This is a genomic window from Silvimonas terrae, from assembly GCF_014202765.1.
GTDB lineage: Bacteria > Pseudomonadota > Gammaproteobacteria > Burkholderiales > Chitinibacteraceae > Silvimonas > Silvimonas terrae.
The window spans coordinates 490832-606174 of sequence record NZ_JACHHN010000001.1 but is presented as its reverse complement, the minus strand read 5'-3'; the positions used below and the strand labels follow the sequence as shown (position 1 = coordinate 606174).

At 59.3% G+C, this 115343-nt stretch carries 92 protein-coding genes and 1 riboswitch (2 of these 93 running past the window's edge); of the genes, 33 read left to right on the top strand and 59 right to left on the bottom strand.

What is annotated here, in order from left to right:
• Window positions 1-632 carry the 3' portion of an alpha/beta hydrolase gene (locus HNQ50_RS02405; protein WP_221302956.1) on the top strand. 211 nt of this gene lie to the left of the window's left edge, so only the last 632 of its 843 coding nucleotides appear in the window; the start codon falls outside the window, past its left edge; its stop codon occupies window positions 630-632.
• Window positions 633-646: 14 nt separating this feature from the next.
• Here the strand turns inward: HNQ50_RS02405 and HNQ50_RS02400 are convergent, their stop codons facing one another.
• On the bottom strand, window positions 647-3772 hold the full coding sequence (locus HNQ50_RS02400; protein WP_184097171.1) for a ligand-binding sensor domain-containing protein: 3126 nt from the start codon (window positions 3770-3772) through the stop codon (window positions 647-649).
• Between the two features lie 238 nt (window positions 3773-4010).
• Window positions 4011-4709: a response regulator transcription factor gene (locus tag HNQ50_RS02395; RefSeq protein ID WP_184097169.1), complete on the bottom strand. Its 699-nt coding sequence runs from the start codon at window positions 4707-4709 to the stop codon at window positions 4011-4013.
• Between the two features lie 452 nt (window positions 4710-5161).
• Between HNQ50_RS02395 and HNQ50_RS02390 the strand changes: the two genes are divergently transcribed.
• Window positions 5162-5785, top strand: coding sequence for a response regulator (locus HNQ50_RS02390; protein ID WP_184097167.1), 624 nt, complete (start codon window positions 5162-5164; stop codon window positions 5783-5785).
• Between the two features lie 255 nt (window positions 5786-6040).
• Complete coding sequence (locus HNQ50_RS02385) at window positions 6041-6508, top strand: Dps family protein (protein ID WP_184097165.1); 468 nt, start codon at window positions 6041-6043, stop codon at window positions 6506-6508.
• 67 nt (window positions 6509-6575) lie between these two features.
• On the opposite strand, the gene HNQ50_RS02380 is transcribed toward HNQ50_RS02385, so the two are convergent.
• From HNQ50_RS02380 to HNQ50_RS02370, 3 genes are all read right to left on the bottom strand, one after another.
• Complete coding sequence (locus HNQ50_RS02380) at window positions 6576-7586, bottom strand: nucleoid-associated protein (RefSeq protein WP_184097163.1); 1011 nt, start codon at window positions 7584-7586, stop codon at window positions 6576-6578.
• A 75-nt stretch (window positions 7587-7661) separates the two neighbouring features.
• A complete protein-coding gene (locus HNQ50_RS02375) occupies window positions 7662-8624 on the bottom strand; it encodes a pyridoxamine 5'-phosphate oxidase family protein (protein WP_221302955.1) in 963 nt (320 codons plus the stop codon).
• A 3-nt stretch (window positions 8625-8627) separates the two neighbouring features.
• Window positions 8628-9272 carry a glutathione S-transferase family protein gene (locus tag HNQ50_RS02370; protein WP_184097161.1) on the bottom strand — a complete coding sequence of 215 codons (645 nt, stop codon included), beginning with the start codon at window positions 9270-9272 and terminating at the stop codon, window positions 8628-8630.
• A gap of 440 nt (window positions 9273-9712) precedes the next feature.
• On the opposite strand from HNQ50_RS02370, the gene HNQ50_RS02365 reads away from it, so the two are divergent.
• Entirely contained in the window at window positions 9713-9973 is a 261-nt protein-coding gene (locus HNQ50_RS02365; protein ID WP_184097159.1) for a hypothetical protein, read from the top strand.
• Here HNQ50_RS02365 and HNQ50_RS02360 read toward each other — a convergent pair.
• Complete coding sequence (locus HNQ50_RS02360; protein WP_184097157.1) at window positions 9959-10519, bottom strand: TetR/AcrR family transcriptional regulator; 561 nt, start codon at window positions 10517-10519, stop codon at window positions 9959-9961. The two genes, HNQ50_RS02365 and HNQ50_RS02360, sit on opposite strands and share 15 nt — an antisense overlap.
• Window positions 10520-10734: 215 nt before the next feature.
• Here HNQ50_RS02360 and HNQ50_RS02355 point away from each other — a divergent pair, with 215 nt between their 5' ends.
• The 8 genes from HNQ50_RS02355 (at window position 10735) to HNQ50_RS02320 (ending at window position 20364) form a co-directional block, all read left to right on the top strand.
• A complete protein-coding gene (locus HNQ50_RS02355; protein WP_184097155.1) occupies window positions 10735-10998 on the top strand; it encodes a BufA1 family periplasmic bufferin-type metallophore in 264 nt (87 codons plus the stop codon).
• A gap of 28 nt (window positions 10999-11026) precedes the next feature.
• Complete coding sequence (bufB, locus tag HNQ50_RS02350; RefSeq protein ID WP_184097153.1) at window positions 11027-11866, top strand: MNIO family bufferin maturase; 840 nt, start codon at window positions 11027-11029, stop codon at window positions 11864-11866.
• Window positions 11863-12597 carry an HvfC/BufC N-terminal domain-containing protein gene (locus HNQ50_RS02345; RefSeq protein WP_184097151.1) on the top strand — a complete coding sequence of 245 codons (735 nt, stop codon included), beginning with the start codon at window positions 11863-11865 and terminating at the stop codon, window positions 12595-12597. Before bufB ends, HNQ50_RS02345 begins: the two co-directional genes overlap by 4 nt.
• 16 nt (window positions 12598-12613) lie before the next feature.
• Entirely contained in the window at window positions 12614-13084 is a 471-nt protein-coding gene (locus tag HNQ50_RS02340) for a DoxX family protein (RefSeq protein WP_184097149.1), read from the top strand.
• A 55-nt stretch (window positions 13085-13139) separates the two neighbouring features.
• On the top strand, window positions 13140-14129 hold the full coding sequence (locus tag HNQ50_RS02335; RefSeq protein WP_184097147.1) for an L-threonylcarbamoyladenylate synthase: 990 nt from the start codon (window positions 13140-13142) through the stop codon (window positions 14127-14129).
• 511 nt (window positions 14130-14640) lie between these two features.
• Window positions 14641-16905: an arginine/lysine/ornithine decarboxylase gene (locus HNQ50_RS02330; protein ID WP_184097145.1), complete on the top strand. Its 2265-nt coding sequence runs from the start codon at window positions 14641-14643 to the stop codon at window positions 16903-16905.
• Between the two features lie 295 nt (window positions 16906-17200).
• Window positions 17201-18745 (top strand): diguanylate cyclase domain-containing protein, encoded by a 1545-nt coding sequence (locus tag HNQ50_RS22440; RefSeq protein ID WP_184097143.1) that lies wholly within the window; start codon window positions 17201-17203, stop codon window positions 18743-18745.
• Window positions 18742-20364: a diguanylate cyclase gene (locus HNQ50_RS02320; RefSeq protein ID WP_184097141.1), complete on the top strand. Its 1623-nt coding sequence runs from the start codon at window positions 18742-18744 to the stop codon at window positions 20362-20364. The genes HNQ50_RS22440 and HNQ50_RS02320 overlap by 4 nt, the downstream gene beginning before the upstream one ends.
• 7 nt (window positions 20365-20371) lie before the next feature.
• Here the strand turns inward: HNQ50_RS02320 and HNQ50_RS02315 are convergent, their stop codons facing one another.
• From HNQ50_RS02315 to HNQ50_RS02305, 3 genes are all read right to left on the bottom strand, one after another.
• Complete coding sequence (locus HNQ50_RS02315; RefSeq protein ID WP_184097139.1) at window positions 20372-21100, bottom strand: class I SAM-dependent methyltransferase; 729 nt, start codon at window positions 21098-21100, stop codon at window positions 20372-20374.
• Window positions 21101-21210: 110 nt separating this feature from the next.
• Complete coding sequence (locus HNQ50_RS02310) at window positions 21211-21798, bottom strand: hypothetical protein (RefSeq protein ID WP_184097137.1); 588 nt, start codon at window positions 21796-21798, stop codon at window positions 21211-21213.
• A gap of 176 nt (window positions 21799-21974) precedes the next feature.
• Window positions 21975-22877, bottom strand: coding sequence for an AraC family transcriptional regulator (locus HNQ50_RS02305; protein WP_184097135.1), 903 nt, complete (start codon window positions 22875-22877; stop codon window positions 21975-21977).
• A gap of 201 nt (window positions 22878-23078) precedes the next feature.
• On the opposite strand from HNQ50_RS02305, the gene HNQ50_RS02300 reads away from it, so the two are divergent.
• Window positions 23079-24140: an NAD(P)-dependent alcohol dehydrogenase gene (locus HNQ50_RS02300; protein ID WP_184097133.1), complete on the top strand. Its 1062-nt coding sequence runs from the start codon at window positions 23079-23081 to the stop codon at window positions 24138-24140.
• A 179-nt stretch (window positions 24141-24319) separates the two neighbouring features.
• Here HNQ50_RS02300 and HNQ50_RS02295 read toward each other — a convergent pair whose 3' ends face one another.
• Entirely contained in the window at window positions 24320-25657 is a 1338-nt protein-coding gene (locus HNQ50_RS02295; RefSeq protein WP_184097131.1) for a TldD/PmbA family protein, read from the bottom strand.
• A complete protein-coding gene (locus HNQ50_RS02290; RefSeq protein WP_184097129.1) occupies window positions 25654-27114 on the bottom strand; it encodes a TldD/PmbA family protein in 1461 nt (486 codons plus the stop codon). Before HNQ50_RS02290 ends, HNQ50_RS02295 begins: the two co-directional genes overlap by 4 nt.
• A 669-nt stretch (window positions 27115-27783) precedes the next feature.
• On the opposite strand from HNQ50_RS02290, the gene HNQ50_RS02285 reads away from it, so the two are divergent.
• Complete coding sequence (locus HNQ50_RS02285) at window positions 27784-28227, top strand: DUF3304 domain-containing protein (protein WP_221302954.1); 444 nt, start codon at window positions 27784-27786, stop codon at window positions 28225-28227.
• A gap of 665 nt (window positions 28228-28892) precedes the next feature.
• The gene (locus HNQ50_RS02280; protein WP_184097125.1) at window positions 28893-29657 is read left to right on the top strand and encodes a hypothetical protein; all 765 of its coding nucleotides are present in this window, start codon (window positions 28893-28895) and stop codon (window positions 29655-29657) included.
• A 9-nt stretch (window positions 29658-29666) separates the two neighbouring features.
• On the opposite strand, the gene hisC is transcribed toward HNQ50_RS02280, so the two are convergent.
• The 7 genes from hisC to gyrA all read right to left on the bottom strand — a co-directional run bounded on the left by hisC (window position 29667) and on the right by gyrA (window position 37562).
• Window positions 29667-30767, bottom strand: coding sequence for a histidinol-phosphate transaminase (hisC, locus tag HNQ50_RS02275; RefSeq protein WP_184097123.1), 1101 nt, complete (start codon window positions 30765-30767; stop codon window positions 29667-29669).
• 45 nt (window positions 30768-30812) lie between these two features.
• Window positions 30813-31400 carry an LOG family protein gene (locus HNQ50_RS02270; RefSeq protein WP_184097121.1) on the bottom strand — a complete coding sequence of 196 codons (588 nt, stop codon included), beginning with the start codon at window positions 31398-31400 and terminating at the stop codon, window positions 30813-30815.
• 35 nt (window positions 31401-31435) lie between these two features.
• Entirely contained in the window at window positions 31436-32509 is a 1074-nt protein-coding gene (gene pheA, locus HNQ50_RS02265) for a prephenate dehydratase (protein ID WP_184097119.1), read from the bottom strand.
• 105 nt (window positions 32510-32614) lie between these two features.
• On the bottom strand, window positions 32615-33697 hold the full coding sequence (serC, locus tag HNQ50_RS02260; RefSeq protein ID WP_184097117.1) for a 3-phosphoserine/phosphohydroxythreonine transaminase: 1083 nt from the start codon (window positions 33695-33697) through the stop codon (window positions 32615-32617).
• Window positions 33698-33838: 141 nt separating this feature from the next.
• Window positions 33839-34261, bottom strand: a complete 423-nt coding sequence (locus HNQ50_RS02255) for a PaaI family thioesterase (protein WP_184097115.1) — start codon at window positions 34259-34261, stop codon at window positions 33839-33841.
• Entirely contained in the window at window positions 34258-34746 is a 489-nt protein-coding gene (locus tag HNQ50_RS02250; RefSeq protein ID WP_184097113.1) for a PaaI family thioesterase, read from the bottom strand. The genes HNQ50_RS02255 and HNQ50_RS02250 overlap by 4 nt, the downstream gene beginning before the upstream one ends.
• Window positions 34747-34838: 92 nt before the next feature.
• Entirely contained in the window at window positions 34839-37562 is a 2724-nt protein-coding gene (gyrA, locus tag HNQ50_RS02245) for a DNA gyrase subunit A (RefSeq protein ID WP_184097111.1), read from the bottom strand.
• A 304-nt stretch (window positions 37563-37866) separates the two neighbouring features.
• Between gyrA and HNQ50_RS02240 the strand changes: the two genes are divergently transcribed.
• From HNQ50_RS02240 to HNQ50_RS02215, 6 genes are all read left to right on the top strand, one after another.
• A complete protein-coding gene (locus tag HNQ50_RS02240) occupies window positions 37867-38565 on the top strand; it encodes an OmpA family protein (protein WP_184097109.1) in 699 nt (232 codons plus the stop codon).
• 231 nt (window positions 38566-38796) lie between these two features.
• On the top strand, window positions 38797-39405 hold the full coding sequence (gene lolA / locus HNQ50_RS02235; RefSeq protein WP_184097107.1) for an outer membrane lipoprotein periplasmic chaperone LolA: 609 nt from the start codon (window positions 38797-38799) through the stop codon (window positions 39403-39405).
• Window positions 39389-40708 (top strand): replication-associated recombination protein A, encoded by a 1320-nt coding sequence (locus HNQ50_RS02230; protein ID WP_184097105.1) that lies wholly within the window; start codon window positions 39389-39391, stop codon window positions 40706-40708. Before lolA ends, HNQ50_RS02230 begins: the two co-directional genes overlap by 17 nt.
• An 81-nt stretch (window positions 40709-40789) precedes the next feature.
• Window positions 40790-42076 (top strand): serine--tRNA ligase, encoded by a 1287-nt coding sequence (gene serS, locus HNQ50_RS02225; protein ID WP_184097103.1) that lies wholly within the window; start codon window positions 40790-40792, stop codon window positions 42074-42076.
• 207 nt (window positions 42077-42283) lie between these two features.
• Complete coding sequence (locus HNQ50_RS02220) at window positions 42284-42721, top strand: NfeD family protein (protein WP_184097101.1); 438 nt, start codon at window positions 42284-42286, stop codon at window positions 42719-42721.
• 188 nt (window positions 42722-42909) lie between these two features.
• Window positions 42910-43848 (top strand): SPFH domain-containing protein, encoded by a 939-nt coding sequence (locus HNQ50_RS02215; protein ID WP_184097099.1) that lies wholly within the window; start codon window positions 42910-42912, stop codon window positions 43846-43848.
• Window positions 43849-44214: 366 nt separating this feature from the next.
• On the opposite strand, the gene HNQ50_RS02210 is transcribed toward HNQ50_RS02215, so the two are convergent.
• From HNQ50_RS02210 to HNQ50_RS02180, 7 genes are all read right to left on the bottom strand, one after another.
• Entirely contained in the window at window positions 44215-45660 is a 1446-nt protein-coding gene (locus HNQ50_RS02210; RefSeq protein WP_221302953.1) for an FAD-dependent oxidoreductase, read from the bottom strand.
• Complete coding sequence (gene phnX, locus HNQ50_RS02205; protein WP_184097097.1) at window positions 45657-46472, bottom strand: phosphonoacetaldehyde hydrolase; 816 nt, start codon at window positions 46470-46472, stop codon at window positions 45657-45659. Before phnX ends, HNQ50_RS02210 begins: the two co-directional genes overlap by 4 nt.
• A 177-nt stretch (window positions 46473-46649) precedes the next feature.
• Window positions 46650-47747 carry a 2-aminoethylphosphonate--pyruvate transaminase gene (locus tag HNQ50_RS02200; protein ID WP_184097095.1) on the bottom strand — a complete coding sequence of 366 codons (1098 nt, stop codon included), beginning with the start codon at window positions 47745-47747 and terminating at the stop codon, window positions 46650-46652.
• Window positions 47748-47937: 190 nt separating this feature from the next.
• Complete coding sequence (locus HNQ50_RS02195; RefSeq protein ID WP_184097093.1) at window positions 47938-49641, bottom strand: putative 2-aminoethylphosphonate ABC transporter permease subunit; 1704 nt, start codon at window positions 49639-49641, stop codon at window positions 47938-47940.
• Window positions 49638-50777 (bottom strand): putative 2-aminoethylphosphonate ABC transporter ATP-binding protein, encoded by a 1140-nt coding sequence (locus HNQ50_RS02190; RefSeq protein WP_184097091.1) that lies wholly within the window; start codon window positions 50775-50777, stop codon window positions 49638-49640. Before HNQ50_RS02190 ends, HNQ50_RS02195 begins: the two co-directional genes overlap by 4 nt.
• The gene (locus HNQ50_RS02185; protein WP_184097089.1) at window positions 50774-51343 is read right to left on the bottom strand and encodes a phosphonate degradation HD-domain oxygenase; all 570 of its coding nucleotides are present in this window, start codon (window positions 51341-51343) and stop codon (window positions 50774-50776) included. The genes HNQ50_RS02190 and HNQ50_RS02185 overlap by 4 nt, the downstream gene beginning before the upstream one ends.
• 99 nt (window positions 51344-51442) lie before the next feature.
• Entirely contained in the window at window positions 51443-52456 is a 1014-nt protein-coding gene (locus HNQ50_RS02180; protein WP_184097087.1) for a putative 2-aminoethylphosphonate ABC transporter substrate-binding protein, read from the bottom strand.
• Between the two features lie 440 nt (window positions 52457-52896).
• Between HNQ50_RS02180 and HNQ50_RS02175 the strand changes: the two genes are divergently transcribed.
• From HNQ50_RS02175 to HNQ50_RS02155, 5 genes are all read left to right on the top strand, one after another.
• Window positions 52897-55125 (top strand): YgiQ family radical SAM protein, encoded by a 2229-nt coding sequence (locus HNQ50_RS02175; RefSeq protein WP_184097085.1) that lies wholly within the window; start codon window positions 52897-52899, stop codon window positions 55123-55125.
• A gap of 1061 nt (window positions 55126-56186) precedes the next feature.
• Window positions 56187-57077 (top strand): SMP-30/gluconolactonase/LRE family protein, encoded by an 891-nt coding sequence (locus tag HNQ50_RS02170; RefSeq protein WP_184097083.1) that lies wholly within the window; start codon window positions 56187-56189, stop codon window positions 57075-57077.
• Window positions 57078-57257: 180 nt separating this feature from the next.
• A complete protein-coding gene (locus tag HNQ50_RS02165) occupies window positions 57258-58313 on the top strand; it encodes an alkane 1-monooxygenase (protein WP_184097081.1) in 1056 nt (351 codons plus the stop codon).
• Between the two features lie 261 nt (window positions 58314-58574).
• A complete protein-coding gene (locus HNQ50_RS02160; protein WP_184097079.1) occupies window positions 58575-60170 on the top strand; it encodes a chitinase in 1596 nt (531 codons plus the stop codon).
• 161 nt (window positions 60171-60331) lie between these two features.
• Window positions 60332-61525 carry a hypothetical protein gene (locus HNQ50_RS02155; RefSeq protein WP_184097076.1) on the top strand — a complete coding sequence of 398 codons (1194 nt, stop codon included), beginning with the start codon at window positions 60332-60334 and terminating at the stop codon, window positions 61523-61525.
• 6 nt (window positions 61526-61531) lie between these two features.
• On the opposite strand, the gene HNQ50_RS02150 is transcribed toward HNQ50_RS02155, so the two are convergent.
• Window positions 61532-62419, bottom strand: a complete 888-nt coding sequence (locus tag HNQ50_RS02150; protein WP_184097074.1) for a LysR family transcriptional regulator — start codon at window positions 62417-62419, stop codon at window positions 61532-61534.
• Window positions 62420-62520: 101 nt separating this feature from the next.
• On the opposite strand from HNQ50_RS02150, the gene HNQ50_RS02145 reads away from it, so the two are divergent.
• Window positions 62521-63756: an MFS transporter gene (locus tag HNQ50_RS02145; RefSeq protein WP_184097072.1), complete on the top strand. Its 1236-nt coding sequence runs from the start codon at window positions 62521-62523 to the stop codon at window positions 63754-63756.
• A 52-nt stretch (window positions 63757-63808) separates the two neighbouring features.
• On the opposite strand, the gene HNQ50_RS02140 is transcribed toward HNQ50_RS02145, so the two are convergent.
• Window positions 63809-64789: an aldo/keto reductase gene (locus HNQ50_RS02140; RefSeq protein ID WP_308419118.1), complete on the bottom strand. Its 981-nt coding sequence runs from the start codon at window positions 64787-64789 to the stop codon at window positions 63809-63811.
• Between the two features lie 220 nt (window positions 64790-65009).
• On the opposite strand from HNQ50_RS02140, the gene HNQ50_RS02135 reads away from it, so the two are divergent.
• Complete coding sequence (locus tag HNQ50_RS02135; protein ID WP_184097068.1) at window positions 65010-65663, top strand: LysE family translocator; 654 nt, start codon at window positions 65010-65012, stop codon at window positions 65661-65663.
• A 1058-nt stretch (window positions 65664-66721) separates the two neighbouring features.
• Here HNQ50_RS02135 and HNQ50_RS02130 read toward each other — a convergent pair.
• Both HNQ50_RS02130 and HNQ50_RS22285 read right to left on the bottom strand, forming a co-directional pair.
• Window positions 66722-68122: an L-serine ammonia-lyase gene (locus HNQ50_RS02130; protein WP_184097066.1), complete on the bottom strand. Its 1401-nt coding sequence runs from the start codon at window positions 68120-68122 to the stop codon at window positions 66722-66724.
• A gap of 180 nt (window positions 68123-68302) precedes the next feature.
• Window positions 68303-68411, bottom strand: a riboswitch (glycine riboswitch).
• A 72-nt stretch (window positions 68412-68483) separates the two neighbouring features.
• Window positions 68484-68615 (bottom strand): hypothetical protein, encoded by a 132-nt coding sequence (locus HNQ50_RS22285; protein WP_281386111.1) that lies wholly within the window; start codon window positions 68613-68615, stop codon window positions 68484-68486.
• A 177-nt stretch (window positions 68616-68792) separates the two neighbouring features.
• On the opposite strand from HNQ50_RS22285, the gene HNQ50_RS02125 reads away from it, so the two are divergent.
• On the top strand, window positions 68793-69695 hold the full coding sequence (locus HNQ50_RS02125) for a ChbG/HpnK family deacetylase (RefSeq protein WP_184097064.1): 903 nt from the start codon (window positions 68793-68795) through the stop codon (window positions 69693-69695).
• 105 nt (window positions 69696-69800) lie between these two features.
• Here HNQ50_RS02125 and HNQ50_RS02120 read toward each other — a convergent pair whose 3' ends face one another.
• The 8 genes from HNQ50_RS02120 to aptA form a co-directional block, all read right to left on the bottom strand.
• On the bottom strand, window positions 69801-70121 hold the full coding sequence (locus HNQ50_RS02120; RefSeq protein WP_184097062.1) for a hypothetical protein: 321 nt from the start codon (window positions 70119-70121) through the stop codon (window positions 69801-69803).
• Between the two features lie 859 nt (window positions 70122-70980).
• Window positions 70981-72144 carry a M20 aminoacylase family protein gene (locus HNQ50_RS02115; RefSeq protein WP_184097060.1) on the bottom strand — a complete coding sequence of 388 codons (1164 nt, stop codon included), beginning with the start codon at window positions 72142-72144 and terminating at the stop codon, window positions 70981-70983.
• A gap of 91 nt (window positions 72145-72235) precedes the next feature.
• Complete coding sequence (locus HNQ50_RS02110; protein ID WP_184097058.1) at window positions 72236-72673, bottom strand: DUF3592 domain-containing protein; 438 nt, start codon at window positions 72671-72673, stop codon at window positions 72236-72238.
• Between the two features lie 47 nt (window positions 72674-72720).
• Window positions 72721-73887, bottom strand: a complete 1167-nt coding sequence (locus HNQ50_RS02105; RefSeq protein WP_184097056.1) for a hypothetical protein — start codon at window positions 73885-73887, stop codon at window positions 72721-72723.
• A gap of 34 nt (window positions 73888-73921) precedes the next feature.
• Window positions 73922-75412: a UbiA family prenyltransferase gene (locus HNQ50_RS02100; protein ID WP_184097054.1), complete on the bottom strand. Its 1491-nt coding sequence runs from the start codon at window positions 75410-75412 to the stop codon at window positions 73922-73924.
• Window positions 75409-75783: an EamA family transporter gene (locus tag HNQ50_RS02095; protein WP_184097052.1), complete on the bottom strand. Its 375-nt coding sequence runs from the start codon at window positions 75781-75783 to the stop codon at window positions 75409-75411. The genes HNQ50_RS02100 and HNQ50_RS02095 overlap by 4 nt, the downstream gene beginning before the upstream one ends.
• Before the next feature lie 351 nt (window positions 75784-76134).
• Window positions 76135-77658, bottom strand: a complete 1524-nt coding sequence (locus tag HNQ50_RS02090) for a CoA-acylating methylmalonate-semialdehyde dehydrogenase (protein WP_184097050.1) — start codon at window positions 77656-77658, stop codon at window positions 76135-76137.
• A gap of 553 nt (window positions 77659-78211) precedes the next feature.
• Window positions 78212-79564, bottom strand: a complete 1353-nt coding sequence (aptA, locus tag HNQ50_RS02085) for an omega-aminotransferase AptA (RefSeq protein WP_184097048.1) — start codon at window positions 79562-79564, stop codon at window positions 78212-78214.
• A gap of 245 nt (window positions 79565-79809) precedes the next feature.
• On the opposite strand from aptA, the gene HNQ50_RS02080 reads away from it, so the two are divergent.
• Complete coding sequence (locus tag HNQ50_RS02080) at window positions 79810-81237, top strand: aminotransferase-like domain-containing protein (protein WP_184097046.1); 1428 nt, start codon at window positions 79810-79812, stop codon at window positions 81235-81237.
• Between the two features lie 77 nt (window positions 81238-81314).
• The gene (locus HNQ50_RS02075; protein ID WP_184097044.1) at window positions 81315-82499 is read left to right on the top strand and encodes a GGDEF domain-containing protein; all 1185 of its coding nucleotides are present in this window, start codon (window positions 81315-81317) and stop codon (window positions 82497-82499) included.
• A 121-nt stretch (window positions 82500-82620) separates the two neighbouring features.
• Here HNQ50_RS02075 and HNQ50_RS02070 read toward each other — a convergent pair whose 3' ends face one another.
• The 18 genes from HNQ50_RS02070 to HNQ50_RS01985 all read right to left on the bottom strand — a co-directional run bounded on the left by HNQ50_RS02070 (window position 82621) and on the right by HNQ50_RS01985 (window position 108925).
• Window positions 82621-82818, bottom strand: coding sequence for a hypothetical protein (locus tag HNQ50_RS02070; protein WP_184097042.1), 198 nt, complete (start codon window positions 82816-82818; stop codon window positions 82621-82623).
• Between the two features lie 798 nt (window positions 82819-83616).
• Window positions 83617-84903, bottom strand: coding sequence for an NAD(P)/FAD-dependent oxidoreductase (locus HNQ50_RS02065; RefSeq protein ID WP_184097040.1), 1287 nt, complete (start codon window positions 84901-84903; stop codon window positions 83617-83619).
• A 31-nt stretch (window positions 84904-84934) separates the two neighbouring features.
• Entirely contained in the window at window positions 84935-85876 is a 942-nt protein-coding gene (speB, locus tag HNQ50_RS02060; RefSeq protein ID WP_184097038.1) for an agmatinase, read from the bottom strand.
• Between the two features lie 159 nt (window positions 85877-86035).
• The gene (locus HNQ50_RS02055; protein WP_184097036.1) at window positions 86036-86773 is read right to left on the bottom strand and encodes a type 1 glutamine amidotransferase; all 738 of its coding nucleotides are present in this window, start codon (window positions 86771-86773) and stop codon (window positions 86036-86038) included.
• Between the two features lies 1 nt (window position 86774).
• The gene (locus HNQ50_RS02050) at window positions 86775-88142 is read right to left on the bottom strand and encodes an aspartate aminotransferase family protein (RefSeq protein ID WP_184097034.1); all 1368 of its coding nucleotides are present in this window, start codon (window positions 88140-88142) and stop codon (window positions 86775-86777) included.
• A gap of 756 nt (window positions 88143-88898) precedes the next feature.
• Window positions 88899-90395 (bottom strand): aldehyde dehydrogenase, encoded by a 1497-nt coding sequence (locus tag HNQ50_RS02045; protein ID WP_184097032.1) that lies wholly within the window; start codon window positions 90393-90395, stop codon window positions 88899-88901.
• Window positions 90396-90482: 87 nt separating this feature from the next.
• Entirely contained in the window at window positions 90483-91775 is a 1293-nt protein-coding gene (locus HNQ50_RS02040) for an NAD(P)/FAD-dependent oxidoreductase (RefSeq protein ID WP_184097030.1), read from the bottom strand.
• Window positions 91776-92428: 653 nt separating this feature from the next.
• A complete protein-coding gene (locus tag HNQ50_RS02035; RefSeq protein WP_184097028.1) occupies window positions 92429-93952 on the bottom strand; it encodes a DUF3138 family protein in 1524 nt (507 codons plus the stop codon).
• Between the two features lie 186 nt (window positions 93953-94138).
• The gene (locus HNQ50_RS02030) at window positions 94139-94960 is read right to left on the bottom strand and encodes an ABC transporter permease subunit (protein WP_221302952.1); all 822 of its coding nucleotides are present in this window, start codon (window positions 94958-94960) and stop codon (window positions 94139-94141) included.
• Window positions 94961-95173: 213 nt separating this feature from the next.
• Window positions 95174-96079 (bottom strand): ABC transporter permease subunit, encoded by a 906-nt coding sequence (locus tag HNQ50_RS02025; RefSeq protein ID WP_184097026.1) that lies wholly within the window; start codon window positions 96077-96079, stop codon window positions 95174-95176.
• Between the two features lie 10 nt (window positions 96080-96089).
• Window positions 96090-97214: an ABC transporter ATP-binding protein gene (locus HNQ50_RS02020; RefSeq protein WP_184097024.1), complete on the bottom strand. Its 1125-nt coding sequence runs from the start codon at window positions 97212-97214 to the stop codon at window positions 96090-96092.
• A gap of 242 nt (window positions 97215-97456) precedes the next feature.
• The gene (locus HNQ50_RS02015) at window positions 97457-98557 is read right to left on the bottom strand and encodes a polyamine ABC transporter substrate-binding protein (protein ID WP_184097022.1); all 1101 of its coding nucleotides are present in this window, start codon (window positions 98555-98557) and stop codon (window positions 97457-97459) included.
• Window positions 98558-99018: 461 nt separating this feature from the next.
• The gene (locus HNQ50_RS02010; protein WP_184097020.1) at window positions 99019-100401 is read right to left on the bottom strand and encodes an aspartate aminotransferase family protein; all 1383 of its coding nucleotides are present in this window, start codon (window positions 100399-100401) and stop codon (window positions 99019-99021) included.
• Between the two features lie 108 nt (window positions 100402-100509).
• Entirely contained in the window at window positions 100510-101847 is a 1338-nt protein-coding gene (locus HNQ50_RS02005) for a glutamine synthetase family protein (RefSeq protein WP_373282219.1), read from the bottom strand.
• A gap of 358 nt (window positions 101848-102205) precedes the next feature.
• Complete coding sequence (locus HNQ50_RS02000; RefSeq protein ID WP_184097016.1) at window positions 102206-102985, bottom strand: gamma-glutamyl-gamma-aminobutyrate hydrolase family protein; 780 nt, start codon at window positions 102983-102985, stop codon at window positions 102206-102208.
• 1049 nt (window positions 102986-104034) lie between these two features.
• Window positions 104035-105102: an AraC family transcriptional regulator gene (locus HNQ50_RS01995; protein WP_184097014.1), complete on the bottom strand. Its 1068-nt coding sequence runs from the start codon at window positions 105100-105102 to the stop codon at window positions 104035-104037.
• A gap of 578 nt (window positions 105103-105680) precedes the next feature.
• A complete protein-coding gene (gene gabD, locus HNQ50_RS01990; RefSeq protein WP_308419125.1) occupies window positions 105681-107135 on the bottom strand; it encodes an NADP-dependent succinate-semialdehyde dehydrogenase in 1455 nt (484 codons plus the stop codon).
• 521 nt (window positions 107136-107656) lie between these two features.
• Window positions 107657-108925 (bottom strand): 4-aminobutyrate--2-oxoglutarate transaminase, encoded by a 1269-nt coding sequence (locus HNQ50_RS01985; RefSeq protein WP_184097010.1) that lies wholly within the window; start codon window positions 108923-108925, stop codon window positions 107657-107659.
• 194 nt (window positions 108926-109119) lie between these two features.
• Between HNQ50_RS01985 and pdxR the strand changes: the two genes are divergently transcribed.
• Both pdxR and HNQ50_RS01975 read left to right on the top strand, forming a co-directional pair.
• The gene (pdxR, locus tag HNQ50_RS01980) at window positions 109120-110598 is read left to right on the top strand and encodes a MocR-like pyridoxine biosynthesis transcription factor PdxR (RefSeq protein ID WP_184097008.1); all 1479 of its coding nucleotides are present in this window, start codon (window positions 109120-109122) and stop codon (window positions 110596-110598) included.
• A 57-nt stretch (window positions 110599-110655) separates the two neighbouring features.
• Window positions 110656-112731 (top strand): methyl-accepting chemotaxis protein, encoded by a 2076-nt coding sequence (locus HNQ50_RS01975; protein WP_184097006.1) that lies wholly within the window; start codon window positions 110656-110658, stop codon window positions 112729-112731.
• 988 nt (window positions 112732-113719) lie between these two features.
• Here HNQ50_RS01975 and HNQ50_RS01970 read toward each other — a convergent pair.
• The 4 genes from HNQ50_RS01970 to ypfJ all read right to left on the bottom strand — a co-directional run.
• The gene (locus HNQ50_RS01970; RefSeq protein ID WP_184097004.1) at window positions 113720-113911 is read right to left on the bottom strand and encodes a hypothetical protein; all 192 of its coding nucleotides are present in this window, start codon (window positions 113909-113911) and stop codon (window positions 113720-113722) included.
• Window positions 113912-114059: 148 nt separating this feature from the next.
• Window positions 114060-114485: an alternative ribosome rescue aminoacyl-tRNA hydrolase ArfB gene (gene arfB / locus HNQ50_RS01965; protein ID WP_308419117.1), complete on the bottom strand. Its 426-nt coding sequence runs from the start codon at window positions 114483-114485 to the stop codon at window positions 114060-114062.
• Window positions 114486-114671 (bottom strand): hypothetical protein, encoded by a 186-nt coding sequence (locus HNQ50_RS01960; protein ID WP_184097002.1) that lies wholly within the window; start codon window positions 114669-114671, stop codon window positions 114486-114488.
• A 115-nt stretch (window positions 114672-114786) separates the two neighbouring features.
• Window positions 114787-115343: the 3' portion of a KPN_02809 family neutral zinc metallopeptidase gene (gene ypfJ, locus HNQ50_RS01955; RefSeq protein WP_184097000.1), read on the bottom strand. 331 nt of this gene lie beyond the right edge of the window; 557 of the gene's 888 nt are visible here — the last part of the coding sequence; its start codon lies off the right edge, out of view; its stop codon occupies window positions 114787-114789.

Here is a 115343-nt window from a genome sequence, read left to right as displayed (position 1 = left end):
GCGTGCGCTATTACGTTGAGCACTTTGACGACTATGTCAGTGATCTGGCGGCGCTGGTGGCGCATGCCAGGACACTGGTGCCCGCCGTGCCGCTATTTGTGCTGGGCCACAGTGCCGGCGGCGTCATCGCCTGCCTGTATGCGCTGGAGCATGGCGCAGAACTGGCGGGGCTGATTTGTGAAGACTTCGCCTTTGAGGTGCCCGCACCGGACTTTGCCTTGCAAGTGCTCAAAGGCATCAGCCATCTTGCCCCGCGGGCGCGGGCACTGCGTTTGAAGAACGCGGATTTTTCCCGTGACCCGAACGTGCTGCAAACCATGAACGACGATCCCTTGATTGAGGGAGAGGCACAACCTTTTGCAACCGTGGCGGCGCTGGTGCGGGCCAATGAACGCCTGAAACAATCCTTCCCGTCACTGGTTCTACCGCTGCTGATTTTGCATGGCACGGCCGACAATGCGGCCCGGCCCAGCGGGAGCGAGTATTTTTTTGAGCGCGCTGGCGCGCAGGACAAAACCCTCCAGCTCTATGAGGGGCGCTTGCATGATCCGCTCAACGATATCGGTAAGGCCGAGGTGATGGCTGACGTGCTGCGCTGGATCGCCGCACGAACACCGTCGGCCCCGGTTTGACCAGCCCCCGGTGTTTAGTCTGATGGCGTTGCCGACCAGCGCCGGGGACGCCGGAATATCGCTCGCCACCCGCGCAGCACCCAGCCCGGTGCCAGATAAACCTTGCCGGCGGGGATGGCCACGGTCACCAGAGTGCCCTCACCCGGCCGGGTTTCAATGAAGAGCACGCCACCCAGTTTTTGTGCGCGCTCGCGCATGCCGGGAATACCCCAATGGCCTTCTCGCTGGTTGTGCAGCAATTCAAGCTCTGAAATCCCGCGCCCGCCATCCCGCACTTCGCAAATCAGAAAGCGCCGGCTGTAGTTGACCTGAACCTCGATAAATTGTGCGCCAGCATGGCGGGCCGCGTTGATGAGCGCCTCCCGCACAATGGCAAAAAGCTCGGCCGCAGCGCCCTGGCGCAAGGGCTGGCTTTGCGCGCTGCTGGTGACAAAAATGTCTATCCCGTACTGCCGGGTCAGGTGCGTTGCCAGTTCAGTCAGCGCGTGCGGTAACTCGTGTTTGAGTTCGCTGCCGCTGCGCAGGTCACGCACCTGGTCGCGGCCCTGGCTGAGCAACAATTCGGCGTGATTGAGCGAGTCTTCGATCATGGCCTCGCCGCGCTCAAAATCCGTACGCATATAACGGGTGGCGGTGTTCACGCTAAGGATCAGCCCCTGCACGCCTTGCAGCAGCGTGTCATGTAGCGCCCGCGCAATGCGTTCTCGTTCTTGCACCCGTTCATGGATGCGCTCACGCATGCGCGTGGTCAGGGAACGCACCCGCCACAGATACAGCAAACCGCCCAGCGCCAGAAAGACAATCACCATCAAGGCAATAAACCAGCGGCTCTGGATAAACGTGGGCGGAATATAAAAATCGACGCTGGCGCCCTGGGCGTTCCAGACATCATCTTCGTTGGCCGCCATCACGGTGAAGCGGTAATTGCCAGGGGCCAGATTGGTATAAAACGCTTCCCGACGGTTGCCCGCGTCTTGCCAAAGGCTATCCACCCCGGTGAGCTGATATTTGAAGTGCATGCGCTGCGGCAAGGTCAGACCCAGCGCGGTAAAACTGATCTGCACATTGCGGGTGTTCTTGGGCAGCGACACACTGTCATCGGCGTGATAAGTCAGATCGTCGGCCTTGAGCCGCGTGATATATACCGGCGGTACGGCGCTATTGCGGCGAATATGCGCGGGGTCCAGCCAGCCGACACTGTCATCCGTGGCATACCAGATCCGGCCATCGGAGGCCTCAATCAACGAGGACACCGGCCGCAGTTGCGCCGGGACCCCCACCAGACCATTGCGGTAATCAAAACGCTCCGCCGGAACTTCGGTCAGGCCGGCATTGAGCACTTTAGCGATAACGCTGGCATCGATGCGGTGCAGGCCATCCACGCCATACAACCAGAGTTCCCCCGTGGCCCGCTGCACAATGCCGGACACCCCGGCAAAGTTTCGGCCATCAGCGTCACGCAGTGGCACAAAGCTGTGTCCCACCAGACGCGCCACGCCGGTCTCGCCGCCGACCCACAGCACGCCGTTGCGCTCGTACAGGCTGAGGATATTGCCCAGACCCAGCCCGTCCCGCGATTCATAATTGACCACGTGATCGCCGTCGACCAGGGTGATGCGGCTTTCACTAAAACCTAGCCACAGCCGTTTTTTTGAATCCAGCAACATGGATGAGGGCGAAACATCCGGGATATCCAGCCGCCCAGCCCGCCTGCGCCACTCCCCATCCTGTAACAAGAACAACCCCAGCCGCGTGATCGACACCCAGACGCCGTTGCCGTTGGCAGCCGGGGCCATGGCCATGATGGGTTTGCCGGTCAGGTCTTTGGGCAAGGCCCAGAACTGCATTTCATCGCCGCGCTTGCGCCAGACGCCGGTTTCAGAACCAAACCACACCACGCCATCCGGCGCACGCACACTGGCAGTAATACTGGACAGACCGGAATAACTGAAATGCCCTTGCGGGTCGAGTTCCATCAGCGAGATATCGTGATCGCTGGTCACCCACACCTTGCCGTCTTCGCCCGCCGTCAGACCGGTTTGCGTGGTGCCAGGCGGCAGGACCACCTGGGTCAGGGTGCCCAGATACAGCCGATCCAGCCCGCCGGTGGTGCCCACCCAGATATTGCCTTCCCGGTCTTCCAGCAAATTACTGAGTACATGCTCGCCGCTCAGACCGTTTTGCACGGTGATGCGGGCCAGCGAGCGCATGGACTGCGGGTTTTCGACCAGCTCCATCGCGCCGATACGGCTGAGCAGCATCTGGCCGTTGTGCTGAAAATCGACCGAGAGCGGACCGCTGTTGCTGCCGGCGGGCAGGACCGGATCGAACGTTTTGCGCGCCCGGTCGTAATGCAGCAGCCCCAGTGATTTACCGGCAATCCAGATCTGCCCGTCCGGGCTGATGGACATGCTGGCATCAGGCGAGCGGTAAACCGTCTCAAAACGGGTGCCCCCGGGCGTGTTCACCTGGATATCGCCATAAGCGTTCACCCACAGCGAGCCATGCTGGTCGAAGAACATTTTGGTCGCTTGCGAGCCACCGTAGCCGCCATTGGGCCAGATATGTACCAGGCGCTGACCATCCAGCCGCCCTACGCCCGCATTGCCACCGATATACATTTTGCCGTCCGGCCCGCGCGCAAAGCCGAAGATGGTGCCGGGTGGCAAGCCATCCATCTCCGAAAAATGCCGCACGCTCTTGCCGTCAAACACACTGGCCTGGCCATATTGGTAGCCGATCCACAGCGTGTTGCCCTCGGCATACAGACTGGAAATCACGTTGGATTTGAGCGGATTGCCCCCCAGCGCGGTGATCTGCTCAAACTTGACGCCATCAAAGCGGAACAAGCCATTGGCCGAACCCAGCCACAACCAGCCATCCGCAGTCTGGGCAATGGCATTGATAAACCCCGGCGCGCCATCGACGTGTTTCCAGCCGGTGTGCTGGTACACCGTGGTGGTCAGATAGTTGTTTTCCTGTTGCGGCAAAAGCGTTGCGGCGGCTACCGGGCCGGCCAATACCGAGGCGCAACACAGCGCGACGCACCAGCGCCACAGCATCAACAAAACGGGTTGCTGGATCACCGTATCAGGCACACTGCACAGCTTGTGTTTTTGTAATGTGAATCGGCCATTCATGGTGAGCGGAAATCCTGATTAGCACGCCCATGACACGTTAGCGCGCACAGCAGTGTGCTGGTTTGGCAACTGGCGGAATATAGCGAGAAAGGGGGAATCTGGTTACAGATGCGACTGCATCCTGCCCCAATACGCGCCTGGACGAAAAACCCGCCATGCTGGCCGTTGGCAGAAAACAACAACGCCAGCCGGTGACCCGGTCTGGCGTGGCTTCATTTTATTTCATGCGCCCAATCCATCAGATTGCGCTGGCCAGCCCGGCGTGCTGCGGCGGCCGGGCCAGGTTCACCGGCACGTTGATCCCGGCACTGAGCACGGGTACGGCATGACGCAACCCCGGCACCCCGATCAGGCCACGGGCACGCGCAATGGCGACGGCTTCAGTCCGGGTCGCGGCCCGCAGCTTGGACAGAATGGCGCTGACGTGGGTTTTGATGGTGCCGGCAGAAATGCCCAGCGTCTCGGCAATGGCCTGATTGCCCATCCCCAGCGCCACGTTCTGCAAGACATCCATTTCGCGCTGGGTGAGTGACTCATGACCCAGGCTGTTCACCAGTTTCTGGGCAATGGATTTGCAGACATACGGGCTGCCTTCCACCAGTTTTTCCACCGCGTAAACCAGCTCCTGCGCGTCGCAACTGCACGTCATATAACCGTGCGCGCCCTGGCTCATGGCCTGGTGGACATCCCACTCCAGATCACGTGCGGTCATGACCATGACACGGGGCGCGCGGCTGGGATAATGGGCGCTGCCTTTATGGCGGCGAACAAATTCCATTGCGAAGTCATAGTCGGCGATCAGCACATCGGCTTTCATCATGTCCAGCGACCCGCCTGCACGCAACCGGGCCAGGATGCCGGGGTTGCCGGCAAGAATGGACATCAGTCCCCAGGCGATGACCGGGTCGCAGTGTGCGACTTCTACTTCAATTGACATATCGGCTCTCATGACACACTCCACTGATTTGAATACATTGCACGGGCTCCATCCAGAGGGCATGCAATCGAGGGATTCTGTTGATCCTGTCTCTGCTGCGCTGTTTGCTTGCCACGAACCGAAAGATACAGACTTGTATCAAGCCGCAAATCCCCGAAGCGAAGGCACTTGAAACCCCACGATCGTGCTAGTGGCCGCTGCCCGGTTTTCCCGGAGTGAACACGGGCAAGGCTTGCGCGCGAGTTTGCCCCGACGTCAGCAGACTATGCCCGGAGTGCCCTGGCAGCACCGGCGTCACGGTTTTGAGGTGTTGGCGATGTACCGCCATGTATCAGAGACAGTCACATTCCCCTGAAAGGGGTATGCCAATGTCCTGCGTCACGTGCAACACTACAGGCCGGGCGCTGGTACGCCCGTCAGAACTCTTTACCCGGCCACATTCAGGACGAACCATGAACGCCATTACCATCATGACGGTCGACGACCACCCGCTGTTGCGTGCGGGTATCAGCGGCGCGCTGGAATTTGAAGCGGACATGAAAGTAGTGGCCGAAGCCGGTAACGGCCTGCAGGCGGTAGAAATGTTTCGCCAGCATCGTCCGGACGTCACGCTCATGGATGTGCGCATGCCGGAAATGAACGGGATCAGCGCCATGACGCAGATCCGCAAGGAATATCCGGACGCCCGGATTGTGGTGCTGACGACCTATGAGGGCGACGTACAGGCCCTGCGTGCCATCAAGGCCGGTGCGGCGGGTTATTTGTTGAAAAGCATGCTGCGCAAAGAACTCATCGACACCATTCGTATGGTGCATGCCGGCCAGAAACGCATTCCGCCAGAAATTGCCAATGATCTGGCACACCATATGGCTGACGAAGCCCTGAGCACCCGCGAAGTAGACGTGCTGCGGCTGGCAGCGCTGGGTAAATCCAACAAGCGTATCGGCACCGAACTGTTTATCTCTGAAGAGACGGTCAAGTCGCACATGACCAATATTCTCTCCAAGCTCTCTGCCACCGACCGTACCCACGCGGTGACCATTGCACTCAAGCGCGGGATTCTTGATTTGCACTGACGCGTAAAACGACCGTGCTGGCTCATTGTTTGCCCAAACGGGACCAGACGGGTCCAGCCGCCAGAGATAGCCCGTTTGGCCCGTTTTGCGATCGCACATAAGTTTGATCAAACCAGCCGGAAAGCCCCATAGCATGCAGCTATGATGGGTGATGGTATTTTTGATTTCCCACGCAACTTCTGCGTGCCAATAATGGACACATAGAACTTACCGTTTTCAATCCACCTCAAACAAGCCACCTCAAAGGAAAGCGTCATGGAACTTCATCTGGGTATCCCTGAAAAAGACCGCAAGGAAATTGCCGACGGTTTGTCCCGCCTGCTGGCCGACACCTACACGCTCTATCTGCAGACGCACAATTTTCACTGGAACGTCACCGGCCCCATGTTCAACACGCTGCACCTGATGTTTGAAGGGCAGTACACCGAACTGGCACTGGCGGTAGACCTGATTGCCGAACGCATTCGTGCGCTGGGTTTTGTGGCGCCGGGTACTTACAGCGCATTTGCCAAACTGGCGCGGGTTGAAGTCGTGGAAAACGTGCCGGAAGCCACCGAGATGATCCGCATTCTGCTCAAAGGCCAGGAAACCGTGGTGCGCACCGCGCGTGAATTGCTTGATACCGTGGGTAATGTAAACGACCAGGCCACCGATGATCTGTTGACCCAACGCCTGCAAACGCACGAGAAAACCGCGTGGATGCTGCGCGCGCTGTTGCAGTAAGCCCAAGTAACACACACAAAAAAAGCCCCGCAATGCGGGGCTTTTTGTTTCTGGCGATCTCGATCGTTTACTCGTCGCCCACCAGGTCTTTGCGTAGTTGTTCCGGCACGTTGTAAAGCACGATGGTGTCGTTGCTCTTGTTGTAAATCACATCGCCCGAGCGGATGGCGCCGCGATCAAACTCCAGCTTCCAGCCCGGTGCCGTGGTCTTGAAGCGCTTGAGTGGCTTGATGGCGCGGCGGTCCGGCACAAAGCCATCGTTCAGTTGCAGGCTTTCGTCCGCCAGCGTTTCGCGCATTTTTTCCGGCTCATCCGGCCAGATTTTCTCGGCCACATCGGCAATGCTGACTGACCGGGCATCGTTGCCCAGTTCATCCAGATAACCGTGAGCACGTTCAAACAATTCATCGCGTGCGGCATGACCCAACTGGGTGGTCGCCACAAAGTTTTCCAGACCCTGCACCAGCTTCTGGGTTTCCTTGAGCGCCGTCACGACATCGTTGCAACCCAGAAACAGCTTGAAGTACGCGGCGACATCGCCGCGCCCTTTCAAAAAGCTCAGATAGCGATCCTGCCCTTTTTGCCACGCGGAGAGATCAACCCGGCCAGCCACGCGCAGGGTGTTCATATCCAGATGCAGCGAATCGGTAATGTGCATGCCATCGGTAATGGCGGTGCCCATGACTTCAGATACCAGTGCCACCAGCAAGAAGTCCGCTTCTTCGTCCCTGCCACGGGCAAACAGCACAAAACCACCGGTCGCCAGGGCTTCTTGTTCTGCACGCAGTTGCAACTGGGACATCATGCCGCGCGTGAGCGTGATGAAATCAATCGACTGATCAATCACATGCGCGCGCACCAGACCCGGCACGGCAAACTGGGTTTCATCTTCTTCAAACTTGCCAAAACCCTTGCCCAGCCGCGCCACATATTGCTGACACAGATGATCGACCAACCGCTGCCCTGCCGGCGTCACTGGCAATACCGCGTCGCGCAGGGCAACACTGGCCGGCCCGTTGGCCTCTTTGATAAGTTGATGAACGACCAGGTCACGGATGGTGACGGGTTGGGTAGACATAAAGCACCTGCGGTGAGAAACACGGATAGGGACAAGCTGCCCGGCGCACGCCAGACAGCCCGCCATTGTACCGTGTCACACCGGCAGTACCGGAGAATATTGCGGAGCAGAAAAGCGCAACGGTAACGCGCCAGGCAGCCGCAGTGCACCGGTCACTTGCATATCCACCAGCCGTTGTGCGCCGGCAAACTGTGCCAGGCGCGGGCCATCCCACACCATGCTGGTGGTGACGGAGACTTGCAACAAATCCCCGGTGGCAAAGTCGATAAAGATCAACCCGGCACGTGGTTCCAGCTGCAGGTTGCCCAGCGTGCGGAAATGAAAATTGCCCATGTAATCCGGCAAAGTCAGGCCGCCGGCATCATTCTGCGTAACAAACCCCGGCGCGCCACCGCGATGCGAAATATCGACACCTTGCCAGGGCCGCTCTGCGGCCGGGGCGACCAGGCAACTGGTGGCGATGAACAGTGTGTCCGCTTTGGCAATCAGCGCCCGGGCAGCGGCGTCCAGTTTATCCAGCCAGACCGGCGCACCGGGCTTGTGTTCTTCTGGTGCAAGAAAAACACTGTCCCGGCTCTGGATATATTTGGGGCAATTGCCAAAGGCCTGGTCGATGGCAATCACCCAACCCTCCCCCGTTAACGCGGCAACCTGCCCGTTAAGCCGGTTGCGCCGCCGCGTGGGCAGTTCTATACCCAGCACGCCAATGTGCGCGCCCACCGCCAGATGCTGCCCCAGCGGATCACCCGCAACAGGCCAGGCCTGCACCGCCAGGTGTGTCTCGTCCCGTGCTGTAACAAAGCCCGGTGGTGCGGCCAGGATAGACGCCCATGGCTGGCCGGCGGCATCGACACTGCCCACCATCAAAAACGGCAATTGCGGGTAAAAGTCCTGATGCTGTTGGGGCAAAAAACTGCGAATGGTGCGCTGGCCGATCAGCGCCATTTTGTCGCCCATCCCCAGTTGCGCCTGGATTTGCAACGACGCGCTGTGAAACGGTGATTCGGCTTTAGTCCAGCCCGCATCAGGAGTAGCCACGATTTATGCCTCCGCTGCCGCCAGGCCCACCGCACTGCGCTGCATGGGCACAAAATCCGGCAGTTGTTCAATGCGGGCCAGCCATTGCCGCACATGCGGGTAGGCCACCAGCGACACATTGCCTTCCGGCGCGTGGGCGATGTAGGCATAGAACGCCAGATCAGCCAGCGTTTCATGCTCCGCCGCGAGGAAAGCGCGCGTGCTCAACCAGTGCTCCAGCACCTGCAACAGATCATGCGCAGTTTGCTGGACACGCGCGGTATCCACCGGCTTGTTAAACAGCACCGCAATCCGCGCCGCAGCCGGACCAGATGCCAACGGCCCGGCCGCCACAGCCAGCCAGCGCTGCACTGCGGCGGTGGCTTGGGGTGAATCGGGAAAATAATGCTGGCCGCCATATTGACGGGCCAGATACACCATGATGGCAGCGGAATCCGCCACGATGGTCCCGTTGTCATCAATCACCGGCAACAGACCGAACGGGTTCAGTTGCAGGAACGCCGGCGTTTTGTGCTCGCCCTGCTGCAAGTTGATATCGACCAGTTCATACGGCAGATGCAGCAACTCCAGCAGCAGTTCTACACGGTGACAATGGCCGGACAAAGCGTGCCGGTACAGGCGGATGGGTTGTTGCGGGCGTGATGGCATGACGGGCATTCCTGAGTTGTGATTCGAAAAAATAGCTGTGTGAAAGGCTTGCCCATTTTATATACCGAACGTTCGGTACAATCAAAGGAAAAAAGGATGGGCGGTAAAAGCATCTTGTATCAGGCAGGTGCTTTACATCCTGGCAAAACATGCGAACCGGGAAAGGCATGAAGCGCCTGTGGAGAAATGGACTTTTGTCCGATTTTCGCCAGCGCGGCTGGATTCCCGCCAAGGGGGCCGCCGAGGTGGCGCAGCACCTCGGCGGCCCCAAAGAAAGGGACGTGCCCCGGCCACCGCGGGTATCAAAATGCTTTCGCGCCACAAGGCGCGGCCAACCATTGCAATGGTGGATTGTCGCTTCGCTCCGAATCCACCCTACGCGTGGTTCTTGCCGGCAAAGGCCACCGCTGGTGGTAACCTGGATTCCCGCATTCGCCGGAATGACGAGTCAGCGAAAGCGCCAGCAAACCATGCTTGCCAATATCGCCACCCCGGATTCCCGCTTCGCTGCATCCGGGCTACGGCGTGGCCTCTGCCAGCAAAGGCCGCCTGCGGCGGCCGAACTGGATTCCGTCGTTCGCCGCAATGACGACGCAGTGGAACAGAATTCGCCAACTCATCCTGCCAGATTACTGCGCGAGGCCGGCCGCCGTGGTCAGCAATCCCGGCCACACGGCAAGAATCACTCACTCCCCCAGTAACCGCTCCGCCAGCTCCCCCACCACCCGCCGGAATATCGCCGTATCTCCCATGGCATGACTCACCACCAACGCGCCGTGAATAGAGATCACCACATCTTCGGCCCGGCGGCGGGCATCTGCATCAGCAAAACCGGCCTCATGCGCTACATCGGCCAATGCATTGATCAGGATCTGCAAGCGCTCGCCCAAGCGCTTTCCGAACAAGTCCCCTGCTTCCCCCACCGCAAATACATTGGTCAGGCAAGCATTTTTGCCACCGGCATAGAAGGTATCCAGCGCGGCGGCAAACGCCTGCATCCGCGCACGCGGGTCGCCCTGGGCCGCCAGTGGGGCGAGCATGTTATCGCGCACAAACTCGCCGGCGCGCAGCAACACGGCGGTACCCATGTCGGATTTGCCATTGGGAAAATAGTGGTACAGGCTGGAGCGGCCCAGCCCGGTGGCTTCAGACAAGATCGACAGGCTGGCGCCGTCATAACCGTAGTCGCGAAACACCTGCATCAGGGTATCGACCACTTCTTCACGCGTTGAGGTAGCTGCAGCCATAGTCTGTATCGAACGATCGGGACAATCCGAGCCTACGCCCGTCCTTCATCACTGACAACCTGCGCCACCACCCCTCGGGCGCGTTTTCTGGATAAATTCAAAAAAATTATTTGTCATGCTGTAATGGATGGCAAACGGGTGCGACCAAGCTAGCAAGGCCACTCTATGGTGACCTGAAATCGCAAAAACCAACCCTTGTCTGACGGAGAAACATCATGGATCAAAAGCAACGCCTTATCGCCTCTGCCTTCGCCGCTGCCCTCACCTGCGGTGTCGCCCTGTCTGCCCATGCTGCGGACGCCAATGCCAATAACGAAAAGTGTTATGGCATCGCCAAAGCCGGCCAGAACGATTGTGCAGGTAATGGTCATGCTTGCGCTGGCCAGGCCAAAAAAGACATGGATGCCGGTGACTGGAAATACGTACCGGCAGGCACCTGCGAAAAAATGGGCGGCATGACCAAGGCCATGGGCAAGTAGTTGTGTCCGCCACTGACCGGAGCCACCCGTGAACACCGCCCTCCCTCTCGCCGCTGGTCTGGGTTTGCGCTCGCCGCATATTCAGGAGGTACTCGCTACTGCGCCCACTGTGGCGTGGTGGGAAGTCCATAGCGAAAACCACTTTGGGGGCGGCGCGCCGCTGGCGGTGTTGCGGGCGGTGCGGGAGCGCTATCCGGTCAGTTTGCACGGCGTGGGCCTGGGGCTGGGTAGCCCTGGCCCATTGCAGACAGCGCACCTGGAACAACTGGCGGCGCTGGTCGCTGCCATCGAGCCCGCTGCAGTATCTGAGCATCTGGCCTGGAATCGTTATAACGGCCAGTGTTTTAACGATCTGCTGCCGGTGCCGCGTCTGGCCGGGGCCATCGAGCAACTGGTCTGCAATATCGATCTGGTGCAAACCCGGCTCAAGCGCCCCATCCTGCTGGAAAACGTATCCAGTTACGTGGTGTTTGAACACCAGGAGATGACCGAGGCTGAACTGCTGGCCGAACTGGTCACCCGCACCGGCTGTGGCATTTTGCTGGACGTGAACAATCTCTACGTCAATGCGCTCAATCATGGCATTGATCCGCTGACAGAAATCCGGCGTCTACCCCTGGCTGCGGTGGGGGAAATCCACATAGCCGGGCATGAGCAATGTGCTGACGTCGTCATCGATACGCACGGTGCCGCGGTCTGTGATGAGGTCTGGGCTTTGCTGGACGCCACACTGGCGCTGACTGGCCCGCGCCCGGTGTTGCTGGAGCGCGATACGCATATCCCGCCCTTGCCGGATTTGCTGGCGGAATGTGCCCAGGCGCAGCGACATCTGACGCAAACGCTCGCCAGCAACAAGGTGCCCGCATGAGCTACCTCGACGCCATCGCCCGCTTTGCCGATGCACTGAATGACGGCGCGGATGAAGCCGTTCCGGTCAGCGCAGTGACGCGCAGCAACCTGGGTTATTACCGGGGCAACGTCGCAGCCAATCGGGGAAGTGCCCTGCAAGCCGGGTTTCCCACCGTAATGGCACTGGTGGGTGTGAGTTACTTTGATGCACTGGCATTGGCTTACCAACAGGCGCAGCCGTCAGTCTCCGGCAATCTGCACGATGACGGTGTCGCGCTGGCAGACTTCATCGCCGGGTTTGCCCCTGCGCAATCGCTACCGTATCTGGCCGATGTGGCCCGGCTGGATTGGGCTGTTCACCGTGCGCATTTTGCTGCCGATGTACCACCGGCCGACCTGACTCCCTTGCAAAGTTTATCGCCAGCGGAGTTTGGTCTGGTGCGCTTGTCTTTGCATCCAGCCTGTACCGTGGTGCAGTCCGGCGCCTGGCCTATCCACGCCATTGACCGGATGCACCACGCCGGGCCGCCAGCCCAACTGGATGCGGGCGGCGAATCTGTCCTGGTATTGCGAGACGAAATACACCTGCTGGACGCTGCCGCAGCCAGGTTGATCGACACCCTCCAGCAGGGTCTGAACATCAACGCGGCCTGTGAAGCCGCCTGGCAGATCTGCGCTGATTTTGATCCTGGACCCACGCTCAGCCTCTTGTTCGGGCGAGGTCTTGTCACCGGTTTCGCTATTTCCTGAGCAAGGAATCCACCTCATGAATACCTTGATTGAACGCTGCGCCCGCTCGCAGCCTGGCCGGCTGTACGCCTTCGGTACCGCATTGGCCGCCGCACTCGCCCCGCTGGTAGACCTGGTTGCCCGGGTTTATGTGGCGCATGTGTTCTGGCTATCGGGCCTGACCAAACTGAACGACTGGCACATTACCCTGGCGCTGTTTGCCGATGAATACAAAGTGCCCATCCTGCCACCCGCACTGGCTGCGGTGATGTCGACCACGGGTGAAATTGGTTTTTCCATCCTGCTGGTGATCGGCCTGGCGGGTCGTTTCTCTGCGGCGGGCCTGTTTGTGATCAACGCAGTGGCACTGATTTCCTACCACGCCTCGCTGGATGCCGCCGGCGTGAAAGATCATCTGTTGTGGGGCACCATCCTCGCGTTCCTGGTGGTCCACGGCGTGGGGGCGATCTCTGCCGACGGCTGGCTTGGGCGCAAGCTGGGCCGCTAATCGCGGGCAACTGCAGGTATAATCCGGCGAGCTTTGCATCTCCGGATAACCCACCATGACCGTCTCCGCCGCCCAACAAGAACAGATCGACCTCGCCATTGCGCACCTGCGTGCCGGCGGGCTGGTGGGGCTACCGACCGAGACGGTCTATGGTCTGGCAGCCGATGCAGACAACCCGGAAGCCGTGCGCAGCATTTTCGCCCTGAAAGGCCGGCCGGCAGATCACCCGGTGATCGTTCACATTGCCGGCGTCGCCCAACTGGCCGACTGGGCGCAGAACATTCCGGACGCCGCCTTCAAACTCGCAGGGGCGTTCTGGCCCGGCCCGCTCACCCTCATTTTGCAACGCCAGCCGCATGTTCCTGACGCCGTCACGGGCGGCCAGGACACGGTGGGCATCCGCGCACCGTCTCACCCGCTAGCGCATGCCTTGCTGAAACAGTTTGGCGGTGGCATTGCCGCACCTTCGGCCAACCGCTTTGGTCATGTCAGCCCCACCACCGCCCAGCACGTGCGAGATGAATTTGGTGATGACCTGTCCTTGGTCCTGGAAGGCGGGCCGTGTGACATCGGCGTGGAATCGACCATTGTTGGCCTGACTGGTGAACAGCCCACCCTGCTGCGCCCCGGTGGCGTACCGCGCGAAGCCATTGAAGCGCTGCTGGGGATGCCGCTGATCCATCACCAGAAGTCGGACACCGCCAAAGTGCGGGTATCCGGCTTGCTCGACTCCCACTATTCTCCGCGCACACCCCTGGTGACCGGCGCGGCCAAAGTGGTGGACGACCAGGCCTACCTGGCCTTTGAACGCGGTCAGCGCGTGGTGCTGGTGACCTGCGGTGGCCGCGATATCCCCATCTGTGGCATCGACGTCCTCAACCTGCCCGCCGACCCGCAGACCTACGCGCAGCAAATCTACGACACGCTGCGCCAGCTTGATCGCAAGAGCTATCACACCATCTTTCTGGAACTGCCCCCGCACACCGCGCCATGGCTAGCGGTACAAGACCGCTTGCACCGGGCGGCGCATACGCGGTTGGGGTAAAGCCGGGTTCCGGAACACGCCTTGCAAACCGCCCCGCCAGCGGTTTTTTACGGCCTGTGCCGATTGTGCTGACCGCCCATCCCGCATGACGACCAAACCGGTGGTTTTTCTGCAAAAAACCAACGCGGTTTTTCCTGACCGGCCCCACCACTCAATCCTTTGTTTTACAAAGGGATATCCTGCTAAAACAAAGGTGACTTGCGCGTGTGTGGCCATGCCGGGTCACCGGTGTGTTTTGCATTTCATCAAATCTCCATTTTCATGGAGAAAAAACACGTTAATATACGCGCCTTTCAAGGACGTCCCAGACCGGCTCCGGCCCAGCGACAGACAGGGATTTGCAACGTTTTTGCATGTTGCAGGTCACATGTTTTCTGTCGCCCGCCTGCCGCCATGCGGAGGATGAACGCTGGTTTTACACAGGCCAGACTGTTCTAGCGCCCGTTTTTTTATGTTGCGCCTATAAGCCTCGTGCCCGAAGCGCTAATGTTTTTATTTGAAGGACATTGGCATGCGATTTTATTTTCCCCTTGTGATCATCGACGAAGACTTCCGCTCGGAAAACACCAGCGGTTCAGGGATTCGTGAACTGGCTGCGGCCATTGAAACCGAAGGCATGGATGTCATTGGCTATACCAGCTATGGCGATCTGACTTCCTTTGCGCAGCAACAAAGCCGCGCTGCCGGGTTCATTTTGTCGATTGATGATGAGGAGTTCGGTGGTGGCAGTGCAGAAGAAACCCGAACCGCGCTGACCAGTCTGCGGCACTTTGTTGAAGAAATCCGCCGCCGCAACCCGGATATCCCGATTTATCTGTATGGCGAAACGCGCACGGCGCGCCATATCCCCAACGATATCCTGCGCGAGCTGCATGGCTTCATTCACATGCATGAAGACACGCCGGAGTTCGTGGCACGCCACATCATCCGTGAAGCCAAGTCTTATCTGGATACTCTGGCCCCGCCGTTCTTCCGCGCGCTGACGCATTATGCGCAAGACGGTTCGTACTCCTGGCATTGCCCCGGTCACTCCGGCGGCGTGGCGTTCCTCAAGAGCCCGGTCGGTCAGATGTTCCACCAGTTCTTTGGCGAGAACATGCTGCGCGCCGACGTGTGCAACGCGGTAGATGAACTGGGCCAGTTGCTGGATCACACCGGCCCGGTCGCGGCGTCCGAGCGCAATGCAGCGCGCATTTTCAATGCCGATCATTTGTTCTTCGTGACCAATGGCACCTCCACCTCCAACAAGATTGTGTGGAACTCCACCGTGGCGCCGGGCGATATTGTGGTGGTGGATCGCAACTGCCATAAGTCCATCCTGCACGCCATCATGATGACCGGCGCGGTGCCGGTGTTCCTGATGCCGACGCGCAACCACTACGGCATCATCGGCCCGATTCCGCGCAGCGAGTTTGAGCCGGACGCCATCCGCAAAAAGATGCTGGCCAACCCGTTCTGCCGCGAAAAGCTGGAATCCAACCCGAATGTGAAGCCGCGCGTGCTGACCATCACGCAGTCGACCTACGACGGCATCATGTACAACGTGGAAGAGATCAAGGGCTTGCTGGACGGCGAGATTGAAACCCTGCATTTTGACGAAGCCTGGTTGCCGCACGCGGCGTTCCATGACTTCTATGGCGATTACCACGCCATTGGCGAAGGCCGTCCGCGTTGTAAAGAGTCCATGGTGTTCTCCACGCAATCGACCCACAAGCTGCTGGCCGGTCTCTCGCAAGCCTCGCAGATTCTGGTGCAGGATGCGGAACAGACCAAACTGGATCGCGACATTTTCAATGAAGCGTATCTGATGCATACCTCCACCAGCCCGCAGTACGCCATTATCGCCAGTTGCGATGTGGCCGCGGCCATGATGGAAGCCCCGGGCGGCACCGCGCTGGTGGAAGAATCGTTGTCTGAAGCTCTGGATTTCCGCCGCGCCATGCGCAAGGTGGATGAAGAGTACGGCGACGATTCCTGGTGGTTCAAGGTCTGGGGCCCGGCTGATCTGACCGACGAAGGTCTGGATCATCGTGACGCCTGGATGTTGAAGGCCGGCGAAGAATGGCATGGCTTTGGCGATGTCGCCGAAGGCTTCAACATGCTGGACCCGATCAAGGCCACCATCATTACCCCGGGCCTGAACATGGCCGGCGATTTCTCGGAATCTGGTATTCCGGCGTCCATCGTCTCCAAGTATCTGGCCGAGCATGGTGTGGTGATCGAGAAAACCGGTCTGTACTCGTTCTTCATTCTGTTCACCATCGGCATTACCAAGGGCCGCTGGAACACGCTGTTGACCGCGCTGCAACAGTTCAAGGATGACTACGACAAGAACGCGCCGCTGTGGCGCATTCTGCCGGAGTTCGTCCAGCAGTTCCCGCAGTACGAGCGCATTGGCCTGAAAGACCTGTGCCAGCAGATTCACGGCATCTACAAGGCGCGTGATGTAGCCCGCCTGACGACCGAAATGTATCTGTCCGATCTGGTGCCGGCGCTCAAACCCGCCAAGGCCTTTGCCAAGATGGCGCACCGCGAGATTGAACGTGTACCGCTGGATGAACTGGAAGGCCGCGTTACCGCTGTGATGCTCACGCCCTACCCGCCGGGCATTCCGCTGTTGATTCCGGGTGAAGTCTTCAACAAGACCATTGTTGATTACCTGAAATTTGCGCGCGAATTCAACCAGCGTTTCCCCGGTTTCGAGACCTATATTCACGGTCTGGTAGCGGTCCCGGAGAACGGCGTGACCAGCTACTACGTCGATTGTGTGAACTGAACATCTACCTTTGGGCGGAGCCGCCAGGCCACTGCCAGAAAGCGTCAAACGCCCTGACTTGTTCAGGGCGTTTTTATTTGTAAGTCAATCCTTACAACATGATCGATCAGCGCCAGGTTTTGTCCGACAAATGCAAAAAACCGGCAATCTGTTTGCCATCGACAATTTGATTCTTACTGGTTATGCCTCATTTTTAGCAAAAAACCCACATTTTTACAGGTGCGACTGTCGAAAATCGCAAGGAAGAAATTTCTAATATAGACTGCCTGAACCGCCTGCAAACAAGCCGCCAAAAGTGACTAAACCTGATCCAGCCGCCCTGATTGAAGAAGCGCAACGTTGCGTTGGCTCGGATCAGTCGCGCGCACTGGAACTGCTGCGGCGGGCACGTCGCCATGTCGACCCGCAAGCGAGCACCCAACTGGCGCAATGCTGGGTGACTCAGGCGCAAGTGCACTGGGCACGTCGCCAGTTCAGCCAGGGCCTGACTGCCGCCCGCAGATCGTTGCGGCTGTTGCAGAACGCACCATCTGAACGCGCGCAAGCGCTGTGGATCATGGCCGAATGCCAGCGCGGTCTGGGCCGTTACGCCGGCGCACTGGACGCCTGGATGGCGTGTCTTGAGATTTCCATGATGAGCCGCCAGACCGAACTGGCCGCCGTCGCCTGTGCCGGCATCGGCAATTACTATCAGTTGATCGAAAACACCCAGCATGCGTTAAACCTGCGCCGCCAGGCCTATGAATTTGCCTGCCAGAGCAAAGACCCGGCCACCATTGCCAAATGCGCCATTGCGCTGGCGGGGGACTACGTCCGCCAGCATATGTCGCATCAGGCGCTGCCTTTGCTGCAAGTGGCGCAAGACCTGATCACCCCGCAAATGGAGCCGACCTGGTGGGCAGAAACGCTCTATTACCAGGGTCTGCATGCGTTCCAGAACGGCAATAGCCAGCGCGCCCAGCGTGATCTGAACGAAGCCCTGACGCTGGCCCGCAAGGCTGATTCGCCGTGGGTCACCGTCCAGTGCCTGAAAGAACTGGCGCGCTTGCATCGCAACAGTGGCCGCTATGAAGCGGCGGTAAGCGATTTGCAGGAAGCCATCACCATCGCCCACACCTTTGATACGGGGTATCTGCTGCAATCCCTGTATCTGGTGTTGTGCACCTCGGAGGAAGCGCGCGGCCATTTTGACGCTGCCCTGGCGGCACACGAGGCCTATCACAACACACGTATGGCCTATCTGAAACGGCTGGATGAGCCCGGCTGCCGGCCTTCACCCAACCGGCTGGCGCAATTGCAATTGCGGCTGGAAGTGATCCAGGCGCGCAAGGAAAACGACCTCCTGCAGGAACGCCAGGCGGCCGCTTCGCAACGGGCTGCCAATCAGGCAAGGCTGGCCCTGCGGGCGGACCTCTCCCCCATTGAGCGCGGCGGGCTGGAGCAAGAACTGTTGCGGCTGGACGGCCAGGCCACCAGCTTGTTGAACGTGCGGCTGGAAAACCTCAACGAGATCAGCGAGCACTATTCCTTTGCCATTGGCGATCAAGTGTTGTCTGACCTGGGCCGCCGGCTGGCCATTTTTGCCCGCCACAAATCGTGCCATGCCGCACGCTATTCCACGGCCAGCTTTGTGTTGGTGGTGCCGGCAGAACAACAACATAGCGTACTGGAAGCGCTGGTGCATGAACTGGAAGAATTGATGGGCCATATGCAAGGCCCGGCCGCGCGCATTTGCCTGCGTGCCTGCCGCGTGCATGACCCCAGAACGGCATTGCGCAGCGTGCTCAAGGCCCCCGTACTGGCGCGCCTGCCCAGCATGAATCCGCTGGAGCAACCATGAGCCACGGCGGACATTCGCGCTTGCTGGACACCGAACTGGACCTCATCAGCGATATGTTGTTGAGTGCGCCGGAAGAAGCACGTCGGGTAGCGCTCAACATTGCGGAAGAAGCCAGCGTCTTGCACAGCCATGCCACCCTGGCCCGTGCGCGGCTGTATCACGCGCTGACTCTTATGTATCAGGGCCAACTGGAAGCCGGCACGCCGCTGCTGGAACGCGCCATTGAATCGGCCCGGCGTCATCGGCTGGTACAAGACCTGCCCATGGCGCTGGATCAAGCTGCCGATAGCGTGTTGCTGCAAGGCCGGTTTGATCACGCCATGCGCTACTGGGTGGAATGCCTGGAACTGGCGATTGCCGCCCGCAATACCGCCTTGTGTGTGCGCAGCCACCTGGGCATCGGCAAGATTCATTTTGCCCTGGGCGATTTTGAAACCGCCAAAACGCATCACCTGCGCTCGGCCGAGTACGGTCACACCTTTTACGACCCCACTATTTATTGCGCCACCTACCTGTGCCTGGCGGCGGATTTCTTGCGGCTGGAGCAGATTCCCAGCGCCTTTGTCGCCCTGAAAATTGCCCACGACGCCTTGCCGAAAGCGCGCAACAAAGCGGTCTGGCAGATTGAACTGGCGGCTTATTACGCCGAGGCCCACACCAGCAACGGCGACTTTGCCGCCGCGCAAACCTGGGTGGATGAAGCGCAGGCTGCCTGCAATGAAAGCGCGCAGCGCCAGCAATGGGGCGAGATCATCACCCGCGTGGCGGCAGCCAGCTTGCTGGAACGCCAGAACAAGCCCGCCGAGGCCATGACGCAGTTACAGCAAGCGCTGGATGATGCGCTTATTCTGAACGCGCCCAGCCTGACGCTGCGCATTCATCACAAGCTCTATCTGGTCAACAAGACCTTTGGCCAGTTTGAAGCCGCATTGCATCATCACCGGGCCTGGCATCAGGCGCTGGAATCGCAAATGGCGCGGCTGAACGAACAAAAGCTGCAACATGCCACCCAGCGCCGGCTGGCCAAACTGGAACAGCGCATGGAACTGGAACGTGCCCGCCACGAAAACAACCGGCTACTGGCGCGCGTGCAAACGCACGAGCAAACCATCCAGACGCTCTCCAGCGTGGCACAAACCGACGCGTTAACCGGGGCATGGAACCGTCGCGCGCTGGAAGAACGCCTGGCGCGCTTGCATGAAGAGTCCAGCACGGACGGCTGGCCACTATGCGTGCTGATGATTGATCTGGATCACTTCAAGGACATCAACGACCGCTTTACCCACATCCTGGGCGATCAAGTCCTCAAGGGCGTAGTGCATCTGATTGCCACGGCCTGCCGCAGTGACGAATTCATTGCGCGTTACGGTGGGGAAGAATTCACCCTGCTGCTGCCTGGCCTGCAACTGGCTGGGGCCATGCAGATTGCCGAACGTATCCGCACCACGGTGAACGAACACGCCTGGCCCTCACTGCCCGATGTCCGTCTCACCGTCAGCATCGGCGCGGCCGAACTCCAGGAAGGAGAAGAAGCCGCCTCGCTGTTAACGCGCGCTGACACTGCGCTGTACCGCGCCAAGCATGGCGGTCGCAATCAGGTGTGTGCAGCCGGGCAATAAGTGCCGGTCAAATGGCGGCGGAGACAATCAGGATCATCGGCCGCTCCCGCTCAATCGCCAGTTGCGGCTGCTGCTCGATTTGCGCTGCCGTCGGGGCAAATTCATCCATCTGCCTGATCTGAAAACCGGCATTCAGGAGCGTGTTGATGGTGGTCGCCAGGGTACGGTGATACTTGAGCACACCGCTCACAAACCAGTCGGTACGACGTTCGCCTTCTTCGGCATAAGCGCTCACCGGCCAGACCGTGTGGCCGGCTTCATCCTTGGTCCAGGCCGCCTGCGCACTGGCCATGAACACCGGGTGTTCAATGGTGAACACCAGGCGGCCACCGGGTGCCAGCGACTTGCGAATACTGGCGATGAGGCGGCCAAAATCAGCCACGTAGTGAAACGCCAGCGAACTGTAAACCAGATCAAACGCAGCCTCGGGTAGCGCCAGCGTATTGAGGTCTGCAATCTGGTACGTAATGGCCGGGTCCACCGTGGTATTGCGGGCGCGTTCAATCATGTTCTGTGACAGATCCAGCCCCAGCACCGATGCTGCTCCGTGTTCACGGAACCAGCGCGACGCCCAGCCAAAGCCGCATCCCAGATCAAGCACGCGTTGCCCGGTGACATCCGGCAGCATGGCACAAATGGCCGGCCATTCCGGCGCACCATCCAGCCCCAATACCTGCCGCGGAATGCCGGCGTAGCCCGCAAAGAAGTCCGGATTGTCATAGATGTTCTGCGTCATTCTGTATTGATCCGATCAGGAGTTGGCCTGGTGTCTGAGTCGTCAAGCTGGTGCCCAGACAAAAACGGGTGCCGCAGCACCCGTTGTTATTATCCCCCGGCCAGACCGGTTCAGCGTACGACGTCGTTATGCTTTTTGTTCCAGATTTTGTTGGACTGATGGTTTTCTGCCATCTGGATATGTCGCTGTTCCCCAGTGCCCACATGTCCGTTACGGGCAGCACGTGCCTCCAGATGATCATCATGCGCCTGGCCGCGTTCCAGCTTGCCGGTTTCCCGATTGGTCAGCGCCCCGCTCTTCACGCCATTTTCAATGCGTTGATCCTGGTTGATATTGCGCGCCACATCGGCCTGCATGCGCTTGCTGGATGCCGAATCGGGGTTGCCGTGCGCGCCGTTGGTTTCATCCCGGTTGATCGCCTGGCTGACCTGATTCTGGTCACGCTGGATGCGCGCCTTCTCCCCCGCAGAGAGGTTGCCGTTCCGCTCGGCATTGGCCTCGGTGCGATCCACGCGGGATTCATCCTGCTCCAGCCGACCGGCTTCTTTGGTGGTCAGGGAGCCGTTTTGCAGACCTTGTTCGATGCGTTCTTGCTGATTGGTATCACGCTGGACCTCCGTTGCAGTATCGGCGGCATGGGCACCTGCAAAGACGAAAGCACCGGCGACAGCGAGCAACAAACGGGAAACGTTTTTCATGATGTATCTCCTGGGTCGTTATCAGTGTCTGCAGGTTTCGTTCCTGCATAAGCCAATAACGGGGTCGTTTCACGTCACGACGACCCGCAAATACATCCGCTTGTAACCGGCTGCACAGAACTGTGGAAGACCTCACAAGACGCTGGTTTGCTGTCAACCTGCGCACCAGATAGCAGTTACTGCGCCAGCGCCGCCCCCACCTCTTCTACCGGGCTACGGCCAAAGCAGCGTTTGAATTCACGGCTGAACTGGGACGGGCTTTCGTAGCCTACGCGGTTGGCGGCAGCGCTGACATTCAGGCCGTCCTGCACCATCAACAAGAAGGCTTTATGCAGGCGCACGCGTTTGAGGTATTGCAGCGGCGAGGTAAAGGTCATGGCCTTGAAGTTGTGATGGAAGGCCGAGACACTCATATTGGCTTCCTGCGCCAGGGTGTCGATATCCAGCGTGGAGGCATATTCGGTATGCATGCGGCGCAGGGCGCGGGCCATGCGGCTGAAGTTGCCCTGACGGCCGGCCACGGCGCGCAAGGCACTGCCCTGGCTACCCTGCAGCGCGCGGAATACGATCTCGCGAATCAGGTGCGGGCCCAGCACATGGCTTTCCAGCGGGTGATGCAGGCAACGCATCAGGCGAATGATGGCATCGTCCAGCGTCGCGTCCAGAGGGGCCGAGGCCATCGGGATATCCGGGTTGGCGTCTGACAGCGGGTTTTCCGGCAGCGTTTCCATTTGCAGCATCAGTTCGCGCAACAGGCCGACATCTACCGGAATGCGCACACCCAGAAAGGGCTCGGTGCCGTGGATTTGGGTCTCGCATTCAAACGGCAACGGCACCGACATCACCAGGTAGTTGAGCGCGTCATACTGCCAGCAGTGTTCGCCCAGATAGCCCACCTTGCGGCCCTGGGCGATGACAAAAATCCCGGGCTCATAGAACACCGGTACGCGCGGCGTGTTCTGGTTGACGCGCATCAGCACCACGCCAGGCAAGCTGGTTTCGCTGATGCCGTACTCCGGCTGCAATTGCAGGATCAGGTCGGACAGGCGTTGATTGACGGGTAAAGCGCTGGCGGTCATGAGGTTGTCACAAGCAAGAAACAAGGCTGGACGAATGTATCAGCGTATACGCGTACGCGACAGGTGTTGTAGTGCTAATCAGCAGAATCAGGCAAGTGTTCCGCAGAAACGGGCATTCAAGATCACGGCGTACTCTCCAATAATACGCAGCAGTTTCCCTGCCTGCCGGCAGGGTCGCCCGCAACATGACAGGAGCACATCATGGCTTTGAATATTCGCAGTTTCGCCACCCCTTCGGCCACCTCGCCGCTGGGCCCTTTACTGGTCACACGCCGTGACCCGCGTGCCAACGATGTGGTCATCGACATTCTGTATTGCGGCGTATGCCACTCTGATCTGCACCAGGCCCGCAACGACTGGCACAACAGTATTTACCCGATGGTGCCCGGCCACGAAATCATCGGCCGCGTCACCAGCGTCGGTGCCAGTGTCAGCAAATTCAAGGAAGGCGATCTGGTCGGCGTGGGTTGCCTGGTGGATTCCTGCCAGCATTGCCCGTCCTGCGCGGAAGGTCTGGAGCAATATTGTGAAGAAGGCGCCACCGTGACCTACAACGGCATTGACCGTCATGACGGCATGCCGACGTTTGGCGGTTACTCCGAACGCATTGTGGTGTCCGACAAGTTTGTGGTGAACGTCTCGGAAAAAATTGACCCCAAAGCCGCCGCGCCGCTCTTGTGTGCCGGTATCACCACCTACTCCCCGCTCAAGCACTGGAAAGTCGGCAAGGGCAGCAAGGTGGCCGTGATCGGTCTGGGTGGCCTGGGCCATATGGGCCTGAAGTTTGCCAAGGCTATGGGTGCAGACGTGACCTTGTTTACCCGCTCGCCGGGCAAAGAGGCCGAAGCCCGCCGCCTGGGTGCGGATCATGTGGTGCTGTCCACCGATCAAGCCCAGATGGATGCCGTCGCCAACCAGTTTGACTTCATTCTGGATACCGTACCGTATTCGCACGACCTGAACCCGTACACCGCCACGCTCAAGCGCGACGGTACGCTGGTGCTGGTGGGTCTGATCGGGCCGGTAGAACCGACGCTGATGACCGTGCCGCTGGTGCTGGGCCGTCGTCAGGTTGCGGGTTCGTGCATTGGCGGTATCCCGGAAACCCAGGAAATGATGGATTTCTGCGCCGAACACAATATCGTCAGCGACATCGAGATGATCGACATCCAGAACATCAACGATGCCTACGAGCGCATGCTCAAGAGCGACGTGAAGTACCGCTTTGTGATTGATATGAAGTCGTTGCAGCAGTCGTTCTGATCAGGAGCGCAATCCAGCTTCGTAGGGTGGATTTGGAGCAAGGCGACAATCCACCATCGCGGTGGTGGATTGTCGCTACCGCTCCGAATCCACCCTACATGGCCGCACAAGAAAAAATCCCCGCATCTGCGGGGCTTTTTTTATTTAATGGTTATTTAATGGCGCGGGTCAGGCCGCCATCACAACACCAGCTTCAACTCCCGCAACAACGCGCCGGGCAAGTTCATGCTGGCACTGCTGCGGCCACCGTAACTGCCGGCATCTGCGAGGAAGGTGGTTTCCTGCGTCAGCGCTTCCAGTTCACTGCCCAGCATGCGGAACAGCGTGTCATCAAAACGCATGACATTGAGCGGTGCGACGATTTCGCCCTCTTCCACCCAGAAGCAGGCAAACCGCGTCATGCCGGTCAAACGGCCTGCCGCGCGATCGGAGTAATTCAGATACCACAGGTTGCTGACGTACAAACCGGTACCCAGCGCCTTGAGTACATCCGCCTGCGCCAACTCGCCGCCCAGCATGTTGAAAGATGCCGCCGCTTCCGAACCGTCTGCCCCGTTTCCGGCGATATCGTACTCCCGCGCGGTACGTGGGCTGATCAGGCTGCCGGCCAGCTTGCCGTGATCAATCAGCGTCACATGATCGGGCTTGATAAAGCCTTCTTGCTGAAAACGCGGCGCCAGGCCACCAGCCGTGTCTTCCCGCATGCTCACAAGGCTGGCGAACGACACATTACCCTGCAGCCGCAACAACGGGCTGCGCTTGGTGCGCATGCTTTTCTCGGAGAACGCGCCCCAGTTGAGCATGCCAATGATCTCGCCCAGCGCTGCCGGGGTCAGATAAGCGCGGTAAGCACCCGGCGTCAGCGATTTGGGGGCGTGTCCCAGCAAGGCGGCTTGCGTGCGCGCGGCGTCGATTTCCGCATGGATGGCGTGTTTGTCCCACACAAACCCGGCGCTGCCGCGTTTCACGGCTTTGTCGCCGTGCGAGTACAAACTCCAGTCGAAATTCCAGCTGGCGGTTTCCTGCCAGTTGCGCTGCCCGTGGTGATTGGCAAAACCGTAATACACCGGGCCGACCGCCAGAATGCCGACCAGATCAAGGCCCGCAGCGGCGTGGGTAATGTCTGCCACCATATCTTCGGCTGGCGGCAGCTGGTTGGCGGCCACGGACTCGGTAGACTGGACCTGGCTTGCCAGCAACAAATGCGGATCGTCTTCCACATCCGCCAAGGCCTCGCGCAGCTCAACCATGACCCGATCCAGGGCGTCGGTGTCCGCAGCGTTGCCAGAGAGCACGATCTTTTGCGAGATATGCTTCTGCCCCTGCACCAACCGGACCGTCAGGTAGGTTTGCGCCACCTGCCCGGCCTGGCGGACCAGACCGTGGTTAAAGCGCACAAAGTCAGAGGTTTCGCCTTCCAGCCACAGGGTATAACCCTCGCCGGTCTGTAAACGGTGCTGAACGTGATCAGCCAGCGCGTAGAAGTGCGCGCGGTGTTGTGATGGTTGCTGGCTCATGCGCCCTCTCCCCCGAATACGTCGATATTGCCAAACACACACGCCGGGGAAGCGTGCCCCACGCGAATCACCTGATTGGGTTCACCCTTGCCGCAGTATGGCGTCCCCATCACATCGTCGGTGCTGCCATTGCCCACGGCTTTGAGCGCACGCCAGAAGGTGGCGGAAATCCCGCGATAACCAGGGTTCTTGACCACACCCTTGAGCTGGCCGTTTTCGATCAACTGACCCCATTCACAACTGAACTGGAACTTGTTGCGCGAGTCATCAATAGACCAGGACACGTTGGTGTCCATCAACACACCGCGTTCAATGCCGCCAATCAGTTCATCCAGCGTTTTGTCGCCGGCTTCCACGTTCAAATTGGCCATGCGGTCGATCGGGGCGCGGTTCCAGTTGCTGGAACGGCTATTGGCTACGCCTTGCACCGGTTTGCCTTCAGCGGCGGCACGGGCCTGGCTGATGGCGCCACCCAGCGGACGTTCCAGTACGCCATCCCGGATCAAAAACGCTTTTTCAGCGGCGTTGCCGTCATCATCCCAACCGTAGGCAGCAAATTCATTGCTGCGGGATGGATCATAGGTCACGTTCAACAGCGGCGAGCCGTAGCGGTATTCGCCAAACATATCCAGCGACACAAAGCTGGTGCCGGCGTAATTACGCTCGTCCCCCAGAATGCGATCCAGCTCCAGCGGGTGGCCGATGCTTTCGTGGATTTGCAGCATCATTTGCGAGGGCATCAGCAGCAAATCCATATTGCCGCCAGGGCAATTGGGCGCCAGCAACAATTGCAGCGCTTCATCGGCCACGCGCTTGCCGGCACCATACAGACCAGATTGCGTGAGCACTTCCATCCCGCCCTGGCGGCAGTAACCGTTGTACTGGCCGCCCAGGCTGCGGGTTTGCGAGTCCCCTTCGGCAAACGCCGTGGCCGACAGTGACGGAATCACCGCCCGGTAATGTTGTTCTACCGCGCCGCCACCGGAAGTCAGGTACACCTGGCGCACTTCCAGCCGATCCACATTGGCGCCCCAATCGACAATGCGTTCGTCAATCTGGCAGGCGCGGGATTCATCCATCAACAGCGCCATCAGGTCTTTGCGATGCCAGTTCAGCGGCTGCTCTGCAGTTGGGCCCAGATAACGGCCAGTGGGATTCGGCGGGGCAATCTGGCGGTAATCGAACACCGAGCGGTGCGCGGTGGCCAGTGCCCAGGCTTTGGCACGTTCAAACGCGGCGATAATACCGGCGTCCGAGAGGTCTGGCGTGGCGGCGTAGCCATAGCCGCCTTGATGCATCACGGTAATCATGACACCGCGATCAAGGCTGCGGCCAATCGGCAGCGGCGTGTTCTGGCGCACGGCGAGGCTTTCTGTTTCTTCCTCGACAAACCGCAGCGAACAGAAATCCACGCCGCTTTCCAGCGCGCGAAAGCGTTGTTCCAGGGTTTTCAACATGGTGATTCGTCATCCTGCACACGGCTTATGGCCGTGTGATGTGGGTTGAGCGGGCACGGCAAGCGTCATACCGTACCGGTGTTGGCGTCATTCCGGGCGCCTGTCCTGCCCGCCCGGGCCATGCCGTATCTTAAGTTTTCATTCCCGTGTCATCCAGTACCGTCAGCCCTTGTTGCGTGGATGAGCGCAAGATGGGCGAAACATGCGCCAGCAGTGCATCAAGCACCCAGCGTACCTTGCGCAGACCTGTGAGGAACGTTCTAGTGGCGTTCAGCAATGCTCTGCTTGAGAGAAGCCCGCCCTTCAGACCCCTCCAATTCAGATCAGCAAAACTGGATCACTGGAATACCACAGGGCAGAGCCACTCAGAATACCTGAGTACGGCTTACATTCTTAATTCGGATTACATAAATCAACGGCATTACTGATCTGTCCCGCGCAGACGTTCTTCTCTATAAAAAGTGACTTCGCCCCCCACCAGGCTTGGTCATGCCGTTCTTCTACCACCCATATCGCGCACGCCAAAAAACCACACCCCGCCAACGAGACGAGCCGGCCCAGGGAGTGCCCCATCGTCATTGGCAAACTCCGTTCAGGATCAGCCCACGGGTTAGCCGGTACCCAACTTCGGTCCGGCAACATTTTGCCTGGTACCTGGCAACGCTGGTCTTGTTAACCGGTTGCGCCTCTGCAGACCAACCCCAAGAGCCGCAGCGTGATGGCCCGTCGCTGATGATGGTGCCGGTGAACCATTACGAGCGCTATGCCGACACCATTTTTGTGGACAAGTACTGGGCGGGCAATGTGGGAAGACGCCACTCAGATGGCTCGCCGGCTGGTGGCGGCGGCGCAGTGTGTTGTTATGCCGGATATAAGGACTGGACCAAGCCCGTCAAAATCCGCTGGAAATGGGGTAGTGAGGACGATCCTGTAACCAAAGTAGTAACCAGGGACAACGAATGGCACGAAGTCCTAGCCACGCTGCCCGGCCCGCCCAACCAGGACACCCCTGATCCCCGCTATGCCGATGCCTACCTGTGCGTGATCCTGCGGGATCGGGACAGGGTGGATCTGGATTACGCCTATTCCCGCGGCGACTGCGCCGACAAATAGAGGAACGACACCATGACGGTAAGGCAAGCCGGTGCACCGGTGACGGATAAAGAATTACAAGCGGCCATGTGGATCAATTGCAGCCGACAAATCAGCGAAGACTATGACTGGCAAGGCAACAAGGCGGATATCTTCAAATGCCATTTGTTGCCACGGGTCGCGTTCTTTGTTGATGGCTTCCGCAAGCTAACCCGGCTTTGGCAAAAGGGGGCAATGGCACTGCTTGCCAGCGCGCTGCTGGCCGGTTGCGCCTCGGCTGATCAGCCCCAGGAGCCCCAGCGTGATGGCCCGTCGCTGATGATGGTGCCGGTGAATCACTACGAGCGCTATGCCGACCCGGTATTTGTGGACAAGTACTGGGCCGGCAATGTGGGCAAGCGCAGACCAGATGGTTCGCCCGCTGGCGGTGGCGGTGCGGTGTGTTGCTATGCCGGGTACAAGGATTGGACGAAGCCGATCAAGGTTCGCTGGGCCTGGGGGCTGGAAATGAACAGGGAAACCGAACAGATAATTCGTCCAGACGAATGGCACGAAGTCATGGCCACGTTACCCGGCCCACCCCACCAGGACACACCCGACCCCCGCTATGCCGATGCCTACCTGTGCGTGATCCTGCGGGATCGGGACAAGGTGGATCTGGCTTATGGCACCGGCAGCGGTATGGATTGCGCGGATATGCCAGCCAGGAACAGGGCCGGGATAACCTGCTGTCACGCCTGTCGCTGCGGGAGATGTACAAGGCGGCACTGGAGGCCGGGGTGGCGCTCGACTCGATGGACAGAATGCGTGCTGAATCCTGGCTGGAATTTCAGCTACCCCCGGATTCCCCCGTCATTGCCGCCTACAACAACTACATGGCCCGCCTGCCCGCCGCCACGTCCGACGCCAGCCTGGAAACCCTGATGCTGGCACATCGGGTGCCCTTCTTCCGTTACCGCCGGCTGCTGGCAGATCCAGTCAACCGCCGCTTGCTGCTGGGGGCGCTTACCCCGGCCCTGCCGGCTGCCCAGTACCAAGCCACCCCGGCCGCCACGGATGCCAGCCACCCGGAAAAACCGGACAAACAATGGCAACCGGCCACCGCCAGTGACATGGAACAGGCCACGCAACTGGTGGCCGAACAAAAACGGCTGGAAAATTATGTCAACTGGCTGCGCTCACCCTGGCAACGCGGCCCTGGGGCGCAGGCCGACCGCTATACGCTCACGGATTATGACCGGCTGTTATTGACCACCTGGGACGACACCACGCCCTTTTCATCGGAACAAACCCAGTTGCTGGCGCAGCATGTCCATGACTCAGTGGCCGCTTTTACCAATTGGCCGTGTGCCTTGTATGAACAGCGCGGCGTGTTCAGCGACCGTCTGCATACCGATGCACGCAATGACCGCTGGCCAGCAAGGGACAATAAAACCACCGCAATGGCTTGAAGAACTCAATCAGTCTTGCAGTGCTTCTTCCAGTGCCGCAATAAAGCGGGCGTTCTCTTGCGGCAAGCCAATCGATACCCGCAGGCTGTCTGGCATGCCGTAGCCCGCAATCGGCCGCACGATTACGCCACGCTGCAGCAGAAACTGGTTCAGCGCGGCGGCATCGCCACAATGAAAGGTCACAAAATTGCCGTAGCCTGGAATAAACGGCAGCCCCAAGCGCACAAAGGCATCGGTCAGTTGTTTCATGCCGGCATCGTTCACCCGGCGGGTTTCCTCCAGAAACGCCGTGTCATCCAGCGCCGCGCAGGCAGCGGCTTGCGCCAGGCTGTTGACGTTGAACGGCTGACGCACACGATTCAGGATATCGGCCACTTCCGGGCTTGCCAGCGCAAAGCCCACACGCAAGCCGGCCAGGCCATAGGCTTTGGAGAAAGTGCGCACGACAATCACATTGGGGAAGCGTTTGAGCCAGCCCAGCGTATCCGGGCGTTTTTCCGGGGCCAGATATTCTGTATACGCTTCATCAAGCACCACCAGCACCGTAGGCGGGCAGCTTTCCAGGAACTCCACCAGATCGCCAGGGCGCGCCAGCGTCCCGGTGGGGTTGTTGGGGTTGGCAATCCAGACCACTTTGGTGTTGGGCGTGATGGCGGCCAGCATGGCCGGCAAGTCGTGACCATAATCCACGGCGGGTACTTCAATACGCGTCGCGCCGACCGCCTGCGTAGCCAGCGCGTACACCGCAAAGCTGTATTGCGAATAGACGGCGGCATCCGCAGGGGTCAAAAAAGCATGCGAGACCAGTTCCAGAATGTCGTTGGAGCCATTGCCCAATACCACCTGACTGGTATCGACGTTGTATTTTCTGGCCACGGCAGCTTTCAGATCAAAGCCGTTGCCATCCGGGTAACGCGCCAGATCAGCAATCCCGCGCTCCAGTGCGGCTTTGGCCTTGGGGCCGATGCCCAGCGGGTTTTCATTGGACGCCAGTTTGACGATATCGTCCGGGTTCAGGCCCATTTCACGCGCCAGTTCACCAATGGGCTTGCCGGGCTGATAGGGGGCGATGGCGCGCACGTAGTCAGGCGCCAGATCACGTAAGGACATGCTTGATCACCGAGAAGTGAATGGCGTGGGAGTCACGCCGGGGCATCAGGTCTTGCTGAAGAGATCGGCTTTTTGCCAGCGCGCCGGCAACACCGGCGTGGCGGCCAGACGCTCGACCAGCGCGGTGGGGGTATCGGCCATTTGCAGTTTGGCCAGTTCGCCGTCGTGCACAAAGCCCTCAGTCACGGTCTGGCCCAGGAACTGGTACAAGCCGGTGTAATAACCCGCTGTATTCAACAACCCCACCGGCTTGCCGTGAATACCAATCTGGCCCCAGGTCAGGATTTCGAACAACTCGTCAAAGGTGCCAAAACCACCGGCCATGGCAATGAAGGCATCGCCCAGTTCTGCCATGCGGGCCTTGCGGGTATGCATGGAGTCGACCACGATCAGCTCCGTGCATTGCGCCAGTGCCAGTTCACGCTCACGCATGAAGGCCGGGATCACGCCGATCACCTTGCCGCCGGCATCCAGCGCGGCTTCGGCCACAGCGCCCATCAGGCCCACGCGGCCGCCACCGTAGACCAGCGTCAGTTCACGTTCGGCCAGCACTTGCCCCAGTTCCCGCGCCGCAGCCAGGTATTCCGGGCGTTCGCCCTTGCGGGAACCACAAAACACCACCACTGATTTCATGACGCGATCCAGTTCCGGGCCTGCCCGGTCGGGTTCTAGAGTACGGCTTGCGGGTAAGAGCCCAGCACTTTGACAAAGGCAGCGACGTTGCCCAGCGCATCCAGTGCATTGGCGACGCGTGATTCAGACACGTGCCCTTCCACATCGATAAAGAACACGTATTCCCACAGACCGGTCCGGCTGGGGCGGCTTTCAAACTTGCTCATGGAAACACCATTGACGGACAACGGCTCCACCAGCGAGGCAAGCGCACCCGGCCGATTGGGGGCGGACACCACCAACGAAGTCCGATCCTTGCCCGACGGGCCAGTCGCTTGCCCGCCCAGCACCAGAAAACGCGTGGTGTTGTTCGGTTCGTCTTCAATATTCTGGGCCAGCCGCGTCAGGCCAAAACGCTCGGCGGCAGCATCACCGGCAATGGCGGCGCTATTGGGTTCCTTGCTGGCCAGACGGGCCGCTTCGGCATTGCTGGAGACAGAAATCCGCTCCACGCCAGCCGGCAGATTCTTGTTCAGCCATTCATGGCATTGCGCCAGGCTTTGTGCATGCGAATACACCCGCAAAATGCCGGCCACGCCTTCGCCTTTGCGCAAAAGATGGTGATGAATGCGTAGTACCACTTCGCCACAAATATTGAGCGGCGAGCTGACCATAAGATCCAGCGTGCGGCCGACAGCGCCTTCGGTAGAGTTCTCGACGGGCGCAACCACATAGTCAGCCGAACCCGATTCCACCACCCGGAATGCTTCGTCAATCGAACCACAAGCCAGCGTATTGGCGGCATGACCAAAGTGTTTGATGGCGGCAGCCTGGCTGAATGTGCCTTCCGGCCCCAAATAGGCGATGGTCAGCGGACGCTCCAGCGCCAGACACGCCGACATCACCTCACGGAACAGTTTGGCAGCCGCTTCGTCAGACAAAGGCCCGGTGTTGAGCGACTTGATACGCGCCAGCACTTGCGCCTCGCGCTCCGGCCGGTATACCACGCCACCACCCTTGATCTCGCCAATGGTGCGGGCGTGCTCGGCACGCTGGTTCAACAGCTTGAGAATTTCTGCGTCGATACGATCAATCGCATCACGATGGCCCTTGAGCAGCTCGTCAGACATGCCCTCTCCTGTGGCAATGTTTTATGTATTCAATGTGCAAATGACTTGCACCAGCGCGCAGTGTACCACCGACCCTCTCAGCGAGAGCACGACCGGTAAACGCGCTTATTTGCTGCGCGCAAAATCGCGCATGAACTCCGTCAACGCCCGCACGCCTTCCAGCGGCATGGCGTTGTAAATGGAAGCCCGCATGCCGCCCACGGAACGATGGCCCTTCAGTTGCAACAAGCCGTGCGCTTGCGCGCCTTCCAGGAACGCATCATCCAGCGCTTCGTCTGCCAGCCGGAACGGCACATTCATGCGCGAACGGAACGGGCGCTCTACCGGACAGTTGTAAAAGCCGTTGGAGTTATCAATGGTTTCATACAGCAACGATGCTTTTTCGATATTGCGCGCTTCCATCGCCCCAACGCCACCATTGTTCAACAGCCACTTGAACACCAGACCGGCCACGTAAATGGCAAAGGTCGGCGGCGTGTTGTAGAGCGAATCGGCAGCGGCATGCACCTGGTAATCCATCATGGTCGGCGTACCGGCGCGGGCCTTGCCCAGCAGGTCTTCGCGGATGATGGCCAGCGTCATGCCCGACGGGCCGATATTCTTTTGTGCCCCGGCGTAAATCAGCCCATAGCGGGCGATATCCAGCGGTCTTGAGAGAATGTTGGACGACATATCGCACACCAGCGGCACGTCACCGCTATCGGGCGTGTGCTGGAACTCGACGCCGCCAATCGTTTCATTGGAGCAATAGTGCAGGTACGCCGCGTTATCGCTGCGCTTCCAGCTGGCTTCATCCGGCACATAGGTGCCGTTGCGGTCCTCATTGGAGGCCACGACATTGACCTTGGCGTAACGCCGCGCTTCCTTGATCGCAATACGCGACCAGTGGCCGGTATCGACGTAATCCACCGCCGACGATTCTGTCGCCAGGTTCAAGGGCAGCATGCTGAAATTGAAGTGCGCCCCGCCCTGCAGGAACAGCACCTTGTAATTGGCCGGAATATTCAGCAGCTTGCGGAAATCGGCTTCCGCTTCATGAATGATCTGGGTGAATTCTTTACCCCGGTGGCTCATTTCCATGACGCACATGCCAGAACCATGCCAATCGGTCATTTCCGCCTGAACGGTAAGCAAAACGTCCCGGGGCAATACGGCCGGGCCAGAGCTGAAATTGTAGACTTGGGTCATGGTGATCCTTGTTGGCATGTCTCCGGGCCAGGAGCGGCCGGGAGGTTCATTTTATCCATCTGCGGCAAAGACGGGGGAAACAGAACTGCAAAATCCACGGCATATCAGACCGCACTGATTGCCATTGGTGCCAAAGCCCGGTCAGGCCAGCAAAAAATGCGCACGCGCCTGGGCGACGGGCTTGCTGCGATCATCTTGCCAGGCGGTCATCAGCACATTGGCAATGCGCTTGCCCTGGCGCACGATTTCGCAGCGGCAATAGAGGTCCTGCGCGCGGCCGGTACGCAGATAGTCGATTGAAAAATCGATCACCCGTGGAATGCCCTCGCCTTCGCGTTGCCACATCAGATGCAGCACGGCGGCGTTTTCCAGGAAACCGCCAATCACGCCGCCATGCAGCGCCGGCAGGATGGTGTTGCCAATGTTCTTGTCTTTGAATGGCAGATAAAACAGCGGTTCGCCGTCTTCTTCCCGTACTTCAATCCCCAGCAAGCTGGCATACGGAATGGCGGCAATGGCGCGAGACAAATCGTCAATGGTCTGGATATTGGCCAGTGCGCTCATGCTGTTTCTCCTGTGCTGGCAATGCCGGTACTCCCTTTGGGCTCCATGCCCCGGGCGAAGGTTGCAACACCATGCGCCACCGGTTTCTCCGGGTCATCCTGATACGCCGTGGCGCGGGTAAAGGCCACATGATCAGTCAGGCGATAACATTCGGCGGTGCAATACACCGGCAGATCCGGCCGGGCCGGGCGCAGGTAATCAATCCGCAGATCCAGCGTGGCTACCGGCTCTGGCGCACGCAGCAAAGAATAGATCGCAGTACCGCTGGCGGTATCGATCAGGGAAGTCACCACGCCACCGTGAATGACGCGGGTATGCGGATTGCCGATCAGCTTGTCGCTGAAGGGAAGTTTGAGGGTAATACGGCCGCGCTCGGCATTGGCAAACTCCATGCCCAGCTCACGACAGTGCGGCAGGTTCATGAACCACTGCTGCAACTGTTCAAAAAACACCGGTTCTTCTACCGGTAGCCACAAGCCATTCATGGTCGTCACTCCAGAGAAACACAACGCGACCGTAAAAACGGTCGCGTTGCAGTACGTGATGACACGGGTGCATCACCGATCAGAGACTACGTTTATTCCGGCTGATCGGTCGCACCGGTTTCGGTGCTGCCGGCGGCCTCGGCATCTTCGGCTTCAACTTCGTCGTCCGAATCGGCTTCAACCACTTTTTCCAGACCGGAGAGCAACTCGCCTTCGTCCAGGTTAATCAGGCGCACACCTTGCGCTGCACGACCGGTTTCGCGAATTTCTGCGACCTTGGTCCGGATCAGCACGCCACCCGTGGTGATCAGCATGACGTCATCCGCCTCTTCCACCAGCGTCGCCGCCACCAGCTTGCCGTTACGTTCGCCGGTATCAATGGCGATCACGCCTTGCGTGCCACGGCTGGTCAGGCGGTAATCGCCGACCGGGGTACGCTTGCCGTAACCGTTTTCCGTCGCGGTGAGCACTTGCTGCGTGGTGTTTTCCGGGCTGGCAACCAGCAGCGAAATCAGTTTCTGACCGTCAGCCAGCTTCATGCCGCGCACGCCGCGGGAGTTCCGGCCCATCGGGCGAACCTTGTCTTCCGCAAAGCGGACAGACTTGCCAGCGTCAGAGAACAGCATGACCTGATCGCCTTCGATGCTGGCCACATCGCCCTCTTCCAGCGACTCGTCTTCCACCACGGTGTCGTCCTCGGCACCGCTTTCATCATCCACCACCACACCACCCTTGCCACGGGTCAGCGCGACACCCACAAGGTAATTACCCTCGTCCAGGTTGATGGCGATGATGCCGCGACGCATCGGGCGAGAGAACGCGGTCAGCGGGGTCTTTTTGACTGTACCGTCGGCTGTGGCCATGAACACAAACTGGTCATCGGTGAACTCCTTCACCGGCAAGATGGCGTTGATCTTCTCGCCTTCTTCCAGCGGCAGCAGATTGTTGATCGGCTTGCCACGGCTGTTGCGGCCACCCTGCGGGACTTCATACACCTTCAGCCAGTAAACGCGGCCGCGTGACGAGAAGCTCAGAATGTAATCGTGCGTATTGGCGACAAACAGGTTGTCGATGAAATCGTCTTCTTTGGTGGCTGCGGCTTGCTTGCCACGGCCGCCACGGCGCTGCGCGCGATATTCCTCGGTCGGCGTGGCTTTCATGTAGCCACCATGCGTCAGCGTCACCACCATGTCTTGCGGGGTGATCAGGTCTTCGAGGTTGATGTCCTCGGCATGGGCCACGATTTCAGAACGACGCTTGTCACCAAAGGTGGTTTTTACTTCTTCCAGTTCCGTGGCGATGATCTCGGTCACGCGCTCCGGACGGGCAAGAATGTCGAGCAAATCAAGGATACGTTCCATGATTTCTTTGTACTCGGTGACAATCTTGTCTTGTTCCAGACCGGTCAGGCGCTGCAGACGCAGTTCCAGAATGGCCTGTGCCTGCGCATCAGACAAACGATAACCGTCGCGGCCCAGACCAAAGCCTTCGCCCAGACCATCCGGACGCGATGCGGACATATCCGCGCGCGCCAGCATGTCTTCTACCAGTTGCGAGCGCCACACGCGCTCCATCAGGCCTACCTTGGCTTCGGCCGGGGTCGGCGCGGCCTTGATCAGGGCAATGATGTCGTCCACATTGGACAGCGCTACCGCCAGACCTTCCAGGATGTGACCGCGCTCACGTGCCTTCTTCAGTTCAAAGGCGGTGCGGCGTGTGACCACTTCACGACGGTGCTTGAGGAAGCTCTCAAGCACTTGCTTGAGGTTCAACAGACGCGGCTGGCCGTCGACCAGTGCCACCATGTTGATACCGAAGCTGTCTTGCAGTTGAGTCTGCTTGAACAGGTTATTGAGCACCACATCCGGCACTTCGCCGCGCTTGAGCTCAATCACCACGCGCATGCCGGATTTATCCGACTCATCGCGAATTTCAGAAATGCCTTCAATCAGCTTGGAACGAACCAGCTCGCCAATGCGCTCCAGCAGACGCGCCTTGTTGACCTGGTACGGCAGCTCGTCGACCACCAGCGCCTGGCGATCTGCACTACGTGGAATATCTTCCACGTGAGTGCGCGCACGCATCAGCACGCGGCCGCGACCAGTGCGATAACCCTCACGCACGCCAGCCACACCATAAATAATGCCTGCGGTCGGGAAATCCGGAGCAGGGATGAAATCGATCAGGTCATCCACCGTGAGTTCGGCGTTCTGCAACAGCGCCAGGGCTGCGTTGACCACTTCAACCAGGTTGTGCGGCGGGATGTTGGTTGCCATACCCACGGCAATGCCGGAGGAGCCATTGACCAGCAGGTTGGGCACGCGCGTCGGCAGCACCGATGGCTCCAGTTCCTTTTCGTCGTAGTTGGGCGTGAAGTCGACCGTTTCTTTATCGATATCAGACAGCAACTCGCTGGAAATACGCGAAAGGCGACACTCTGTATAACGATACGCGGCGGCGGCATCGCCATCGATAGACCCGAAGTTGCCCTGGCCATCGATCAATGTATAGCGCAACGAGAAGTTCTGGGCCATCCGCACCAGTGCTTCATACGCTGCGGAGTCGCCGTGCGGGTGGTATTTACCCAGCACGTTACCGATCACCCGGGCGCATTTCACGTAGGCGCGGTTCCACACGTTGTTGCTATCATGCATCGCATAAAGAATGCGGCGATGCACAGGCTTGAGACCGTCACGCACATCAGGCAACGCGCGCCCGACGATCACGCTCATGGCGTAATCGAGGTAGGAGCGACGCATTTCCTCTTCAAGGCTGACGGGAATCGTTTCTTTGGCAAAGCTTTGCTGTTCGGACATCTTGGTCGAATCGATCCGCCGTTGCGGCCCGCAAGGGGCCTGATCATAAAATGTGGGGTCGCGCAGCGCTCACGCACGCGCCAAACTGCCTGGAGTTTAACATGGTGTGGTTTACACACCAATTTTGACAACAGGCTGTCAAAATTTCACATTCCTTTTATTTGCGCGCGGTAAAGTTAAGCTACTAGAATGTGCGGTGTATTGGAGAATAGCCTTGACATCCCTTGCGGGTCAGTTATATCCAGTAGCGTCTGTACTACTATAAACATCGCAATCGAACGATATTCAACCAGGAGAAAAAACTATGCTGTCGCTCAAGCAATCGATGTCGAGCCTGGCCGTTGTAGCGGCCCTCGGTGTTTCCGCTTCCGCCTTTGCCGCAACTGATGCATATCTGACTAACAGCACCAATGTCAAAGACGACAACCCGGAAGGCGTTGTAAAGAACGGCATCGGTGAGTGCTGGCAAACCGGCACCTGGAGCAAGGAAAAGGCTGTGAAGGGCTGCGCTGGCTATGTTGAGCCTGTTGCTGCTCCGGCCCCGGCACCTGCCCCGGCTCCGGCTCCGGCACCTGTTCCGGTCCCGGTCACTGTTTCCAAGCATTTCACCCTGAAGGCTGACGTGCTGTTCGAATTCAACAAAGCCACCCTGAAGCCAGAAGGCAAGGACGCTCTGGACAAGCTGTACGAACAAGTGAAGGATCTGGATCCGAAGGAAGGCAAGGCTGTTGTGGTTGGTTACACCGACCGTATCGGCAGCGAAAAGTACAACTTCGATCTGGGCTACAAGCGCGCCAAGTCCGTTGCTGACTACCTGGTGAGCAAGGGCGCTCCGGCTGACAAGATTGACGCACAAAGCCGTGGCAAGGCCGATCCGGTCACTGGCGATACTTGCGCCAAGGTCAAGAACCGCAAGAAGCTGATCGAGTGCCTGGCTCCGGATCGTCGCGTAGAAATCGACGTTCAAGGTATTCACGAAGAAACCAAGCCGGCCGCTCAGTAATATCAGCGTCGGTCTGGAGAAAACCCCGCCAGAAGGCGGGGTTTTTTTATTTGCAGAACGCTTGCAGAGAAGGCGTGTCTGTTGTTGTATGTCTCAGAGTCATTAACACAAGCCAGCGTAGCGATGCTGGCAAGGCGCGCAAAGCGAAGACAGTACAATGAGTACGGCAAGTGAGCGTAACGCGGCCGATTGTGTTAATGACTCTCAATCTGCAAGGAGCAAGAAACAACAATGCGTATCCAGATTCTGTGTGGCGCCTTTGCCGCTTTGATCACCAGTTTTGCCCACGCTGATGCGATTGGTGATCTGAAACAATTCCTGGGTTCTACCCATTCACTCAAGGCGCAATTCACGCAAAGTGTGGTTGGTAAAGGAAAAACCCAGACCAGCACCGGTAATGTTGCAATCGTAATTCCCGGAAAATTCCGTTGGGAATATCAAAAACCTTATCAACAACTGATTGTGGGTGATGCCAAAGAAGTCTGGCTATACGATCAGGATCTGAAACAGGCGACCTCCAAAAACGTCGCCAATGCCCTGGAAAGCAGCCCCGCCGCCCTGCTGGCAGGCGATACGTCCTGGGAAAAAAACTACACCCTCAAAGCCCTGCCCGATCAGGATGGCCTTGCCTGGCTGGAAGCCACGCCCAAACGTGACGACAGCAGCTTTGAACATATCCGTCTGGGTCTTGCCAACGGCCAGATTCAGCGCATGGACCTGTTCGATAAATTTGGCCAGACCACACAAATCCGTTTTAGCCAGATTGTGACCAACCCCAAACTCGACACGGGCCTGTTTCACTTCACGCCACCGAAGGATGTAGATGTCGTTCGAGAATGACCTTTTCTCTGCGGACAAACCGGCTGAACCGCTGGCAGAGCGGTTGCGGCCGCGCGCCGTTGCTGAAGTTGTCGGTCAGCGCCATTTGCTGGCGACTGGCAAGCCGCTGGCACTGGCCATTGCTGCCGGGCAGATTCACTCCATGATTCTGTGGGGACCGCCGGGCGTGGGTAAAACCACGCTGGCGCGTCTGCTGGCCGGAACGTTTGATGCGGAGTTCATTCCGCTGTCTGCGGTGTTCTCCGGGGTGAAAGATATCCGCGCCGCGATGGAGCTGGCAGAGCAATACCAGGCACGCGGTCGCAAAACCATTTTGTTTGTGGATGAAGTTCACCGCTTCAACAAGTCGCAGCAAGATGCGTTCTTGCCATTTGTGGAATCCGGCCTTGTCACGTTTATTGGCGCGACCACAGAAAACCCATCATTTGAGGTCAATGCCGCGCTGTTGTCCCGCGCGCAGGTCTATGTGCTCAAGGCCCTGACGGATGAAGAACTGGGTGAACTGGTGCAGCGTGCGCTGGCGTGTTTTCCCGATCTATCCGCCACCGCTGACGCCATTGCGGTGTGGACCGGTTACGCCGATGGCGATGCCCGCCGCATGCTCAACCTGATTGAACAAAGCGCGCACGCAGCGCATGCCAGTCAGATCACCGGGATTGATGCCGCTTTTCTGGAAAACGCGCTGTCGCTCAATGCCCGCCGTTTCGACAAAGGCGGAGATGCGTTTTACGACCAGATCTCCGCCCTGCACAAATCGGTACGCGGTTCCAACCCGGATGGTGCACTGTACTGGCTGACCCGCATGCTGGATGGCGGCGCTGATCCGCGTTATCTGGCACGGCGCATTGTGCGCATGGCATGGGAAGACATTGGTCTGGCCGATCCACGCGCCGCACAGATCACGCTGGATGCGGCTGAAACCTGGGAACGCCTGGGTAGCCCGGAGGGTGAACTGGCACTGGGGCAAGCGGTGATTTATCTCGCCATCGCCCCCAAATCCAACGCCGGTTACAACGCCTATAACCAGGCGCGCGGGCTGGTCCACAAGGATAAATCCCGCCCGGTGCCTGAGCATTTACGCAATGCGCCGACCAAACTGATGAAAGAACTGGGCTACGGCAAGCTCTACCGCTATGCCCATGACGAGCCCGAAGCCTATGCCGCGGGCGAGACTTACTTGCCGGAAGGGCTGGAAGGCACTGTGTTCTACGAACCGGTGCCACGCGGGCTGGAAGCAAAAATTGCCGAGAAACTCAGGCACCTGGCTGAACTGGATGCCGCATGGCACGAGCGAAACAGGTAGAATCGCACCATCTGCGGGCCTGAGGCCCGCGCCAATTCCATTTACCGAAACATAGCCTGACCTGACTAGACAACGGCCAATATGCTCGATATCAATCTGCTCCGTAATGACCTTGATAACGTGGTTGCCCGCCTGGCAGCCCGTAACTTTGTGTTTGATGCTGCCACGTTTACCGCGCTGGAAGCCGAACGCAAAACCCTGCAAACCCGCACGCAAGAATTGCAGGCCAAGCGCAATTCCTCTTCCAAAATGATCGGTGCGGCCAAGGCCAAGGGTGAGGATGTCTCCGCCATCATGGCCGAGGTTGCCAACCTGGGTGATGAAATGAAAGCCAGCGAAACAGCGCTGGCCGCGCTGCAGGAAAAGCTCAACGCATTTTTGCTGGCGATCCCCAACCTGCCGCGCGCGGACACCCCCGCCGGGAAGGATGACGCGGATAACGTAGAAGTACGCCGTTGGGGCACGCCACGCGCTTTTGATTTTGAAGTGAAGGATCACGTCGACGTCGGGACGCCACTGGGTCTGGACTTTGAAACCGGCGCCAAACTCTCCGGCGCACGTTTTACCGTGTTGCGCAGCGGCATTGCCCGCCTGCACCGGGCGCTGGCGCAGTTCATGCTCAACACGCATACCGAAGAACACGGCTATGCCGAGACCTACACCCCGTATATCGTCAATCCGGAAGTGCTGTACGGCACTGGCCAGTTGCCCAAGTTTGCCGAAGACATGTTCCGGGTAGAAAAAGGCGGTGAAGACAACCCGGTGACGCAATACCTGATTTCGACGGCCGAAATCTCGCTGACCAACACCGTGCGCGACAGCATTCTCGGCGCAGAAGACCTGCCGGTGAAACTGACTGCCCATTCGCCGTGTTTCCGTTCCGAAGCCGGCTCTTATGGCCGGGATACCCGTGGCATGATCCGCCAGCACCAGTTCGACAAGGTAGAAATGGTGCGCATTGAGCATCCGGAAAAATCCGATGCCGCGCTGGAAGAAATGGTCGGCCATGCCGAAGCCATTTTGCAAAAGCTGGAACTGCCTTACCGTGTGGTGCGCCTGTGCGCAGGCGACATGGGCTTTACCGCCGCCAAAACCTATGACCTGGAAGTCTGGCTGCCGGCACAGAACACCTATCGTGAGATTTCCAGCTGTTCGAACTGCGAGGCCTTCCAGGCCCGCCGCATGCAAGCGCGTTTCCGTAACGACGCCGGCAAGCCGGAACTGGTGCATACGCTGAATGGTTCTGGCCTGGCGGTAGGTCGCACACTGGTTGCCGTGCTGGAAAACTACCAGAATGCTGATGGTAGCGTCACTGTACCGGCCGTGCTGCGCCCGTATATGGGCGGGCTGGAAACCATCGCTATCTAAGCGAGCCTTGCCTCACAAAAAAAGCGCCGGATATCCGGCGCTTTTTTATTGCCCGCCACTTCGGGTTGAGAATAAATTGTTTGGCATGGTGTTTAACCGATTTTTCACGTTGTACGGAATTTGCCGGACAAATTTGCGTCAAAGCACTGTTCGCCCAAAAAATATTTGTACTAATAACAAGTTGTCATTTCCGAGGGGCATTCAATCATGTCACATATTTCTATGTGGTTTATCGCTGCACTGGTGCTGGCCGGGCTGGAAATGCTCACCGGCACCTTGTATATGCTCGCCATTGCCTGCGGTCTGGCGGTAGGCGGCATCTCGTCCCTGATCGGCATATCCACACCCGCACAGATCATTGTGGCCTCGATCAGCGCGGTGTTCGCTGTGGGCTTGTTGCACAGCTGGAAGCTCAAACACCAGATCGTGCCGGTCGATACCGTGCAGAACCAGCTGGACCTGGGTCACCGCGTCACAGTGGATGAATGGCTGGACATGCGCCATGCCCGCGTCCGTTATCGGGGCACAACCTGGGACGCGGAAATTGTCGACACCCGCGTACCGCAAAATGCGCCCAGTTATTTCATTACCGGACAGCGCGGCAATATCTTGTTGATTGATATTTTGCCGCCCGCCAGCGCCTGAGTTTTTACATCTTTTTTACGGGCCATCAACAACAATTGATTTGCCGGACAATATGCTCACGTCCGTAAAGGAATTGCTGCTTTGAATCCGCCTTGTTGATGCCCGCAAAAAGAGATCGCACTCTGCTTGATCTGACAGATCAGCCATGAAATCAAACCGTAAATCCAGAACACATTCAGGGGAAACACATGCCGTTTGCAATTGTATTGCTTGTTATTGTGGTGATTTTCATTGCCAAGACATTCCGCGTTGTACCGCAACAGGAAGCCTGGATATTGCAACGCCTGGGCCGTTTTCATGCGGTATTGCAACCGGGTCTTAATTTTGTGGTGCCGTTTGTGGATGCCGTGGCCTACAAACACAGCCTGAAAGAAATTCCGCTGGATGTGCCCAGCCAGGTCTGTATTACCCGCGACAATACCCAACTGACGGTCGACGGGATTCTGTATTTCCAGGTCATGGACCCGAAACTGGCGTCTTATGGTTCATCCAATTACATCGTCGCCATTACCCAACTGGCGCAAACCACGCTGCGTTCCGTGATCGGCAAGCTGGAAATGGATAAAACCTTTGAAGAGCGTGACGATATCAACCGCGCCGTTGTTCTGGCGCTGGATGAGGCGGCGACCAGTTGGGGCGTGAAGGTGCTGCGTTACGAGATCAAGGATTTGACGCCGCCCAAGGAAATCTTGCATGCCATGCAGCAGCAGATTACCGCCGAGCGTGAAAAGCGCGCGCTGATTGCGCAATCTGAAGGTATCCGCCAGCAACAGATCAACCTGGCCACTGGCGAGCGTTCTGCCGCAATCCAGAAATCTGAAGGTGATATGCAGGCGCGGATCAACCAGTCCGAGGGTGAGAAACAGGCCGCCATCAACCGCGCCCAGGGTGAAGCCGAGGCGCTGCGTCTGGTCGCGGTAGCCACAGCAGATGCGTTGCACGCGGTGAGCCAGGCGATCAACGAACCAGGCGGCATGGAAGCCGTGAACCTGAAAGTGGCACAGCAATATGTGGAGGCCTTTGGCAATATCGCCAAGCAAGGCAATACCATGCTGCTGCCGGGTAATGCGTCGGATATCGCCAGCGCGGTGGCCATGGCGACGTCGGTGATCAAACGGGCTAGTTGATATGTGAGGTGTGCGCAGAGTAAGTCCCGGCATGCCGGGTATAGCGCCTTTTTTCGCACACCACTATTTTGTCATTCCGGCGAACGCCGGAATCCAGAAGGCCCGCCGCAGGCGGGCTTTTTCATGCGTGCTGCCCAAACCCCGTTCAGCGCCTGCGGTGCAATCATTTACAACTGGATTCCTGCTTTCGCAGGAATGACGAGCCAGGGGTATGCCAGTGGCGTAGGGTGGATTTGGAGCAATAGCGACAATCCACCTGCAACCGATGGATTGCTACGCGAATCCACCCTACAGGTACTGGATTCCCGCGCAAGGGGCCGCCGAAGACCGGAATAACGAGTCCGGGGTATGTCAGTCTCCCCCTCCTCACCCCTTGTCTGCCTTGCCCGCCGCCGCGGCAAACTTCGCCAGCCAGTTATCCAGCGCCCGAGGCTTGCAACCATGATCTTCGGCCGCTTCCTTGCGGCGGATGGCGTCACGTACCACCAAAGACCCCAGATAACGCACCGGTTCTGGCGGGAAAAACCCCAGTGGTCCTTTCACCAGACCGCTGCGCGTCCAGGCGTTATCTTCGCCGCGCACTAGCGAAGCCAGAATCTGTCCGCCCATATAGCTGGGCCCGACCCCGTTCCCCGAATAACCAAACCCATAAACGATGTTGGGATGGTCATGCAGATGCCCGAAAAACGGCAAACCCGTCACCGAGCGATCTGACGCACCGTTCCACGATGCCGCCAGCGGCACGTCGTGCCAGGCCGGGAACATGCGGCGTAGCGCTTTGTGCAATTGCCCCTGATAGACGCTCGGCGCGTCAAATGAAGGTAGCATGCGCCCGCCCATGGCGAAGGTATTACCGCCCTTGCCCAGCATGATGCGGCCGTCGGGAGTGCTGCGGTAGTAACAGACAAAGGTGCGCGAATCCATCACCGCCGTGCCGTGATCCAGACCGGTATGCGCCAGCAGGTACTCACGCGGCTCGGTGATGATCATGTCGCTGGAAACAATCGCAATGCTGCGCGAGAACTGCGCAAAGCTGCTGGCCATCCAGGCATTCATGGCCAGCACCACCTTGCCGGCAATCACCCGCCCTTGCGCTGTGATCACCTGGGGCCGGAAATCTTCCACCAGGCTTTGCATGGGGGTGTTTTCATGAATGCGCACTCCCATTTGCCGCGCCACCCGGGCCAGCCCGCGCACCAGTAAACCGGGCTGGACTGAACCTGCCGCCGGAGAGAACCAGCCTTCCAGGTGGGCGGCAGAGCCGGCGTGACGTTGTACTTCCAGCGCGTCCCATTGTGCCCAGGAAGACAAACCCCGCTCGGCCAGCGCCTGCATGACGGGGGACATGACGCCTTTTTGCGCGTCATTGGTGGCCGTGTAGAGCGTGCCATCCAGCCGCAGCTCTGCCTCAATGCCGTGTGCTTTGCAAAAACTGGCGATCTGGTAGACGGCATCTTCAGACGCACGCACCAGCCGGCATGCCTCGGCCTCACCATAGAGCCGCTGCAGGGTAAAAAACTTGCTGGACCAGGTGAGCAGGCAACCGCCGTTGCGACCAGACGCCCCTGCGCCGCACACGTCTTTCTCAATGATCATCACGTCCAGCTGCGGCTGTGCCTGCTTGAGCTGGATGGCGGTCCACAAGCCGGTAAATCCGCCACCAATGATGCACACATCGGCTGTGGTATCCCCTTGCAACGGGGGCATAGGGCGAACCGGTTCACGCGCCAGTGCCTGCGCCAGCCAGAACGGCCGGAACGGGGCGGAATCCAGCGCAGACCGGGACAAGGCCGGGTTGGCCGCAGCGGTCACGGACGCTCTCCGCGCACGCGGCGGGCGGCAATGTCTTGCAGCACCGGCCACAAATCCGCCACGGTATCGATCACATAATGGGCACCAGCGGCGCGCAATTTGTCCTCGGCCGGCACCTTGCGATTAGTGCGCTCGGCGGCGGGCAGCGCGTGCCACTCGGCAGCGGTCAGGCCAACTTCATTGCCGCTGGCCGATAAACCCACCGTCCACATGCCGGCGCGCAGACCTTCGGTGATCCCCGGCACGGTGTCATCCACCTTGACGCAGGCAGCCACCTCGTTGATCGCCAGATCAATCACACATTGCAGCGCCATCCATGGGCCGGGGCGGCCACCGGCTTTGAGATCATCCGCCGCGATGGCGCAGTCCGGGCTGTAGCCGGCGTCGGCCGCAATCGGCAACAGCGCGTTCATCACCTGACGCGGGTAGCCGGAACAAGAACCGATCTTGATCTGATGGCTGCGCAACAGGCCGGCGAGCTCCAGCGCACCAGGAATCATCTGCGAGTAATGACCGACACGCTGCAATTGCAGTGGCATGAAGGCGGCATAGAGCGCGTCGATATCCTCAGCACATGCGGGGCGGCCAAAGCGTTCTTGCCAGCGCGGCGCAATGGCGGGGTCTTTGGCGAGTGCTTCAATGTGCTGCCACTTGCCCACCCCCATGGGGCCGCGCGCCTCGTTCAGCGCCAGGGGGATATTAAATCCGGCAAAGGCCTCGACCAGCACTTGTGTTGGGGCAAACGAGCCAAAATCCACCATGGTGCCGGCCCAGTCGAAAATAACGGCTTCAATGTGTTGTGCGATGCTCATGACGTTTCCCTGAATAATGGAAAAATGATTGCCGGGTTTGAGTCGTGAACAAAATCCAGTGAAACGGTGATGGCAACGCAGGCGAAACCCAGACAGTACGTTTGGTACGGCAAGTGAGCCTGACGTGCCGGTCCCCCCTTTTCGGGGCAGCCAGCAGGATTTTGTTCGCGGCTCAAATTACAGCCAGCCCAGTTGATGCAAACCCTCGCCAATGGCGGCGACGGCCTGGCCAATTTCGGCCTCGTTAATGGCGCCAATGCAGCCGACGCGGAAGGTTTCCACTTGGGTGAGCTTGCCCGGATACAGCACAAAGCCTTTCTCGCGTACGGCTTCGTAGAGGGAATGGAAGTGGTAATCCGGATGAGCCGGGGCGTGGAACGTGACGATGATCGGTGCTTGCACCGCCGGATCAAGAAACGGCTTGAGTTCCAGCCGGCGCAGGCCTTCGACCAGCATGTTGCAGTTGGCGGTATAGCGCGCCAGCCGGGCGGGCTGGCCGCCTTCTTCGTGGTATTGGTCCAGCGCGGCACGCAAGGCGGCAATCACATGCGTGGGCGGGGTAAAGCGCCATTGGCCGGTTTTTTGCATGTACACATACTGGTCATGCAAATCCATGGACAGTGAATGGCTGTTGCCACGGCTTTCTACCAATGCCGATTTGCGGGCAATGACAAACCCCATGCCGGGCACGCCTTCCAGGCATTTGTTGGCTGAGGCAATCAGCGCATCAAACGGCAAACTGCGGGCATCGATCGGCAAGGCACCAAAGGCCGACATACTGTCGATAATCAGTTTGCGGCCCATGCGCGCCACCACGTCCGCCAGTTCCGCCAGCGGGTTAAGAATGCCGGTGCTGGTTTCGCAATGGATAATGCCCACGTGGGTAATGGCCGGGTCTTGTGCCAGCCGTGCCGCCAACTGTTGCGGGTCAGACGGTTGGTCTTCCGCGCTTTCCAGAATGGCGACCTGGCGGCCCATGACCTCCACCGCCCGCGCCATGCGCTTGCCGTAGGCGCCGTTGACCAACACCAGCAACTTGCCATGGCGTGGCAACAAGGTGCCAATGGCGGCTTCCACCGCAAAGGTACCGGAGCCTTGCAGCGGCACGCATACATGCGTTTCCGCGCCGTGGACAATGTCCAGCAGATCAGTACATACGCCCGCAGTCAGATCGTTAAAACCGCGATCCCACGAGCCCCAGTCGGTGAGCATGGCGGTTTTGGTTTTCAGGCTCGTGGTCAGCGGGCCGGGGGTCAAGAGGATGGGTTCACGCATATCGTCAGCTTTTCCGAACGTCTAGATGATTGGAGGCCACAAATACAAGCTTGCTGGCTTCGTTATGCTCGCTTGTCGTACAACTTGTACTGCCTGCGCTCACATGCCTAACCAGCAAGCTTGTATTCGTGGCTTAAAGTGGATTGGTTATTCAGCACAGCCGGCATCGCAGTGCCGGCGGTTTCAAATCTCAGTGCTTGCGCCACCCCTGAGTGCGCCGCAGTGCCAGCCAGGATGCCCCGCCAAAAACCAGGCAGATCAGCGCGGACGTAGCGACAACCACAGTCGCCATCGCCGCCGCAGCCGCTGTGTCGCCAGCGTCATCCATGTTCAGTACGGCCACGGAAGACAGCACGGTATCCGGCGTGTACAGAAAGATCACGGCCGACACGGTGGTCATGGCAGAGACAAAGAAATACCGGGCGATTTCCAGCGCGGCAGGCAGGCAAATGGGCAAGGTCACGCGGCGCAAGGTGGTCCAGAATGGCACCTTGAGCGACGCCGCCACGTGCTCGAACTCGCCATCCAGTTGCTTGAGTGCGGTCACCGCAGTGAGATGTGCGGTGCTGTAGTAGTGCACCGTGGTACACAGCACCAACAGCGCCATCGTTCCGTACAAAGCGTTAAGTGGATTGCCCGGCGCATTAAAGAAAAAGATATAACCCAGCCCCAGCACCATCCCCGGTACCGCCATGGGCAATACCGCCAGGAAACCGGTGACCGCGCGGGGCAACACGCCCGCCCGGGTTTTCTCTACCCAATACGCACCCATAAAGACCAGCACACCACCGACCAGGGCCGTGCCCAGCGCCAGCTTGAGACTATTGCGCCAGGCCAGCCAGCCACCGCCATCCATATTGTCAAAGTCAAAATGCGCCAGACCCGGGGCGAGGTTGTACGGCCACTGTTTGATGAACGCGGCGGCCACGGACATGCCCAGCATGCCAATCAACCAGCCGCAAACCAGCACGCAAAACAAGGTTGCTAGCGTGTCAGATGGCCAGTGCCGGCGCGGCAACAAGGGCTGGGCGCGGGCAGAGAGCAAGGCCTTTTGCTTGCGCTGGACAAAGCGATCTACCAGCCAGGACAACACGGCCGGCAGCAACAGAAACAAGCCGTAAACCGAGCCCAGACCAAAATGCTGCTGGCCAATCACCTGCTTGTAGATTTCCACGGCCAGGATGTCATAGCGCCCGCCCACAATCTTGGGCACGCCAAAGTCCGTGATCACTAGCGTGAACACCAGCATGGCGGCAGAGATCAGGCCATAACGCACAGAGGGCAGCGTGACGGTGAAAAACTGGCGCACCCGCCCTGCCCCCAGCGAGGTCGCGGCTTCATACAAGCGCGCATCCGCCAGTGACAATGCCGTCAACAAAATCATCAGCGCATGCGGGAAGGTGTAGAAGACCTCGCCCAGCACAATGCCGATCGGGCCGTAGATAGAACCCTCGCCCATCCAGCTTTTCAACACGCCTTGATTGCCAAACAGATAGACCAGCGAAATCCCCGGCAGCAAGGAAGGGGCCAGCAGCGGAATCAGCGCCAGCATGCGGAACACGCTCTTGCCCGGCATCTGGCTACGCATCAACGCCGCCGCAAAACCGTAGGCCAATGGAATGACGATCGCCGTCGAGGCCAGTGACACCGTGACACTGTTGCCCAACAAGTACGTAAAGTGCGCATCAAACAGGCCGGCAAAGTTGCTCAACCCGACATACCCGCCACTTTTGTCCTGCAGCGCTTTACCCAGAATCGCCACCAGCGGCAAACCCAGAAACACCAGCAAAAACAGCATGGATAGCCAGGAGAGCGCACCGGCAACCCGGTCACTGCCCGATTGCGGCAGCCGCGCGCCGGTTTTGCGCACCACGGCGTTCAGTGCGGCGGTCATGCTTTCACCTGCGCTTCATCGGTAAACACGCGCAAGGCCGCCGGCGGCAGCGACACCGGTACGCGCTGTTCTGGCCGCAGATTGAGCGCCGCCAACGTACTGCGGCTGACATCGGCAATCAGCGTCAGGTTGTTCATGGCCGGCACAATCAGGCTGATCCGGCAAAAGCCACCCAACGATTCCACGCCGCCCAGATGCGCCAGCACCGTGTTCTCGCCCCCCTGCCAGTGTGCATGCAGCACCACGGCTTCCGGGCGGATAAACAGCGTAATGCTGCGGCCGTCCAGCAGCGGCGGCAGTTTGTCTACCGCCAGTTGTGTATCGCCAATACGCACCGTGCCATGCGGTTGCACCACGCCGGGCAACCAGTTGGCGCGGCCGACAAACTCCGCCACAAAGCGGCTTTGCGGCATGGCGTAAATATCATCGGGCGTGCCGATCTGTTCGATATGACCATGGTTCATGACCACAATCCGGTCCGCCATGGTCAGGGCTTCTTCCTGATCATGCGTCACCATGATGGTGGTAATGCCCAGGCGCTGTTGCAAGGCGCGGATTTCCCGGCGCAGATGTTCGCGCACGCGGGCGTCCAGCGCAGAGAGCGGTTCATCCAGCAGCAGCAAACCAGGGGATGTGGCCAGGGCACGCGCCAGCGCGACGCGCTGTTGCTGGCCGCCAGAAAGCTGGCCAGGATATTTGGCTTCAATGCCGGACAAACCAATCAGTGCCAGCAGTTCCGTCACCCGGGTTTGCTTGTCCTGCCGGCGACCTTTCAGCCCGTAGGCAATGTTCTCGGCCACCGTCAGGTTGGGGAACAGCGCATAAGACTGGAATACGATGCCGTAATCGCGTTTGGCTGCAGGCTGGTGTGTGACGTCCCGACCCAGCATGACAATCTGGCCGGCGTTGGCGCTTTCCAGCCCGGCAATAATGCGCAAGAGCGTGGTCTTGCCGCAGCCGGACGGACCCAGCAGGCAAACAAACTCGCCCTTTTTCACATTCAGATTGATGTCGTTCAGCGCGGTGAAACTGCCAAAGCTTTTATGTACGCCATTGAGCGTCAGCGCATCCGGTTGGGCCGGGTTATTCACGGTCTGCCCACCTTGATGCAGAGCTTGTTCAAGGATGCGGTTCATGGCGCCTCCGGCGGGGTTGCGGTGCGCACCAGTTGGCGGGCGCGGTCCAGATAATGAGCAAGCGGCGCGGTCACCAGATCTGGCACCTTGGCCAGATCATCGTAACGGCGCAGAGCAATGGCACTTTCCAGGTGTGGATTGCGCTCGAAGCGGCTGACTTCCTCATCGCTCATCACCCCGCCCTGCAACAGCAGAGACTGGCGCGAGGCTTGCGACAAGGTCAGCAGATATTGGGGAGAGACCGCACACAGATAGCGCTTGGCCGTCACATGCAGTGCAATGGGGGCCAGCACGTCATCGGCAAACAGGTTCTTGAGCGCCGCCACACCCAGCGCCTCGTGCCGGTCATCGATGCCATTGGCCAGATCTTCATCGGCCTGGCCGCTGACAAGGTGGCCAAAGTCATGCAGCAGCGCGGCGATCACCAGGCTCTCTGGTGCGCCGTCTGCATCTGCAAAATGGGCACTCTGCAGCGCGTGCTGCAGTTGCGAAACGGCTTCGCCGCCGTACTGGGCGGCGCCTTGCGCCTCATACAAACGGTGCAGGTCTTCGATAGTCAATTTCATAGTGAGGCGTGAGGGGTTAGGTGTGAAACGCGGGGCGCGAGTGACAAGCTACGTTGCCACCCGCTCAAGGGTTTTACCCCTCACGCCTCACGGTGAAACTCACTTCGGTTCAGATTTGCTGTCGTAACGCTTGGTCCATTCGGCCAGGATGCGATCACGGTTGGCGGCAGACCAGGAGAGATCCTGCTTGATCAGCATCTGTTCGTAGTTGCCGGGGATGAATTCGATCGGTTTGGCCACACCAGGCATGGCGACCACGGCAAAGTTCTTTTCATACAACTCGTTGGCCGAGTGCGAGGCAGACCAGTCGGCCAGCTTTTTGGCGGCGTCCAGGTTCTTGGTACCCTTCATGATGCCGGTGGCTTCCAGATCCCAGCCCAGGCCTTCTTTCGGGAACACCAGATCAATCGGGGCACCGCCCTTCTTCAGGCTGGCTGCGCGGTATTCAAACGAGATACCGATCGGGTATTCGCCCGTTGCCGCTTGCTTGCACGGCTTGGAGCCAGAGTGTTCGTACTGGGCGATGTTCTGATGCAGACCATCCATGTATTCCCAGCCGCCCTTCTCACCGAAAATCTTCAGCCAGGCGGACACATCAAAGTAACCAGTGCCAGAGGAAGCCGGATTTGGCATCACGATCTTGCCTTTGTACTCAGGCTTCAAGAGGTCTTTCCAGGATTCCGGCTTCTTCAAACCTTGCTTGGCGGCTTCAACCGTGTTGAAACAGATGGTCGCGCCCCAGACATCCATACCAGCCCAGGCCGGCGGGTTCTTGCTGTCCACATAGGACTTGGTCAGCTTGTCCACGCCCTTGGGGGCATACGGCGACAGCATGCCTTCTTTATCCAGGATCAGCAGCGAGGAAGCCGCCACACCCATCACCACGTCAGCTTGCGGATTGTTCTTTTCAGCCAGCAACTTGGCGGTAATCACGCCAGTAGAATCACGAACCCATTTGATATGAATACCTGGGTTTTCTTGCTCAAACTTGTCCTGATAAGCCTTGACCTGGTCGGCTTCCAGCGCGGTGTAGACAGTCAGTGTGGTGTCGGCATATGCGGCGGCACCCCAGAGGGCGATCAGGCCGGCGAGCACGCGAGGCAGGTTTTTCATTTGGACCATCCTTGTCTGTAGTTCTGTCGGGTTCTGCGTTGCGATGGGACAACCGTGTTTGGCAACTCGGGTCATCCTGGTCGATAAAGGTCTGTCGATCAGACGAGGCGGATTGTGCGAGGAGAGTGTTACAACGTTGTGACGTCTAGACGAATTTGCGATGACTTGCAGATGTTTCATCCTGCCTGCACATGGCACACTGACCGCACCAACCCGCCCGCCCCTGCCTCGCGCGCCAACCAGCGGCAATCGCAGATGAAATCCAATGAAATGAATGACCTGCGCGCGCCTGCACTGTCGTGGCATGTCGACAAAACGGGTGGGGGCAGCACCACCATCCGGCAGCTATCGCCATGAATAACAACAATTTTTCTGATGCTGTCGGGTTATTTCTGCGAAAATAGCCGATTGCCTGAAACCCGAAGCCGTCGCCGTCCCGAATGAACTCAGCACCGAACCCGATTTTTGATCTGCCCGCCGGCATGAAGCCGCGTCAACCCGCCCCGTTCCTGCCCATGAGCCGCGCAGAAATGAACAAACTGGGCTGGGATGAGTGCGACATCATTCTGGTGACCGGTGACGCGTATATCGATCACCCCAGTTTTGGCATGGCCCTGATTGGCCGCCTGCTGGAGGCCCAGGGGTTCCGGGTGGGCATCATCAGCCAGCCCGACTGGCAATCAGCCGAACCCTTCAAGGTGCTGGGCAAGCCGCGGCTGTTTTTTGGTGTCACGGCCGGCAACATGGATTCGATGATCAACCGCTACACCGCGGACAAAAAACCACGCTCAGACGATGCCTACACCGCTGGCGGCGAAGGTGGCAAGCGGCCAGACCGGGCGCTGACCGTTTACTGCCAGCGTTGCCGTGAGGCGTATCCTGGCGTGGATATCATGGCCGGCGGTATTGAAGCCAGCCTGCGCCGCATTGCCCAGTACGATTACTGGAGCGACAAAGTGCGCCAGTCCGCCCTGGTCTATGCCAAGGCCGACATCCTCTTGTTTGGCAACGCCGAGCGTGCACTGGTCGACGTAGCGCAGCGCGCCCATGCAGGCGAGCGTCTGGCGCAAATCCGCGACGTGCGCGGCACCGCTTTCATGACCCGCCAGGGCTGGATGCCAGCACAAGACTGGTCCGAGATGGACTCCACCACGGTCGATACCCCGGGGCGTGTTGATGCGCATCCGGACCCGTATGCCATGGAGCCGGAAAAACAGGAAGCTGCACCAACCCCACCCGACGCGGCGCAGCCGATCCGCATTGTCAGCAAGGCAGAGCGCCTGGCCGCCAAACAGGCGCAGCGCCAGAAAACCGTAATCCGCATTCCGGCGTTTGAAGCCGTGGCCCACGACCCGGTGCTGTACGCGCACGCCAGCCGCACGCTGCATCTGGAATCCAACCCCGGCAACGCCCGTGCGCTGGTGCAAGCGCATGGCGAGCGCGATGTGTGGATCAACCCGCCGCCCATTCCGCTGACCACGCCGGAGATGGACTACGTGTACGACCTCTTCTACGCCCGCAACCCGCACCCGTCTTACGGCAATGCGCGTATCCCGGCGTGGGAGATGATCCGTTTCTCGATCAACATCATGCGCGGCTGTTTTGGCGGCTGTACCTTCTGTTCGATTACCGAACATGAAGGCCGCATTATCCAGAGCCGGTCAGAAGAATCGATCCTGAACGAGATCGTGGAAATCCGCGACAAGACACAAGGCTTTACCGGCCACATCAGCGACCTGGGCGGCCCCACCGCCAATATGTACCGCCTGGCCTGTAAAGACCCCAAGATCGAACAATCCTGTCGCCGCTTGTCCTGTGTGTATCCGGGCATTTGTGAAAACCTGAATACCGACCACGCCCCGCTGATCCAGCTTTACCGCAAGGCGCGGGCGATTCCGGGCGTCAAGAAGATCACCATTGGCTCTGGCTTGCGTTATGACCTAGCCGTGGAAAACCCGGAATACATCAAGGAACTGGTCACGCACCATGTGAGCGGTTATCTGAAAATTGCGCCGGAACACACGGAAGAAGGTCCACTGTCCAAGATGATGAAGCCGGGCATTGGCACGTTCGAGCGCTTCAAGACCTTGTTCGACAAGTTCAGCGCACAGGCCGGCAAAAAACAGTATCTGATCCCGTATTTCATTGCCGCCCACCCCGGCACGGCCAATGAAGACATGCTGAACCTGGCGCTGTGGCTAAAGGAAAACAACTTCAAGCCTGACCAGGTGCAAGCCTTCACCCCCACGCCCATGGCGATGGCGACAACGATGTGGCATACCCGCCGCAACCCGTTGAAGAAGCTGGCCCGCAGTTCAGAGAAAGTGGAGATCATCCGCGATGCGCATCAGCGCAAGGTACATAAGGCGTTCCTGCGTTATCACGACCCGGCCAACTGGCCAATCTTGCGTGAGGCCTTGCTGGAAATGGGCCGGGCGGATTTGATCGGCAACAGCCCGAAACACCTGATCCCCGCGCAGCAACCAGGCGAGCGGCCGGTGGCACCGCCACGCAATCCACGGCCTGCCGGGAATGCGAGTGCCGGCGCTGGTGGTACCCGCAAGCCGGGGGCGGCCGGTACTGCTGCGCCGGCGACGCGCAAGAAGATTGTTGGGCCTGGTCAAGGCAAGGGGAAGAAAACCTTTGCCGGGAAGAATCGGGCACGGTGATCTTTTTGTTGAGGGATGAAAACAGAGCCCCGCCGATGGCGGGGTTTTGTTTTTTTGGGGTGTGGTTGGTGGAGGTGGTATGCCTGGGATGTTAAAAGCGTTTGTTAGCGCCTTCGGCGCGGGTTTGAAAGGCGTTTGATACCCGGGGTGCCGGGCCCACGTTACTTTCTTTGCTTCGCCACCTCGGCGGCCCCAAAGAAAGGCGACCCCAGCCTGGCGGCCCTCCGGGCTGCCCTCAGTCGGTCGGGAGCCTGGGGTCTCCCTCCCTTCTTCGGCGCTGGGCTTTAATGGGGGAGGAAAGTCAAAAGCAACCCCAACGGCAGCGGCAACGGCAACGGCAACGGCCGATTCAACGTGTATTCCACTGACTCGTCATTCCGGTCCTCGGCGGCCCCCTTGCGCCGGAATCCAGCTACGATACCTGCACAAGTTTCGTGGTGGATTCAGACTGGTACGGTATTCCACCGCAAGCAGCCCGCCGGGCTGCGGACTGGATTCCTGCCTCCGCAGGAATGACGAGTTCGTGGGAAAGTAAACTCACCATTCTTGCAATCAGACGGTTTGCAGGGTTTGGGTTGCTTTTGATGTTGTCGTTGCTTTTGACGTACCTCCCCTCCGGCAGCGCCGAGCATCGCAGTGAGGGCCGGGGTTTCGGCGTAAGGGTGTTTGAGGGCGTAGCCCGAGTTCCCTGGAGCCAGCCGGACTTTGCGAGAAGCGCAGGGAACCCGAAGGGCGCTGTCGCAGGGGTCGCCTTTCTTTGGTTACTTTCTTTGGCGAAGCAAAGAAAGTAACGTGGGCCCGGCACTCCGGGTATCCAAACCAACCGCGCCGTAAGGCGCTAACACACACATCGTAATGGTGGATTGTCGCTACCGCTCCGAATCCACCCTACAGCTAACATCGCCACCCCGGATTCCCGCCTTCGGCTCCATCCGGGCTACAAAACAGCCCTCTTCACACGCCCCAGGGTATTCACCCAATCCCACCTCCCCGCCAGAACCCGGTAAATTACCCCTCCACCGAAAACGTTTTCATCCACCCCACCCGCCCAGGAAACAAGCATGAGCGCCGTAGTCCGTTGCCTCTCTGATGGTCAATACAACCTTGCCGAAGGCATCATCCGCGACGAGCACACCGGGCATTTGTGGTGGACCAACATCCATGCCAAAGAACTCTGGCGGATGAAGCCAGGCACCGGCGTGCACAAATGCTGGCATTTGCCGCAGCGGCTGGGGTGTTTTGCACTGACGCAAAATCAGGACGTACTGCTGGTGGCGCTGGAAACCGGCCTGGCGCTGTTCAACCACGCCCGTGATGAATACACCCGCCTCATCAGCGTAGAAACAGAACTCCCCAAAACCCGCACCAACGATGGTCGCTGTGACCGGGCCGGCAATTTTATCTTTGGCACCATGCACGAAGGCAGCCCGGAGCCGGTGGCGTCCATTTACCGTTTTGATACCGCAGGCAAGCTGAGCCGGCTGGAGCTGCCCAAGGTGGCCATCTCCAACAGCATCTGTTTCAGCCCGGATGGCAAGATCATGTACTGGTGCGACTCCTTGCAGCACAAGATCATGCAAAGCGATTACGACGCGGCCACCGGCGCGGTGGGCAATCACCGGGTATTTGTTGATCTGGGCGACACCATCATTGAACCCGATGGTTCAACGGTCGATGCCGCGGGCTATCTGTGGAATGCACAGTGGGCCGGTCATTGCGTGGTCAGATACGCGCCAGACGGCTCGGTAGACCGGGTTATCGATATGCCGGTCGCACAGCCCACCTGTGTGACCTTTGGTGGCGCTGAGCTCGATACGCTGTATGTCACCAGCGCGCGCAACGGTCTGGGCGTGGAGGCGCTGGCGCAACAACCGCTGGCAGGCGCGGTGTTTGAGGTCCGTCTGGAAGGGATCCGGGGCCTGCCGGAAAACCGCTGGCTGGGCGCCGTTTGACCCTGACGATTTTTATACCAAAAGCATATCTGGATATGACAAACGTTTGCGCTTTTGCCTGAGCAAACAGCAACTTTGCCGGATATCGCCCGATTTTGCCGTCTGGCTGTCTTACACCGAAAACCGCCGCGAGAGCCGTTATCGTTTCGTCAAACGATGAATTGTATCGCGGGAGATTTCATGCAAGTCCAACCCCGCGCCTGCGTGTATATGCTGGCGTGGCTCTTTCCTTTGCTCAGCATGTGGGGTATCGAAACCGGTGGTGTGGCGACGTTCGCCCTGCCGGTCTTTGCCTTTGTGCTGGTGCCCCTGGTCGACCTGTTTGTGGGTCGTTCACCGCGTTTGCCGAATCGGGATGGTGTGCCGCTGGCCGACTGGATCATGCGCGCCTACGTACCGCTCGCGCTGCTGGCTGTGGCTAACGGCGTAAGCGCAGCAGATCGCTGGAGCACCCTTGAATGGATCGGCAATACGCTGTCTTTGGGCGTGACCGCCGGCGTCGGCATTGTGGTAGCGCACGAGCTGGGTCACCGTCGATCCTTTGCCTTGCGTCTGCTGGCGCGGTTGATGCTGTGGAGCGCCGCTTATGGGCATTTCCGGGTCGAACACAATCGCGGCCACCATATCTGGGTGGCCACGCCGTATGACCCCGCGACTGCGCGCCGCAACCAGCCGTATTACGCGTTCTGGTGGCAGGCCGTCAGCGGCACCTTGCACGGTGCCTGGATGCAGGAAACCGCACGCTTGATCAAACGGCAGTTACCCGGTTGGCACTGGCGTAACGAGGTCTGGCAGAACGTTGCTGCCACCTTGTTGCTGGGTGTGCTGGCCTCTGTTCTGGGTGGTTTGCCGGGGCTGCTGTTGTTTGCCGCGCAAGCGATCATCGGGTTTTCCTTGCTGGAAGCCGTGGATTACATCGAGCACTACGGCTTGATGCGACACCGCTTTGCCGATGGCCGCTTCGAACGGATGACGGCCGCACATAGCTGGAGTGCCAACCACACCGTCAGCAACTGGCTGCTGTTTGAACTGCAACGCCACGCTGACCACCATATGCGCCCGCTGGTCCCGTTTTCTGCGCTGGGTGACCAGGCCGAATCGCCCATGTTGCCGGCCAGTTACCCCACCATGATCATGCTGGCATTGTGCCCGCCGTTATGGTTCCGGGTAATGAACCCGCGGCTTGACCGGCACTATCAGCAACTGGCTACCGAACGCGGCATGCTGGCCGTCTGAGCCACGCCACACCTCATCGACGCTGATCCACCAAAAACAGCCGACTGTCGCCATCCACGGTGAGTGGGCCGGCTGGCGAGCCGCATCAGTACAGGCTTCACCTGATTGTTACAGCTTTATGGCCGGATAGCTGCGGCCAGGACGTTGTTCTATGATCGTCGGCAGCAGTCGCCTTGCGCGGTCGCATATAAAAACGAAATCAGCCGTACACAAAAATCAGTAAACAAAAGCAAGACCACAACTGAAGATGAGGATGACGAAATGAAATCACGCTTGTTCACACACAAGCGCGGGAAACTTGCGCTCGCCGCAATGCCCGCCGCCTTTGCAGCACTCTCCGTACTTGCTGCCTACCCCACCTGGCAAGACGGTGGCACCTACTCCGCCGGTACGGTGGTGTATTACAACGGTCATGATTATCAGGCGCTGGTCACCCAGACCGATTATGTCGGCGCCAACTGGAACCCGGCCGCGACCCCAAGCTTGTGGAAAGACCTGGGTGCGGATACCAGCGGCAGCGGTACACCCACGCCGACACCAACGCCGGCCCCCACACCCACGCCAGCACCGACACCGGCTCCGACGCCCGCCCCAACGCCTGCACCGACACCGACCCCTGCCCCGACCCCGTCTGGCAGCTGTAAGGCCGCCTGGGCATCCGGCACCGCCTACAACGGTGGCGCACAAGTCAGCTACAACAATGTGAACTACACCGCCAACTTCTGGACGCAAGGTAATAACCCGAGCACCAGCAGCGGCGCAGCAGGCTCTGGCCAGCCGTGGACTTCCAACGGCGCTTGCACAGGCGGGACACCGGCACCAACGCCGACACCGACCCCTGCGCCCACCCCGACGCCGACACCCGCACCGACCCCGGCTCCAACGCCGACACCGGCACCGACACCTACCCCGGCGCCGACACCGACACCTGCACCCACACCGTCTGGCAGCCTGCCGAACCACGTACTGGTGGGTTACTGGCAGAACTTTGACAACGGCGCTGCCGTGCAAACCCTGGCGCAAGTGCCGACCACCTACAACGTGATCGAAGTCGCCTTTGCCGACTCGGACACCGCCAACGATGGTGGCATCACCTTCAATATCGACTCCGGTTTATCCAACGCGGTCAGCGGTGGCTACACCAACGCGCAGTTCGCCAATGACATCAAGACCCTGCACAGCCAGGGCCGCTTTGTGGTGTTGTCGATCGGTGGTCAGAACGGCAGCATCACGCTGGGCAACAGTACCGCTGTGACCAACTTTGTGAACAGTGCGTACTCGCTGATCCAGCAGTATGGCTTTGACGGGATCGACATCGATCTGGAAAACGGCATCAATGTCGCCAACCTGGAAAGCGCGCTGACCCAACTGCACACCAAGGTGGGCAACAACTTGATCATTACCATGGCACCGCAGACCATCGACATGCTGCCAGGTATTCCGGGCGCTGGCGCTTATCTGCAGGTGGCGCGTGATCTGGGCAGCATCATCACCATGGTCAACACCCAGTACTACAACTCCGGTTCCATGCCGGGCCGCGATGGCAAGAACTACAACCAGGGTACGGTGGACTTCATCACTGCCCAGGCCGATGCCGTGCTGGCCTATCTGCAACCGGGCCAGGTGGGGCTGGGCTTGCCCGCCTCCGCCTCCGGGGCCAGCAGCGGTTATGTTGATCCATCCATTGTGAATAACGCGGTGGATTGCCTGACCCAGGGCACGCATTGCGGCACGTATATCCCGGTTGCCAAGTACCCGGGCCTGCGCGCGGTAATGGATTGGTCTACCAACTGGGATGCCAGCAACAACAACAACTTCAGCAATACCGTTGCGCCGCACCTGAAAGCGCTGCCGTAATGAACTGACGTTGTGTCTGAATGAAAAACGCCCCGGGAACGGGGCGTTTTTTTATGCCAGCGCGCGCAGGCCATCGTGGATGTTTTTCCCTTTCACCACCCTTAAGTTCGATCGATACATGCCGATACATTCACTATATAAAAAACCAATCGCACCCCATCATGACTCTACTCTCCAATATCGGCGTGAGCGTCCGCGTGTCATTAAGCGGCCCGGCAAGCCAGGGCTTGAGCCAGGCCGACCAGCTCAAAGCCCAACAAGCTGCCGATGCTGAACAAGCCACACAGGACGAGAAACAGGCAGATACAAAGTCGTCATCCAGCCTGGTGATGATCGACCTGAGCGCGCTACGCCAGTCCCTCACCTACCGCCCGGCCAACAGTGTGGCCGCCCCCTCCTCCTCACCCATGTCGTCGATCCTGCAAAAGCTGGGCAATATCCCCAGCGCCGGATCACAACGCAAAAATGCGGCGCGGGCACGTTTGAACCGGCTTAAAAGCCAGATTGAAGCCATGAAGAAGGCCGCGATTGCGCTCAACCCGCGTGCGGCCAAAGCCATGGCAGCCGTACTGAAAATGCTGGCGGCGCAGTTAAAGTCCGCCGCGGCCGATCTGGCAGGAAGCGATGGCGGTGGACCATCAGCGGGCGGCGGGATGAGTATTCAGTTCAACAGTTCAAGCGGCGCGTCTGCCGCGCCCTCTGCCACGGGCTCTGCGGATGCCGGCAGCAGTAGCGCCAACGCCGCCGCGCAAGCCCAGGCCAGTGCGGACACATCCAGCAGTGGTGATCATGGCGATCAGCCCGCCAGCGAAGACTCATCCAGCAGCGCGGATACAGCGAGTGCTGTGCAAGCGCAGGCGTCCGCCGACACCAGTGCCCCGGCGACTCCAGATACGCAAAACGGCAGCGCAGACACCACCACCGGGACTGCGGGAAGCCCGGACGCTAAATCTACGGCGGCCGACCAATCCGGCGCCAGCGACAAGACCGATGCCAACGCAGCAGCACAAGATGCCCAGCAACTGGCGCAAACCGCAGCCCAGGCCGCCAATACGGCCAGCAAACCGGGCGGGAGTGCCAACTTCAAAATTCCGGGTTCCGGCAGCAATGGCGGCAATATGAGCGCCAGCGACAAAGCCCTGGTCGAAGAAGTGGCGCGCAGCCTGCAGCAACTGGTTGCGCTGGTGAAAATGCACCTGCGCGGCAAGAACAAGGATATCCAGGGGGCGGAATCGGCGATCAAGGATGCGGTCAAGCTCGCCGAAGGGGGCAGTACCGGCGCTGCCACCCTCAATGTGGCGGTGGGCAATCTGGGCGGGGATGCGGGTAGCGCCAGCGGTAGCAACGCCACCTGAAGCGGGTCAGTCCGCCCCTTCCAGCAAAGCCGCAAAATTGGCGACCAGCGGCGACGTGTTTTGGGCACGCGTCGCCAGTGAGGCGCTGGTAGTGGCCCCCGCATCGGTTAACGGCAGATAGCACACGCCTTCCACCTTCACGCACGCCAGGGGCGCCGGCAAGATACTGACGCCCAGCCCGGCGGCCACCAGGCCGATCAGCGTGGTGCCTTCCCGCGCTTCCTGCACCACCTCTGGCACAAACCCGGCAAGATCACACAGCCGCAGCACCTGCCGATAAATACCGGTACCCGCTGATTCCGGGTACATCACAAAGGGTTCCTGCGCCAGTTGGGCCAGACCAATAGCGCTTTGCCCCGCCAGCGGATGATCATCCCGCAGCGCCACCAGCATGGGGTCATCCGCCAGATGCCGCAGTACCACGTTATCCGGCACTTGCATGTCGGTGGAACGCACCATGCCGATATCCAGCGTGCCATCCGCCACCGCCGCCATTTGTTGCACGGTCATCATTTCCAGCAAATTAAGCCGTACATGCGGGTAGCGCTGGCGGAACCGGTAGATCAACCGGGGCAGAAAGCTGGTGAACGGCAGCGACGGCGTAAAGCCGATGACCAGCTCCCCGACTTCTCCGCGTGCGGCACGGCGCGCGTCTTCAGCCGCATCAGTGGCCTGTTGCAAGATACTGCGAGCCCGCAGCAAGAAACGCTCGCCCGCCGGCGTCAGTGCTACTTTGCGCCGGCTGCGGGCAAACAGTTCAACGCCCAGTTCGGCCTCCAGCGCCTGGATTTGCTGGCTTAACGGCGGCTGGCCAATATGCAGTTTTTCTGCGGCACGGGTGAAGTGCAGTTCTTCAGCGACGGCGACAAAATAACGTAGATGTCGTAGTTCCATTGATATCTCAAACATATCAAAACATGCATAAATATATATTGGACTGGCAGTCAGCGCGAGCATAAGCTTTTGCTGTCACATGCGTACGCCCAGGCAATATCATGCAAGACCCCACTGCAGTCGCCCTCATCAAAGCCGGTACCCCGGCTTATCGCCGTACCAATATCGCCTTGTTTCTGGGCGGTTTTTCCACCTTCTGGTTGTTGTACTGGGTGCAACCCTTGTTGCCGCTGTTCTCCCGCGTCTTCGGTTTGAGCCCGGCCGCCAGTAGCGTGGCGTTATCGATTTCTACCGGTGGCCTGGCACTGGCCTTGATTCCGGCCAGTTTCATTTCCGATCGCTTTGGCCGCAAACCGGTGATGTGTACGGCCATGTTTGCTGCCGCCGTGCTTACCCTGTTGAGCGCCTTCGCCCCGGGTTTTGGCAGTTTGCTGGTCTTCCGGATTTTGTGTGGCGTGGTGCTTGCTGGCTTGCCCGCCGTCGCTATGGCTTATCTGGCCGAAGAGATCGACCCGCTGTCGCTGGGGTCGTCCATGGGTTTGTATATCGCCGGCACCGCCCTGGGTGGCATGAGTGGTCGCCTGACCAGCGCCTGGGTGGCTGATTTCTTCACCTGGCGCGCTGCGGCGGGTTTCGTCGGTGCATTGGGGTTGATTGCCGCTTTTGTGTTCTGGCGCTTTTTGCCCAAATCGCAGCACTTTAGCGCGCGGGCCTTGCCAACCAGCGCGGCCGGCCGCAAAGCCTTGTGGCAAGCCATCCAGGGGCTGTTTGGCGATGCCGGCTTACCCTGGCTGTTTTTCACCGGTTTTGCGCTGATGGGCTGCTTTGTGAGCTTGTACAACTACATGGGTTTCCGGCTGGAACGGGCGCCGTTCAATCTGTCTGACTCCACCATCGGCATGATCTTTACGCTGTATCTGGTCGGCACGTTTGCCTCGGCCTGGTCTGGCAAGATGGCAGACAAAATCGGTCGTCGCCACGTCTTGTGGGGCATGAAAGTGCTGATGCTGGCCGGCCTGCTGCTGACCTTGTCAAACTGGTTGCCGCTGGTGATTGTCGGCATTGCCATGTTCACCTTTGCCTTCTTTGGCGGGCACACAGTCGCCAGTAGCTGGGTAGGCCGCCGCGCCGGCCCGGCCAAAGCGCTGGGGGCGTCCCTGTACTTGAGCGCGTACTACCTGGGCTCCAGCCTGGTGGGTTCGCTCACCGGCCTGTTCTGGGCGGCCGACCAGTGGACCGGTGTGTGCGCCGCGCTGGTGTTCATCGTGCTGATCAGCCTGGCTGTGGCACTGCGGCTGCGCAGCTTGCAAGCCAAGCCACTCGCCGTTGCGCACTAGGATCCGGCCAGCAAAAAGGGCGGGGGACCGTCCCCGCCGCTGGCATGCCGGTTTACCAGCGCTGATGCACGTGCGGCTTGATGTATTGCGTGTAGATATCCGCCACCGCACTCATTTGCGCGTCGGTCAGTGCGGGCAGGTGGGCTGCAGCGGCATTGCTGGCGGCCTGAGTCGGATTTTTGGCGCCGGGGATGGCCACGGTAATGGCGTCGAACATCAGAATCCAGCGCAATGCCATTTGCGCCATGGGCACATCACCAATCACATTACGCAACGCGTCCACGGCTTTGAGGCCGGTTTCATAGGGCACGCCAGAGAACGTCTCGCCCACATCAAATGCTTCGCCATGCCGGTTGAAGTTGCGATGATCTTCCGCGGCAAACTGGCTGCTGGCACTGAGCTTGCCGGTCAGCAAACCACTGGCCAGCGGCACGCGCGCAATGATGGCGACGTGCTGCGCCCTGGCGCGAGCAAAGAAATGCTCGGCCGGACGCTGACGGAACATGTTAAAGATGATCTGTACGCTGCTGATCGGAAACTCCAGCGCCTTGATGGCCTCTTCCACTTTCTCGACCGAGACGCCATAAGCCTTGAGTTTGCCTTTGGTCACGAGCTTGTCCAGCGCTTCAAAGATCTCCGGCCGGTAGAAGACGTCGGTCGGCGGACAATGCAGTTGCACCAGATCCAGCGCATCGACTTCCAGATTGCGCAATGAATCGTCAATGTACTGTTCCAGCACCTGCGGCGTATAACCGGCTGACACGTGCGGGTTGATCTTGCGGCCGGCCTTGGTCGCCACCATGATGCCATCCCGACCGCGTTGTTTGAGCACGCGGGCAATCAGGCGCTCTGAGCGGCCATCGCCGTAGACATCGGCGGTATCCAGAAAATTAACGCCGGCATCCAGCGCGGCGTGCAGTGCGGCCTCAGCATCTTTGTCAGACACATCGCCCCAGCTACCGCCAATGGCCCACGCGCCAAAGCCGATTTCAGAAACGCTGCGACCGGTATTACCAAACTGACGTTGTTGCACGGTGTTCTCCATGGGTTGCGCATGACATTGGCGAGCAGTGTAGAAGCCCACCTCTAAAAAAGGTATTCATTAATCTGCTGACCGGGACTGCGATATTTGCTTGCGACGCGGTTTGACCATACCTGTTGCAGATAAACCTGTTCTGCCAGGCCGTCTTGGGTGGCAACGTGGGGCGGCGTATAGTGACCGCCTTCCCGCTCCCGTCACGCTCCATCACATCATGCTGGCTGTTCTGCTTAAAGGTTTTCTGCTGTCTCTTTCGCTGTGTCTGGATATTGGTATCGTCAACACCGCACTGATCAACACCGGCATCCGCGCCGGCGTGCGCCCTGCCTTCATGCTGGGGCTGGGCTCGTGCTTTGGCGATATCACCTACGCGGCACTCTCCCTCTTTGGTCTTGCGGTCTTGTTTCAGTTCACTGCTGTGCGTTGGGTGTTGTGGCTGGGCGGTGGCGCGTTGTTGCTGTGGCTCACCTGGAAAATGGCCAAAGCCGCGCTGGCCGAATCCCGCCGTCAACAAGAAGCGCCAGACTATGATGCCGCCGCCGAAGCGCAAGCCTGGTCGCCCCGGGTGGAATTTTTGCGCGGTCTGGGCATGGCGCTGGCCTCGCCCACCGCGTTGCTGTGGTACGCCGCAGTAGGTGGGGCGATCATTGCCCAAGCCACGGACGGCTCTGCGCTGATGAACGCGCTATTCCTGGGCGGGTTCTTTGCCGGTGGCCTGGCATGGTCGGCGTTTCTGGCCGTGCTGGCGGGCAAAGGGCGGCATTTGATTGGGCACAAGCTGGCACTGTACTGCAATGCGTTTTCTGCGGTGTTGTTTGCGTATTTTGCGGTGACGGTGATTGTGGAGGGGTATCGGACGTTGATTTAGTCCGGGGTTGATTGGGGTTTAGCGCCTTTGGCGCGGGTCTTTTAAAAGCATTTGATACCGGCGGTGGCCGGAGCACGTTAAGTTGCAGTACACATTTATCGTGCAACTTGCTTCGCCACCTCGGCGGCCCCAAAGAAAGTCCCCTTCGAGGATAAATAACCAAAGAAAGGCGACCCCAGCCTGCCCCTTGGTGGGTACCCCCACAAAGGTACTGGCACACCAGATGGCAGCTGCAGCGGGGTGGCGGCCCTCCGGGCTGCCCTCAGTCGGTCGGGAGCCTAAGGTCTCCCTCCCTTCTTCGGCGCTGGGCTTTGATGGGGGAAGAAAGTCAAAAGCAACCCCAACTTCAACGGCAACGGCAACGGCAACGGCAACGGCAACGGCAACGGCAACGGCCAAATCATCCAGGTGCGGGTTGTGTAGGGTGGATTCGGAGCGCAGCGACAATCCACCGCAAGCAGCCCGTTGGGCTGCGGACTGGATTCCTGCTTTCGCAGGAATGACGAGGTGGTGGGCCAAGTAAACCATTCTTGCGGGCAGATGGTTTGCGGGGTTGGGTTGGGGTTGGGGTTGGGGTTGGCTTTGGCTTTGGCTTTGGCTTTGGCTTTGGCTTTTGATGTTGCCGTTGCTTTTGACGTGCCTCCCCTCCGGCAGTGCCGAGCATCGCAGCAAGGCGCGGGGTTTCGGCGGAGGGGTGTTTGAGGCCGCAGGCCGAGTTCCCGTAGCCAGCCGCGTCTTGTGAGAAGCGCAGGGAATTCGCGCAGCGAACGCTGTCGCAGGGGTCGCCTTTTCTTTGGTTACTTTCTTTTGGCGAAGCAAAAGAAAGTAACGTGCTCCGGCCACCGCCGGTATCCAAAACAACCGCGCCGCAGGCGCTAACAGCGGTTCATGTAGCAAGCCAACCATGGTGGATTGCCGCTACCGCTCCGAATCCACCCTACGCACTAACTACCCCCCACAATTTAAACCAGCCCCCGGATTCCCGGCCCGATGGCCTCCATCCGGGCTACGAACTGGCACGCACCAGCAAAAGGTCAGGCAAGCAGCAACTCACCAACCTAACACTCCACAATATTCACCGGCACTTCAACAATCTCAATCGCCAACCCGCCACGGGCCGTTTCCTTGTATTTGGTGTGCATATCCCGCCCCGTCTCCCGCATGGTGCGGATCACCCGGTCCAGCGAAATAAAATGACTACCGTCGCCCCGTAACGCCATCCGTGCGGCGTTGATGGCTTTCACCGCCGCCATGGCATTGCGCTCGATACACGGCACCTGGACTAATCCGCCCACCGGATCACAAGTCAGCCCCAGGTTGTGTTCCATGCCAATTTCCGCCGCGTTTTCTACTTGTTGTGGCGTACCGCCCAGCACCTCTGCCAGTGCGCCTGCCGCCATGGAACAAGCCGAGCCCACTTCGCCCTGGCAACCCACTTCTGCGCCAGAGATCGAGGCGTTGAGCTTGAACAGAATGCCAATTGCGCCGGCCGTGAGCATGAAGCGGACGATGCCTTCTTCCGTCGCGGCGGGCACAAAGCGCGCGTAGTAATGCAGCACCGCCGGGATGATGCCGGCAGCACCGTTGGTGGGAGCGGTCACCACGCGGCCGCCCGCAGCGTTTTCTTCGTTGACGGCCAGCGCGTACAGGTTGACCCAATCCATCACGGTCAATGGGTCAGAAAGCCCTGCTTCGGGCGTGCTGGTGAGCTTGCGGTATAACTGCGCAGCCCGGCGTTTGACTTTCATGCCGCCGGGCAGCACGCCTTCACGTTCGCAACCGCGTTTTACGCAGTCCTGCATCACCTGCCAGATCGCCAGCAAACCCTTGCGGATAGTGGCTTCATCGCGCCAGGCCAACTCGTTTTCCAGCATGATCTGGCTGACAGGTTTGCCTTCTTGCGCACACAGCGCCAACAGTTGGGCTGCGGTGGCAAACGGGTGACGTAACCGGGTGACATCGGGCGGGGTAAAGCCAGCCTCAATGGCGGCTTCATCCACAATAAAACCACCGCCAACAGAGAAATACGCGCGCCGCGACAGGCTGTTGCCGGCAGCGTCGAATGCCTCAAAAATCATGCCATTGGGGTGATACGGCAGGGCTTTGCGCTTGTGCAGCATCAGGTGTTCCGGCTCGCGAAACGTGACGCGGTGCTCGCCCAACAGATCAATCTGTTGCGCGGCGCGAATGGTGGCGATGCGCGCGGGTACGCTATCGACATCCACCGTGTCGGGTTCTTCGCCACAAAAACCCAGCATCACGGCCACATCAGAGCCGTGGCCTTTCCCGGTGGCACCCAATGAACCATACAGTTCGGCCCTGATGCTGTTCACTTGCGCCAGCGTGCCGTCCTTCGCCAGCCTTTGCACAAACTGCCGCGCGGCGCGCATGGGGCCCACCGTGTGAGAACTGGATGGGCCGATGCCCACTTTGAAGAGGTCGAAAACGCTGATTGCCATAGGCCCTGCCCTGCATGACCGACGGCTGGCATCGGTCTGGTGTAGAGGGGCTGGCGCGACAAAGGGACCACCCGGCGCCAGCCGTGTGTTGCCCCCTCTGTCCTTGGTGCCTGAGAGATTACGGCCGCGTGCGGCCTTGCTTCTTCGGCGGAGTCGGCAGACTCACTCTCCAGAGTGCCAGATTGCCGTGCAGTTCTTTTGCCTGAGAGTTTTCAGGGCGATACCCCTTCGGCGCCACGTCCGGCAGCTTGTGAACAAGCTCCACAGTGGTCTCTCCTGCCCGGCATTGATTGGCTGATGGGCAATGTAGACAGCAGCTTATGCCATGTCAATGCGGGGTTTGCGCGCAGTGGGCGGTCGGTCAGATGCCAATCTGGCGACCAATTTCCTGACGACGATTGTTGCCGCCTTCGGTCAGCACGGCGGTGGTGACACAACCGGCCAGGGTAGATGCAATAAGGGCAATAGCAATGAGATTGCGCAAGATTTTCATGACGTTAACCATAAAACTATTGTTGCTAATCAAGCACTTGATCATATGCCGATGGCAACACCGCGACACGTAACCATTCACGCTATCAGACCCGGTTTGCCGATATTGCGCCCTTTGATCCGGCGGCCAGAACCGCGCCCTATACTGGCCGCGTCTGTCCTTTACACCGGAGTCACCATGAGCACCTTGCAGGAAAAACTGGGGTTCAGCGCCAATGATCGCCTTCTGATCACCCATGCCGACGACGTGGGCATGTGCGAGGCCACCGTCAGCGCCTGGGAGGCGCTGGTGAACACGGGTCTGTTGAGTTCGGCCTCTACCATGGTGCCGTGCAGCTGGTTTCCGTATGCCGCAGAAATGGCCAGCAAACTGGGCAGCAAGGCCGATCTGGGTGTGCATTTGACGCTCAACTCAGAACGCCAGCGCTATCGCTGGGCCCCGCTGACCACACATGACCCGGCCAGCGGGCTGGTGGATGAACAAGGGTATTTTCACAACCTGGCCCGCCCCACACACCTGAAGGGCGACCCTGCCGCCGCACACAGGGAACTGGCCGCGCAGATTGCCCGTGCCCGCCAGTTCGGGGTGGATATCACCCACGTGGACAGCCATATGCTCACGCTGTATCACCCGGCGTTGATGCCCATTTACCTTGATCTGGCAGCGCAAAACGGCGTGCCTACCCTGATCCCGGATGTCGATGGCCAGACCGTGGCAGACATGTGCGTGATCCCGCTGGCAGAAGGCGAAGCCGTCGCCCAGCAGTTCCAGCAAGCCGCCGCAACGGGTAAAACCGTATTGGTAGACAGCTTTGCCGGCCTGCCATTCAACAAGCAACTGGCACAAAAAGAGCGGCTGGCTTTTGCCTGTGAATGGCTCGATAGCCGTGAGGCTGGCGTGCATGTGCTGGTCGGTCACCCCGCCGATGACACGCCAGAACTGCGTACCCTGGCTCCCGACGTGGCAACCCGGGTAGCAGACCGGCTGCTGCTGGGCAGTGACGAGTTTGGCCGGGCGGTTGAGGAACGCGGTTTCAAGCTGATTGGCATGCGCGAAATCCGCGACGCCATGCTGCGTTGAGCCCCAGCAAAAAAGGCCGTCAGCTTTGCAGCTGACGGCCCAAAGGTGTCGGGCTATGACACCAATCCCCAGGAAAGACTACTCCTGACATGAGGTATGCAACTCTCACTGCATACCGCATCCTTGCGGCGCTGGCGGTGGACCAGACGCCTCTTTCGGCGGCGGCCGGTGCTTGCCGCTGCGACCAGAATCATTTGGACCACCCGGGCCATCTGGCGGCGGGCCACGATGACCGTGCTGGCCAGACTCAACCGTGCTATCACCATCGTCTTTCAGAGCCGGCGGCGGCCCGCACCGGCCTTGCGGCGCAGACGCACTCCAGTCGCTGTCATTCATTGACGGCGGCGGCACGCCATCGACCGCCCCGGCCACATAACTCGCGCCAACCAGCACCAGGCCGGTGACCAGCAAACTCACTACTTTCATGCGCATCCCTGCATGACTGAACACGGATACCAGGTTAACACGGGCAATGGCCGCCAATTGCATACAGATGTAAGCGCCAAGTGGCTGGACGGGCGTGCCGTGTATGGGTGGGTGTCGCGGCGGGTAATTGATACGGGGAGGTACAAACTGGTGTGACTGGGGTCACGTGGTGAGGCGTTTGCTAGTGTGGTCGTGGTGATGGGCTGATGGTACAGGCCATCTGTGGTTGCCGTCCCCGGCGGTCCCCTGGATTCCCGCCAAGGGGGCCCCCGAGGTCGGGAATGACGAAGTGCGGAGATGCACAGACCAAGCTTGCTGGCAGACGGTTTGCGAGGTTGGGGTTGGGGTTGGGGTTGGGGTTGCTTTTGATGTTGCCGTTGTTTTTGACTTGTCTCCCCTTCGGCAGTGCCGAGCATCGCAGCAAGGCGGGGGGTTTCGGCGAAGGGGTGTTTGAGGCCGAAGGCCGAGTTCCCGCAGCCAGCCGCGCCTTGCGAGAAGCACAGGGAACCCCGAAGGGGCGCTGTCGCAGGGGGCGCCTTGGTTCCTTTCTTTGGGGCCGCCGAGGTGGCGAAGCACCTCGGCGGCCCCAAAGAAAGGGACGTGGGCCCGGCACTCCGGGTATCTAAAAACACCCGCGCCGCCAGGCGCTAACACGCAGCCATCGCAATCGGTGGATTGTCGCTAACGCTCCAAATCCACCCTACCCGCCTGGCCACCTGCGGTGCCCACACTGGATTCCTGCTTCCGCAGGAATGACGATATAACAGAGCCGGCAAGCACCGCTTGCCTGCCATCATCGCCATTCCGAAAACTTCCCTCTGCACCCGGACCGCGAAAAGCTACCGAGCGGCAAAGGCCATCAAGCCTTCAAATACCCTTCCGCCAGCCCCACCCACATCCCTGCCCCCGGCGTCAGGCAGCCATCATTAAAGTCATATCCAGGGTTGTGGATCATGCAAGACCCTTCCCCATCGCCATTCCCGATAAAGAAATAACAACCGTTGGGATTGGCATCGAGCATATAGGCAAAGTCTTCACTGCCCATCAACGGCCGGGCGCCGTAATGGGCGCTGGCTTCACCAAACAATTGCGCCGCCACGCCGTGGGCAAAGCGCGTCTGGGTTTCGTCGTTGACCAGCACGGGCGTGCCGTGGCGGGTTTCAATGGTGGCGGTGGCACCAAAGCTTTGCGCCTGCAGACGTACCACATCTTCAATGCGGCTTAACAAGAGTTTGCGTACCTGCCGGTCAAGCGCCCTTACGCTCAGTTTCATCAGCGCGCTGGCCGGCACCACGTTAGCCACATCGCCAGCCTGGATCGAACCGACGGTGATCACAGCCGCATGCTGGGTATCGATATTGCGCGACACAATGGTCTGCAGTGCCAGGGTGATACTGGCCGCAACCACAATCGGGTCGACCGTGGTGTGCGGCAAGGCGCCATGCCCACCCTTGCCGTGGATGGTGACATCCAGACTATCGGCCGAGGCCATGAACGCGCCGCTGCGAAAATAGAACTGGCCCACCGGTAACCCCGGCATATTGTGCATGCCGAAAATGGCATCACACGGAAAACGCCGGAACACGCCCGCCTCGACCATGGCCTGCGCACCACCCAGGGCTTCTTCAGCGGGCTGAAAGATCAGATTGAGCGTGCCATTAAAATTGCGGGTTTGCGCCAGATAACGCGCGGCCCCCAGCAGCATGGTGGTGTGACCATCATGTCCGCAGGCATGCATGCGATTGGGGATCTGGCTGGCCCACGGTTTGGCGGTTGCCTCGTGAATTGGCAAGGCGTCCATATCGGCCCGCAAGCCCAGGGTTTTGTGACCGGTACCCGCCTTGAGCACGCCGACGACACCGGTTCTGGCGATGCCACGGTGAACTTCATAGCCCCAGCTTGCCAGTTTTTCTGCCACCAGGTCGCTGGTGCGGCTTTCTTCAAAGCCCAGCTCCGGATGGCGATGAATACTGCGGCGGATTTCAGTGAGCTCCGGTTCGAAGCTGCGCAAGGTATCAAACATGGCGGGTTCCAGAGGAATGAATCAACGGCTCACCCTGTTCATGCTAAACCGGGTGTGGGCCTACGCAATGCAAAGCGGCGATATGGCGGGTTCAGCGGGCTTTGCGGCGCAACACCAGGGCCACCAGCCAGGCCAGCAGACCGGCCGCGCCACAGACAATGGCAGGCAGCCATTGCTCGGTGAACTGGTTGACCTGGGCGGCGCCAGGGCGATCGGGCGGGTACATGACGGCAACGGTGTCGCCGTGATGCAGCGCGGGCCACTTGCCGGTTTGCAACGGGACAAAATCAATGATCTGGCCATCTGCGGTGCTAAAGCGCACCAGTGGCTTGCTGTTGGCGTCCGAGCCAATCATGTTGACCACTTTGCCCTGCGCCGCCACGGTGCCATCGCGCCGATCATAAGCACGGGAAGCCAGAATGATGGCGGCCAGCGAGAACACCAGCGCGGCCAGCATGGCCACCAGGACGGGAAGCGGCCGGCTGGTACGGCTAGAAACAGGAGGATTGCGCCTGGAAGCAGCTTTCATGAAAACACGGGCCTGTCCGGATTCGGGCTTGCCAGTCTACCAGAGCCTCAAGGCGTGGTCTGGGCCTGATTCTGATAGAAACGCCGCAAGGCATGAGAGAGCCCGCAGGCCAGCATGGTCACCAGACCCATGTACAACATGCTCAGATTGCGCATTTCACCCGGATAGCAGAACAGCAAAAACAGCGGTACGTTGATCAACAGCGCCAGCCACAGATACTGCCGCACATAGCGCGGTAATTGCGGCCAGCCAGCACGCACCACCAGCGCCACCAGCAAGAGGTTGATCAGGTTAAAACTCTTGGGGGTGATGAAGCCGTACTGGAATTCAAACCCCTTCAAATGCCCCAGGTAGCGAAAGTACTGCAGTTGCTGCCACAGGTGAAACTGCACCATATCGCCCGGATTGCCCGCGTAGTGGGCTTTGACCAGCGAATAGGTCATCCCGCTGAGCAGCACAGTCAACCCCGCCCAAAGCGCCCCTTTGCGCCAGCCAAAACGGTGGGCCAGCAAGGGGTACAGGGTGATAGAGAAAAAGAAAAAAGCTTCTTTGTTATACGTGGCCAGGGGGGCCAGCAACACCAGCCAGACCGGCGCAAAGCGCAGCGCCAGCCAGAATGCCAGCGCATAGAAAAAGAGTTCGGTGAAATCGTAGAAGTTGCCACCGACAGTGAGAAACATGGGAAAAACCAGCACAAAGACGGTGGCCGCAATGGCAGAGGCAAAACGGTCTGCCGTCAGTGCCACACCAACGCGCCACAAGATCAGCGCCGCGCCGGCAAAGGCCAGAAACCCCAGCAGGTACACGTAGTAGAACGTCATCTGCATGCCGGCGGGCTGATTCACCGCCGCGATCACGCTCGAGTAATGCTGGGCCATGTTGTCAAACTGGAGGATCTCTTGCAGTCGGGCCTGCAAGCCGGCCGGGGTGTGCGCCTGTAGCCATTGCGCCAGTTCTGGTAACAGCCGGCGGTAAATCCACGGCCGTTTGGCCGTGCCATCCAGCATCTCTTGCAGCAAACAGGGCGCGCTGGCATCCGGGCCAACGCTACAAAAGCCCCATTTGGCAAAGAACGCACCATAAGCCGCCGCACAACTGACAAAGAACACCGCCAGAAACGGGATCACCCGTACCAGCGTGGTCACGCGGTCCAGCAAAGACCGGCCCGAGCGCGCCGGGGCTTGTGGCGTCAGCACAGCCACATCTTCAATCATGGGGCACTCCTGGTCCAGCACGTCAACGACAGGCTCACAGGAACGCCCCCAGCGCCACGATGATGGCCGCCACCACGGCCGTTTGCTGGCTCACCCGGTCACGCACGGCAAAGACCACCGGGTCATCCTGCACCAGGCCGCGATTGGCCATCAGCCACAGGCGGCAAACCCAGAACATCAGCAGCGGGCACAGCGCCCACAACACGCGCGGCGTTTTGTACAGGGGGCCAACATCCGGGCTGTTGATATACAGCGCCAGCACCAGCACGCTCAACAGGCAACTGGAGACGCCCATGGCCATCACCACAAACTGGTCGGCCACCAGGTAATTGCGGCCAGACACTTTGTCCCGCCCGGCTTCTTCCAGTGCCAGCAATTCCGTGTACCGTTTGACCAGCGCCAGCCCCAGGAAGATGAACATGGAGAACGACAGCAGCCAGAACGACGGCACCACTGCAATGGCCGCAGCGCCCGCAATGATACGGATGGTATAAAGCGCCGCCAGCAGCACCACATCGACCGCCATCTTGCGTTTGAAGCTGAACGAATACGCGCTGGTCAGCACCAGGTACACCAACAACACGGCCAGCAATTGCGGCGAGATCACCGCAGCCAGCAAGAGGCCGGCCAGCAGCAGCACTGGCACCGCGACAAAGCCCACGCCGAGTGGCAATTCGCCCGAAGCAAACGGACGCTTGCGCTTGCGCGGATGCAGCCGGTCAGATTCCAGATCCAGCAAATCATTGACCAGATAGATCGACGACGCGCACAGGCCAAAAGCGATGAAGGTCGCCACGCCCGCACCGGCAGACGCAAAGTCGCCCAGCTTGTGCGAAACCAGCAGCGGAATGAACACCAGGATGTTTTTCAGCCACTGATGCACCCGGGCTGCCCGCACAAAGGATTTCCACATACCACGCACGGGCACATCATTGGTCAATTCGGCCACCTGGCCTTGTGTGCGCATGAACCACGCCCGCGCCGTGCTATCTGGCCGCACGCAACGGGCCACGCCCGCCTCCTGCCAGATCGCCACATCATCCGCACTGTTGCCGATGTATTCAAAACTGCGCTGCCCCACCACCTGCTTGATGGCATCAAGCTTGCGCGAGCTGGAGACATTGACCCCATTACCCGAGGCCAGCACCCCATCGAACACGTTGAGATGCCTGGCTACCGCCGCGGCTATTCGCTCGTCAGAAGCCGTCGCCAGCCAGACCTCTACGCCGGCCTTGCGCGACTCATCCATATACTTGAGCACCGCCGGGTTATACGGCAGCAGCGAAGGGTCGAATTCAAAATCGGTGGCCAGTTTCTTTTTCAGGTCAGCCTTGCCGCCAAACAACCAGAAAATGACGCGGAAAAAAGTCCAGATCGAGCGCTTGACCTGAAACAGCAGGGATTCAACCAGCATATCCGTGGCCACCAGCGTGCCATCCAGATCCACAAACAGATAGCGCGGACGCTGTGCGGGTCCAGGTTGCGCTGGCTGTGCCGCCTGCGCTGCAAAATCGGTTGTGCTCATTTGGTCCCCACAATGTAAACACCCAGCGCCACGATGCAGCTGCCCACAATCTTCCAGGCCGAGATTTGTTCATTGAAAACCAGTCCGCCCAGCACCACGGTCACGATCAGACCCAGTGCCACAAACGGATACGCGGTGCTGACATCCACCCGCGCCAGCACGCCAAGCCACACCACCGCGCCGCCAAAATAAAGCATCAGGCCACCTAGCACCCACGGATTAAGCGCCACGCCAGTGGCCAGCGCAGGCAAGTTCATGGAATGCAGTGCGCGCTGGATACCTTCATCCACCATGCCGCGTTTGAGCAGCATTTGCGCACAGGCCGAACAACTGACACTAATCAGGATCAGCGTGAAAATGAGCCGGGACATGCGTTCCCTCCAGGGCTTACGATTCGTTGCATTGCACAATTACAATAACTTTCCATTGTTTCAGTTTCAACAACTAAAAGTTTTCTCACACAGAAAGCATTGGTGATTTTGCAGTAATTTGCAGCCTTTCAGCAAGCTGGCTCGATAAAGTGTTTCGGATAAACGGCAGCAAACAACACCTTGTAGTTTCATAAAAACAACTACATTTAGGGGTCGGGTCATTTCCAGCATTTTTCCTTACAAAAATGGGTGTGATCTGGATCACCGATAAAACAAAACCCCGGCCAGAGCCGGGGTTTTGTTTTGGGCCTGTAGCACACCCATGGTGCTGGGTCACCACGCGTAAGGCGGTCACTTCATATTGGGCATGACAAATTCCGGGCCGGCCTGGCGGTTGCCCGGCCAGCGTTGGGTGACGGTTTTCAGACGGGTATAAAAACGCACGCCTTCTGGTCCATGCATGTGGTGGTCGCCAAACAAGGAGGCTTTCCAGCCACCAAAGCTGTGGAACGCCATCGGCACCGGAATCGGCACATTCACACCCACCATGCCAATCTGGACCGACGCCGTGAAGTGCCGCGCCGTGCCCCCATCCCGCGTGAAAATGGCCGCCCCGTTGCCAAATTCGTGCTCATTGACCAGTTTGACGGCGGCGGCGTAATCCGCCACCCGGCTCATGGCCAGCACCGGGCCAAAGATTTCTTCCCGGTAAATTTTCATGGATGGCGTCACATGGTCAAACAGGGAGCCGCCCAGGAAGAAACCGTTTTCGAACCCGGCCAGTGCAAAGCCCCGGCCATCGACCACCAGCTCTGCCCCTTCCGCCACGCCGGCATCAATGTACCCTTTCACCTTGTCCCGATGCGCACCAGTGACCAGCGGGCCCATTTCTGCGGTTTGATCCAGAGAGTGGGACACCTTGAGTTTGGCAAGACGTTCCACCAGCTTGGACCGCAAGGTGTTGGCCGTTGCCTCGCCCACCGGCACCACCACCGAGATCGCCATGCAACGCTCACCAGCGGCACCGTAGGCGGCGCCCATCAAGGCATCGGCGGCTTGGTCCATATCGGCATCGGGCATCACCACCATATGATTCTTGGCCCCGCCCAGCGCCTGCACCCGCTTACCGTTGGCAGTACCGCGTTCATAGATATAACGCGCGATCGGCGTGGAACCGACAAAGCTGACGGCTTGCACGTCCGGGTGATCCAGCAGCGCATCCACCGCCATCTTGTCACCCTGCACCACGTTGAATACCCCATCGGGCAAACCGGCTTCTTTCAGTAAGCGGGCAATTTCCAGCGACGCGCCAGGCACGCGCTCGGACGGTTTGAGCACAAAACAGTTACCGCAGGCGAGCGCCACCGGGAACATCCACATCGGCACCATGGCCGGGAAATTGAACGGCGTGATACCGGCGACCACGCCTAGTGGCTGGCGCAAAGAAAAACTGTCGACCTCGGTGCCGACATTCTCGGTCATCTCTGTCTTGAGTAATTGCGGAATCCCGGTGGCAAACTCCACCACCTCCAGGCCGCGCTGCAACTCGCCCAGCGCATCAGCATCGACCTTGCCGTGCTCCTGGCTGATCAAGGTAGCCAGCGCTTCCAGGTTTTCTTCCATTAACCGCAAGAACTTGAACAACACGCGCGCCCGGCGCAGCGGCGGGGTGGCAGCCCACGCCGGAAACGCCTTCTTCGCACTAGCGACCGCCGTGGCGACGTCTTCAGTGGTCGCCAGCACCACCCGCCCGCTCACCTCGCCCTTGCTGGGATTGAACACCTCGCCAAACCGGCTGGAAGCGCCTGGAACCTGCTGGCCGCCGATCCAGTGCAGCGCGGCGGCAAGTTGTTTGATGTCTTGATTGGAAGTCATGTTTTGTATTCCTGGTTCAGGTTAATGCTGGGCTGGCCGGATGGTGGGTTCACTCCGGCCTGCCGGTTGTTTGTTTGCGTCGTCACGTTTGCCAAGGCAAGGCCACCTGCGGCGGCCTGCTGGATTCCGGCTCAAGGGGGCCGGACCGGAATGACGAGTCAGTGGGGTGCGTGTTGCTGTTGTCTTTGCCTCTGGCATTGCTGTCGCCTTTGACGTTGCAGTTGCTTTTGACCTTTCTTCCCCTCCGGCAGCGCCAAGCATCGCAGGGAGGGCCGGGGTTTCGGCGTAAGGGTGTTTGAGGGCAAAGCCCGAGTTCCCTGGAGCCAGCCGGCCCTCACGAGAAGCACAGGGAACCCGAAGGGCGCTGTCGCAGGGGGCGCCTTTCTTTGGTTACTTTCTTTGGCGAAGCAAAGAAAGTGACGTGCCCCGGCCACCGCCGGTATCAAATGCTTTTAAAACCCGCGCCGTCAGGCGCTAAAAACCACAGCAATATGAACAGGCTAGCCACCCCGGATTCCCGCTTCGCTCCATCCGGGCTACGAAGCAGCGCACCTTATCCCATCACCCTCTTCACACACCGCCGCAACCCATCCACCATCGCCCCAATCTCACCTTCAGTCGCAATAAACGGCGGCCCCATCGCCACAGTGTCCCCCGTCACCCGGAACAAAAAGCCTTCCTCAATGCCCGCCTCAAACAGCTTGTAGGCACGCAAACCGGGCGAGCCCTCAATCGGGGCCAGATCAATGGCGGCAGCCAGACCAATATTGCGGATATCCAGAATCCCGGCGTCACCCTTCAGGCTGTGGATAGCGTCTTCCAGCACCGGTTCCAGCGTGCGGGCCCGATCCAGCAGACCGTCTTGCTCAATGATATCGAGCACCACATTGCCCACGGCCGCGGCCAGCGGGTGGCCAGAGTACGTATAGCCGTGCATGAACTCCACGGCATGCGCCGGGCCAGCCATGAAGGTGTTGTAGATGTCGTCCCGCACGATGACCCCGCCCATGGGCACCACGCCGTTGGTAATGCACTTGGCGAAGGTGATCATGTCCGGCGTTACGCCAAAACGTTGTGCGCCAAACCACTCGCCCACGCGACCAAACCCGCAGATCACCTCATCAAAAATCAGCAAGATGCCGTGTTTGGTGCACAACTCACGCAGGCGTTGCAGATAGCCTTCCGGGGGCACCAGCACACCGGTCGAGCCAGCCATGGGCTCGACGATCACGGCGGCAATGGTGGAGGCATCATGCAGCGCCACCAGGCGTTCCAGTTCGTCGGCCAGGTGCGCGCCCCATTTGGGCTGACCACGGCTGAAGGCCATTTGCGAGAGGTTCCAGGTATGCGGCAAATGGTCCACGCCGTTCAGCATCAGCGGGGCAAACATTTTGCGGTTGGCGACCATACCGCCGACTGAAATCCCGCCCATACCCACGCCGTGATAACCCCGTTCCCGGCCGATCAAGCGCGTACGGGTGGCCTCGCCCCGCAGACGGTGATAGCCAATGGCCATCTTCAGCGCGGTATCGACCGACTCTGAGCCGGAATTACAGAAGAACACATGATCCAGACCTTGCGGTGCCAGGTGGGCGATGCGCTCGGCCAGGCGCAACGTTTGCGGATTGGCCAGCTGGAACGCCGTGCTGTAGTCCAGCGTTTCGGCCTGTTCTTTCAAAGTCTGGGCAATACGCGGATCGCCATGCCCCAGCGCGCTGCACCACAGGCCAGACAGGCAATCAAACAGCGTTTTACCCTCTGCCGTCTGGTAATACGCGCCCTTGGCAGACACCAGCGTGCGGGTGGCCGGGTTGGCCTTGAACGCGCGGTTGCCGGTAAACGGCATCCAGTAGGGTTCTGCATTGAGCTGGGTGCTATCCAGCGCGGTTGGGTGTTTGGCATTCATGGGCAAGCTCCACGACGGGGATGGGATGCTTGCAATGTACGCAGCCGGGCCAGACACGCATATATACAGTTGCGCAAGTCAGCGGCAGAACTGTCTATATCGCGCTGCCAATACAGTTGGCCGGCATGCCCGGAAATGGCCGCTTTTCTGCGTTGCAGCGCCGCAATGGTGCAAGATGTCGGGCCTTGCGCTCTGTACATATACAGTGTGTATGATGGGTGGGTTATCCGGACTTCATCGCCACCATGAATCAGCGCCCCGCCCTGCCCGTATTTACTCTGGACCCCGCCAGCGCAACGCCGCTGGTCACGCAGCTGCATGACGCCATTGCTGCGCAGATCAGCCGTGGTCTGTGGCAGCCTGGCATGCGTTTGCCCTCGGTGCGGGCACTGGCCCAAGCCTGCGCCGTCAGTACGCTCACGGTGACCAATGCCTACAACCGCCTGGTGGCCGAGGGCTATGTCGAGGCGCGGCGCGCCAGTGGCTATTTTGTCCAGGCGCGCTTGCCAGAAACACCACGTGCCCGCATCAGCGAGCCACCGCTCTCTATCGACTCGTTACTGTTGTTGCAGCGTGTGTATGGCGATGACTCGCTCAGCATCAAACCCGGTAGCGGCTGGTTGCCAGATCAATTGCTGTTTACCGATGGCATCAAGCATGGCCTGGCGACGCTCTCCCGCCGTCAGCCCAATGCCTTTGCGCGTTACGGCCATGCTTATGGTTATGTGCCGCTGCGCCAGCAAATCCAGACCCAACTGGCCGCGCGCAATATCGACGCCGCACCTGAGCAGATCATCCTCACCCACGGTGCCAGCCACGCGCTGGACCTGATCGCCCGCACACTCTTGCAACCTGGCGATACCGTGCTGGTGGATGACCCCGGTTATTGCAACCTGTTGCCCACCTTGCGCCATATGGGTGTGAACATCGTCGGGATTGAGTTCACCCCGCAAGGGCCCAATACCCAGGCGTTGCAACGCGCGGCGGAACAGCACAAACCCAAGGCGTTCTTCACCAACACCAATTTGCAAAACCCCACCGGGGCCAGTTGCTCCCCGGCGACCGCTTTCCGCATTCTGCAACTGGCGGGCCAGCACGATTTTTATGTGGTGGAAGACGATATCTTTGCCGACTTGCACCCGGCCACCGCGCACAGTCTGGCGGCGCTGGACCAATTACAGCGGGTGGTTCATATCAGCAGTTTTTCCAAGACGATCTCCCCCAGCTTGCGCGTAGGGTTTATTGCGTGCGATCACGCACTGGCAGAAAAACTGGTGTTCGCCAAAATGGCGCAGGGTCTGACGACATCCGAGATCAACGAACAACTGGTGCATGCCATTCTGGTGGAAGGCAACCATCGCTCCCACCTCACCCGCCTGCGGGCCCGGCTGGCAGAGGCGCAACAGCAAGTGGGCGATGCACTCACCGCGTGCGGCATGCAACTGTTCCACCGTCCTGCCGGCGGCATGTTTGTCTGGGCCGGCCTGCCGGCTGCTACCGACATGCACGCGCTGGTGGCCGATGCCGCCCGTCAGGGCATGCTGCTGGCGCCGGGCTATCTGTTCAAGCCGGACCAGTCTGCCACACCGTGGATGCGCTTCAACGTAGCGCATGCCCAGTCAGCGGAGTTGTACCGGTTTTTACAAAAAATCACTCTGGGTTCAACGTCTTAGCCACGCTTCACTATACTGGCAGTCAGGGCTGGCCCGGATCGCGGGACAAAAAGCCCGGCTGATGCAGTTGGGGGGCGATGATGTCTGGCGAAGTCGTGCATACCTTCGGCTTTACGGTTTATTTTGTATTCGCCCTGATGTTTACCTGGGCCAGCCACATCCAGCGCACCAACCCGGGTGCTGGCTGGTGGGCCTTGTCGATCTCCAGCGCCTTCTTTGCGCGGCTACTGTATTTTGCGCTGCTCTATACGGGTGACACGCGGCTGATCATCACGGCTTACGCCTTCTTCATCGTGCTGGAAAAGCCCTTGATGCTGACCGGCATCGTACGGTTTCTGAACCTGCCCATCACCACCCGCTGGTTCTGGTTCATTGCCGCTCTGGCAGACCTTTGGCTCGCCATCGCCTGGGTGGGTGAGTTTGATGGTTTCACGCGTATTGCCGGTTACTCGCTCATCAATACCAGCCTGCTGGCTTGCGCCGCCTGGCTGATTTTCCGGCATCACAAGGTCGTGCCGGGCCTGTCGCTGCGGATTGCCGCGCTCGCCTGTCTGGCCCTCGCTGCCCATTGGTTAACGGCCCCGGTGTTCATCCAGCTTTACCCGGCGTGGGCAACGACCGGCTTTGCCGTGGGCACCATGCTGACGCTGGTGCAGTATCTGTCGCTGCTGACGGCCGTACTCTCGCTGTTCCAGAAGCGTTTGCTGGAATCTGAAGCCCGTGCGCTGGATATGGCCTTTCTGGACCCGCTGACCGGCCTGAACAATCAGCGTTACATGACCACCCTGTTTGATCAGGCCTTGTTACTGGCAACCCGGCCACACCACATCGTCGCCATTTTTTATATTGATCTGGACAACTTCAAACCGGTGAACGACAAGGCCGGTCACGCGGTCGGGGACGAGGTGCTCAAAGCCATGGCGCAGCGCCTGAAAGACTGCACCCGCAGCACGGACATCTGCGCGCGGGTGGGTGGCGATGAATTTGTGGTGATTGGCACGCAGTTCACCCGGGAATTCCAGGTGGAAGAAATGGCGCGGAAACTGCTGGAGCATGTGTTATTGCCAATTGAAGTGGGTGGATACACGTTTCAGTTGGGGGCGAGTATTGGTGTCAGCCTTTACCCGGAGCATGGCAATAGTCTGACGGAGCTGGTGCAGTGCGCGGACAAGGCGATGTATCACATCAAGCGCAATGGCAAGAGTGGGGTGGCGGTTTATGGGGGAGAGACGGCGGGTGGGTTGGGGCTGAGGGAGGCGTGAGTGGTTTGCCGGTTTGGCTGAACCCTTGAACCCTTGAACATAGTGTTAGCGCCTTGCGGCGCGGGTTTGAAAGGCGTTTGATACCCGCGGTGGCGGGAGCACCCTAATTTGCAGTACACATTTATCGTGCAACTTGCTTCGCCACCTCGGCGGCCCCCTCCGTCGGTCGGGAGCCTTGGGTCTCCTCCACTCCTTCGGCGCTTGGCTTTAACGGGGAGGAAAAGTCAAAAACAATCCCAACTTCAACGGCAACAGCAACGGCAACAGCAACGGCAACAGCAACAGCAACAGCAACAGCAACGGCCAATTCAACACGCATTCCAATACCTCGTCATTCCGGCCTTGAGCCGGAATCCAGCTGCGATGTATGCATGCCTGCAGGGTGGGTTCGGAGTGGTGGTGGTCCTCCACCGCAAGCAGCCCGTTGGGCTGCGGACTGGATTCCTGCTTCCGCAGGAATGACGAGCCAGTGGGCTGGGGATAACGCCTTCATACTTGCCAATATTGCCGCTGGATTCCCGCCTTCGCGGGAATGACGCAGTGGTGGGCACGGTGAACCATTCTTGCAAGCAGATGGTTTGCCTGGGTTGAGTGGCTTTGGCTTTGGCTTTGGCTTTGGCTTTGGCTTTGGCTTTGGCTTTGGCTTTGGCTTTGGCTCTTGATGTTGCCGGTGCTTTTGATGTTGAAGTTGCTTTTGACGTACCTCCCCTCCGGCAGCGCCGAGCATCGCAGCGAAGTACGGGGGGCCGCCGAGGCGTTTCGGCGTAAGGGTGTTTGAGCCCAAAGGGCGAGTTCCTGCCCCTTGGGGGTACCCCCACAAAGTCGATCATCCCATCGGATGACAGTGGCAGCGGGGCTGGAGCCAGCCGGACTTTGCGAGAAGCGCAGGGAACCCGAAGGGCGCTGTCGCAGGGGTCGCCTTTCTTTGGTTACTTTCTTTGGCGAAACAAAGAAAGTAACGTGCTCCGGCCACCGCCGGTATCAAAACCACCGCGCCGTCAGGCGCTAACAGCAGTTCAAGCTTTTACGACCGCCACGGTGGATTGTCGCTCCCGCTCCAAATCCACCCTACACCTCCAGAACCATGCCCTCGCCAGAGAACGGCTCCTGAGCCAAGCTAAACCATCTCCCTCAATTGGTGATACCACACCCCCAACCGTAACCACGTCCCATGCATCGCCGCCCCGCCGGGATACGGAAAATGTTTAAGCCGCGAAAACAAATCAAACCGGGATGCCTGGCCGGCAATGGCGTCCGCCACCATCTGCCCGGCAATCCCCGTCAACGCCACGCCGTGCCCGGAAAAGCCCTGCAGGTAATAGAAGTTTTCGTCCACCCGGCCAAAATCGGGCGCGCGGTTCATGCTGACATCCACAAACCCGCCCCAGGCATATTCAATTCTGGCCCGCGCCAGCGGTTCAAACACCTCACCCAGCCGGTGCTGCATTTGCGGTATCAACGCCTGCGGGTCGGCCTTGCCGTTGCTGATACGACCGCCAAACAACATGCGGTTGTCGGCCGAGAAACGGAAATAATCAATCATGAAATTGGTATCACACACCGCACAGCGATGACGGATCAGGTGCGCGACCAGGGACTCCGGCAAAGGCTCGGTCGCCACAATGAACGAACGTACCGGCATGATCCGGGCCGTCACTTTGGGCAGCAAATCACCCAGCCAGGCATTCCCCGCCGCCACCACAAAGCGGCAGCGCACCTGGCCCTGATCGGTGTGGACCACCGGATTTGCGCCCCGCTCAATCCGCTTGACCCGGCTGTGCGCGTGAATCTGCACGCCTGCGGCCCGCGCCGCGCGGGCCAGGCCAAGGCAATATTTCAGCGGATGAACGTGACCGGATAACGCATCGTGTGCGGCCCCGACATAGCGCGGGCTGCTAATCCAGCCCGGCACCTCGGCCCGCGGGATGGCGCGGATGGCGTGATAGCCAAAATCCTTTTGCAAAGACGCCGCCCAGTCATCCAGATCATCAGCCTTGCGGGTGCTGGTGGCCACGTGCAGGTAGCCTTTGACCAGATCACAAGGGATATCGTATTGCGCCACGCGCTGGTGCAAGAGGTGAACGCCATCAACCGAGATATCCCACGCGCGGCGTGCGTCAGCGGCACCCAATTGCCGCACGACTGGCTCGTCTTTGGCAAAGCCGACCAGCACCTGACCCCCATTTCGGCCAGATGCGCCCCACCCCACGCGCTCGGCTTCCAGCACCACCACAGAGAACCCGCGCTGGCGCAGTTCCAGCGCGGCAGAGAGGCCAGAATAACCCGCGCCAATGACACAGACATCGGCTTCGATGCTGCCTTGCATGGGCGGATCATCCGGTTCGCGCTGGACACTGGCTTCGTACCAGGAGTGCTGCACCATGGCGGTTTCACGCAAGTTCATCTGTGGTTTCCCTGGTCAGTGTTGCTGGCGCTTATCCGCGCAGCAACCGGGCGCTCTGGCCGGACAGCCATGCCCAGGTGATATTGGCGGCCATGTTCACGGTCAGTTCAGCGTGGTCATACGCCGGGGCGACTTCCACGCAATCCATGCCGGCCCAATCCAGATCGGCCAGCTCTTCGATCAAGGTGAGCACCTGGTTAGAGGTCAGGCCACCCGGTTCCGGCGTGCCGGTGCCGGGCGCAAAAGACGGGTCCAGGCAGTCGATATCACAGGAGAGATAGAGCGGCAGATTGCCCTGTGCGGCGACACGGCGGCGAATGTCATCAATCACCGGTTGCAGCTCGGCCGGTTTTTCCAGGCCGCGCAACATGCGCGAGGTCCATACCTTGCCACCCATGTCGTTCACGTATTCACGCGCTTCGCGCACGCCGGCCGAGCGGATGCCCACCTGCACCGTGGCCTTGGGGTCAACCAGCCCTTCCGTAATGGCTTCGTAAACCCAGGTGCCGTGACCAGAGGGTTCGCCAAAGTGATCCACCCAGGTGTCGCAATGCGCATCGAAATGCAGCAGCGCCAGCGGGCGGCCATAGTGTTTGCGGTAGGCGCGCAACAGCGGCAGCGTGATGGAGTGATCACCGCCCAGCCAGCACATGCGGCGCTGGGCAATCAGGTTCTCTACCTGCGGTTGCAGCGCGGCGCGCATGGTATCGATGCTGGTATTGGGCGTGCGCAAATCTCCGGCATCGGCCAGCAGATCCAGCGGGCTGACGTCGAAATGCGGGTGGATACCATCACACAGCATGAGGCTGGCGCGGCGGATGGCTTCCGGGCCAAAACGGGCCCCCGGACGGTTGGTGACTGCGCCGTCGTAAGCCACGCCGGCAATACCGAGCGGGCGCTCCGGGGCGTCCGCCAGGCGCGGCACGCCCATGAAGGTGGTTGACGATAAATAGGCAAAACCATAATCAGACATTTTGTGTCGTCCTCTAAAAAGCGGGACAAGCGCATTCAAGCCCTGGAACCAGGGGCATAACTCGTAGCGAGAAGCTGTCAGCGGAGTGAAGAGCAGCGCGCAATGTACTCAAGTACATGAGGATTTTGAGCAGCGCCCGATCACAGCTTCGCAGTAGAGTTATGCCCCTGGTTTAGCGAAGCGGCTCAACCAGCGGTGATAAATATGATCGGCCAGTCGCTGACTGGCCGCTATTTGCTGTCGCGTTGAAATTTCAATCAACCCTGGGGACTGCACCCAGGGCTCACCAGCGGCCTCCTCCACCTCGTGCGCGCTGGTGTGCAGCCAGCCGCCGATCTTGGGGGTATCCACCTCAATATGAAACTGCATGCCCAGGTGAAGTTCACCCAGCGCAAAGGCCTGATTGGCGCAACCGGGGCTGACCGCCAGCCGCGTGGCGGCTTCTGGCGTGGCGAAGGTATCGTAATGCCATTGCATGACACACGGCCCGGTGTGCTCACCAAACCAGTAGCGCGCCAGCGGGTGATCATTGATGGTGATCTGCGTCCAGCCGATTTCCGGTTGCGCACCCCGGGTAACGGGCGAGCCCAGCGCCCGCGCCATCAACTGCCCACCCAGGCAATGCCCAATAACCGGAATACCCCGGGTAAACGCGTCACGGATCAAGGCCTCCGCCTGACGCAATGCGGGTAAATCATCATTGGCGCCCATCACACCACCCAACAATGCCAAACCGCCAAAACCGGCAATGCTGGTGGGCAAATCCACACCTTCATCTGTTTTGGCCAGTTGCCATGGCTGACCCACTCGATCAAGCCATGTACCGAGGTACGCCGGTTGGTCATCTGGCGCAAACTGGATCACCAGCGCAGGTAGCCGGGAGCTATTGTGCGGCATCTCAGGCCCCCAGTTCGGTGAGCATTTCGGCCATATTGGCCAGCAACCGCGCCACTTGCCCATGCCCGGTGGCCGGGCCGGCCAGCATCATGTTATGGAACGGGGTCAACAGTGTGCCCCGGTTCAACAGCCCCAGATGCAACGTCGCCGTCAGCTCGGCATTTTCTGCTGCCGCCGCCTGAGCGGCAGTGACCGGCGCGCAAGTACAGAACTGCAACTCCAGCCGGGCGCCCAGGCGCGTGACACTCCACGGCAGGCCGTGGCTGTGGATCATTTCTTCCAGCCCTTGCGCCAGGCCATTGGCGACACCAATGGCGTGCTCGTACGCGGCGGGTGTAATCACCTGCTCCAGCGTGACCGCCAGCGCCTGCATGGCCAACTGGCTGCCAGAGAGCGTGGTGCCAATACCGGAGTGCCCCGGCGCAGCGGCCTGTTTGGCGGCGCGCATACCGCGGGCAATTTCGGCCGTAAAACCGTACACGGCACACGGGACACCGCCGGCAATGGCTTTGCCAGCCACCAGGAAATCCGGATTGAGCCCCCAGGCCCTGGTGTAGCCGCCCCACGCGGTAGAGAGCGTATGGGTTTCATCCAGCGCCAGCAGCGTACCGTGCTGGCGGCAGGCAGCGGCCAGTTCTTCCAGAAAACCCGGCTGCGGCAACACCATACCGCAGTTGGTCAGCGCCGGTTCCGTCAGCACCAGCGCCACATCACCCTGTGCCAGCGCCTGGCGTACGGCGGCAATATCGTTGAATGGCACGCTGACCGAATGCTGGGTGAGGTCATACACCTGGCCCAGCAAACTATCGCGCGCAGTGGTTTTGCCGTTGACCAGATCCACCAGCGTGTCATCCACCGTGCCGTGATAACAGCCATCAAACACCAATACCTTGCTGCGCCCGGTGATGGCACGTGCCCAGCGGATGACAAAGCGGTTGGCATCGCTAGCCGTGGTGGCCAGTTGCCAGAATGGCAGGCCGAACATCTGCGCCAGCCGCTCCCCCACCGCCACGGTTTTTGCCGATGGCAACATGGCCGTCAGCCCGGTACGGGCGGTCTCGGCCAGCATGGCCGACAACGGCGCCGGGGTATGCCCGAACATGGCGCCGGTATCGCCAAGACAAAAATCGTCGTACTCCAGGCCATCCACACAACTCACGCGCGAGCCCTGGGCTTCTTTCAGAAACAGTGGCGACGGGCTGGGCCAGTCTTGCATCCAGTGCAACGGCACGCCGTACAAAAAGTGCTGGCTGGCCAGCCGGTGTTGACGCAACGATTCCGGATGCAGGTCATTGAAACGGGCGATTTCCCGTTGCCAGACCTGTTTGACGCGCTGGGCTGAAATGGACGACGCAGCGATGGTGTTCATGGTGTTGAATATCCGGTTGGTGCGTTGATTGCATCGCCTCTTGAGGCGGGTTTTGTTTCCTGGTGAAGCTGTTTTTTTATGCGCCCTTCGGCGCGGTTGTTTTACATGCCGGGGAGCCCGGCTGAACCTTAAAACCTGAAACCTTGTTAGCGCCTTCGGCGCGAGTAAAAGCATTTCACACCGGGGGTGCCCGGACCCACGTCACTTTCTTTGCTTCGCCAAAGAAAGTAACCAAAGAAAGGCGACCCCAGCCCGGCGGCCCTCCGGGCTGCCCTCAGTCGGTCGGGAGCCTAAGGTCTCCCTCCACTCCTTCGGCGCTTGGCTTTAATGGGGGAAGAAAGTCAAAAACAACCCCAACCTCGAAAACCGTCTGTTTGCTCATCGCAAAACAGCTATACGACTTCAGTTGCTATCCACCGTAAGCAGCCCGATGGGCTGCGGACTGGATTCCCGCCTCCGCGGGAATGACGAAGTGAGAAGCCCAACCCATCAATTCCGTATACAGACGACTTATGCTGTTGCTGTTGCTGTTGCTGTTGCTGTTGATCTTCCCCCCCTTTCAAGGACTTTTCCGATTGAGGGAGGGAGACCCCAGGCTCCCGACTGATTGAGGGAAGCCCGGAGGGCAAAAGTCCGGGGGCTGCCTTTCTTTTGGGTACTTTTCTTTGGCAGCCAAAGAAAAGTACCGTGCTCCGGGCACCCCCGGTATCAAATGCCTTTAAACCCGCGCCGAAGGCGCTAACAGGGGTTCTGGTTTTACCGCAACCGCACCAGCGTCGACTTCAACTCCGAATACTTCTCCAACGCATGCAAAGACTTGTCGCGTCCATTGCCAGACTGTTTGTAGCCACCAAACGGGAAATTCATATCCCCGCCTTCGTCATAACAATTCACCCACACCGTCCCGGCGCGCAGGCGGCGGGCGCCCTCGTGGGCGGTGGTCAGGTCGCCAGTCCACAACGCAGCGGCCAGGCCGTATTCGCTGGCGTTGGCCAGGGCAATGGCTTCATCGAGCGTGTCAAAGGTCACCACAGAGAGCACCGGGCCGAAGATTTCTTCGGCAGCAATGCGGGCCTCCTGGCTATCCACCTCAAACACGGTCGGCTCAATGTAATAACCGCCGGTGTCCTGCAGTACCCGGTTGCCCCCGGTCACCAGCCGCGCTTCGCCACGGCCGGTTTCGATGTACGACAACACGCGATCCAGCTGGATGTTGTCGACAATCGCGCCCATGGCGGTGTTCGGGTCCAGCGGGTTGCCCGGGCGCCAGCTCTTGGCTTTTTCCACCAGCTTGGCAATAAATTCATCTTTGATGGCGCGATGCAACAACAGGCGCGAACCGGCAGTACACATCTCGCCCATGTTGTAGAAAATGCCGCCTGCGGCAGCGCTCACGGCGCGGTCCATATCCGGGCAATCCGGCATGACAATATTGGCGGACTTGCCACCCAGCTCCAGCCATACGCGCTTGAGGTTGGATTGGCCGCTGTGCGCCATCAGTTGCTTGCCGACATAGGTAGAACCGGTAAACGCCAGGCAATCGACATCCATATGCAGCGCCAGTTGTTTACCCGCGTCACCAAAGCCCGGCAGCACGTTGAACACCCCAGCCGGGATGCCGGCCTCAAACGCCAGTTGCGCCACGCGGATGGCCGATAACGGGGATTTTTCCGATGGCTTCAGGATCACGCTATTGCCCGCAGCCAGCGCCGGGCCAAATTTCCAGGCGGCCATCAGGATGGGGAAATTCCACGGCACCACCGCGGCGACCACGCCGATGGCTTCCCGCGTGACCATGCCGACCAGGTGATGATCAACCGGGGCGATCTCACCGCCCACTTTGTCGATGGCTTCGGCATACCACTGCACGCAGTAGGCCGCGCCGGGGACATCCACCGTGGTGGTGTCGCCAATCGGCTTGCCGGCGTCCAGGGTTTCCAGCAAGGCGATTTCTTCCATGTGCTCGTTCAAGAGCGCCGCCCAGCGCAGCATGATTTCCTTGCGTTTGCGCGGGTTCAGGCCATTCCACACACCGGCTTCAAAACTGCGGCGGGCGGCGGCAACAGCACGGTCTACGTCGGCTTCGCCGCAATGGGCGACGCGGGTCAGCACCTTGCCGTCGATGGGGCTGATGCAGTCAAACGTCTTGCCAGTGGCCGCGTCGCTCAGTTCGCCATCGATAAAAGCACGACCTTCAATCTTCAGTGCCGCAGCCTGGGCTTGCCAGTAAGCGAGGTCTTTTTGCAGAGTCATGTGGGTCTCCAGTGAGGTGTGAGGCGTAAGGAGTCAGGCGTGGATTCTGGTGTGCTGGTTTTCCCCTCACCCTTCACGCCTCCCTCCTCACATCAAGTCTTTAAGGCGGAACCACGCCATGGCGAGGACCAGGGACGGCGTGCGCAACATGGCGCCGCCGGGAAAATCCCGGTGTTTAAGCCGGGTGAAGATATCAAAGCGTTCGGCCTGACCGGCAATGGCTTCGGCCATCAATTTGCCAGCCAGCCCGGTCACGTTCACACCGTGACCCGAGAAACCCTGGGCAAAGTAAACGGTGTTGCTCAGGCGGCCAAAATGCGGCGCGCGGGTCATGGTGATATCCACAAAACCGCCCCAGGCATGGCTGATTTTCACATCTGCCAATTGCGGAAACGTCTTGAGCATGTCGGCGCGCATGGCTTCGCTCAGGTTGGTGGGCTGCATGGTGGAATAGCTGACTTTGCCGCCCCACAAAATGCGCTTGTCGACCGTGGGGCGGAAGTAATCCAGCGCAAACTGGCTATCGCAAATGGCAGCGCCTGCGGGCATGAGTTTTTCAAAGCGTTCTTGCGGTAACGGCTCGGTGGTAATCACGTATGTACCGACCGGCATGATCTTGCGATCCAGCGCGGGCGAGAGCGTGTGGATAAAGGCATTGCAGGCCAGCACTACAAATTTGGCATGCACCTCGCCCTGGTCCGTTTTCACCACATTGGTCTGGCCCTGCTGCAAGGATTGCGCGCAACTGCCTTCATAAATCCGCACCCCTGCCGCCACGGCGGCACGCGCCAGGCCCAGGTTGTAGTTGAGCGGGTGCAGATGGCCGCTGTCTTTGTCTTGCAGGCCGCCCAGATAACGGTCGGAGTCGATAAACCGGCCCATATCGGCCGCTTCAATGTATTCAAAGGCATGGTAGTCAAAGCGTTTGGCGGCTTCGTCACGCCAGGCTTTCAGTTCGGTCACATGGCGCGGTTTGTTGGCGGCGGTCAGATAGCCGTCGCGCAGATCGCACTCAATGCCATGTTTGGCGATACGTTCGCGGATGATGGCTACAGATTCCAGCCCCATATCCCACACGCGCTTGACGTCCTCTGCCGGCAAATCGCTGGCAAAGGTGTCGATTCCGCAGGCATAACCGGCAATCATCTGGCCGCCATTACGGCCGCTGGCGGCCCAACCGATGCGGCCGGCTTCCAGCACCACGACCGAGAGACCCCGTTCTGCCAGGTTGAGCGCAGCGCTAATGCCGGTCAGTCCGCCGCCGACGACCACGACGTCGGCATCCACGCGACCGGTCAGGGCCGGATGACGCGTGTGGTCATTGGCAGTGGCGACGTAGTAAGAGTCGATGTGTTCGGCGTTGGCGATGGGGGTGGTCATTTTTTCTGTTTCCGTGTTTGGCGTTTCTGGTCTGGCTGTATGACCCGTTAGCGCCTGACGGCGCGGTGTTTCACGATTACTGGTGTACCACTTCGTTATTCCTGACTTCGGCACCCTTGGGCGCGCATTCCGTTGCGCCGTCCGCGAGGATGGAGATGTCAACCTGTTCAACTACCTCGTCATTCCGGCCTTGAGCCGGAATCCAGTCCGGCCGCCGATAGGTGGCCTTTACTGGCCGAAGCCAAAAACCTTGAACCCCTGTTAGCATCTGACGGTGTGATTGTTTACAGCCCGGCGGCCCCCTCAATCAGTCGGGCGCCTGGGGTCTCCCTCCCTCAATCGGAAAAGTCCTCGACAGGGGAGAAAGTCAAAAACGACTGCCAGGTCAAAAACAAATCCAGCTGCAACTACCAAAACCGTCTTCGTAGGGTGGATTCGCCCAGCAATCCACCTGCGCCATGGTGGATTGCTGCGCGAATCCACCCTACCCAATTCTCAAATTCAGGCCATCACCACAAAACCGCAGCGTACAAACACCCCCGGCTTGTTCCGCCGTGCGTTTCAAATTGTTGTTTTGATGATCTTTTTTCAGCCAGGTTGCGGCATCTGTCTGATGCCGCAACCTGATCCTGACAACTGCGGTTGATTACGCCTTAGAAGGAGTAAATGAACTGCGTGCCCAGCATGTCATTGCTCTTGCTGAACGAACCGTCGCTCTTCAGGAACACGTCTTCCGTGGCCCAATCGTGGCGGTATTCAAGCTTGAGCGTGGCCTGGTCGGTCACGTACCACAGGAAGTCCAAAGTCAGGTCGTAACGGTTGGCACCCTTGCAATCCATGCCGGCATTGCTGGAGTTCGCCACGCAAGACTGGCTCACGCCAAAGCCGTTGTGACCGTCAAAGCCGGAACCGTTCAGGACGATACCGCCACCGCCACCACCGTTCTTCTGGTTGTTCAGGTAATCCAGGCGCGCTGCGGTGCCGATCTGGGCGCTATCCAGATGCCACTTTTGCAGACCCAGTACCGACACGCCCCACCACACTGCATCGCCACCGTTGAACGCGGCGCTGGTTTGCTTGCCGTAGTCCACTTCGGCGTTGATCTGGGTGTCCGCCCAGATATACGTCAGGTCGCCTTCGGTGAAGTAGTAGGTGCTGTACGGATCACCCGCGTTGCACTGATAGCCAAAGCCAGACGAACAGTTGGCGCCCACCGGCAGCGACTGGTGACCAATGTTGCCAGACCAACCCAGATCGATACTGCTGCTCCAGGTGTAATCCAGGCGCGTGGTAAAGGTCGGGGTGTTGTTGGTGGCAAATTTGGCCTGGCCGGTGTCGCCATTGGTGTCCACTTGCGTGGTGGCACCCTTGGTGCGGTACTGCTCGTTGGCCAGCATGAACTTCCAGGACCAGTTGCCGGTGGCGTAGTTAAGGCCTACGCCCACATAGCTGCCCGGATCAGAGAAGTCATACAACAGGTTGTGGGTCAGCGTCGGCATCAAGTTGGACTGCTGCACTTCGTAGCCGCCAAAGCTGGACATCAAGCCGGCTACAAACGTGTAGCTGGTATCAATCGGCATAGTGATGACAGCCGTGTTGATGATGTTCATGAAGCTGTTGGAGCCATCATCCGTCGCCAGCAGGGTCGCGCCATTACCACGGTTAGGCATGATGCTGATTTCAGCGCTAGGCGCCAGCGAGCCCTGGCCGAACGTCTTCTTGATATCCAGATAGACATCGCCAAACGTACTGCCGTCGTAGTTATACGCGCCGTTGTGGTTGGCAAACTGGAAACCACCCGAATGCTGGCCCACGTTGTAGATGTAGACCGGGTCCAGATAACCGGTGACAGACAGGCCGGCCGTTCCGCCTTCATTCACGGTCTTGTCGATGCTGTCGGTTTTCAGTTGCAGGGAAGCGATGTTTTGCTTCATCTGGTCTACATCATCCTGCGTCAGGACCGGGGCTGTCGATGCGGCAGCCGCAGGTACGGCTGCCGGCGCGGGGGCCGGGGCAGCTGCCTGTTGCGCCTGCGTATTCTTCAGTGCCTGGACTTCCTGTTGCAGAGCCTTGATTTCTGACTTGAGCTCATCGAGCTCGCTTTGCTTTGGCGCTGCGAACGCCATGCTGGACGTGCTCAAGCCCGCCAGCAGAACACACAATATCTTCTTGCGCATTTTCCTCATCCCAAGTGATTGAATCTGCACTTAAACAACTGCACGAAGCTGTTATTGCCACTGCTTTTGCTGTTACTGCCGTGTTACGCAATACACATCAAAACCGTTTTTTGCAGGTCGTCGTTATGTTGTTACGGTCTACTTTTTCTTGTGACCCGTTGCCCTCAGGCAACGGGCCCAACTTCGTCAGGCAGACATGGCCATGCGCTTGCGTTCTGCTTTTTGCATAAAGTAATTGGCCGTCAGCACCCCCACCGTCACCAGCGTGATGAAGATGGTCGCCAGTGCGTTCATTTCCGGATTCAGACCCAGCCGCACCCGGCTGAACACCACCAGCGGCAAGGTGGTCGAGCCTGGGCCAGAGAGGAAGGCCGACAGCACAAGGTCATCAATCGACAAGGTGAACGAGAGCAGCCAGCCCGAGATCAGCGCCTGGCTGATCAGCGGCAACGTGATCACAAAGAACACCTTGAACGGCGTGGCCCCCAGGTCCATCGCTGCGTCTTCCAGCGAGGTATCCAGTTCCCGGATCCGCGACTGCACGATGATGGCGACGTAAGAGATACAGAGCATCACGTGACCAATCCAGATCGTCAGCACGCCGCGCTCTGCCGGCCAGCCGATGTACTTGGCCATTTCCACGAACAGCAGCAAGAGCGAGATCCCCTGGATGACCTCTGGAATCACCAGCGGGGCGTTGATCATGGCGGTGTACAGTGCAAAACCGCGGAACCGTCCCATGCGGGCCAGCACAAAACCGGCCCAGGTGCCGATGAACACCGATGCAAACGCGGTCATCAGACCAATCTTGAGCGACAACCAGGCGGCGTTGATCAACTCATCGTCATGCATGAGTTCGCCATACCAGCGAAAGGAGAACTTCGACCAGACAGTCACCAGTTGCGAATCGTTGAAGGAGTAAACCACCAGGCTGATGATGGGCGCGTAAAGGAAGAAGAATCCCAGCGACAGCACCGTGGCCTGCAATTGTTTGTTGGGTTTGATCATGGGTTGTTTCCTGTGAGGAGAGAGGTGTGAGGGGTGAGGTGTAAACCCGCCCCGCAACGCGCCCGTCTCCTCCTGCTTTGTTTTCCGTGAGGAGGCCACTGTGAGGGGTAAAACCGCCCCTGCAACTGGCCTGCCTCCTCATGTTTTTCAACACTGAACTTGCGGGAAGGTGTGTCACGCCAGATATGCCTGGCACCCCACACACCTCCCTCCTCACTCCTCCAGCTCTTTGGCCTGGTAGTGCTGGAACACGGCCATCGGCACCAGCAGCAGCAGCACCATGGCGCAGGTCACGGCAGATGCCATTGGCCAGTCGGCGTTATTGAAGAATTCGTCCCACATCACGCGGCCGATCATGAGGGTGTCAGAACCACCCAGCAGCTCCGGAATCACATACTCCCCGACCGCCGGAATGAACACCAGCAAGCAACCGGCAATGATCCCGTTCTTGGACAGCGGCAATGTGATCTGCACAAACACCTTCCACGGGCGGGCGCCCAGGTCGTAGGCGGCTTCCAGCAGGCGCAGGTCCATCTTCACCAGGTGGGCATACAAGGGCATGATCAGGAACGGCAGGTAGGAATACACCATGCCGATATAAACGGCGGTGTTGGTGTGATAGAGCTCGACCGGATCACGCACCAGGTGCGCCCACATCAACAACTGGTTCAGCAAGCCGTTGTTTTTCAGGATGCCGATCCAGGCGTAAACCCGAATCAAAAACGACGTCCAGAACGGCAGCATGACCGCCATCATCAGGATGTTGCGGGTGGCCGGATTAGAGCGCGCAATGTAATACGCAATCGGGTAGCCGATGATCAGACAGAAGAACGTCGATACCGTCGCCATCCACAAAGAACTGAGATAGGTCTGGATATACAGGCTGTCACTGAGCAGGAACTTGTAGTGACCCAGCTGCAGCATGATCTGCAGCATGCCGTCCTTGATGCTGGTCAGTTCCGTATAGGGCGGCACGCCCAGCACCTGGTCGGCAAAGCTGATCTTCACCACCAGCAAGAACGGCACCAGGAAGAACATGGCCAGCCAGATATACGGCGCCGAGATCACCCACGTCTTGCCTGCGGGTATCCACCGTTTAAGCTTGTTTTTGGGCTTCATGACGGCATCCTCACTTGGTCAGCACGACGCCCGCGGTCGGGCCCCAGGATACGTAGACTTCGGCGTCGTAACCTGGTGGCTCGGTTTCGTCGAACATGAGGGTAGAGACATTGGCCATGACCACTTTGCCGCTTTCCAGCTGCACGTGATAAATGGTGTAACCGCCCATGTAGGCAATGTTGACCACCTTGCCAACCGCCACATTGGTGTCCTGGGCCGGTTTGGCACGGCTCAGGACCACCCGCTCCGGACGTACCGAAATAGAGACCGGCATGCCTAGCGGGCCAGTGACGCCGTGGCTGATAAACATGCGTTGTTTGAGGTCCGGGCTTTCGACGTAGATGTGGTCTGGCTGGTCTTCGACGATGGTGCCGGCAAACAGGTTGGTCGAACCAATGAACGAGGCGGCGAACTTGCTGTTGGGGTATTCGTACACTTCGTTGGGGGCACCCAGTTGCACAATGCGCCCTTCCGACATGACGGCCAGGCGGTCGGCCATGGTCATGGCTTCTTCCTGATCGTGCGTCACCATGATGCAGGTCACGCCCACCTTGTAGAGGATGTTCACCAGTTCAATCTGCGTGCGCTGGCGGATTTGCTTATCCAGCGCCGACATCGGTTCATCCAGCAGCAAGACCTTGGGGCGCTTGACGAGGCTACGGGCCAGCGCGGCGCGTTGTTGCTGGCCGCCAGAAAGCTGGAACGGTTTGCGCTTGGCGTATTTGCTCATTTGCACCAGATTGAGTGCATCGGCCACACGCTCGGCAATTTCCCCTTTGCCAACACCCTCTTGTTTCAGCCCGAACGCGATATTGCTTTCCACCGTCATGTGCGGAAACAGCGCGTAAGACTGGAACATCATGTTGACCGGGCGCTTGTACGGCGGCAGGCGGGACATATCTTCGCCATCGATCAAAATCTTGCCGGAGGTGATGGTCTCAAACCCGGCCAGCATGCGCAGCAGGGTGGATTTGCCACAGCCCGAGCTGCCCAGCAGCGCAAACAATTCATTTTTGGCCACCGACAGGCTGACGCCATCCACAGCGGTGGTCTCGTCAAACTTCTTGACCACGTCAATCACCTGGACAAACTTCTCGTCAGTGCTGGCGGGTTTGTTTTGTGCACTCTCATTCATGATTCTGGTTTACCTGTTGCAATCAAGGGGCTTGAACGTCGGCAACAAAACCGTTCTGTGCGGTCGCTACGCCTTGCAATTTCACGGTGCGAAACCACTTCAGGACGTTTTTGTTGGCAACTTCGAACACAATCTTCAGGCGCAAGCGGGGCTTGAACGGTGCTTTGAACCAGCGCCGCCTGCGGGTATCTCAGTCAATTTGAACTGGCCGGGCAGATCACCCGGCCAGACCGGTCACACGATCACTTGCCGGACTTGTATTGCGCCCAGAGCCGGTTTTCCAGCCGCATGATTTCAGACGGCAGCGGCTTGAGGAGGAACAGCGTCTTGGCCACTTCTGGCGGCGGGAACACCACCGGATCGTTCGCCACATCCGGCTTCACGAACTTGCGCGCTTCCATGTTGGCGTTGGGGTAGAACACCTGGTTGGTGATCTCGGCGTGGACCTGCGGGGTTTCGATGTAATTGATCCACTTGAGCGCCGCTTCCGGGTGCGGTGCGTCTTTCGGGATCGCCATGGTGTCAAACCACACCGGTGCGCCACCCTTCGGGATGAAGTACTGGATTTCGTACGACTTGCCTGCTTCCTTGGCACGCGCCTTGGCAATGGTGACGTCGCCAGACCAGCCAAAGGCGATACAGATGTCACCACCCGCCAGGTCATTGATATAGCCGGAAGAGTTGAACTGACCAATGTACGGGCGGATTTTCTTCAGCGCGTCATACGCGGCCTGATAGTCAGCCGGGTTGGTGGAGTTGGGGTCTTTGCCGATGTAATGCAGCGCCATGGCAAACACGTCATTGGCCTGATCGAGCATGGAAATACCGCAGCCCTTCAGTTTGGCGGCGTTTTCCGGCTTCATCAGGATGTCCCAATTGGCCAGATCAACGTCTTTGCCCAGAATGGCTTTGACTTTGGTGACGTTGTAACCCAGGCCATCGGTACCATACGCCCACGGTACCAGGTACTGGTTGCCCGGATCAGCACCAGCCACTTGCGCCATCAGGGTCGGGTCGAGGTATTTCAGGTTGGGGAGTTTGGATTTATCCAGCTTCATGTAGATGCCGGCCTGGATTTGCTTGGCGGCATAGTTGCTGGTCGGCACCACGATGTCGTAACCCGCTTTGCCGGTCAGCAGCTTGGCTTGCAGGGTATCGTCACCGTCGTACACGTCGTACTTCACCTTGATCCCGGTTTCCTTCTCAAAACCCGGGATCGTATCCTTGGCGATGTAGTCCGACCAGTTGTACACGTTCAACACTGTATCAGCCGCAAAGACCGGGCTGACGGCAGCGGCACACAAGCCCGCGAGGGCAAGGCGGCTCAATGTCTTGCACTTCATCTTCTCATCTCCAATCAAAATGACGCTCGAATATCCGGCGTTAGAGCGGGCCGGGTCGCTACGACAAACAGCCATATTTACTGCAGTGATAAAACCTGGAACCGGTGCCGTTTCGCAACGCGTATGGCAAGACCAGACGCGTTACCAGGCAAAGTTCCAATCTGTCGAGTCGCCCGGCCTTGAGGTCGGTGGTGTGTTCTTGTTGTTATGTACTGCCGGGCTGGCTTGATAACGCGGCACCCGTACTTTGGTTGAATGCCGCCACGCTATTTTTTGCGATTTATTTCAAACCAGCCCGTTTACTGCTTTTTCTCTTGCGTTTACTGCTTTTTACCGATTTTCATTGCCACTTCGTAGCCCGGATGGAGCGAAGCGGGAATCCGGGGTTGCCATACTTGCCAGCATCACCACCCCGGATTCCCGCCTGACGGCTTCATCCGGGCTACGAATAGCGGAACCTCTCAATACCCCAGGTCCTTGGCCGTCAGCGCAATACAGCGTGCGGCTTTGTCCACCAGTTCATCGATCTCGGTGCGGCTGATCACCAGCGGTGGCGACAACAACATGCGGTCACCCGTAGCACGCATGATCAGGTTGTTGCCAAAACAGTGATCACGGCAGATCAGACCGACGTCGCCGCCATTGGCAAAGCGTTTGCGCGGGTTCTTTTCTTCACACAACTGCATGCCGGCGACCAGACCGGTACCGTGGATTTCGCCAATGATCGGGCTGCTGGACAGCGCTTCCCGCAAAGATTTCTGGAAATACGGCCCGGTTTCATTCTTCACCTGGTCCACCACTCCACCGTCCCGCAGGATGGCGATGTTGGCCAGCGCCACAGCGGCCGCCACCGGGTGACCCGAGTACGTCATGCCGTGGTTGAAATCGCCAGCCTCGATGATCGGCAGCGCCACCTTGTCGTGAATCGCCACCGCGCCCATCGGCACGTAGCCGCTGGTCAAACCCTTGGCCAGGGTCATGATGTCCGGCTTGAAACCAAAGTGCTGGTGGGCAAACCACTCACCGGTACGACCAAAGCCGCCAATCACTTCGTCCGCGACCAGCAAAATGCCGTACTTGTCGCAAATGCGCTGGATTTCCGGCCAGTAGCTTTCCGGCGGGAAGATCACGCCACCCGCGCCCTGGAAGGGTTCGCCAATAAACGCAGCGACGTTATCTGCGCCCAGTTCCAGAATCTTTGCTTCCAGCTCGGCGGCGCGCGCCTTGCCGAAGGCTTCCGGCGTCACCCCTTCTGCCGCTTCGCCATACCAGTACGGCTGGTGAATGTGAACAATGTTTTCCACTTTGGACGGCATCTGTTCGTGCATGTAACCCATGCCGCCCAGCGATGCGCCCGCAATGGTGGAACCGTGATAACCGTTGATGCGGCTGATCACCACCTTGCGTTGTGGCTTGCCCAGCGCAGCCCAGTACTGGTGGACGATCCGCAGAACGGTGTCGTTACCTTCAGAACCAGAGTTGCAGTAGAAAAAGTGGTTAAAGCCATCCGGCGTGAGTTCGGACAACTGTTGCGACAGTTCGATCACCGGCGGGTGGGTGGTCTTGAAAAAGGTGTTGTAGTACGGCAGTTCCAGCATCTGGTCACGGGCCGCATCGGCCAGCTCCTGACGACCGTAACCGACATTCACACACCACAGACCGGCCATGCCGTCGATGATCTTGTTGCCGTTGCTATCCCACAGGTACACGCCCTTGGCGCGGGTAATCACCCGGCTACCCGCCTTGTTGAGCGAACCCATGTCGGAGAATGGATGCATATGGTGGGCGGCATCCAGTTGTTGCCATTCCTGGGTGGTGCGCTGTGTCGTTTGCATGTTCAGCATGTTGTTTGTGTCCTGTTAGCTTGTAGGGTGGATTCGCGAAGCAATCCACCATTGCACAGGTGGATTGTCGCTTTGCTCCGAATCCACCCTACGGCTCAAATGTGTCCATCACACATACAGCAGCAAGTGCCGTCGCTCCCAGGAACTGATCACACGGAAAAACGCTTCGTATTCCGTCTCTTTCACACTCAGGTAAGCCTGCATGAAGGCCGCACCCAGTACCTCTGGCAGCGCCGTGCTGGCACGCATCTGGGCAATGGCCGATTCCAGATTGCGCGGCAGCTCATACGGCATGTTGTAGGCGTCGGTGCTGATCGGTTCGGTCGGATTCAGGCGTTGCACCATGCCCAGGTAACCGGCGGCCAGCGTGGCGGCGATGGCCAGGTACGGGTTGCAATCCACCCCGGCGATGCGGTTCTCGACACGGCGACCTTCCGGGCCGGACATCGGTACACGCAGACCCACGGTGCGGTTGTCATAACCCCACTGGATGTTGATCGGCGCGGCGGTAAAGCGGGACAGACGACGATAGCTGTTCACAAACGGCGCGAAGATCGGCATCAGTTCCGGCACATAGGCTTGCAGCCCGGCGATGTAGTGATAGAAGAGTTCCGATTCTTTGCCATCGGCCCGGCTGAAAATGTTCTCGCCAGTATTGATGTCCACCACGCTCTGATGCACGTGCATGGCCGAACCCGGTTCGTTCTCCATTGGCTTGGCCATGAAGGTGGCGTACATGTTGTGGCGCAGGGCCACTTCCCGCACGGTGCGCTTGAACAGGAACACGCGGTCTGCCAGATCCAGCGGATTGCCATGCAGGAAGTTGATTTCCATTTGCGCGGCGCCGACTTCATGGATCAGCGTATCGACTTCCAGCTCCTGCGCTTCGCAGTAGTCATAGATGTCTTCAAACAGCGGATCGAACTCGTTCACGGCTTCAATGGAATACGCCTGATGACCCACCTCGGCGCGGCCAGAACGGCCCACCGGTGGTTGCAGCGGAATATCCGGATTCTTGTTCACATCAACCAGGTAGAACTCCAGCTCCGGCGCCACCACAGGCTTCCAGCCGCGATCCGAGTAGAGCTTGAGCACGCGCTTGAGCACCTGGCGCGGGGAGTATTCAACCGGCGAGCCGTCAAAGTGCACGCAGTCGTGAATCACCTGAGCGGTGGGGTCGATCGCCCAGGGTACAAGGCGGATGGCATCCGGGTCCGGCACACAAATCATGTCCGGATCGGTCGGGCCGGAGATGCTTTCATCATCCGGGTAATCGCCGTTCACGGTCTGGAACAGCACGGCGGCCGGCAGGCGCATGTTTTCGCCGGTTTCGAACTTGCTGCGCGGAATGATCTTGCCGCGGGCAATGCCGGTCATGTCCGGCACGACGCACTCTACTTCGGTAATGCGATGTTCTTTCAGAAAGTCTGTAATTTTATCCACGATATTAGTCCCGTTGTAGGGCCCATTTCGATGGTTAAGCGTTGTGTGCAACTTGCAAAAGCCTGCTGGCTGCGTTGTGTTCGCTCGTCGTACTCATCGTACTGCCTTCGCTCACACGCCTTGCCATCACCGCTGCGCTGGCTTTTGCAAGCCGCACATTCTCTGCAATTGCTGGCATCTTCTGCCATCACAACCGGGCTGGTGCTTTGCTATGCCCAAAACGGGGATTTGCAAAACCAGCTTCAACCACGGAAATTGACTCTTTGGGGCGTAGCGGTTGCTACACCCTGTTTTCCCGGCGCTATCGGCCTGGGTGCCTGTTCAAACCTGTGCTGCTATCGCAACAACCAATGAACGGCCCCTACTTCTCTTTTTCTGCCCTCCTTTGCCGGCAGGCTGCGCCAAACGCTTCAAACATGGCGACAGACAGCGGACTATTTGCAAACAGCCATTCCGGATGCCATTGCACCGCAAAGGCAAAACTCTTCGCGCCCTTGACGCTGAACGCTTCCACCAGGCCATCCGGGGCAATCGCCTCGACCTGCGCCGACGGCGCCAGTTGCTGCACGCCCTGGTTGTGCAAAGAATTGACGGTGACTTCGCCAGCTTTGTACCAACCGGCCAGTTTGCCATCCGGCACAATGGTGATTTCGTGCGCGGGGCCGTACTGGACTTCCAGCGGATCTTCTTCACGTTCGCGGTGGCTCATCATGCCGGTGACTTCATGCACCTTCTGATAGAGCGTGCCACCCAGCGCAACGTTGATTTCCTGAAACCCGCGGCAGATGCCGAACACCGGCACACCTGCGTCAATGGCTGCGCGAATCAGCGGCAAGCTGGTGGCATCACGAGCGGGATCATGCAAGGTGCCAGGTGCGCTACCCGGGCCGGAATAATGGTGGGGTTCAACGTTGGAGGGACTACCGGTGAACATCAGGCCGTCACACAGTGCCAGCGTCTGTTCAATGGATTGCTGCCCGGACAGGGCCGGCAGCACCACCGCGTAGGTATCGGCGCCATCCACAGCGGCAACGACGTACTTGTTGCCAGCACAGTGAAACGGATGCAGGCCGATCATCTTGAGGTCGGCAATGACACCAACCACCGGTTTACTACCAGAATGAGGGTTCGGTTTACTCATGGGATCACCATGTCTGTTCCGGCACCCTGCCACGACCTCGACGAGGATCAAAACCCTGCCCGCTTCATTGCTGGCAAACCATCCTGGGTTTTAACCGCCGCCCTGGCGCATCAGGGCGCATTGTGCGGATGACTCCGCGTTTTGCGCCGGGACAAAGACAAACACTTTGCCCGACAAAATGCCTGAAAACTGCATTGCGGCTTGCCAGAACCTTCCTGGCCGTGTGTCACTCAGAGAGTGTCAAACGCCTGCAATGTTCATGTGTTCAAGTGCTTGCTGGAGAATCGCGCCGGTTATGCCTTGGCGGCCCGACAGCGCCCTCACATCAGAATGTCTGACAACTGAACCGGCCCGTTTGTGCCACCAGTCAGAAGTCTTGTAGTGCATCCCGTTGAAGCCATTCTGCCTGGGTGTCATAGAAGGGCAAGAGAGAGAAACCGGTCAGGCAGGAGATAAATCCGGCCAACTTGCAGGGCTTGGGGTGGCCGGATTTTTCGGTGTCAGGTTGACACCTGATGGCGAGGGAGGTTGAGCTTGGGCAGACCTAACCAGCGTCTCGTCATTCCGGCCTTGAGCTGGAATCCAGCCGCAATGTGTGCTTGAGCCAGAAGCCCCTGAACACCAACACCTTATTAGCGCCTTCGGCGCGGGTTTGAAAGGCGTTTGATACCGGCGGTGGCCGGAGCACCCTACTTTCTTTGCTTCGCCACCTCGGCGGCCCCAAAGAAAGTAGGCAAAGAAAGGCGACCCCAGCCTGGCGGCCCTCCGGGCTTCCCTCAGTCGGTCGGGAGCCCCAGGTCTCCCTCCACTCCTTCGGCGCTGGGCTTTAATGGGGGAGGAAAGTCAAAAACAACAGCAACCCCCAAAAAACCGACACCAACAGCAACAGCCAATCCAACTTGCATTCCACTGACTCGTCATTCCGGCCTTGAGCCGGAATCCAGTACGGCCGCCGCAGGTGGCCCTTGCCAACCAGAACAAAAAAACCCCGCACCACCAGTCAGACTTGGCAATGCAGGGTTTCTCATCTGTTTCTCGTCAAGCAACACTCAAACCGCAAACACCACCGATTTCTCCACCGGCGTAGCGCGGTATTCACTGGGGCATTGGCCGGTCCAGCGGCGGAAGGCGTGGCGGAAACTGGCGGTCTCGCTATAGCCCAGTTTTTCCGCAATATCGGCCACCGGCAACGCTGTGCGAGAGAGGTATTCCAGCGCCTTGTCACACAGGGCCTGATCCAGCAGCGCCTGGAATTTCACGCCGCGCTCATCCAGCCGGCGGCGCAAGGTGCGTTCGGACATGAACAGTTCGCTGGCGACGTTGTTCAACTGGTTGTACTTGAGCGGGTCGGCCGAGATCAGCCGCAGCGCCTTGGTAATCACATCCAGATTGCTGTTGTTTTGCCAGGTGCGTTGCAGTTGCGCGCATTGCTGACGCATGACTTGATAGCTGAACCGGTCTGCCAGAGGCAAGGCGCTGGATAACAACTCTGCCGGGAAAAACAGCCCGCTTTCCGGCCGGTCAAAATAGGTAGAACAGCCAAAGACCTGCCGATACGCCGCCGCATGTTCCGTTTTGCCATGGCGCAGGGCTACGCAATCCGGGCTGATCTTGTCGGCCATCACATCACAGACCACCGCCCACAGGGCAGCCAGGCACATGTCGGTGTTCCAGATTTCCAGGTCAGGCCGGTAACGGTAATCATCCAGCGTGATGGATGCCGCGTACCCTTCCACCTTGAGCGATACATCAAAGTAAGAGCCAAACAGCACCGGAAAATCAAAGATACATTGCAAGGCGTCCAGCAAGGTCGGGCTGACCAGCATGGCATAGCCCAAGAGGCCAAAGCTGGAGACGCGCAAGGCGTTGCCAATCTGCAAACCCAAAGAATCATCGCTGGTCAGGGCGCGCGCGTTGGCAGAAACAATCAGCTCTTGCGCGTGGGTGACCATCAGGGTGGTGTCTTGCAAGCCTGCGGCGGTAATGCCGCTCCCGGCCAGAATGCGGTCCGGGTCAATGTCGCGGCGGGAGGTCAGCCGCGCAATGGTCGAAATGGTTTGAAGTGTTGACGGCACCAACGCCGCCGAAGACTGCACACATGATCCCGAGCGTTTCATGTTGTATTTCCTGTGAAATCACTTTTCTCTCGTCCGTACAGCGTCGCCTGCCTCGGTCGCGACACTGCGTTGTCTTTGGCATGCCAATAGCCCGGCATACACGCGCGGTTTTGAGATTTGCGGGGGAATGTGAATCACCCCAGATCAAAGCGTGGCCATCTGGCTCTATCTGCTTTGATCAAATCTAGTGCGGTTCAAACTGCCAACATACTGACCGCCATCAATACGTCGGTAGTTTTATTCTTGTGTGTTCTAACCTTATGCGAGCCGCTCCGACAAAACCAGTGCCGCATGAAAGGTGATGCTTTAGTGCCACTGAGCCGCGTTATCTGACAAAACACGCCAACCCGCATTCAGCCTTGCTGGTATTTCAGCTGCAAAAAGCATGCCATACGTCAGCTATGACGCCAGCACATGCCATTGGTCTGGCCGTAGCGGCAGGCTTTACATTGCGGTGCACAAGAGCATGAATGCGCACCACAATTGTGCGCAAAGCTGGATAAACAAAAAGAAAAAAGAGCAGCGCCGGCTGCTCTTTTTTCATCAACACACAACTCAAAATACGGACCAACTGCGGCTTACAAGCCGGCGAGACAGAGGTATTTGAGTTCGACGTAATCCTCAATCCCGTGATGAGAACCCTCGCGGCCCAGACCGGATTGCTTTACGCCACCAAACGGGGCCACTTCTGAAGAGATAATGCCGGCGTTGATGCCGACCATGCCGTATTCCAGCGCTTCGCCCACGCGGAAAATGCGGCCGATATCGCGCGAGTAAAAATAGCTGGCCAGACCAAACTCGGTATCGTTGGCCATGGCAATGGCTTCTTCTTCGGTCTCGAACTTGAAGAGGGGCGCCATCGGACCGAAGGTTTCTTCTTTGGCCACCTTCATGTCACGGGTCACGCCGGTGATCACAGTCGGCTCAAAGAAAGTCTGACCCAGATGATGACGCTTGCCCCCCAGGATCACCTGGGCGCCCTTGGCCACCGCATCAGCAATGTGCTCTTCTACCTTGGCGACGGCGTTGTCATCAATCAGCGGGCCTTGCGTCACGCCCGCTTCAAACCCGTTACCGACCTTGAGCTTGCCCACCGCAGCGGCCAGCTTGGCCGCAAAGGCGTCATACACGCCGGCTTGTACCAGCAAACGGTTGGCACACACGCAGGTTTGCCCGGCGTTACGGTACTTGGAGGCAATGGCACCTTCTACCGCAGCATCCAGATCCGCATCATCAAACACAATGAACGGTGCGTTGCCGCCCAACTCCATCGACAGTTTTTTCACCGTCTCGGCCGATTGCGCAATCAGCTTGCGACCCACTTCGGTCGATCCGGTAAACGAGAGCTTGCGCACGATCGGGTTGGCGGTCAGCTCGCCACCAATGGCACTGGCAGACCCCGTCACCACGCTGAACACCCCGGCCGGCACGCCGGCACGCTCTGCCAGAACCGCCAGCGCCAGTGCGGATAGTGGCGTCTGGGTGGCGGGTTTGAGCACCATCGGGCACCCGGCCGCCAGCGCCGGGCCAACCTTGCGGGTGATCATGGCCGACGGAAAATTCCACGGCGTAATCGCAGCGGTGACACCTACGGGCTGTTTGATGACCAGAAAACGGCGGTCGTTGGCTGGTGCGGCGATGATCTCACCATCAATGCGGCGAGCTTCTTCCGAGAACCATTCCAGGTAACTGGCGGCATAGGCGATCTCTCCCTTGGCTTCGGCCAGCGGCTTGCCTTGCTCGGCGGTGAGGATGGCGGCAAGGTCATCGACATTGGCCAGCATCAGGTCATTCCAGCGGCGCAGAATGGTGGCGCGTTCTTTGGCGGTTTTTTTGCGCCAGGCCGGCCAGGCGGCATTGGCCGCATCAATAGCGCGGCGGGTTTCGGCTGCGCCCATCTTGGGGATGGTGGCAATGATCTCGCCGGTGGCCGGGTTGTTAACCGGGATGGATTCTTTGTTGTCTGCGTCTTGCCACTGGCCGTTGATATAGCACTGCTGGCGCAGGAGAGTGGGGTCTTTCAGGTTCATTATCTGGTTCTCCTTGTGGTGTTGCCTGGCGGGCTGGGTCTTATGCCCAGCGCGCCGTTTTGTCTGGTGGTTTGCCAGGGTTAACTGGCATAACGCTGTATTCGTGGTGCATCAAGGCCACCGTTGGTGGCCGGACTGGATTCCCGCCTACGCGGGAATGACGAGGTGGGGGGCTTAACCAATCAACCTTGCGTACAGACGACTTGCGTTGTTGCTGTTGCTGTTGACTTGCTTCCCCTCCGGCAGTGCCGAGCATCGCAGTGAGGGCCGGGGTTTCGGCGTAAGGGTGTTTGAGCGAAGCGAGTTCCTGGAGCCAGCCGGCCCTCACGAGAAGCGCAGGGAACCCCGAAGGGGCGCTGTCGCAGGGGTCGTTTTTCTTTGGGACCTTTCTTTTGGCGATCCAAAAGAAAGGTCCTTGCTGTCGGGCAACCCCCGACATGTAAACAACCGCGCCGTCAGGCGCTAACACCCACAACAATTTGAGCCAGGTCAGCCACCCCAGGCAACCCACAACCGTCAGCAAATCAAGCCTTCTGCAAAGCCTTGGCCAGCTTGGCCACCCCCTCCGCAAACACATCATCCTCAATCGTCAGCGGAAACAAGAACCGCAACACATTCGAATACACCCCGCAAGACAGCAAAATCAACCCGTCCTGCAAGGCCGCTGTCTGCACGCGCTTGGCAAAATCCGCATCCGGCTCGCCCGTTTGCGGGTTGATGAACTCAGCCGCCACCATCGCGCCCGGACCACGTACGTCGGCAATCTGCGGCACCACGCTGCGCAATTCATTGAGCGTCGCTTTCAGTTTGTCACCCAGATGATTGGCGCGTTCCACCAGTTTTTCAGATTCGATCACATCAATCACGGCGTGGGCGGCGGCAATCGCCAGCGGGTTACCCGCATAAGTGCCACCCAGGCCGCCAGGATTGGGGGCGTCCATGATTTCGGTGCGGCCGGTCACGGCAGACAGCGGGTAGCCACCTGCCAAAGATTTGGCCATGGTCATCAGGTCTGGCAGCACGTCGTAGTGCTCCATGGCAAACAGCTTGCCGGTGCGGCCAAAGCCGGTCTGGATTTCATCGGCAATCAGCAAGATGCCATGCTCGTCACAGATCTTGCGCAGGGCAGACATGAACTCGGCCGGGGCGACGTAGAAGCCGCCCTCGCCTTGCACCGGTTCCAGAATGATCGCGGCGACACGCTTGGGGTCGATATCGGCCTTGAACAGGTCGTTCAGAGCCTTGAGCGCCATTTTGGTGGTGATGCCATGCAGTTCACACGGGAACGGCGCATGGTGGATTTCTGAGGGGAACGGGCCAAAGCCCACCTTGTAGGGCACTACTTTGCCAGTCAACGCCATGCCCATCATGGTACGGCCATGAAAACCGCCGTTGAAGGCGATCACACCGGCACGGCCTGTGGCGGCACGCGCGATTTTGATGGCGTTTTCCACGGCTTCTGCGCCAGTTGAGAAAAACGCGGTTTTCTTGGAGTGGCTGCCCGGTGTGATGGTGTTCAGGCGTTCGGCCAGCGCCACATAAGATTCATACGGCACCACCTGGTAACAGCTGTGGGTGAAGGCGTTCAGTTGTTCGCTTACCGCTGCGGTGACTTTGGGGTGGCAGTGGCCGGTGTTGAGCACGGCAATGCCGCCCGCGAAGTCGATATAACGGTTGCCTTCGACGTCCCACAGTTCAGAGTTACGGGCGCGTTCTACAAAGAACTGCGCCATGACGCCTACGCCACGCGGGGTAGCGGCGTTCTTGCGGGCAAACAGATCAGCGTTGGACATGGTGTCGTTTCCAGTGGATTACATGTGTTGCGTTGTATAGGGAGCCGGTGCGCTATCCAAAACAAGTCTCGGCATGAGCTCATGCCAAAACATTTTGGGCAGCTGCCCGGCTGTAGCTACCTCGGTTGAAACCGAATATAGTCAGCTTTGGCTCTGACCAGAAGAGCCATTTTTTTACTGATCATGGAGCCACTTTGCGTACCAGCCTGCTTTCTGACTGGCTAGCCCAGCGCCTGGACAAAACCGGTACAGAGCCCGCGTATCGCCAGTTACAGCGCCTGTTGCGGGAGGCCATTCTGGCGCACGAACTCCCGGCCGGGCGCAAGCTGCCTTCGTCCCGCATGCTGGCCACCGAACTGGGTATTGCGCGCAACACCGTGATCCAGGTGTACGAGCAACTGGCCGTGGAGGGCTATTTGCTGGCCGGTACCGGCAGCGGCACCTTTGTGGCCGACAGCACGCCCGACCAGCAAATGCTGGGCAACCCTGCTACCGATGCCAGCGGCGAAACCGGGCGCTTGTCGCAACGCGGGCAGCGGCTGGTGGCGTCTGCGGGCGTCTCGCGGCGGCAATGGGGCGCGTTCGTGCCCGGCGTGGCGGATGTCACGCGTTTTCCGGCAGCGGTGTGGAGCCGTTTACAGGCGCGGCATATGCGCAACCCGCAGCCAGAATTGTTGAGTTACGCCCCGCCCGGTGGTTATGCGCCTTTGCGGGTGGCGCTGGCCGATTACCTGCGTAATGCCCGTTCAGTGCGCTGCGAACCAGAACAGATCATCATCACCACCGGCATTCACCAGTCGGTCGATCTGGCTGTGCGTTTGCTGTGTGATCCGGGTGATGAGGTGTGGACCGAAGACCCCTGTTACTGGGGGGTACGCAGCGTGATGCAGGCATCCGGCCTGGCGCTCAAACCCATTCCGGTCGATCAGGAAGGGATTTGCCCCTCAAGCGAGGACCTGGCCCAACCCCCGCGCATGATGCTGGTGACGCCGTCTCACCAGTACCCGCTGGGCATGGTCATGAGCCTGGCACGCCGGCGCATGTTGCTGGAGTTCGCCCGCCAGCGCGATTGCTGGATTATCGAAGACGATTACGACAGCGAGTTCCGCTACGCCAATCGCCCGCTCATGTCGCTCCAGGGTATGGATGACGCCAACCGGGTGATCTACGTTGGCAGCTTTGGCAAAATCCTCTACCCCGGTCTGCGCATTGGTTATCTGGTGGTGCCGCCCGCGCTGGCCGAACCCTTTGCCGTGGCGCTGGCCGAGTTATACCGCGAAGGCCAGCTACTGCAACAAGCCGTACTGGCAGATTTCATTGCCGAGGGCCATTTTGGCGCGCATATCCGCCGCATGCGTAATGTCTACGGCACACGGCGCGAGGCCCTGATGCATGAGATTTCCCGCCGCTTTGGCGAGGACGTGCCAGTGCGGGGCGATGAAGCCGGGCTGCATCTGGTCGCCTCGTTGCCAGACCACCTTGATGATCGCCAACTGGCGCACGACGCACTGGCCGCCGGCATTGCCACCCGCCCGCTGTCTGGTTACTACAGCCATGCCGATCAGGCCACCCGCGGGCTGTTGCTGGGCTATGCCTGCGTGCAGGATGAAGACATTGCGCGGCATTTCTCCACCCTGGCAAGGGTCATGGAAGATCACCTGCAACTTCGCTAAACGCCGCCTAAAGTAAAAACGGTTAAACGAAAACAGAACCACACCAAGGGGATCAGCATGAGCCAGAGCGCACAGTGGGGGCATTTGCGCACACGTATCATTGTGGTGGCCGGAGCCGCCATCTTTATTGGTTTTGCCGTGATGGTCGGCTTGCTCGTCAAAATGAGTTACGACCGCGCCCGGCAAAGCGGTTTTGAACTGGCCCAGCAACAAGCCAACGGCTACGCCCAGAACGTGCAGAACCAGCTTGATCGCACCTTGCTGCTGCCACGGCGCCTGGCCAATACCATGCTGGGCCTGAAGGCCACTGGCAAGCCGGATCGCAAAATGGCCGACAACATCATGATGCGCATGCTGGACGACGCCCCCGGCGTAACCGGCTTGTGGATGGTGTGGGAACCCAACGCCTTTGACGGCGACGACAACGCTTTCCGGCTGGACTGGCCGCGCAACGATCCGACCGGCCGGTATATCCCCTACATCATCCGTAAAGACGGCAAAGCCGCGCCGGATAACATGACCGACAGCGCCAAGGTCAAGGAATTTCCCAAGTATCACGATCACCCGGAAACCTACGTTCCGGATTACGAAAAACCCGGCTGGGGAGACTTTTACTACGTCCCCAAACAGCGCCAGCGCGACACCATTACCGAGCCTTTCCCGTATGAAGTGGGCACCATCAAGGCGCTGGAAAGCTCGCTGGTTTACGTGATCAAGGACGATAGCGGCAAATTCCTGGGCGTCGCCGCTGCGGACCTGATGCTGGACGACCTGCAAAAAGAACTGTCCGCCGTCCACCCCTACGACACGGGTTACGTCACGCTGTTGTCCGAAGGCGGTTTGTACGTGGCCGCCAAAGACCCGGCGCTGCTGGGCAAACCGATCGAACCCGGCACCCCGCTGGCCGACAATGTGAGCAAGGTCAAAGCGGGTGAGGATTTCCAGATTGAAGGCAAGGAATACACGCACTTTTTCCATGCCATCAAGATCGGCAATACCGGTCAATTCTGGTCACTGGGCGTGAGCGTGCCGACGGACGCCATCACCGCGCCGGCCGTGCGCTTGCGCAATATCGCCGTGGTCATCGCCATTGTGGCGCTGGTGGTGATCTTGCTGGTGATTTCGGGTGTGGTCACCGCGCTGACCCGACCCTTGAACCGGCTGGCCAGCACGATGGAAGAACTGGCATCGGGTCAGGGTGACCTGACTGCGCATATCACCGTGACCAATCGCGATGAAATTGGCCAGACCGCCGATGCGTTCAACCGCTTTATCAAGAGCCTGCATGACATGTTTGTACAAGTGCGTCAGGAAAGTCAGGCGGTATCGCAATCGGCCACACAACTGGCCAGCTCTGCCGATAGCGTCAAGCGCTCATCGCAACAGCAATCCGAGGCCTCCAGCGCCACCGCAGCGGGCGTGGAAGAAGTGACCGTCAGCATTCAGCACATTGCCGATACGGCCAACCAGGCCGAAGCGCTGGCGCGTGAAACCGGCCAGTTGACCGAAACCAGCGCGCAGACCGTGCAGCATGTGACCAGCAATATCGCCAACGTGACGCAAACCATGAACGCGCTGACCGAACGCATGGCGCAACTGGGCCAGCGCTCGCAAGAAGTCAGCACCATTGTGCGGGTGATTACCGACGTGGCCGAGCAAACCAACCTGTTGGCACTCAACGCCGCCATTGAAGCCGCCCGCGCAGGTGACGCCGGCCGTGGTTTTGCCGTGGTGGCCGACGAAGTACGCAAACTGGCCGCCCGCACCGGGGAAGCCACCCATGAGATCACCACCATCGTCACCGCCATCCGCAACGACACGCAAGAAGCCATTGCCAACGTCAGCAGCACGCGTGATCAGGTGGTCAGCAGCGTGAGCGTGACCGAAGAAGCCAACAGCACCATGCTGCAAGTGAGCAACCACACCGGCGATCTGGTCACCCGCATGGTGGACATTGCCGCCGCCACGCGGGAGCAATCTTCCGCCAGCGTGGACATTGCACAGAACGTGGAGCGCATCAGCAATATGGCACAGGGCAATGGCGCGGTGGTGGATGAGATGGCCGCATCGGTCAAGCGGCTCAACGAACTGGCGGCCAATCTGGAACGGCTGGTGGGAAATTTCAGGCTGTGAGGTGTGCAGAGCGCAAGTCCGGGTTTGCCGGGTGCAACCTCTTTTTCACGCACACCACCACTTCGTCATTCCGGCCCTGAGCCGGAATCCAGTCCGCCCACCCCAGGTGGGCTTATCCTGGCAAACCACGGATAAAACCATTTGCAGTGCCTTGGGCACAAACTATTTGCACCTGGATTCCGGCTTTCGCCGGAATGACGAGCCTGCGGGATGCCAGCCGCGCAAGGTGGATTCGCGCAGCAATCCACCTCCCCACCCGTGGATTGTCACTTCGCTCCGAATCCACCCTACTCACCTTTTTCACGCACACCACCACTTCGTCATTCCGGCCCTGAGCCGGAATCCAGCCCGCCCACCCCAGGTGGGCTTATCCTGGCAAACCACGGATAAAACCACTTGCAGTGCCTTGGGCACAAACTATTTGCACCTGGATTCCGGCTTTCGCCGGAATGACGAGTCTGCGGGATGCCAGCCGTGCAAGGTGGATTCGCGCAGCGATCCACCTCCCCACCCGTGGATTGTCACTTCGTTCCGAATCCACCCTACTCACCTTTTTCACGCACACCACCACTTCGTCATTCCGGCCTCGAGCCGGAATCCAGCCCGCCCACCACAGGTGGGCTTATCCTGGCAAACCACGGATAAAACCATTTGCAGTGCCTTGGGCACAAACTATTTGCACCTAGATTCCGGCTTTCGCCGGAATGACGAGTCTGCGGGATGCCAGCCGCGCAAGGGGGGATTCGCGCAGCAATCCACCTCCCCACCCGTGGATTGTCACTCCGTTCCGAATCCACCCTATCGGCTGGTGATTAGCACGTAGCCCGGATGAAGCGTAGCGGGAATCCGGGGTGCAACGTGTGCAAACACTCGCCAATTGTGCCCCCGGATTCCCGCCGGCTGCTCCATCCGGGCTACCCGGTGTTTGCCCAACAAAAAAAGCCGGTCTGGCACATGGCCAACCGGCTTTTTTCTCACCCATCCAGCATCACGCGCTGGCATCGGGTTGTGCATCGTCCTTCTTTTCTTCCAGCACTTCTTCCAGCTTCTCTGCGCCTTTAAACCCGGCGACCGCGGCGATGCCCTTGGTCAGCAAACCCGCATCCGGGTCTACTTTTTCAGTGGCCTCTACCGCGGCCACTGCGCCGGCAATTTCGCCAATTGTATCCAGAATACCCATGATCAAGCCCTCATCGTCGTTGAACGTGATTTACCACTGCTTGTGAAAGTCATATTGGATTGGGTGCGGTTGAGTGCTGGTTCTGATTGTACTTGCGTGCCCCGGCATTGCTGCATCGCTGCGCCGGACGGTCAGTGGCCCGCAAGTGTCAGAAATCCACCTTGCCGCGCATGGCCTTGATTTGCCCGCGCTGGACTTTCTGGTCCGTGCGCTTGCGCCGCGCGCTGTAACTGGGCTTGGTGGCGTGCCGCGCTTTGGGTACCACGCCCGCGTCGTGGATCAACGCCACCAGCCGCGCAATGGCGGCCTCGCGATTCATCTCTTGACTGCGGTATTCCTGCGCCTTGATCACAATCTCGCCCTCCTGGGTGATGAGGTGATGACTCATGTTCAGCAAGGCATGCTGATAGTGCTCTGGCAGGCTGGAGGCGCGAATATCAAAGCGCAGATGAATGGCGCTGGAGGTCTTGTTGACGTGCTGACCACCCGCACCTTGCGCGCGGATGGCCGTGATGGTGTATTCGTCATGCCCGATCGACACCCGGGCAGTGATGGGCAGCCGATTGCTTGACACTTATTTGCTGGCGTCGTCGATTTGTTTACGGGCGGCGTCGTCTTGCTGCAGCACGGTGCTTTCCACACCCTTGGCTTTTTCCAGATCCTTGCGGGCTTCCGGCGCAATTTTCGGGGCATCCGGCGAGGGGCCACAGGCGGTCAGCACAGCAAGAGTGGCAGTACACAGCACAAGGGTTTTGAACATAAGGGTGATCCGGATATCCTGGGTTGGAAGTATCCCGCTACCTTAACCGACTCGCGCGGTCAGAGGCAAAACGGCTGTCGCAACGGCAGCCCGGCGCGACAGCCGTCATACCCCATCACAACTGCTTGGCCGTAAAGGTATTGCACTCGTCCACGCTGCCGGTATCAAACCCCTTGCGGAACCAGCGCTGGCGTTGCTCTGATGTCCCGTGGGTGAATGAATCCGGCGCAACACTGCGGCCGGCGTTGCGCTGCAGCGTGTCGTCGCCAATAGCATTGGCCGCCACCAGCGCTTGCTCCATATCTTTGCCATCGACCAGTTGCCGTTGTTCCGCATCATGACCCCAGACACCGGCAAAACAATCGGCCTGCAATTCCAGCCGGACCGACAAGGCATTGGCGCCCACCTTGCCCACGTTGGTCTGCCGCTCATGCACCTTGGCAGAAATGCCCAGCAGGTTCTGCACGTGGTGACCCACTTCGTGGGCAATCACATAGGCTTCGGCAAACTGGCCGGGCGCGCCAAAACGACGATTGAGTTCATCAAAGAAATCCCGATCCAGGTACAACTTGCTGTCCATGGGGCAATAAAACGGCCCCACCGCCGAGGTGGTGTAACCACAACCGGAATTGACCGCGCCACGGAACAGCACCAGTGTGGGCGGCTGGTAGG

Excerpts from the sequence above, each read along its gene's own strand:
- HNQ50_RS02400 (WP_184097171.1), bottom strand. The coding sequence starts at position 3,772 with ATGAATGGCCGATTCACATTACAAAAACACAAGCTGTGCAGTGTGCCT.
- HNQ50_RS02395 (WP_184097169.1), bottom strand. The coding sequence starts at position 4,709 with ATGTCAATTGAAGTAGAAGTCGCACACTGCGACCCGGTCATCGCCTGG.
- HNQ50_RS02390 (WP_184097167.1), top strand. The coding sequence starts at position 5,162 with ATGAACGCCATTACCATCATGACGGTCGACGACCACCCGCTGTTGCGT.
- HNQ50_RS02385 (WP_184097165.1), top strand. The coding sequence starts at position 6,041 with ATGGAACTTCATCTGGGTATCCCTGAAAAAGACCGCAAGGAAATTGCC.
- HNQ50_RS02380 (WP_184097163.1), bottom strand. The coding sequence starts at position 7,586 with ATGTCTACCCAACCCGTCACCATCCGTGACCTGGTCGTTCATCAACTT.
- HNQ50_RS02370 (WP_184097161.1), bottom strand. The coding sequence starts at position 9,272 with ATGCCATCACGCCCGCAACAACCCATCCGCCTGTACCGGCACGCTTTG.
- HNQ50_RS02365 (WP_184097159.1), top strand. The coding sequence starts at position 9,713 with ATGACGAGTCAGCGAAAGCGCCAGCAAACCATGCTTGCCAATATCGCC.
- HNQ50_RS02360 (WP_184097157.1), bottom strand. The coding sequence starts at position 10,519 with ATGGCTGCAGCTACCTCAACGCGTGAAGAAGTGGTCGATACCCTGATG.
- HNQ50_RS02355 (WP_184097155.1), top strand. The coding sequence starts at position 10,735 with ATGGATCAAAAGCAACGCCTTATCGCCTCTGCCTTCGCCGCTGCCCTC.
- HNQ50_RS02345 (WP_184097151.1), top strand. The coding sequence starts at position 11,863 with ATGAGCTACCTCGACGCCATCGCCCGCTTTGCCGATGCACTGAATGAC.
- HNQ50_RS02340 (WP_184097149.1), top strand. The coding sequence starts at position 12,614 with ATGAATACCTTGATTGAACGCTGCGCCCGCTCGCAGCCTGGCCGGCTG.
- HNQ50_RS02335 (WP_184097147.1), top strand. The coding sequence starts at position 13,140 with ATGACCGTCTCCGCCGCCCAACAAGAACAGATCGACCTCGCCATTGCG.
- HNQ50_RS02330 (WP_184097145.1), top strand. The coding sequence starts at position 14,641 with ATGCGATTTTATTTTCCCCTTGTGATCATCGACGAAGACTTCCGCTCG.
- HNQ50_RS02320 (WP_184097141.1), top strand. The coding sequence starts at position 18,742 with ATGAGCCACGGCGGACATTCGCGCTTGCTGGACACCGAACTGGACCTC.
- HNQ50_RS02315 (WP_184097139.1), bottom strand. The coding sequence starts at position 21,100 with ATGACGCAGAACATCTATGACAATCCGGACTTCTTTGCGGGCTACGCC.
- HNQ50_RS02310 (WP_184097137.1), bottom strand. The coding sequence starts at position 21,798 with ATGAAAAACGTTTCCCGTTTGTTGCTCGCTGTCGCCGGTGCTTTCGTC.
- HNQ50_RS02305 (WP_184097135.1), bottom strand. The coding sequence starts at position 22,877 with ATGACCGCCAGCGCTTTACCCGTCAATCAACGCCTGTCCGACCTGATC.
- HNQ50_RS02300 (WP_184097133.1), top strand. The coding sequence starts at position 23,079 with ATGGCTTTGAATATTCGCAGTTTCGCCACCCCTTCGGCCACCTCGCCG.
- HNQ50_RS02295 (WP_184097131.1), bottom strand. The coding sequence starts at position 25,657 with ATGAGCCAGCAACCATCACAACACCGCGCGCACTTCTACGCGCTGGCT.
- HNQ50_RS02290 (WP_184097129.1), bottom strand. The coding sequence starts at position 27,114 with ATGTTGAAAACCCTGGAACAACGCTTTCGCGCGCTGGAAAGCGGCGTG.
- hisC (WP_184097123.1), bottom strand. The coding sequence starts at position 30,767 with ATGTCCTTACGTGATCTGGCGCCTGACTACGTGCGCGCCATCGCCCCC.
- HNQ50_RS02270 (WP_184097121.1), bottom strand. The coding sequence starts at position 31,400 with ATGAAATCAGTGGTGGTGTTTTGTGGTTCCCGCAAGGGCGAACGCCCG.
- pheA (WP_184097119.1), bottom strand. The coding sequence starts at position 32,509 with ATGTCTGACGAGCTGCTCAAGGGCCATCGTGATGCGATTGATCGTATC.
- serC (WP_184097117.1), bottom strand. The coding sequence starts at position 33,697 with ATGACCCAAGTCTACAATTTCAGCTCTGGCCCGGCCGTATTGCCCCGG.
- HNQ50_RS02255 (WP_184097115.1), bottom strand. The coding sequence starts at position 34,261 with ATGAGCGCACTGGCCAATATCCAGACCATTGACGATTTGTCTCGCGCC.
- HNQ50_RS02250 (WP_184097113.1), bottom strand. The coding sequence starts at position 34,746 with ATGAATGGCTTGTGGCTACCGGTAGAAGAACCGGTGTTTTTTGAACAG.
- gyrA (WP_184097111.1), bottom strand. The coding sequence starts at position 37,562 with ATGTCCGAACAGCAAAGCTTTGCCAAAGAAACGATTCCCGTCAGCCTT.
- HNQ50_RS02240 (WP_184097109.1), top strand. The coding sequence starts at position 37,867 with ATGCTGTCGCTCAAGCAATCGATGTCGAGCCTGGCCGTTGTAGCGGCC.
- lolA (WP_184097107.1), top strand. The coding sequence starts at position 38,797 with ATGCGTATCCAGATTCTGTGTGGCGCCTTTGCCGCTTTGATCACCAGT.
- HNQ50_RS02230 (WP_184097105.1), top strand. The coding sequence starts at position 39,389 with ATGTCGTTCGAGAATGACCTTTTCTCTGCGGACAAACCGGCTGAACCG.
- serS (WP_184097103.1), top strand. The coding sequence starts at position 40,790 with ATGCTCGATATCAATCTGCTCCGTAATGACCTTGATAACGTGGTTGCC.
- HNQ50_RS02220 (WP_184097101.1), top strand. The coding sequence starts at position 42,284 with ATGTCACATATTTCTATGTGGTTTATCGCTGCACTGGTGCTGGCCGGG.
- HNQ50_RS02215 (WP_184097099.1), top strand. The coding sequence starts at position 42,910 with ATGCCGTTTGCAATTGTATTGCTTGTTATTGTGGTGATTTTCATTGCC.
- phnX (WP_184097097.1), bottom strand. The coding sequence starts at position 46,472 with ATGAGCATCGCACAACACATTGAAGCCGTTATTTTCGACTGGGCCGGC.
- HNQ50_RS02200 (WP_184097095.1), bottom strand. The coding sequence starts at position 47,747 with ATGCGTGAACCCATCCTCTTGACCCCCGGCCCGCTGACCACGAGCCTG.
- HNQ50_RS02195 (WP_184097093.1), bottom strand. The coding sequence starts at position 49,641 with ATGACCGCCGCACTGAACGCCGTGGTGCGCAAAACCGGCGCGCGGCTG.
- HNQ50_RS02190 (WP_184097091.1), bottom strand. The coding sequence starts at position 50,777 with ATGAACCGCATCCTTGAACAAGCTCTGCATCAAGGTGGGCAGACCGTG.
- HNQ50_RS02185 (WP_184097089.1), bottom strand. The coding sequence starts at position 51,343 with ATGAAATTGACTATCGAAGACCTGCACCGTTTGTATGAGGCGCAAGGC.
- HNQ50_RS02180 (WP_184097087.1), bottom strand. The coding sequence starts at position 52,456 with ATGAAAAACCTGCCTCGCGTGCTCGCCGGCCTGATCGCCCTCTGGGGT.
- HNQ50_RS02175 (WP_184097085.1), top strand. The coding sequence starts at position 52,897 with ATGAACTCAGCACCGAACCCGATTTTTGATCTGCCCGCCGGCATGAAG.
- HNQ50_RS02170 (WP_184097083.1), top strand. The coding sequence starts at position 56,187 with ATGAGCGCCGTAGTCCGTTGCCTCTCTGATGGTCAATACAACCTTGCC.
- HNQ50_RS02165 (WP_184097081.1), top strand. The coding sequence starts at position 57,258 with ATGCAAGTCCAACCCCGCGCCTGCGTGTATATGCTGGCGTGGCTCTTT.
- HNQ50_RS02160 (WP_184097079.1), top strand. The coding sequence starts at position 58,575 with ATGAAATCACGCTTGTTCACACACAAGCGCGGGAAACTTGCGCTCGCC.
- HNQ50_RS02155 (WP_184097076.1), top strand. The coding sequence starts at position 60,332 with ATGACTCTACTCTCCAATATCGGCGTGAGCGTCCGCGTGTCATTAAGC.
- HNQ50_RS02150 (WP_184097074.1), bottom strand. The coding sequence starts at position 62,419 with ATGGAACTACGACATCTACGTTATTTTGTCGCCGTCGCTGAAGAACTG.
- HNQ50_RS02145 (WP_184097072.1), top strand. The coding sequence starts at position 62,521 with ATGCAAGACCCCACTGCAGTCGCCCTCATCAAAGCCGGTACCCCGGCT.
- HNQ50_RS02135 (WP_184097068.1), top strand. The coding sequence starts at position 65,010 with ATGCTGGCTGTTCTGCTTAAAGGTTTTCTGCTGTCTCTTTCGCTGTGT.
- HNQ50_RS02130 (WP_184097066.1), bottom strand. The coding sequence starts at position 68,122 with ATGGCAATCAGCGTTTTCGACCTCTTCAAAGTGGGCATCGGCCCATCC.
- HNQ50_RS22285 (WP_281386111.1), bottom strand. The coding sequence starts at position 68,615 with ATGAAAATCTTGCGCAATCTCATTGCTATTGCCCTTATTGCATCTACC.
- HNQ50_RS02125 (WP_184097064.1), top strand. The coding sequence starts at position 68,793 with ATGAGCACCTTGCAGGAAAAACTGGGGTTCAGCGCCAATGATCGCCTT.
- HNQ50_RS02120 (WP_184097062.1), bottom strand. The coding sequence starts at position 70,121 with ATGAAAGTAGTGAGTTTGCTGGTCACCGGCCTGGTGCTGGTTGGCGCG.
- HNQ50_RS02115 (WP_184097060.1), bottom strand. The coding sequence starts at position 72,144 with ATGTTTGATACCTTGCGCAGCTTCGAACCGGAGCTCACTGAAATCCGC.
- HNQ50_RS02110 (WP_184097058.1), bottom strand. The coding sequence starts at position 72,673 with ATGAAAGCTGCTTCCAGGCGCAATCCTCCTGTTTCTAGCCGTACCAGC.
- HNQ50_RS02105 (WP_184097056.1), bottom strand. The coding sequence starts at position 73,887 with ATGATTGAAGATGTGGCTGTGCTGACGCCACAAGCCCCGGCGCGCTCG.
- HNQ50_RS02100 (WP_184097054.1), bottom strand. The coding sequence starts at position 75,412 with ATGAGCACAACCGATTTTGCAGCGCAGGCGGCACAGCCAGCGCAACCT.
- HNQ50_RS02095 (WP_184097052.1), bottom strand. The coding sequence starts at position 75,783 with ATGTCCCGGCTCATTTTCACGCTGATCCTGATTAGTGTCAGTTGTTCG.
- HNQ50_RS02090 (WP_184097050.1), bottom strand. The coding sequence starts at position 77,658 with ATGACTTCCAATCAAGACATCAAACAACTTGCCGCCGCGCTGCACTGG.
- aptA (WP_184097048.1), bottom strand. The coding sequence starts at position 79,564 with ATGAATGCCAAACACCCAACCGCGCTGGATAGCACCCAGCTCAATGCA.
- HNQ50_RS02080 (WP_184097046.1), top strand. The coding sequence starts at position 79,810 with ATGAATCAGCGCCCCGCCCTGCCCGTATTTACTCTGGACCCCGCCAGC.
- HNQ50_RS02075 (WP_184097044.1), top strand. The coding sequence starts at position 81,315 with ATGATGTCTGGCGAAGTCGTGCATACCTTCGGCTTTACGGTTTATTTT.
- HNQ50_RS02070 (WP_184097042.1), bottom strand. The coding sequence starts at position 82,818 with ATGCGTGTTGAATTGGCCGTTGCTGTTGCTGTTGCTGTTGCTGTTGCC.
- HNQ50_RS02065 (WP_184097040.1), bottom strand. The coding sequence starts at position 84,903 with ATGAACTTGCGTGAAACCGCCATGGTGCAGCACTCCTGGTACGAAGCC.
- speB (WP_184097038.1), bottom strand. The coding sequence starts at position 85,876 with ATGTCTGATTATGGTTTTGCCTATTTATCGTCAACCACCTTCATGGGC.
- HNQ50_RS02055 (WP_184097036.1), bottom strand. The coding sequence starts at position 86,773 with ATGCCGCACAATAGCTCCCGGCTACCTGCGCTGGTGATCCAGTTTGCG.
- HNQ50_RS02050 (WP_184097034.1), bottom strand. The coding sequence starts at position 88,142 with ATGAACACCATCGCTGCGTCGTCCATTTCAGCCCAGCGCGTCAAACAG.
- HNQ50_RS02045 (WP_184097032.1), bottom strand. The coding sequence starts at position 90,395 with ATGACTCTGCAAAAAGACCTCGCTTACTGGCAAGCCCAGGCTGCGGCA.
- HNQ50_RS02040 (WP_184097030.1), bottom strand. The coding sequence starts at position 91,775 with ATGACCACCCCCATCGCCAACGCCGAACACATCGACTCTTACTACGTC.
- HNQ50_RS02035 (WP_184097028.1), bottom strand. The coding sequence starts at position 93,952 with ATGCGCAAGAAGATATTGTGTGTTCTGCTGGCGGGCTTGAGCACGTCC.
- HNQ50_RS02030 (WP_221302952.1), bottom strand. The coding sequence starts at position 94,960 with ATGATCAAACCCAACAAACAATTGCAGGCCACGGTGCTGTCGCTGGGA.
- HNQ50_RS02025 (WP_184097026.1), bottom strand. The coding sequence starts at position 96,079 with ATGAAGCCCAAAAACAAGCTTAAACGGTGGATACCCGCAGGCAAGACG.
- HNQ50_RS02020 (WP_184097024.1), bottom strand. The coding sequence starts at position 97,214 with ATGAATGAGAGTGCACAAAACAAACCCGCCAGCACTGACGAGAAGTTT.
- HNQ50_RS02015 (WP_184097022.1), bottom strand. The coding sequence starts at position 98,557 with ATGAAGTGCAAGACATTGAGCCGCCTTGCCCTCGCGGGCTTGTGTGCC.
- HNQ50_RS02010 (WP_184097020.1), bottom strand. The coding sequence starts at position 100,401 with ATGCTGAACATGCAAACGACACAGCGCACCACCCAGGAATGGCAACAA.
- HNQ50_RS02000 (WP_184097016.1), bottom strand. The coding sequence starts at position 102,985 with ATGAGTAAACCGAACCCTCATTCTGGTAGTAAACCGGTGGTTGGTGTC.
- HNQ50_RS01995 (WP_184097014.1), bottom strand. The coding sequence starts at position 105,102 with ATGAAACGCTCGGGATCATGTGTGCAGTCTTCGGCGGCGTTGGTGCCG.
- HNQ50_RS01985 (WP_184097010.1), bottom strand. The coding sequence starts at position 108,925 with ATGTCCAACGCTGATCTGTTTGCCCGCAAGAACGCCGCTACCCCGCGT.
- HNQ50_RS01975 (WP_184097006.1), top strand. The coding sequence starts at position 110,656 with ATGAGCCAGAGCGCACAGTGGGGGCATTTGCGCACACGTATCATTGTG.
- HNQ50_RS01970 (WP_184097004.1), bottom strand. The coding sequence starts at position 113,911 with ATGGGTATTCTGGATACAATTGGCGAAATTGCCGGCGCAGTGGCCGCG.
- HNQ50_RS01960 (WP_184097002.1), bottom strand. The coding sequence starts at position 114,671 with ATGTTCAAAACCCTTGTGCTGTGTACTGCCACTCTTGCTGTGCTGACC.